General features: G+C 72.0%; 102 protein-coding genes and 2 riboswitches (2 of these 104 running past the window's edge). Of the genes, 35 read left to right on the top strand and 67 right to left on the bottom strand.

The window, feature by feature from the left end; genetic code table 11:
• Positions 1-328, top strand: partial view of a metal-dependent transcriptional regulator gene (locus ACX27O_RS14035; RefSeq protein ID WP_030337404.1) — the 3' portion only. 362 nt of this gene lie to the left of the window's left edge; 328 of the gene's 690 nt are visible here — the last part of the coding sequence; its start codon lies beyond the left edge, outside the window; the stop codon is at positions 326-328.
• A 19-nt stretch (positions 329-347) separates the two neighbouring features.
• Here the strand turns inward: ACX27O_RS14035 and ACX27O_RS14030 are convergent, their stop codons facing one another.
• Both ACX27O_RS14030 and ACX27O_RS14025 read right to left on the bottom strand, forming a co-directional pair.
• Complete coding sequence (locus ACX27O_RS14030) at positions 348-896, bottom strand: hypothetical protein (RefSeq protein ID WP_030337402.1); 549 nt, start codon at positions 894-896, stop codon at positions 348-350.
• Positions 897-994: 98 nt separating this feature from the next.
• A complete protein-coding gene (locus tag ACX27O_RS14025) occupies positions 995-1,249 on the bottom strand; it encodes a DUF5522 domain-containing protein (protein ID WP_030337400.1) in 255 nt (84 codons plus the stop codon).
• Positions 1,250-1,391: 142 nt separating this feature from the next.
• On the opposite strand from ACX27O_RS14025, the gene ACX27O_RS14020 reads away from it, so the two are divergent.
• The 3 genes from ACX27O_RS14020 to ACX27O_RS14010 are packed head-to-tail and all read left to right on the top strand — an operon-like array spanning position 1,392 to position 3,791.
• A complete protein-coding gene (locus ACX27O_RS14020; protein ID WP_458939538.1) occupies positions 1,392-1,955 on the top strand; it encodes a dihydrofolate reductase family protein in 564 nt (187 codons plus the stop codon).
• A gap of 3 nt (positions 1,956-1,958) precedes the next feature.
• A complete protein-coding gene (locus ACX27O_RS14015) occupies positions 1,959-2,816 on the top strand; it encodes an alpha/beta fold hydrolase (RefSeq protein WP_357633797.1) in 858 nt (285 codons plus the stop codon).
• Positions 2,817-2,849: 33 nt separating this feature from the next.
• A complete protein-coding gene (locus tag ACX27O_RS14010) occupies positions 2,850-3,791 on the top strand; it encodes a MerR family transcriptional regulator (protein WP_458939537.1) in 942 nt (313 codons plus the stop codon).
• Between the two features lie 8 nt (positions 3,792-3,799).
• Here the strand turns inward: ACX27O_RS14010 and ACX27O_RS14005 are convergent, their stop codons facing one another.
• A complete protein-coding gene (locus tag ACX27O_RS14005; protein ID WP_210861065.1) occupies positions 3,800-4,735 on the bottom strand; it encodes a DUF2332 domain-containing protein in 936 nt (311 codons plus the stop codon).
• A gap of 93 nt (positions 4,736-4,828) precedes the next feature.
• Positions 4,829-5,986: an FAD-dependent oxidoreductase gene (locus ACX27O_RS14000; protein WP_387219298.1), complete on the bottom strand. Its 1,158-nt coding sequence runs from the start codon at positions 5,984-5,986 to the stop codon at positions 4,829-4,831.
• Positions 5,987-6,071: 85 nt separating this feature from the next.
• On the opposite strand from ACX27O_RS14000, the gene ACX27O_RS13995 reads away from it, so the two are divergent.
• Both ACX27O_RS13995 and ACX27O_RS13990 read left to right on the top strand, forming a co-directional pair.
• Positions 6,072-6,668, top strand: coding sequence for a TetR/AcrR family transcriptional regulator (locus ACX27O_RS13995; RefSeq protein ID WP_358128379.1), 597 nt, complete (start codon positions 6,072-6,074; stop codon positions 6,666-6,668).
• 104 nt (positions 6,669-6,772) lie between these two features.
• Positions 6,773-7,885 (top strand): FAD-dependent monooxygenase, encoded by a 1,113-nt coding sequence (locus ACX27O_RS13990; RefSeq protein WP_357633805.1) that lies wholly within the window; start codon positions 6,773-6,775, stop codon positions 7,883-7,885.
• Positions 7,886-7,895: 10 nt separating this feature from the next.
• Here the strand turns inward: ACX27O_RS13990 and ACX27O_RS13985 are convergent, their stop codons facing one another.
• Together ACX27O_RS13985 and ACX27O_RS13980 are read right to left on the bottom strand one after the other, a co-directional pair.
• The gene (locus tag ACX27O_RS13985) at positions 7,896-8,867 is read right to left on the bottom strand and encodes a CU044_5270 family protein (protein WP_210866662.1); all 972 of its coding nucleotides are present in this window, start codon (positions 8,865-8,867) and stop codon (positions 7,896-7,898) included.
• A gap of 10 nt (positions 8,868-8,877) precedes the next feature.
• Positions 8,878-9,447: an RNA polymerase sigma factor gene (locus ACX27O_RS13980; RefSeq protein WP_051708848.1), complete on the bottom strand. Its 570-nt coding sequence runs from the start codon at positions 9,445-9,447 to the stop codon at positions 8,878-8,880.
• Positions 9,448-9,587: 140 nt separating this feature from the next.
• Positions 9,588-9,669, top strand: a riboswitch (ZMP/ZTP riboswitch).
• A 13-nt stretch (positions 9,670-9,682) separates the two neighbouring features.
• On the opposite strand from ACX27O_RS13980, the gene ACX27O_RS13975 reads away from it, so the two are divergent.
• The gene (locus ACX27O_RS13975; RefSeq protein ID WP_400447342.1) at positions 9,683-10,582 is read left to right on the top strand and encodes a bifunctional 5,10-methylenetetrahydrofolate dehydrogenase/5,10-methenyltetrahydrofolate cyclohydrolase; all 900 of its coding nucleotides are present in this window, start codon (positions 9,683-9,685) and stop codon (positions 10,580-10,582) included.
• A gap of 47 nt (positions 10,583-10,629) precedes the next feature.
• Here ACX27O_RS13975 and ACX27O_RS13970 read toward each other — a convergent pair whose 3' ends face one another.
• From ACX27O_RS13970 to ACX27O_RS13960, 3 genes are all read right to left on the bottom strand, one after another.
• Positions 10,630-10,812 carry a hypothetical protein gene (locus ACX27O_RS13970; protein WP_036412528.1) on the bottom strand — a complete coding sequence of 61 codons (183 nt, stop codon included), beginning with the start codon at positions 10,810-10,812 and terminating at the stop codon, positions 10,630-10,632.
• A 211-nt stretch (positions 10,813-11,023) separates the two neighbouring features.
• The gene (locus tag ACX27O_RS13965; RefSeq protein ID WP_210858239.1) at positions 11,024-11,203 is read right to left on the bottom strand and encodes a hypothetical protein; all 180 of its coding nucleotides are present in this window, start codon (positions 11,201-11,203) and stop codon (positions 11,024-11,026) included.
• On the bottom strand, positions 11,200-11,388 hold the full coding sequence (locus ACX27O_RS13960; protein ID WP_030337387.1) for a hypothetical protein: 189 nt from the start codon (positions 11,386-11,388) through the stop codon (positions 11,200-11,202). The genes ACX27O_RS13965 and ACX27O_RS13960 overlap by 4 nt, the downstream gene beginning before the upstream one ends.
• 124 nt (positions 11,389-11,512) lie before the next feature.
• On the opposite strand from ACX27O_RS13960, the gene ACX27O_RS13955 reads away from it, so the two are divergent.
• Positions 11,513-11,722, top strand: coding sequence for a helix-turn-helix transcriptional regulator (locus tag ACX27O_RS13955; RefSeq protein ID WP_030337386.1), 210 nt, complete (start codon positions 11,513-11,515; stop codon positions 11,720-11,722).
• A 31-nt stretch (positions 11,723-11,753) separates the two neighbouring features.
• Entirely contained in the window at positions 11,754-12,107 is a 354-nt protein-coding gene (locus tag ACX27O_RS13950; RefSeq protein ID WP_387219286.1) for a DUF397 domain-containing protein, read from the top strand.
• On the opposite strand, the gene ACX27O_RS13945 is transcribed toward ACX27O_RS13950, so the two are convergent.
• Positions 12,046-12,525, bottom strand: coding sequence for a MarR family winged helix-turn-helix transcriptional regulator (locus ACX27O_RS13945; RefSeq protein WP_030337378.1), 480 nt, complete (start codon positions 12,523-12,525; stop codon positions 12,046-12,048). The genes ACX27O_RS13950 and ACX27O_RS13945 overlap by 62 nt on opposite strands.
• Positions 12,526-12,624: 99 nt before the next feature.
• Here ACX27O_RS13945 and ACX27O_RS13940 point away from each other — a divergent pair, with 99 nt between their 5' ends.
• Positions 12,625-13,668, top strand: a complete 1,044-nt coding sequence (locus ACX27O_RS13940; RefSeq protein ID WP_374224333.1) for a GNAT family N-acetyltransferase — start codon at positions 12,625-12,627, stop codon at positions 13,666-13,668.
• A 107-nt stretch (positions 13,669-13,775) separates the two neighbouring features.
• On the opposite strand, the gene ACX27O_RS13935 is transcribed toward ACX27O_RS13940, so the two are convergent.
• Both ACX27O_RS13935 and nrdR read right to left on the bottom strand, forming a co-directional pair.
• Positions 13,776-16,649, bottom strand: a complete 2,874-nt coding sequence (locus ACX27O_RS13935; RefSeq protein WP_458939536.1) for a vitamin B12-dependent ribonucleotide reductase — start codon at positions 16,647-16,649, stop codon at positions 13,776-13,778.
• A gap of 67 nt (positions 16,650-16,716) precedes the next feature.
• Entirely contained in the window at positions 16,717-17,217 is a 501-nt protein-coding gene (gene nrdR / locus ACX27O_RS13930) for a transcriptional regulator NrdR (RefSeq protein WP_210858234.1), read from the bottom strand.
• Positions 17,218-17,756: 539 nt separating this feature from the next.
• Here nrdR and lexA point away from each other — a divergent pair.
• A complete protein-coding gene (gene lexA, locus ACX27O_RS13925) occupies positions 17,757-18,542 on the top strand; it encodes a transcriptional repressor LexA (RefSeq protein ID WP_030337371.1) in 786 nt (261 codons plus the stop codon).
• A 73-nt stretch (positions 18,543-18,615) separates the two neighbouring features.
• Here the strand turns inward: lexA and ACX27O_RS13920 are convergent, their stop codons facing one another.
• On the bottom strand, positions 18,616-20,322 hold the full coding sequence (locus ACX27O_RS13920; protein WP_458939535.1) for a hypothetical protein: 1,707 nt from the start codon (positions 20,320-20,322) through the stop codon (positions 18,616-18,618).
• Positions 20,323-20,372: 50 nt separating this feature from the next.
• On the bottom strand, positions 20,373-21,827 hold the full coding sequence (gene hflX, locus ACX27O_RS13915; protein ID WP_030337369.1) for a GTPase HflX: 1,455 nt from the start codon (positions 21,825-21,827) through the stop codon (positions 20,373-20,375).
• A 183-nt stretch (positions 21,828-22,010) separates the two neighbouring features.
• Between hflX and ACX27O_RS13910 the strand changes: the two genes are divergently transcribed.
• On the top strand, positions 22,011-23,477 hold the full coding sequence (locus tag ACX27O_RS13910; RefSeq protein WP_358128367.1) for an NAD-dependent malic enzyme: 1,467 nt from the start codon (positions 22,011-22,013) through the stop codon (positions 23,475-23,477).
• A 126-nt stretch (positions 23,478-23,603) separates the two neighbouring features.
• Here the strand turns inward: ACX27O_RS13910 and dapF are convergent, their stop codons facing one another.
• Genes dapF through ACX27O_RS13895 form a run of 3 tightly spaced genes read right to left on the bottom strand, consistent with a single transcriptional unit; the run spans position 23,604 to position 26,135 of the window.
• Positions 23,604-24,449, bottom strand: coding sequence for a diaminopimelate epimerase (gene dapF / locus ACX27O_RS13905; protein WP_210861499.1), 846 nt, complete (start codon positions 24,447-24,449; stop codon positions 23,604-23,606).
• 7 nt (positions 24,450-24,456) lie between these two features.
• On the bottom strand, positions 24,457-25,485 hold the full coding sequence (miaA, locus tag ACX27O_RS13900; RefSeq protein ID WP_435821684.1) for a tRNA (adenosine(37)-N6)-dimethylallyltransferase MiaA: 1,029 nt from the start codon (positions 25,483-25,485) through the stop codon (positions 24,457-24,459).
• Positions 25,368-26,135: a class III extradiol dioxygenase subunit B-like domain-containing protein gene (locus ACX27O_RS13895; protein WP_358133703.1), complete on the bottom strand. Its 768-nt coding sequence runs from the start codon at positions 26,133-26,135 to the stop codon at positions 25,368-25,370. Before ACX27O_RS13895 ends, miaA begins: the two co-directional genes overlap by 118 nt.
• A 150-nt stretch (positions 26,136-26,285) precedes the next feature.
• On the opposite strand from ACX27O_RS13895, the gene ACX27O_RS13890 reads away from it, so the two are divergent.
• The 3 genes from ACX27O_RS13890 to ACX27O_RS13880 all read left to right on the top strand — a co-directional run bounded on the left by ACX27O_RS13890 (position 26,286) and on the right by ACX27O_RS13880 (position 31,171).
• On the top strand, positions 26,286-27,494 hold the full coding sequence (locus ACX27O_RS13890; protein WP_030337360.1) for a DUF349 domain-containing protein: 1,209 nt from the start codon (positions 26,286-26,288) through the stop codon (positions 27,492-27,494).
• 491 nt (positions 27,495-27,985) lie between these two features.
• Positions 27,986-29,572, top strand: coding sequence for a cellulase family glycosylhydrolase (locus ACX27O_RS13885; protein ID WP_458939534.1), 1,587 nt, complete (start codon positions 27,986-27,988; stop codon positions 29,570-29,572).
• 237 nt (positions 29,573-29,809) lie between these two features.
• Entirely contained in the window at positions 29,810-31,171 is a 1,362-nt protein-coding gene (locus ACX27O_RS13880; protein WP_030336745.1) for a pectate lyase family protein, read from the top strand.
• A 39-nt stretch (positions 31,172-31,210) separates the two neighbouring features.
• On the opposite strand, the gene miaB is transcribed toward ACX27O_RS13880, so the two are convergent.
• Positions 31,211-32,704 carry a tRNA (N6-isopentenyl adenosine(37)-C2)-methylthiotransferase MiaB gene (gene miaB, locus ACX27O_RS13875; RefSeq protein ID WP_030336748.1) on the bottom strand — a complete coding sequence of 498 codons (1,494 nt, stop codon included), beginning with the start codon at positions 32,702-32,704 and terminating at the stop codon, positions 31,211-31,213.
• A 220-nt stretch (positions 32,705-32,924) separates the two neighbouring features.
• On the opposite strand from miaB, the gene ACX27O_RS13870 reads away from it, so the two are divergent.
• Entirely contained in the window at positions 32,925-33,833 is a 909-nt protein-coding gene (locus ACX27O_RS13870) for an alpha/beta fold hydrolase (protein ID WP_458939533.1), read from the top strand.
• Between the two features lie 51 nt (positions 33,834-33,884).
• On the opposite strand, the gene fxsT is transcribed toward ACX27O_RS13870, so the two are convergent.
• The 6 genes from fxsT to ACX27O_RS13840 form a co-directional block, all read right to left on the bottom strand.
• The gene (fxsT, locus tag ACX27O_RS13865; RefSeq protein WP_030336751.1) at positions 33,885-37,754 is read right to left on the bottom strand and encodes an FxSxx-COOH system tetratricopeptide repeat protein; all 3,870 of its coding nucleotides are present in this window, start codon (positions 37,752-37,754) and stop codon (positions 33,885-33,887) included.
• Complete coding sequence (locus tag ACX27O_RS13860) at positions 37,751-39,022, bottom strand: TIR-like protein FxsC (RefSeq protein ID WP_051708808.1); 1,272 nt, start codon at positions 39,020-39,022, stop codon at positions 37,751-37,753. Before ACX27O_RS13860 ends, fxsT begins: the two co-directional genes overlap by 4 nt.
• The gene (locus tag ACX27O_RS13855; RefSeq protein WP_030336755.1) at positions 39,019-39,678 is read right to left on the bottom strand and encodes a TIR-like protein FxsC; all 660 of its coding nucleotides are present in this window, start codon (positions 39,676-39,678) and stop codon (positions 39,019-39,021) included. The genes ACX27O_RS13860 and ACX27O_RS13855 overlap by 4 nt, the downstream gene beginning before the upstream one ends.
• Before the next feature lie 52 nt (positions 39,679-39,730).
• Positions 39,731-40,555: an AAC(3) family N-acetyltransferase gene (locus tag ACX27O_RS13850; protein ID WP_387219265.1), complete on the bottom strand. Its 825-nt coding sequence runs from the start codon at positions 40,553-40,555 to the stop codon at positions 39,731-39,733.
• Positions 40,539-42,815 (bottom strand): FxsB family cyclophane-forming radical SAM/SPASM peptide maturase, encoded by a 2,277-nt coding sequence (locus tag ACX27O_RS13845; RefSeq protein ID WP_458939532.1) that lies wholly within the window; start codon positions 42,813-42,815, stop codon positions 40,539-40,541. The genes ACX27O_RS13850 and ACX27O_RS13845 overlap by 17 nt, the downstream gene beginning before the upstream one ends.
• Positions 42,816-42,878: 63 nt before the next feature.
• The gene (locus ACX27O_RS13840; RefSeq protein ID WP_030336759.1) at positions 42,879-43,067 is read right to left on the bottom strand and encodes a hypothetical protein; all 189 of its coding nucleotides are present in this window, start codon (positions 43,065-43,067) and stop codon (positions 42,879-42,881) included.
• Between the two features lie 163 nt (positions 43,068-43,230).
• Between ACX27O_RS13840 and ACX27O_RS13835 the strand changes: the two genes are divergently transcribed.
• Positions 43,231-43,479, top strand: coding sequence for a DUF2277 family protein (locus tag ACX27O_RS13835; RefSeq protein ID WP_030336761.1), 249 nt, complete (start codon positions 43,231-43,233; stop codon positions 43,477-43,479).
• A gap of 48 nt (positions 43,480-43,527) precedes the next feature.
• On the opposite strand, the gene ACX27O_RS13830 is transcribed toward ACX27O_RS13835, so the two are convergent.
• Together ACX27O_RS13830 and selD are read right to left on the bottom strand one after the other, a co-directional pair.
• Positions 43,528-44,007: a hypothetical protein gene (locus tag ACX27O_RS13830; protein ID WP_030336763.1), complete on the bottom strand. Its 480-nt coding sequence runs from the start codon at positions 44,005-44,007 to the stop codon at positions 43,528-43,530.
• Positions 44,008-44,237: 230 nt separating this feature from the next.
• Positions 44,238-45,227 carry a selenide, water dikinase SelD gene (selD, locus tag ACX27O_RS13825; RefSeq protein WP_357633844.1) on the bottom strand — a complete coding sequence of 330 codons (990 nt, stop codon included), beginning with the start codon at positions 45,225-45,227 and terminating at the stop codon, positions 44,238-44,240.
• A gap of 194 nt (positions 45,228-45,421) precedes the next feature.
• Between selD and ACX27O_RS13820 the strand changes: the two genes are divergently transcribed.
• The 4 genes from ACX27O_RS13820 (at position 45,422) to ACX27O_RS13805 (ending at position 48,744) form a co-directional block, all read left to right on the top strand.
• Positions 45,422-46,177 (top strand): amino acid ABC transporter ATP-binding protein, encoded by a 756-nt coding sequence (locus tag ACX27O_RS13820; protein WP_458939531.1) that lies wholly within the window; start codon positions 45,422-45,424, stop codon positions 46,175-46,177.
• Between the two features lie 57 nt (positions 46,178-46,234).
• Positions 46,235-47,101, top strand: a complete 867-nt coding sequence (locus tag ACX27O_RS13815; RefSeq protein WP_458939530.1) for a glutamate ABC transporter substrate-binding protein — start codon at positions 46,235-46,237, stop codon at positions 47,099-47,101.
• A gap of 84 nt (positions 47,102-47,185) precedes the next feature.
• On the top strand, positions 47,186-47,860 hold the full coding sequence (locus ACX27O_RS13810) for an amino acid ABC transporter permease (RefSeq protein ID WP_458939529.1): 675 nt from the start codon (positions 47,186-47,188) through the stop codon (positions 47,858-47,860).
• Positions 47,860-48,744: an amino acid ABC transporter permease gene (locus ACX27O_RS13805; protein WP_458939528.1), complete on the top strand. Its 885-nt coding sequence runs from the start codon at positions 47,860-47,862 to the stop codon at positions 48,742-48,744. Before ACX27O_RS13810 ends, ACX27O_RS13805 begins: the two co-directional genes overlap by 1 nt.
• A gap of 1,980 nt (positions 48,745-50,724) precedes the next feature.
• Here ACX27O_RS13805 and rny read toward each other — a convergent pair.
• The 10 genes from rny to ACX27O_RS13755 form a co-directional block, all read right to left on the bottom strand.
• A complete protein-coding gene (gene rny, locus ACX27O_RS13800; RefSeq protein WP_458939527.1) occupies positions 50,725-52,491 on the bottom strand; it encodes a ribonuclease Y in 1,767 nt (588 codons plus the stop codon).
• 555 nt (positions 52,492-53,046) lie between these two features.
• Positions 53,047-53,751: a 3-keto-5-aminohexanoate cleavage protein gene (locus ACX27O_RS13795; RefSeq protein WP_357633849.1), complete on the bottom strand. Its 705-nt coding sequence runs from the start codon at positions 53,749-53,751 to the stop codon at positions 53,047-53,049.
• Between the two features lie 49 nt (positions 53,752-53,800).
• Positions 53,801-54,499: a regulatory protein RecX gene (locus tag ACX27O_RS13790; protein WP_030336774.1), complete on the bottom strand. Its 699-nt coding sequence runs from the start codon at positions 54,497-54,499 to the stop codon at positions 53,801-53,803.
• A gap of 14 nt (positions 54,500-54,513) precedes the next feature.
• Positions 54,514-55,560 (bottom strand): recombinase RecA, encoded by a 1,047-nt coding sequence (gene recA, locus ACX27O_RS13785; RefSeq protein ID WP_030336775.1) that lies wholly within the window; start codon positions 55,558-55,560, stop codon positions 54,514-54,516.
• 184 nt (positions 55,561-55,744) lie between these two features.
• Complete coding sequence (locus tag ACX27O_RS13780; RefSeq protein WP_030336777.1) at positions 55,745-55,945, bottom strand: DUF3046 domain-containing protein; 201 nt, start codon at positions 55,943-55,945, stop codon at positions 55,745-55,747.
• A gap of 5 nt (positions 55,946-55,950) precedes the next feature.
• On the bottom strand, positions 55,951-57,342 hold the full coding sequence (locus ACX27O_RS13775) for an MFS transporter (protein ID WP_458939526.1): 1,392 nt from the start codon (positions 57,340-57,342) through the stop codon (positions 55,951-55,953).
• A gap of 116 nt (positions 57,343-57,458) precedes the next feature.
• Entirely contained in the window at positions 57,459-58,037 is a 579-nt protein-coding gene (locus ACX27O_RS13770; protein ID WP_358128357.1) for a hypothetical protein, read from the bottom strand.
• Positions 58,038-58,144: 107 nt separating this feature from the next.
• Positions 58,145-59,749, bottom strand: a complete 1,605-nt coding sequence (locus ACX27O_RS13765) for a flavin monoamine oxidase family protein (protein ID WP_358128355.1) — start codon at positions 59,747-59,749, stop codon at positions 58,145-58,147.
• Positions 59,750-59,900: 151 nt separating this feature from the next.
• Positions 59,901-60,626 (bottom strand): UdgX family uracil-DNA binding protein, encoded by a 726-nt coding sequence (locus ACX27O_RS13760; RefSeq protein WP_030336785.1) that lies wholly within the window; start codon positions 60,624-60,626, stop codon positions 59,901-59,903.
• Positions 60,627-60,951: 325 nt separating this feature from the next.
• Positions 60,952-62,292, bottom strand: coding sequence for an aminotransferase class I/II-fold pyridoxal phosphate-dependent enzyme (locus tag ACX27O_RS13755; RefSeq protein WP_458939525.1), 1,341 nt, complete (start codon positions 62,290-62,292; stop codon positions 60,952-60,954).
• Positions 62,293-62,326: 34 nt separating this feature from the next.
• Here ACX27O_RS13755 and ACX27O_RS13750 point away from each other — a divergent pair, with 34 nt between their 5' ends.
• Both ACX27O_RS13750 and leuE read left to right on the top strand, forming a co-directional pair.
• Positions 62,327-63,571: a bifunctional pyridoxamine 5'-phosphate oxidase family protein/GNAT family N-acetyltransferase gene (locus ACX27O_RS13750; protein ID WP_210867094.1), complete on the top strand. Its 1,245-nt coding sequence runs from the start codon at positions 62,327-62,329 to the stop codon at positions 63,569-63,571.
• Positions 63,571-64,242, top strand: a complete 672-nt coding sequence (gene leuE, locus ACX27O_RS13745) for a leucine efflux protein LeuE (RefSeq protein WP_458939524.1) — start codon at positions 63,571-63,573, stop codon at positions 64,240-64,242. Before ACX27O_RS13750 ends, leuE begins: the two co-directional genes overlap by 1 nt.
• 109 nt (positions 64,243-64,351) lie before the next feature.
• Here leuE and ACX27O_RS13740 read toward each other — a convergent pair whose 3' ends face one another.
• The 10 genes from ACX27O_RS13740 to ACX27O_RS13695 all read right to left on the bottom strand — a co-directional run bounded on the left by ACX27O_RS13740 (position 64,352) and on the right by ACX27O_RS13695 (position 74,840).
• The gene (locus ACX27O_RS13740; RefSeq protein WP_210859024.1) at positions 64,352-65,281 is read right to left on the bottom strand and encodes a sporulation protein; all 930 of its coding nucleotides are present in this window, start codon (positions 65,279-65,281) and stop codon (positions 64,352-64,354) included.
• Between the two features lie 144 nt (positions 65,282-65,425).
• A complete protein-coding gene (locus tag ACX27O_RS13735) occupies positions 65,426-66,490 on the bottom strand; it encodes a hemolysin family protein (protein ID WP_030336791.1) in 1,065 nt (354 codons plus the stop codon).
• A 52-nt stretch (positions 66,491-66,542) separates the two neighbouring features.
• On the bottom strand, positions 66,543-67,898 hold the full coding sequence (locus ACX27O_RS13730; RefSeq protein ID WP_030336793.1) for a hemolysin family protein: 1,356 nt from the start codon (positions 67,896-67,898) through the stop codon (positions 66,543-66,545).
• A gap of 181 nt (positions 67,899-68,079) precedes the next feature.
• Positions 68,080-68,439, bottom strand: coding sequence for a monovalent cation/H(+) antiporter subunit G (gene mnhG / locus ACX27O_RS13725; protein WP_358128414.1), 360 nt, complete (start codon positions 68,437-68,439; stop codon positions 68,080-68,082).
• Positions 68,439-68,702: a monovalent cation/H+ antiporter complex subunit F gene (locus ACX27O_RS13720; protein WP_030336796.1), complete on the bottom strand. Its 264-nt coding sequence runs from the start codon at positions 68,700-68,702 to the stop codon at positions 68,439-68,441. The genes mnhG and ACX27O_RS13720 overlap by 1 nt, the downstream gene beginning before the upstream one ends.
• A complete protein-coding gene (locus ACX27O_RS13715) occupies positions 68,699-69,310 on the bottom strand; it encodes a Na+/H+ antiporter subunit E (RefSeq protein WP_458939523.1) in 612 nt (203 codons plus the stop codon). The genes ACX27O_RS13720 and ACX27O_RS13715 overlap by 4 nt, the downstream gene beginning before the upstream one ends.
• A complete protein-coding gene (locus ACX27O_RS13710) occupies positions 69,307-70,812 on the bottom strand; it encodes a Na+/H+ antiporter subunit D (protein WP_030336799.1) in 1,506 nt (501 codons plus the stop codon). Before ACX27O_RS13710 ends, ACX27O_RS13715 begins: the two co-directional genes overlap by 4 nt.
• On the bottom strand, positions 70,809-71,291 hold the full coding sequence (locus ACX27O_RS13705) for a Na(+)/H(+) antiporter subunit C (RefSeq protein WP_030336802.1): 483 nt from the start codon (positions 71,289-71,291) through the stop codon (positions 70,809-70,811). Before ACX27O_RS13705 ends, ACX27O_RS13710 begins: the two co-directional genes overlap by 4 nt.
• An 81-nt stretch (positions 71,292-71,372) precedes the next feature.
• Positions 71,373-74,207, bottom strand: coding sequence for a Na+/H+ antiporter subunit A (locus tag ACX27O_RS13700; RefSeq protein ID WP_458939522.1), 2,835 nt, complete (start codon positions 74,205-74,207; stop codon positions 71,373-71,375).
• A gap of 246 nt (positions 74,208-74,453) precedes the next feature.
• Positions 74,454-74,840: a hypothetical protein gene (locus ACX27O_RS13695; protein WP_030336806.1), complete on the bottom strand. Its 387-nt coding sequence runs from the start codon at positions 74,838-74,840 to the stop codon at positions 74,454-74,456.
• A gap of 177 nt (positions 74,841-75,017) precedes the next feature.
• Here ACX27O_RS13695 and ACX27O_RS13690 point away from each other — a divergent pair, with 177 nt between their 5' ends.
• Positions 75,018-79,655, top strand: a complete 4,638-nt coding sequence (locus ACX27O_RS13690) for an ATP-dependent helicase (RefSeq protein ID WP_458939521.1) — start codon at positions 75,018-75,020, stop codon at positions 79,653-79,655.
• A 19-nt stretch (positions 79,656-79,674) separates the two neighbouring features.
• Here ACX27O_RS13690 and ACX27O_RS13685 read toward each other — a convergent pair whose 3' ends face one another.
• Entirely contained in the window at positions 79,675-80,274 is a 600-nt protein-coding gene (locus ACX27O_RS13685; RefSeq protein WP_030336809.1) for a hypothetical protein, read from the bottom strand.
• A gap of 100 nt (positions 80,275-80,374) precedes the next feature.
• On the opposite strand from ACX27O_RS13685, the gene ACX27O_RS13680 reads away from it, so the two are divergent.
• Positions 80,375-81,175, top strand: a complete 801-nt coding sequence (locus ACX27O_RS13680; protein ID WP_400447308.1) for an SAM hydrolase/SAM-dependent halogenase family protein — start codon at positions 80,375-80,377, stop codon at positions 81,173-81,175.
• A 25-nt stretch (positions 81,176-81,200) separates the two neighbouring features.
• Positions 81,201-81,449: a CPCC family cysteine-rich protein gene (locus tag ACX27O_RS13675; RefSeq protein ID WP_358128342.1), complete on the top strand. Its 249-nt coding sequence runs from the start codon at positions 81,201-81,203 to the stop codon at positions 81,447-81,449.
• Between the two features lie 27 nt (positions 81,450-81,476).
• Here ACX27O_RS13675 and ACX27O_RS13670 read toward each other — a convergent pair whose 3' ends face one another.
• Positions 81,477-82,727, bottom strand: coding sequence for a hypothetical protein (locus ACX27O_RS13670; RefSeq protein WP_458939520.1), 1,251 nt, complete (start codon positions 82,725-82,727; stop codon positions 81,477-81,479).
• Positions 82,728-82,835: 108 nt separating this feature from the next.
• On the opposite strand from ACX27O_RS13670, the gene ACX27O_RS13665 reads away from it, so the two are divergent.
• A complete protein-coding gene (locus ACX27O_RS13665; protein ID WP_030336817.1) occupies positions 82,836-83,645 on the top strand; it encodes a DNA-formamidopyrimidine glycosylase family protein in 810 nt (269 codons plus the stop codon).
• A gap of 165 nt (positions 83,646-83,810) precedes the next feature.
• Positions 83,811-87,428 (top strand): hypothetical protein, encoded by a 3,618-nt coding sequence (locus ACX27O_RS13660; RefSeq protein WP_030336818.1) that lies wholly within the window; start codon positions 83,811-83,813, stop codon positions 87,426-87,428.
• Between the two features lie 28 nt (positions 87,429-87,456).
• On the opposite strand, the gene pspM is transcribed toward ACX27O_RS13660, so the two are convergent.
• The 7 genes from pspM to ACX27O_RS13625 all read right to left on the bottom strand — a co-directional run bounded on the left by pspM (position 87,457) and on the right by ACX27O_RS13625 (position 93,830).
• The gene (gene pspM / locus ACX27O_RS13655) at positions 87,457-88,242 is read right to left on the bottom strand and encodes a phage shock envelope stress response protein PspM (protein WP_030336820.1); all 786 of its coding nucleotides are present in this window, start codon (positions 88,240-88,242) and stop codon (positions 87,457-87,459) included.
• Between the two features lie 22 nt (positions 88,243-88,264).
• Positions 88,265-89,137, bottom strand: a complete 873-nt coding sequence (locus ACX27O_RS13650) for a PspA/IM30 family protein (protein WP_030336822.1) — start codon at positions 89,135-89,137, stop codon at positions 88,265-88,267.
• Between the two features lie 196 nt (positions 89,138-89,333).
• The gene (locus ACX27O_RS13645; protein ID WP_030336824.1) at positions 89,334-89,768 is read right to left on the bottom strand and encodes a helix-turn-helix domain-containing protein; all 435 of its coding nucleotides are present in this window, start codon (positions 89,766-89,768) and stop codon (positions 89,334-89,336) included.
• A gap of 207 nt (positions 89,769-89,975) precedes the next feature.
• On the bottom strand, positions 89,976-90,500 hold the full coding sequence (locus ACX27O_RS13640; RefSeq protein ID WP_051708811.1) for a CinA family protein: 525 nt from the start codon (positions 90,498-90,500) through the stop codon (positions 89,976-89,978).
• A gap of 151 nt (positions 90,501-90,651) precedes the next feature.
• Positions 90,652-91,242 (bottom strand): CDP-diacylglycerol--glycerol-3-phosphate 3-phosphatidyltransferase, encoded by a 591-nt coding sequence (gene pgsA, locus ACX27O_RS13635; protein ID WP_458939519.1) that lies wholly within the window; start codon positions 91,240-91,242, stop codon positions 90,652-90,654.
• Between the two features lie 77 nt (positions 91,243-91,319).
• Positions 91,320-92,828: a 30S ribosomal protein S12 methylthiotransferase RimO gene (gene rimO / locus ACX27O_RS13630; protein WP_358128334.1), complete on the bottom strand. Its 1,509-nt coding sequence runs from the start codon at positions 92,826-92,828 to the stop codon at positions 91,320-91,322.
• Positions 92,829-92,906: 78 nt separating this feature from the next.
• The gene (locus ACX27O_RS13625; RefSeq protein WP_387219211.1) at positions 92,907-93,830 is read right to left on the bottom strand and encodes an ornithine cyclodeaminase family protein; all 924 of its coding nucleotides are present in this window, start codon (positions 93,828-93,830) and stop codon (positions 92,907-92,909) included.
• 91 nt (positions 93,831-93,921) lie between these two features.
• Positions 93,922-93,992, top strand: a riboswitch (guanidine-III (ykkC-III) riboswitch).
• A gap of 61 nt (positions 93,993-94,053) precedes the next feature.
• Here ACX27O_RS13625 and sugE point away from each other — a divergent pair.
• The gene (sugE, locus tag ACX27O_RS13620) at positions 94,054-94,368 is read left to right on the top strand and encodes a quaternary ammonium compound efflux SMR transporter SugE (protein ID WP_030336832.1); all 315 of its coding nucleotides are present in this window, start codon (positions 94,054-94,056) and stop codon (positions 94,366-94,368) included.
• 82 nt (positions 94,369-94,450) lie between these two features.
• On the top strand, positions 94,451-94,696 hold the full coding sequence (locus ACX27O_RS13615) for a hypothetical protein (protein ID WP_030336834.1): 246 nt from the start codon (positions 94,451-94,453) through the stop codon (positions 94,694-94,696).
• Between the two features lie 66 nt (positions 94,697-94,762).
• On the opposite strand, the gene ACX27O_RS13610 is transcribed toward ACX27O_RS13615, so the two are convergent.
• On the bottom strand, positions 94,763-97,219 hold the full coding sequence (locus ACX27O_RS13610) for an FtsK/SpoIIIE family DNA translocase (RefSeq protein ID WP_210861038.1): 2,457 nt from the start codon (positions 97,217-97,219) through the stop codon (positions 94,763-94,765).
• A gap of 113 nt (positions 97,220-97,332) precedes the next feature.
• Here ACX27O_RS13610 and ACX27O_RS13605 point away from each other — a divergent pair, with 113 nt between their 5' ends.
• Together ACX27O_RS13605 and ACX27O_RS13600 are read left to right on the top strand one after the other, a co-directional pair.
• The gene (locus tag ACX27O_RS13605; protein ID WP_358128330.1) at positions 97,333-97,812 is read left to right on the top strand and encodes a YbjN domain-containing protein; all 480 of its coding nucleotides are present in this window, start codon (positions 97,333-97,335) and stop codon (positions 97,810-97,812) included.
• Positions 97,809-99,467: a type III secretion system chaperone family protein gene (locus ACX27O_RS13600; RefSeq protein ID WP_458939518.1), complete on the top strand. Its 1,659-nt coding sequence runs from the start codon at positions 97,809-97,811 to the stop codon at positions 99,465-99,467. The genes ACX27O_RS13605 and ACX27O_RS13600 overlap by 4 nt, the downstream gene beginning before the upstream one ends.
• A 64-nt stretch (positions 99,468-99,531) precedes the next feature.
• Here the strand turns inward: ACX27O_RS13600 and ACX27O_RS13595 are convergent, their stop codons facing one another.
• From ACX27O_RS13595 to ACX27O_RS13575, 5 genes are all read right to left on the bottom strand, one after another.
• Positions 99,532-101,220, bottom strand: a complete 1,689-nt coding sequence (locus ACX27O_RS13595) for a ribonuclease J (protein WP_030336843.1) — start codon at positions 101,218-101,220, stop codon at positions 99,532-99,534.
• A gap of 52 nt (positions 101,221-101,272) precedes the next feature.
• Positions 101,273-102,199 (bottom strand): 4-hydroxy-tetrahydrodipicolinate synthase, encoded by a 927-nt coding sequence (gene dapA, locus ACX27O_RS13590; RefSeq protein WP_030336845.1) that lies wholly within the window; start codon positions 102,197-102,199, stop codon positions 101,273-101,275.
• 47 nt (positions 102,200-102,246) lie between these two features.
• Positions 102,247-102,987: an FAD-dependent thymidylate synthase gene (gene thyX, locus ACX27O_RS13585; protein ID WP_030336847.1), complete on the bottom strand. Its 741-nt coding sequence runs from the start codon at positions 102,985-102,987 to the stop codon at positions 102,247-102,249.
• A gap of 824 nt (positions 102,988-103,811) precedes the next feature.
• Complete coding sequence (locus ACX27O_RS13580; RefSeq protein WP_309140786.1) at positions 103,812-104,471, bottom strand: DUF2752 domain-containing protein; 660 nt, start codon at positions 104,469-104,471, stop codon at positions 103,812-103,814.
• A gap of 55 nt (positions 104,472-104,526) precedes the next feature.
• The gene (locus tag ACX27O_RS13575) at positions 104,527-105,756 is read right to left on the bottom strand and encodes a winged helix-turn-helix domain-containing protein (protein ID WP_210860208.1); all 1,230 of its coding nucleotides are present in this window, start codon (positions 105,754-105,756) and stop codon (positions 104,527-104,529) included.
• Between the two features lie 79 nt (positions 105,757-105,835).
• Between ACX27O_RS13575 and ACX27O_RS13570 the strand changes: the two genes are divergently transcribed.
• The gene (locus tag ACX27O_RS13570) at positions 105,836-106,387 is read left to right on the top strand and encodes a GNAT family N-acetyltransferase (RefSeq protein ID WP_030336855.1); all 552 of its coding nucleotides are present in this window, start codon (positions 105,836-105,838) and stop codon (positions 106,385-106,387) included.
• On the opposite strand, the gene ACX27O_RS13565 is transcribed toward ACX27O_RS13570, so the two are convergent.
• Complete coding sequence (locus ACX27O_RS13565) at positions 106,286-107,560, bottom strand: glycosyltransferase 87 family protein (RefSeq protein ID WP_400447289.1); 1,275 nt, start codon at positions 107,558-107,560, stop codon at positions 106,286-106,288. The two genes, ACX27O_RS13570 and ACX27O_RS13565, sit on opposite strands and share 102 nt — an antisense overlap.
• 35 nt (positions 107,561-107,595) lie before the next feature.
• Between ACX27O_RS13565 and ACX27O_RS13560 the strand changes: the two genes are divergently transcribed.
• The gene (locus tag ACX27O_RS13560; protein ID WP_030336858.1) at positions 107,596-108,171 is read left to right on the top strand and encodes a GNAT family N-acetyltransferase; all 576 of its coding nucleotides are present in this window, start codon (positions 107,596-107,598) and stop codon (positions 108,169-108,171) included.
• Between the two features lie 43 nt (positions 108,172-108,214).
• On the opposite strand, the gene ACX27O_RS13555 is transcribed toward ACX27O_RS13560, so the two are convergent.
• From ACX27O_RS13555 to ACX27O_RS13540, 4 genes are all read right to left on the bottom strand, one after another.
• A complete protein-coding gene (locus ACX27O_RS13555; RefSeq protein ID WP_030336860.1) occupies positions 108,215-109,102 on the bottom strand; it encodes a carbohydrate ABC transporter permease in 888 nt (295 codons plus the stop codon).
• A gap of 1 nt (position 109,103) precedes the next feature.
• Entirely contained in the window at positions 109,104-110,225 is a 1,122-nt protein-coding gene (locus ACX27O_RS13550) for a carbohydrate ABC transporter permease (RefSeq protein WP_030336863.1), read from the bottom strand.
• 72 nt (positions 110,226-110,297) lie between these two features.
• Entirely contained in the window at positions 110,298-111,548 is a 1,251-nt protein-coding gene (locus ACX27O_RS13545; RefSeq protein ID WP_458939517.1) for a sugar ABC transporter substrate-binding protein, read from the bottom strand.
• Positions 111,549-111,573: 25 nt separating this feature from the next.
• Positions 111,574-112,563, bottom strand: coding sequence for a LacI family DNA-binding transcriptional regulator (locus ACX27O_RS13540; RefSeq protein ID WP_030336869.1), 990 nt, complete (start codon positions 112,561-112,563; stop codon positions 111,574-111,576).
• A gap of 146 nt (positions 112,564-112,709) precedes the next feature.
• Between ACX27O_RS13540 and ACX27O_RS13535 the strand changes: the two genes are divergently transcribed.
• Complete coding sequence (locus tag ACX27O_RS13535) at positions 112,710-114,815, top strand: amylo-alpha-1,6-glucosidase (protein WP_458939516.1); 2,106 nt, start codon at positions 112,710-112,712, stop codon at positions 114,813-114,815.
• A gap of 220 nt (positions 114,816-115,035) precedes the next feature.
• On the opposite strand, the gene ACX27O_RS13530 is transcribed toward ACX27O_RS13535, so the two are convergent.
• Positions 115,036-115,343, bottom strand: the 3' portion of a protein-coding gene (locus ACX27O_RS13530) for a GNAT family N-acetyltransferase (protein WP_357633909.1). The gene runs 163 nt beyond the window's last position; 308 of the gene's 471 nt are visible here — the last part of the coding sequence; its start codon lies off the right edge, out of view — the gene reads right to left on this strand; it ends in the stop codon at positions 115,036-115,038.

The following is a 115,343-nucleotide window of genomic DNA, read 5'->3' as shown; positions in this document are numbered from 1 at the left end:
GCTCAACCGGCCGACCCGTTCCCCGTACGGCAACCCGATCCCGGGGCTTCAGGAGCTGGGTTCGCCGGCGGCGGAGACCACCGAGGCCGCCGAGGGCGAGCGCAACCTGGCCTTCCCGGGCCTCTCCGGTCCGGTCGTGGTGCGCCGGATCTGCGAGAGCGTGCAGAAGGACGCCGACGTGCTGCGCCAACTGCACGCCGCCGGTGTCGACCCGGGCGCCACGGTCACGGTGGCCCAGGAGCGCGACGGGGTGTCGATCGACCGCTCCGGTGACCGGGTGCGGCTGCCCCGCGAGGTCGCCTCCCGGGTCTTCGTCGCCGCCAGCTGATCGGGCGTGGGCCCGGGCGTCAAAGCGCCCGGGTGTCCACCTTCTTGGCCAGTGCGACAAGGTCGCCGGTGAGCTTCTCCACCGCCGAGCGCTCACTGCCACGGGCCGCGGTCCAGCTCACCGTGGCGAGCCGTCCGTCGCCGGCCAGCCAGCCCACCTCGGCGACGGGTCCCCGCCCGCTGGCCGCGGCGGTGGTCCGCTTGTACGCCTGCTGACCCAGCCCGGTGATCTTCGCCGCCTTGTCCGGCACCACGTCCGCGCCGAAGCTGGTCTTGTCGATCGTGGTCTCGGTCACGCTGAGGGTCAGTTCCGGCAGGGTCGCACCGGCGGCCCGGACCACACAGGTGTGGGTGTCGCCCTGTTCGCTGGACGCCGCCACGTCGAAGCGCGTCTTCACCACCTGCTCGATCACCGTGAAGTCGAGCAGTCGGCAGGCGCCGCCCGAGGAGGCCGCCGCCACGTCCACAGCGGTCGGCACCGGCGGCGGTGCCGTCACCGGTTGCGCCTCGTCGGCGCAGCCACTCACCAGCAGCCCGGCCAACCCGGCGACCACGATCCGCCCGCGCACATTCCACCCTCTCGCCGACCGACGGCGGAAGGCGCCCGCCGGTTGTCCGTCGGACACCGTACGGGGTGTCGGTGTCGCGCGGAAGCCCCCGCGGACGACTACCCGGACGGCGTGTCGTCCACGTACGGGCAGTGCCGGCAGCCGCGCCCGCAACACGTGCCACGGCGGGCCAGGAAGTCGGCGCTCAGCACGAACAATCCGCTCGCCGGGTCGAGGTAACCGGCCTCCCCGGCGGCCAGCGCGGCGGCGTGCGCGGCGAGGACCCGGGCCCGGTCGGGGTGCTCCGGCGGCAGCCGGGACGGGTGCGGCTCGGTGAGCGGCCGGTCGGCCAGGGGTCGTCGCTCTCCGGTCACCGCAGCAGTCTAGGGACGGCTACCGCCCGGCCTCCGAGCTGGATGCGCGACATGCCCGGTGTCGTCGCGGTGCGCTGTGGTTTCGTCGTACGGTCCGGGGACGATCGGTTCGACGCCCGTCGACGCATACGGAGGGGACGCGATGCGGAAGATCGTTGTGCAGATGAGCCTGTCGTTGGACGGGTTCTTCGAGGGCCCGGGGGGTGACATCGGCTGGCACCAGGTCGATGAGGAGTTGCACCAGCACTTCAACGATGTGATCGCCCCGATGGGCGGGTTCCTCAGTGGCCGGGTCAGCCACGAGTTGATGGCCGCCTACTGGCCGACCGCCGATCAGGACCCGAGCGCCAGCGGCCCGGAACGCGAGTTCGCCCGGATCTGGCGGGACATGCCGAAGATCGTCTACTCGCGCACGCTCGACCACGCCGACTGGAACGCGACGGTGGTGCGCGAGGTCGACGTCGAGCAGGTCCGCAAGCTCAAGGCCGAGCCGGGCGGCGACCTGGCCATCGGCGGGGCCGACCTGGCCGCGACGTTCGCCCGGCACGACCTGATCGACGAGTACCGGATCTACGTCAACCCGGTGCTGGTGGGTCGGGGCCGCCGGCTCTTCCCCGACGCCGAGACTCCGGCCGCGCTGCGACTGGTGGAGAGCCGGGTCTTCGGCAACGGCGTGGTCCTCCTCCGTCACGAGCGGGCCCGCTGACCGATGATCACCACCTTCGCCGCGACCGACGGGACCACCCTCGCGTACCGGACGGTCGGGGTGGGCGACCCGCTGGTCTGCCTGCCGGGCGGGCCGATGCGTGACTCCGCGTACCTCGGTGACCTCGGCGGTCTGGGCGCGCACCGGTCGCTGCTCGTCCTCGATCCGCGAGGCACCGGCCGCTCGGCGGTCCCGGCGGACGCCTCGACCTGCCGCTGCGACCGGATGGTCGACGATGTGGAGGCGCTGCGCGGACACCTGGGCCTCGACCGGCTGGATCTGCTCGGGCACTCCGCCGGCGCCAACCTGGCCCTGCGATACCTGACCGGGCACCCCGATCGGGTGGGCCGGCTGGCGCTGGTCGCCCCGAGCGTCCGCGCGGTCGGGCTGAAGGTGACCGCCGCGCAGCGCCGGGAGGTCACCGAGGCCCGGTCCGGCGAGCAGTGGTTTCCGGTGGCGGCCGCGGCGATGGAGGCCGTCCTCTCCGGTCGGGCCGGGCCCGACGCCAAGCAGGAGATCGCACCCTTCCTCTACGGCCGGTGGGACGCTGCGGCGCAGGCCCACCAGGCCGCTGAGGCCGGCCAGCACAACGAGGAGCTGGCGGCGATCTTCAGCTCGGACGGCGCGTTCGACCCACCGGTCACCCGTCGGGCACTCGCCGCGCACGCGGGCCCGGTGCTGCTGCTCGCCGGTGCCGTCGACCTGGCCGCGCCGCCGGGCCTGGTGGCCCGGTTCGCCGAACTGATTCCCCGCGCCACGCTGGTCGTCCAGCCGGACGCCGGGCACTATCCGTGGCTCGACGACGCCGAGGCGTTCACCGCGACGGTCGCGGCGTTCCTCGCCGGCTCGGACGGTGCTTGAGTCTCCAGCGGGGGGAGACGCGAGGGTGAGGGCATGAGCGGGGAGACACGGCACACGATCGGCGAGCTGGCGCGACGGACGGGCCTGAGCGTCAAGACCATCAGGTACTACGCCGACAGCGGGATCGTGCCGCCGACGGACCGGAGCCCGGCCGGCTACCGACGGTTCGGCCCGGCGGCCGTGGCCCGACTGGAGCTGGTCCGCACGTTGCGGGAGCTGGGCGTGGACCTGGCCACCATCCGGCGGGTGGTGAACAAGGAGGTGCCGCTGCCCGAGGTGGCCGCCGCGCACGCCGAGGCGTTGGCGGTGCAGATCCGGGTGCTGCGGCTGCGCCAGGGGGTGCTCACCGTGGCGGCGCGGCGCGGGTCCAGCGCGGCCGAGGTGGACGAGCTGCATCGGCTGGCCCAGCTCACCAGGCACGAGCGCGGGCAGCTGGTGGCGGACTTCCTGGGCGGCGTCTTCGCCGACCTCGGCGATTGGCCCGCGTCCCCGGGGGTGATCGTCTCGATGACACCGGAGCTGCCCGACGACCCCACCAGCGCGCAGATCGAGGCGTGGCTGGAGCTGGTCGAGCTGTGCCGGGACCCCGGGTTCCGGGAGCGGATGCGGCTGCTGGTACGGCAGCACGCCGCCGATCATGACGTCCCGGGACTGCCCCGCCCGGACGCCGTCGCGGTGGTCCGGGACGCGGTGGCCACCGCCTTGACGGCCGGTCTCGACCCGACCAGCCCGGACGCCGACCCGGTGGTCGCCGCCGTCACCGGCCGGTATGCGCGCCTGCGCTGTCACCCGGACGACGCCGACCTGCGCCAGCTGTTGCTCGACCGGCTCGTTCCGGCCAACGACCCCCGCCGGGACCGCTACCTCGACCTGTTGGCGGTGCTCAACGGCTGGTCGACCGGCACGGCGACAGCGCCGGCGGTGGACTGGTTCATCCGGGCCCTGCGCGCCCGGATGCCCGAGCCGGCTCGTTGACCCGCCCGTCAGCCGAACCAGGTCATCGCCTGGCCGTGGCCTCTGGCCCAGGCCAGCGGCTTCCCGTCGAGCGCGAGAACGTTGTGCAGCGCGTCGTTCGGCGGCGCGGGCAACGCGTCGTACCGGAGCACCTCCGGCCCCTCGGCCGCCACCCAGTGCCCCGGCAGTTCGCGGACCAACCGGACGAACGCCTCCCGGCGCGGGGGCGGCACCTGGTAGAGCACTGACGTGTGGAAGACCACGAGCGTCGCGTCGGCCGGTGCCCGCGCGGCCAGCGCCGGCAGGTCGTCCACCAGGTCGCCGCGGACCAGCAGCGGCGGGTCGGCCGCGGCGATCGCCGCCGCGGCGCGCAGCCGGACCCGCCGGTGGGCGTGTTCCGGCCAGATCAGGGCGTCCAACCAGGACACGTCGTCAGGGTCGGTCACGTCGAGCGGGTTGAGGTCCAGGCCGGCCCGCCACACCACCTGGGGTACGCGTGCCGGCGGCACCAACCCGTCGGCAGCGCAGTCGAGGATCGGCTCACCGGAGCCGACCTGGTGATCGCCGTAGCGGTACCCGTACCGGTCGGGGTAGAGGCAGAGCCCGGCCGACGCGCCGACCTCCAGCAGGGCCACTGGCTGTGGCAACGCGGCGAGCAGCGGCAGCAGGACCGCGCACCGGCCCGCCTCGTTCGTCTGGGTGGCCCGGGTGAGCATCTGCGCCTCGATGGCCGGCCAGTGCGTCAGCACGTAGTCGTGGAAGGTGACCGGGTCGTCGACCGGGCCGCCGAGCCAGCGGACGACGCCGAACAGCAGGTTCGGCTGCCGTTTGGCCGGCGGTAGCCCGTCGAGCAGGGCCAGCAGGTCCTCGTCGTGGGCGACTGCCTGCGACAGGCGCTCGTACGTGGGCGACACCCCGCGCGCCTCCCGGACGGCGAAGTCGACGTACTGCTCGCTGATCGTCATGGCCCGATGATGGCACCTGCCCGATGGCCGGACCGTCCGCTGCTGCGGCGACCGCACCCGGGATGACGGCCAGCACCCGGTTCGCGGCGCTGGTCAGCGGTTCTGCCGTTCGATGCCGCGTCGGACGAGTCCGCGGATGCCGGGGAGGGTGACCGCTCGGATCGTGAGGTCGTTCATCCAGACGTGCAGCCGGCTCGGTGGCGCGTACTGGTACATGCCCCGGCGGGCGAGCGCCTGCCGCCTGGTCACCTCGGGGCGCAGGCCGGTCTCCCAGCCGGCCAGGGCGGACGGGATGTCGTCGCCGTGCCGGCGCAGGGCGGCACCGAGTTGGTCGGCGCCGGCGAGCGCCAGTCCCGCGCCGTGCCCGGCGAAGAGGGTGACGCACCAGGCCGCGTCGCCGAGCACGACGGCGCGGCCGGTGCTCCACCGTGGGCTGTCCACCTGGCTGACCCGGTCGAAGTACGCCCCGGCCGGGTCGGTCTGGAGGTGACCGATCGCCTCGGGCACTCCCCCGGCCAGGTCTCCGAACGTCGCGCGGATCGCGTCCACCGGTCCGCGTGCCAACTCGCGAGCGGGGTCGGCGCACCGGTAGGTGAAGAAGGCCGACGAGCGGCCGGGCCCGAGGTTGACGATCGCCGCGGTGCGCCCGGGGCCGATGAAGGTCGTCGCCGACGACTCGGGCACATCCGGCACCGGGTGCGCCAGCGGGAAGGCCGCCACGACGTACGGCAGGTCGACCCGATGGTCCGGGCCGAGGATCGTCGCCCGGGTCGTGGAGTGCACGCCGTCGGCACCGACGAGCAGGTCGGCGTCGTACGTGGTGCCGTCGCTGAGGCTGATCCGCACCCGGTCGGCGGTGGCGTCGATTGTGGACACGGTGGTGCCGAAGCGGATCTCCACCTGGTCGCGTACCGCCTCGTACAGTGCGGTTTCGAGGTCGCCGCGGAACACCGTCATGGTTCGGGGACCCAGCGCCGCCTCGGCGACCGCGGCGGGCACCGTGAGCTTCGGGCGACCGTCCGCCCGGACCAGCACTGTGGTGAACGGGCCCAACGCGTGGGCGGACAGCGCCGGAACCAGCCCGAGCCGCTCGGCCGCGTCGTAGCCGGCGCCGAGCAGGTTGACCAGGTAGCCACTGCTGCGCCGGGTCGGAGATCGCTCGACGACGAGCGGATGCCACCCGTCCTGCGCCAGACGTAGGGCCGTCGCGAGACCAGCTATGCCGGCCCCGACGATCACCGCTCGTTTCATCAGCACTCCCCAAGACCAGAATGAGCATCTGCTCAAACATTATGAGCAGATGCTCATCCCCGCACAACCCGCCTAGACTCAGGGAATGCCACGCGGAGTTCCCATCGCTGAGCCCCGGCAGCACCTCTTCGCCGCCGCCGAGCGCCTGATCGCCGCCGCAGGTCCCGGCCAGCTCACCAGCCGAGCCGTCACCGGCGAGGCCGGCGTCGCCACCGGGCTGCTCTTCGCCCACTTCGCGAACTTCGACGACTTCCTGGTGGGTTACGCCGTCGACCGCAGCTTCCAGATCGCCGGCACCGCGGCCGGCCTTCCCGCCCGCGCCGGCACCGGCACGATCGCCGCGAACCTCAGCGCGACGATCCTCGCGACCCCGCTGATCGTCCTGCGCGGTGTCACCCGGCTGATGGCCTGCCGGCCGGTGTTGGCCGCACAGGTCGAGGCGGTACTGGGCACCGGCAGCACCGTGCTGCAGAGCCTCGAACGCGCCGTCGTCGACTACCTGAACGCCGAACGACAGCGCGGACGGCTACCAGCGGGCGTCGACACCGAGGCGCTGGCGCTGGCCGTGGTGGGCGTGCTGCACCACGTCGCCCTCATCGACGCGACCGACGAGGTGGCGCACGCACGCATCCAGCACACCGTGACCGCGCTGGTGGAAAGCTTCCCGGCCGTCACGTCCTGAGCCCGCCCCCTGGCCCGCACCGGCCCGCCGGCACCGTAGAGTTCTGCGGCGGCCGGACCGTTGATCAGCAGCTCAGCGGGCAGGGGCAACGGGAGGAACGGGTCGTGCGGGGTGCGGGTGTCCGGGTACTGATCGTCGGCGGAGGTGTCGCCGGACTGGCGACGGTGGCCGCGCTGCGCGAGTGGGGCGCGACGATCGACGTGGTCGAGCGGGCGTCCGGGCCGACCGGCTCCGGCACCGGGATCTACCTCACCGGCAACGCGACGCGGATGCTTGACGTCCTCGGTCTGCGCGAGCCGGTCGCCGACGTCGCCGTGGAGATCACCCGGCAGCGCAGCGCCAACCAGCGCGGGCGTCGCCTCTTCGACATCGACGTGGCAGCGCTCTGGCGGGGCGTCGGGCCGTGCGTGTCATTGCCCCGGGCGCAGCTGCACCGGGCGCTGCTCGACGGCGTCGGCGACGCCCCGATCCGCTGGGGCCGCCAGCCGGTCGCGCTGTTGCAGGAGGGCGGCCAGGTCGCCGTCGAGTTCGACGACACCAGCACCGACCGGTACGACCTGGTGATCGGCGCGGACGGGGTGCACTCGACCGTCCGCCGGCTCGCCTTCGACGGCCAGGCCGCCCGCGACCTCGGGCAGTACGCGTACCGGTGGGTCGCTCCGCGGATCGACGACGACCCGGTCTGGTCGGTGCAGTTGGGGCGCGGGAGGCAGTTCCTGACGATCCCGATCGGCGCCGAGCAGACGTACTGCTACTACAACGACGGCCCGGTGGCCGAGCGGCAGGGCTGGCGCGACGACCTGGCTGCGACGTACAGCGAGCCGGTGGCCACCATGCTCAAGGCCCTGGACTACGACGACAGCACCCTGCACGCCGGGCCGAACCAGGAGGTGGTGCTCGACTCCTGGGCCCGGGGGCCGGTGCTGCTGGTCGGCGACGCCGCCCACGCCACCTCGCCGAACATGGCCCAGGGTGCGGCGATGGCGCTGGAGGACGCTGTCGTGCTCGCCTCGTCGTTGGCCGCCGCCGATTCCGTCGCCGACGCGCTGCGCGCTTTCGAGGCGCGGCGCCGCCCACGGACGAACTGGGTGCTCAGCCAGACGCACCGCCGCGACAAGGCCACCGGGCTCCCGCCCGCGCTACGCGACCTGGTGATGCGCCGCCTCGGCGAGCAGATGTTCCGCTCGAACTACGGGCCGCTGTTCGCCCAGCCCTGACCGGCGCTGCTCACGGCACCTGGCCCGGCCGGTCGACGATGGCGACCCGCAGGACGGCGGCGGCCGACTCCAGTGACTCCTTGCCGTTGCGTATCACCGAGTTGCGGGTGCCGAGGTAGACGTGGGAGTCCCTATCGAAGATGAGGTCCACGTTGCCACCGATCACACCGGGCATCCGAATCGCCACCCCGTGCCGGCCGGCGGCGTCCACCACGTCGCCGGAGATGACGACCGCCCCGGGCTCCCGTGCCAGCACCTCGTACAGCGCCGCCAGCGCTCGGGGTGGCACGTAGCCGCGAAGCATCGACCGCGCTGTGGTGTACGCCATGCTCTCGTCCCCGTACACGGCCTCCTCGTCGGCGCCTTCGGGAAGGTGCAGGTCGACCGGGTGCTTCCGGAGGTATCGCAGCAGCGCGTCCGGGTCGGTGGGCAGGCCGCCGTGGTACGCGGGCGGCTGGAACGCGTCAAGCTTCTTCTCGGGATCGCCGGCATCGTTCATACGGAGCTCCCTCAGCCCGCTCCACCCGTTCGGATCGGCCTCGGGTCGGTACCGCCCCTGGGTGTACGCGACTCCGCCGGCCGACTGCCACAGTTGGTTCCGGATCGTCAGGTACGGGCCGCTGTCCGGCAACTCCCGGGTCGTCGCCAGGATCTCCGTGAAGACGTACTGGTCGGGACGGGCGGTGAGCTCCGGTTGTTGCCGGGCGGCGTCGGCCGCCAGGTGGAAGATCTCCGACGCGCTGGCCGTCGGCGGCGGCTGATCACCCAGTTTGATCGTCTGGACCACCAGCGCACCGGCGGTCAACGTCACCGCCAGCCCGAACGCTCCGGCGAGGCGCCAACCGCTGAGAAACCGGGTACGGCGACCGGTGGGACGGGCCTCCGACGCCGCCTCGCCCCGATGGGCCACGTGTGCGGTCAGATCCCTGAGAAGTTGCTCCTCGAAACCCTGCGGCGACCGTTCGGTCTCGTTCATCGTCATCTCCGTCTCCTCAGGCGAGGGTGGTGGCAGGGCGGGCGAGCACGGCGCGGACGAGCCGACGGGCGCGATGCAGGCGGACCCGGGCGGCGACCGGCGACATCCCGAGCACTGTCGCCGCCTCCGCGACGGTGAGGCCGTCCACGGCGACGAGTTCGACAAGCGTCCGGGTGCCCTCGGGGAGGTCGCCCAGCGCCCGATACGTGCGGCGGGCGGCCTCCTCGGCGTCGATCCGCTCCTCGATCCGGGCGATGTCATCGGGGCCCAGGTCCCGCCGTCCGGCCAGACGACCGGCGACCCGCAGCCGTTGGGCCGCCCGACGCCGCTCGTCGCCGATGACGTTGCGGGCCACCCCGTACAGCCAGCCGATCTGGCTACCCCGGTCCGGCCGGTAGCCGGCCGCCGACTCGATCACCGCCAGGAACACGTCGGCGGTGAGGTCGGCGGCGAGGTGTGGATCGTCGACCCGCCGCGCCACGAACCGGCCCACCGCCTCCAGGTGCCGCCGGTAGAAGACCTCGAAGGCCACCGGATCGGTGCCGATGCCGGAAATGTCGTCATCGGCTCGGTCGGGCTCACTCACGGGCCGTCCTCTCTCGCGCCTTCACACCCCTTCTTCGTACGGCGGAGCGCGGGTGTTACGCCGTAATGCCGCTTCCCGCCCGGCGCGGAACGCGGCGCTGCCGGTCCAGTTGGGCAACCGCCCTGGTGATGCGGCATCATCGAAGCACCGGCGACTGGCGGCACGGGGATGGTGAAACCATCGGGGAGCCTCTCGCGGGCGTCGACCGCCTGGGCGCCTGCGTCGAGGGACCATCGTGACCACGACCAGCCCATCCGTCGACAACCACAACCCGTCGGGCACGGCCCGACTCCTGGCGGGCGCACCAGTCGCCGCAGCCGTCCTGGCCGAAACCGCAGCTGCCGCCACCCGTCTGCGCGAGCGCGGCATCACACCGAGCCTCGCCACCATCCTCGTCGGCGACGACGACGCCAGCGCCGGTTACATCGCCATCAAGCAGCGTCAGGCCGCCGCGCTCGGGTTCGACTCCCCGCACACGCACCTGCCGGCCACCGCCACCCAGGCGGAGCTGCACCAGGCCATCGCCCGGTTCAACAACGACCCGGCCGTGCACGGACTGCTCGTGCAGTACCCCGTTCCGGGGCACCTGGACTACGACGCGGCGCTGCAGACCATCGACCCGGACAAGGACGTCGACGGCATGCACCCGCTCAACATGGGACGCCTCGCCGTCGGGCTGCCCGGCCCGCTGCCGTGCACCCCCGCCGGCATCGAAGCCCTCCTGGCGTACCACGAGATCCCCGTCGCCGGTCGCGAGGTCGTCATCCTCGGCCGGGGCGCCACCCTGGGCCGCCCCCTGGCCATGCTGCTCGCCCAGAAGCGCCCGACCGCCAACGCCGCCGTCACCGTCGTGCACACCGGCGTGCCCGACTGGGACCGCTACACCCGCCGCGCCGACATCCTCGTCGCCGCCGCCGGCGTACCCGGCATCGTGCGGCCTGAGCACGTCAAGCCCGGCGCGGTCGTCATCGGCGCCGGCGTCCGCTACGACGGTCGGCGGCTCCTGCCCGATGTGGACGAAGCGTGCGCCGAGGTCGCCGGCGCCATCACGCCCCGGGTCGGCGGGGTCGGCCCGACCACCGTCGCGATGCTGTTCCGCAACGCGGTACGTGCCGCCGAACGCGCCAGCCAGTAACCCGGTCGCCGAGATCGCCTGATGCTGAGCAGCCCGGTCGTCCACAGCTACTCGGCATCAGGTGATCCAACCGGCTTTCTACGGTTGGATATCTCCTCCAGGTGCTGGAGCTGGTGCTGCCGGACCATCTCGTCCCAGGCCTCCTGGTCGTAGTCCGGGTCCGGCGGGATCCACTTGTGCGAGTTGTCGCTGTAGTGGAACCGCTCATCGCCCCGCCGGATCAGACTCACCGGACCCAGCCCAGGAAACGCCGGTGCAGCAGCCCGGCGGGCACCCAGGTCAGATCCTCGGCCGCCCAGACCAGGTAGGACCCCATGTAGAGGGCCAACGACACAGGTGTGCCCTCGAACTCTGCAACCAGCTCCGTGCGCCGGGTCCGGCAGGGCCACGGTGCAGCGCAGCCGCCGCAGGTCCACACCGGAAGGACCGGGCCGTGGGTGGTCACGGCCGACCATCCAGGAAGCGCCGGATGGCCGACCGGGCGTGCCAGCGGACCGCCCATTCCGCCTGATAACAGGGGTACGGGGACAGCCGCGCCCACCACCAGCGACAGCCGGCGCAGAGCCCGTCAACGCCGGGCAGGTGCACGGACAAGATTCGTCCGACCTGATCCTCGGTCACTCCTGCTCCTCCCCTGGCCAGTGGCCTCGGCGGATCGGGATGCGGTGCCGGGCTCGGCACGGCAGGTCGGCGCCACATCGGCAGATCCGCCGCCACCGCTGCCACGACCAGACCGGCCGATGGCGCCGAGCCAACGTCAGCGCCACCGCCAGCAGGTAGTCGTCGTACGGCACGTGTTTGGGCACCCGACCTCCGCGCGAGTTGTCGCGCCGTCGCCTGGCGTGACCACTTCACCACACACCACTCAGCCGTGTCTTGTCAATCTGCAAGTGACAATAGTCAACTGAAAGTCGCGCCTACGTTCAGGTCGTGAAGCGACCGCGCTTGTACGGGCCTGGCGAGTTGGCCGCCCTGTTCAACGTGTCGCGCCAGCGGGTACTCCAGATCACCCGCCGACCCGGCTTCCCCGAGCCGGTGGCCCGCCTCATCGGGACGACCATCTGGGACGCGGACGAGGTGGACGAGTGGGCCAAGCACAACCGCCCACCACGCCCAACTGAGGGCGACGAAGACCGCTAATCCCGCAAATCAGGAGCTGATCCGATCGGGCATGGAGACTTCGGATCGCCTGGTCTGGCGCAAGTCGAGCCACAGCGACAACAACGGCGGCGCTTGTGTCGAGGTCGCCGAACTGCATACGAGCATCGCGGTGCGCGACAGCAAGGACCCCAACGGGTCGACCCTTCGCTTCACGAGAGGCGCCTGGACGGGGTTATGCGCAGCATCCGGTAGCTCCCGGCCGCAATACCCAGAGCAGCAGGCATGCCGTGCCCTCGTCCGGCCCCTAGCAGTGGAGGCCTGTTCCGGGCTGTCCAGCGGATGGCGATGCCCGCCGGGTGTGCCTACCGGCCGCTGTCCGGTTGGGGGGCCTCCAGGCGCCGGGCGATCTGTTCGATGGCGGTGAGGTCCTCTGGCGTGAGCCGGTCGATGAAATGGCGTCGTACCGACTCGACGTGGGCGGGTGCGGCCGTGGTGAGGGCGCCCAGGCCCTCTTCGGTAAGCACGAGGAGGCAACCTCGACCGTCGGCCGGGTCGGGAGTGCGCCGGAGTAGGCCGCGCTCCTCCATCCGGCTGGCGTGCCGGGACAGCCGGCTGCGGGACCAGCCCATCTTGTCGGCCTGCGCGTGCAGGGTGCTGGTGTGGTCGGGTCTTTCCGACAGCGTGCTCAGCACCTCGTAGTCGGGCTCTGAGAGCCCGATCGCCGCCAGGTCACCCGAGGTGCCGGCCTGGACGGTCACCATCACCCGCAGAAACGCGCGCCACGCCCGCTCCTCGTCCGGGTTCAACCAGTGCACCTGCGCTACCTCAGGTCTCGTTGACATGTAAACAACCTACCCCTATATTTCGTTTCCATGTCAACGAAACCGCTCCGCCTCCTCGTCCTGGTATGCAGCACGCGCCCAGGGGCCCTCGGCCCGGTGATCGGGCAGTGGTTGATCGACGCGATCACGCCCTGCGCCGCCGAGCTTGGCGTCGAGTTGGTGCCAGTGGCCCTCGCCGACCTGGATCTGCCGTTCCTCGACGAGGAGGAACATCCGTCGTCGGGCATCTACCGGCAGGAACACACCCGTCGGTGGAGTTCGATCGTGGACACGGCGGACGGTTTCATCGTGGTGACACCGGAGTACAACTACGGGATGCCGGCGACCCTGAAGAACGCGCTGGACTACCTCGGCCGCGAGTGGGCGTGGAAGCCGATCGGCTTCGTCAGCTACGGCAACACGTCGGCCGGCACGCGGTCGGTCCAGCATGCCAAGCAGGTCGTGACTACGCTGCGACTGGTCCCGTTGGGCGCCACGGTCGCGATCCGCATCGGTGACGCGTTGGACGACGGACGGCTGCGCCCCGACGCCGCGCGCGATGCGGCGAGCCTAGGCCTCCTGAACGAACTGGTCCGGGTCTCCCACGCCCTCCGGCCGATGCGCGAACGGGCAGGCGCCGGGACGGTCGCTGGCCCCGTGCCGGGCTCGTATGCGCGGCGGCTGACCCCCGACGACGCGCCCGAGGTCACCGTGCTGCAGCGGTGCTGCTGGGTAGAGGAAGCCGTCGTCAACGACACCTTGGCCATACCTGCCCTGCACGAGTCGCTGGAGCAGGTCCGCGAGTGGCTGGCGGACCAGCACACCACGGGCGTCTGGCTGGACGGTCGACTCCTGGGCATGGTGCGTACCCGCCGCGCGGGCACCGACTGGCACGTGGGACGCCTCGCCGTCGTACCGGACCTACGCGGTCACGGGCTCGGCCGGTGGCTCCTGCGCACCGCCGAAGCCGCCGCCGACCCGAGTATCCGCCGCATCGTCCTGTTCACAGGTTCCAATAGCCAGCGGAACATCAACCTTTACCACAGCGAGGGATACGAGCTCGTGCCATCGACCAGCACGGACGGAACCGCGCTCCTCACCAAGGACGCTGAACCTACGCCCAAGCACCGACACTCGAGACTCGGTGAGAATGCACGCTCTTAGCCGCTGGCTGGGCGCTTACCTCTGCACGCTCCCGGGATGGAAGAGCCTGGAAACGGCGCTGCCCCGGCCTCCCAGAAGGGCAGCCGGGGCAGCGCTTATTGCGTACGTCAGCTGCAGCCGCTGGTGGAGCCGCAGCCCTCGCAGACGTAGCAGCTACCGGCCGGGCGCATCTTCGTACCGCAGGTGAAGCAGAGCGGCGCGTCGGCGGCCTTGCCGATCACGGCCTCCAGCAGCTCGGTGCTGGAACCCACTGTCGGAGCCGGCTTGGCGGCGGCCACGTCGGCCATCTCCTGGGCCGGCTGGGCGACCGCCTCAGTCTTGGCCGGAGCCTCGACCGGCGCGGACGACGCCATCGCGGTGAGCTCGGCGCCGGTGACCCCGGCGGCCTCCGCGTCGGCTTCGGCCCGCAACTGGGCGGCCCGCTCGCTGGCGGTGAAGATGCCCAGCTCGGCGCGACGCTCGTAGGGCAGGAAGTCCAACGCCAGGCGACGGAAGATGTAGTCCATCACCGAGGCGGCCATCCGCACGTCCGGGTCGTCGGTCATGCCGGCCGGCTCAAAGCGCATGTTGGTGAACTTGCTGACGAACGTCTCCAGCGGCACGCCGTACTGCAGGCCGATGCTGATGGCCACCGAGAAGGCGTCCATCACGCCGGCCAGGGTGGAGCCCTGCTTGGACATCTTGAGGAAGACCTCACCGAGGCCGTCGTCCGGGTAGGACGACGCGGTCAGGTAACCCTCGGCGCCACCGACGGAGAAGCTGACCGTCTCGGACGGGCGCTTCTTCGGCAGGCGCTTACGCACCGGCCGGTACTCGATGACCTTCTCGACCGCGGCCGGCGCGGCGGCTGCGGTCTCGACGGCGGCCGGCTCGGTGGCCTTGTTGTTCTTCGCCACCGAGAGCGGCTGGCCGACCTTGCAGTTGTCGCGGTAGATCGCCAGCGCCTTCAGGCCGAGCTTCCAGCCCTCGAAGTAGATCTTCTCGACGTCCTCGACGGTGGCCGCCTCCGGCATGTTGACCGTCTTGGAGATCGCGCCGGAGACGAACGGCTGGATGGCCGCCATCATCCGCACGTGACCCATCGGGGCGATCGTCCGCTCGCCCATCGCGCAGTCGAAGACCGCGTAGTGCTCCGGCTTGAGGCCGGGGGCGTCCACCACGTGGCCGTGGTCGGCGATGTGCTCGACGATCGCCTCGACCTGCTCCTCGGGGTAACCGAGGCTGCGCAGGGCGCGCGGCACCGTCTGGTTGACGATCTGCATCGAGCCGCCGCCGACCAGCTTCTTGAACTTGACCAGCGCCAGGTCCGGCTCCACGCCGGTCGTGTCGCAGTCCATCATGAAGCCGATGGTGCCGGTCGGGGCCAGGACGCTCGCCTGCGCGTTGCGCCAACCATTCTTGTCACCGATCTTGTTGCCCTGGGTCCACTGCTTCGTCGCCTCGCGGACGATCGCGGTGGCCACCGGGCTGGTCGGCTTGATCTCGTCGTTGGCCGCCGCGTGCTTGCGCATGACCCGCTTGTGCGGCTCGGCGTTACGGGCGTAGCCGTCGTACGGGCCCACGACGCCGGCCAGCTCGGCCGAGCGGCGGTAGGCGGTGCCGGTCATCAGCGAGGTGATCGCCGCGGCGACCGAGCGGCCCTGGTCCGAGTCGTACGGCAGGCCGGTGGCCATCAGCAGGGCGCCGAGGTTGGCGTAGCCGATGCCGAGCTGCCGGTAGGCGCGGGACGTCTCACCGATCTTGTCGGTCGGGAAGTCCGCGAAGCAGATCGAGATGTCCATCGCGGTGATGACGAACTCGACGGACTTGACGAACTTCTCCACCTCGAAGCCACCGTCGGCGCGGAGGAACTTCATCAGGTTGAGCGAGGCGAGGTTGCACGAGGAGTTGTCCAGGTGCAGGTACTCCGAGCACGGGTTCGACGCGGTGATCCGGCCGGTCTCCGGGCAGGTGTGCCAGTCGTTGATCGTGTCGTCGTACTGCAGGCCCGGGTCGGCGCACTCCCAGGCGGCCTGGGCGATGGAACGGAACAGCTTCTTCGCCTCGATCGTCTCGATGGTCGAGCCGTCGAGCCGACCCCGCAGGTCGAAACCGCCGTCGTTCTCCACCGCCGTCATGAACTCGTCCGAGACGCGGACCGAGTTGTTGGCGTTCTGGTACTGCACGCTGACGATGTCGGAGCCGCCGAGGTCCATGTCGAACCCGGCGTCGCGCAGCGCGCGGATCTTGTCCTCCTCGCGCGCCTTGGTGACCACGAACTCCTGAATGTCCGGGTGGTCGACGTCGAGGATGACCATCTTGGCCGCCCGGCGGGTCGCGCCACCGGACTTGATGGTGCCGGCCGAGGCGTCCGCGCCGCGCATGAAGCTGACCGGGCCGGAGGCGTTGCCGCCCGAGGAGAGCAGCTCACGGGACGAACGGATGCGCGACAGGTTGACCCCGGAGCCGGAGCCGCCCTTGAAGATCAGCCCCTCCTCCTTGTACCAGTCGAGGATCGAGTCCATCGAGTCGTCGACGGCCAGGATGAAGCAGGCGCTGACCTGCTGCGGCGACGGCGTGCCGACGTTGAACCAGACCGGCGAGTTGAAGCTGAACACCTGGTGCAGCAGCATCCAGGTCAGCTCGTGCGCGAAGACCTCGGCGTCGGCCGGGCTGGCGAAGTAGCCGTACTCCTCACCGGCGGTGCGGTAGGTGTTGACCACCCGGTCGATCAGCTGCCGCAGCGACCACTCCCGCTCCGGGGTCCCCACCGCGCCCCGGAAGTACTTGGTGGTGACGATGTTCGCCGCGTTGACGCTCCACGACTCCGGGAACTCGACCCCCCGCTGCTCGAAGTTGATCGAGCCGTCCCGCCAGTTCGTCATCACGACGTCACGGCGCTCCCAGGAGACCTCGTCGTACGGGTGGACCCCCTCCGTCGTCCACACCCGGTCGATCTTCAGCCCCGTGCCTGCCTTGCTTCGTGAACGGCTAGTTGTCACGCCGTTGCCCCCCTCGTCTGCGCGGTGCCCCACCGCGCGTCCCAATCTCTCGAAAAACCGTGAAGACTCAGCTGGTACGGCCGGCGGCCTCAACCGCATCGGCCCGGCCCTGCTCCCGGGCTCGCGCCGCGGCCCGCAACGTCTCGATCTCGCGCTCGAAGTCGGCGAGCGAGTCGAACGAGCGGTAGACGCTGGCGAACCGCAGGTAGGCGATCTCGTCCAGGTCGCGCAGCGGACCCAGGATCGCCAGGCCCACCTCGTGACTGGGGATCTCGGCGGCTCCCTTGGCCCGGACCGTCTCCTCCACCCGCTGCGCGAGCAGCGCGAGGGAGTCGTCGTCCACCGGCCGGCCCTGGCACGCCTTACGCACCCCGCCGATGATCTTCGTGCGACTGAACGGCTCGGTCACCCCGCTGCGCTTGACGACCGCGAGGACCGCCTCCTCGACGGTGGTGAACCGCTTGCCGCACTCCGGGCAGGACCGCCGCCGTCGGATGAGCTGGCCGTCGTCGGCCTCCCGCGAGTCGACCACCCGGGAGTCAGCATGCCGGCAGTACGGACACCGCATCGCCCACCTCCTAAAAAATGATCAACTGCGAGCACACCGGACACTTCCGGGCACGACTCACCGCGACGGTGCCATCCTCGGATGACGTCCGCCGTGATCGACGTTACGGGAGTGCGGTCGGTAGTCAGACCCAACCTGTAGGCAACTTACGCCCGTGTCACTACTACATCTAGGGGTCGACCGTATGTCGCCGAGGAAGCCGGGTCAAGTTGGCCGGCGTGTCCGGCGCGTCACGGACCATCCGCCCATCCACGCCCAGCAACGCGCCCGAAGACCCAACGCCCCGACCCCTCCCCGGTTATCGGCCAGGGAGTCAGAACCGGGCCGGAAAACAGCCGACGATCGAACACCAGTTCTACCTGACGTACCATTTATCAGAACATCCGTACGAGCGGAGCGCTTTTTCACCCCGACACGCCGGTGAGAGGTCGTACAGATGTTTGAAAATGACTGATCTCACCTATACGGTCATGAACAACGGCACCACCGCATGCACCACGAGCCGACGAGGCACCCAGCGCCGACCAGGGAGGACGGACGTGACCGAGGACCGGGCCAGCCGGCCGAAGAGCCCGCAGCAGATCACCGAGGCGGGCCCGCCGGCCACCCGACGCCGCAGCGCCGCGCGCAGCCGGACGGGCCAGCCCGCCGTGCGCCAGGTCACCCCGGTGGTCAGCGCCTTCCCCGACCCGGCGACGGTCGACCTGACCGCCCGCCAGCGCCGCATCCTAGAGTTCATCCGCACCTGGGTGGAACGACACGGCTACCCGCCGAGCGTCCGCGAGATCGGCGAGGCGGTCGGCCTGGTGTCGCCGTCCAGCGTCGCCTACCAGCTCAAGGAGCTGGAAAAGAAGGGCTTCCTGCGGCGCGACCCGAACCGGCCACGCGCGGTGGACGTCCGCGCCCCCAGTGAGGCGATCGACGACGAGCTGTCGAGGGCACAACGACCCACTCCGGCGTACGTGCCGATGCTCGGTCGGATCGCCGCCGGTGGGCCGATCCTCGCCGAGCAGGCCGTCGAGGACATCTTCCCGCTCCCCCGCGAGCTGGTGGGTGAGGGCGAGGTCTTCATGCTCCAGGTCAAGGGCGACTCGATGCTCGACGCGGCGATCTGCGACGGCGACTGGGTGGTCGTCCGGCAGCAGCCGACCGCCGACTCCGGCGAGATCGTGGCCGCGATGCTCGACGGCGAGGCGACCGTCAAGACCTACCGGCGGCGCGACGGGCACGTCTGGCTGATGCCCCAGAACCCTGCCTTCGACCCCATCCCCGGCGATGACGCCACCATCATGGGCCGGGTCGTGGCGGTGCTCCGCCGGATCTGACCGATCGGCGGGTGGGTGCCGACGGCGCTCACCCGCACCGCTCGTCACGGGCGGGTGAGCGCCTCAACGCTGATCAGTAGCGGTCGCCCCGGTGACCGCGACCGCCACCGGGATACTGCCCGTACGGGTCGTTGGGCGCGTCGTCGTCGCGTCGGCGAGCGGGCCGCTGACCCCGGTAGTCGGGCTCCTGCCCACCACGTCGGGGCGGCTCCGCGCGACCGGGTTGACCGCCGTCGCCGCCGCCGCCGTACACGCCACCGCCGGGACGACCACCGCCCGCGCCCTGTGGGCGACCACCGCCACCGTGCGGGCGACCACCGCCAGCCGGAGGCCGACCGCCACCAGCCGGTGGGCGAGCGCCACCACTGACAGGGGGCCGACCGCCGCCACCGGCCGGGGGACGTCCGCCGCCGTACACGCCGGCGGCGCCCGGTGCCGGCGCACCGTAGCCACCATCGGCCGGGGCCGGCCGAGGGCCACCGCCGTACACGGCGCCACCGGCCGGGGCCGGGCCGCCGCGACCCGCGCCCCCGCCGTAGACCGCGCCGCCGGCCGGCGCGCCGCCACCGTAGACACCGCCCCTGCGGTCGTCGTCAGCACGGCCGCCACGCGGGCCGAACGGGTCGTCATCGGGATCCGAGGTGTCGGACGGGTCGGCGGTCGGCGGACGACGCCGCGCGCGAACGATGCCGAAGATGCCGGCGGCGACCAACAGCAGGCCGATCAGCCCGACCGCGCCGACCATGTACGTGATGTCGTCGAGGCTCAGCCCGTCCGTCCAGGACTTCGAGGCGGCCGGCTTGCCACCCTCCTCCGGAGCCAGTGGCACCGCGGTGGAGGTGGACGGGGTGTAGCTGAGGATGTCGAGCGGCTCGTCCTCGGTGAACCGGGCCGCATCGGAGACGGTGAGGAACGACTTCCCGTCCGAGGTGTAACTGATGGCCTCACCGAACGGGTCGGCCAGCGGCGTCACCCGCGGCTTGCCGGTGGTGAGCGCGGCAACGATGTCACCATCGGTCACGTCGAACTCGAAGGCGTCCGCGTAGGTGCGCAGGACCACCCGGGAACCGTCAGCGGTCCGGGACGCGCCGGTGATGGCGATCCGGCCGAACGTGTTGAGGGGGTTTTCCGTCTGGGTCTTCGGCAGCGTGAACTCGCCGGCCTTCTGCAGCGGCACCGGGTCGGTGTCCCCGCTCTTCAGGGCCGCCGACGGCGTGTAGATCTCGGCCTTGCCGCTGGTCACCTTGGTGATGATCAGCGGCTTTCCGTCGTCGCCGATGAGCAGCGCCTCGGCGTCGTGCGGCTTCGACTCGGGGTAGGAGAGCCGGTGCAGCGTCGGCAGCCTGGAACCCGCGACCGGCATCGACCAGAGCGCGACGCGGCTGCGGCGCTCCTTCGAGTCGGGATTGTCACCGGTGTCGGCGATCCAGAGGGTCTTGCCGTCCTTGGACAGGGCGAGATCCTCGGTGTCGAACGGACCCTGCCCCGAGTAGCGGACCGGCTCCTTCGCGATCTTGCACTTGCTGTCGAGGAAGAAGATCCGCTTGCGTGCCGCGACCTCGGTGCCGTCGTTGATGACGATGAAGCCGGTCTTGGTGGCGACCAGCCCGGACAGCTCCCGAAGGCGCTCGTCGGTGATCGTGCATCGCTTCTGGCCAGGGTTTGCGGCGGGCGGCCCGGACGCCCCGGGGGCGGGAGCCGCCGCGGCGACTCCGGCAAGCGCCACGGTTGCCCCGAGCAGGCCGAGGGCAACCGTGACCGAGGAAACAACGCGGCGCATTCGGCCAGTGTCGCATGCCGCGCGTTTCCGGTGGATGACGCCGTGGCCGGTCAGGACCGGCTGCCGGCCACCTGCTCCTGCCGTTCCACGTCGAACGCCGCCAGCTCCGCCGCCAACTCCGCGCCGACGCGCACATGCAGCAGGGTGCCCTCCGGCAGGTGCGCAGTGCTGAGCACCTCACCCGTGCGGTGCGCCCGAGCCACCAGGTCACCCCGGTCGTACGGCAGCACGGCCCGGACCTCCACGGCCGGGCTCGGCAGCCGCTCCTCGATCGCCGCGCGCAGCTCGTCCATGCCCCGACCGGAGTACGCGGACACGAAGATCGCGTCCGGCCACAGCCGCTTGAGCCGCAGCAGCGTGTCCTCGTCGGCGGCGTCGGTCTTGTTGACCACCAACAGCTCGGGCAGCCGGTCCGCGCCCACCTCGGCGAGCACCTCGTGCACCGCCCGGACCTGCTCCTCCGGATCCGGGTGGGTGCCGTCGACGACGTGCACCACCAGATCCGCCTCGGCGACCTCCTCCAGCGTCGAGCGGAACGCCTCGACGATCTGGTGCGGCAGGTGCCGGACGAAGCCGACAGTGTCGGAGAGCGTGTAGAGCCGACCGTCCGAGGCGGTGGCCTTTCGGGTCGTCGGGTCCAGCGTGGCGAACAGCGCGTTCTCCACCAGGACGCCCGCGCCGGTCAGGCGGTTGAGCAGGCTGGACTTGCCGGCGTTGGTGTAGCCGGCGATGGCGACCGCGGGAACGGCGTTGCGGGAACGCCGGGCGCGCTTGGTCACGCGTACCGTCTTCATGCTCTTGATCTCGCGACGCAGCCGGGAGATGCGGTGACGGATGCGCCGCCGGTCGGTCTCCAGCTTGGTCTCACCGGGACCACGAACACCCACACCGCCGCCGGCGCCGCCGCCCCGGCCGGAACCACCGGTCTGGCGGGAGAGCGTCTCACCCCAACCGCGAAGTCGGGGCAGCAGGTATTCGAGCTGGGCCAGCTCGACCTGCGCCTTACCTTCCTTGCTCTTGGCGTGCTGGGCGAAGATGTCCAGAATCAGCGCCGTCCGGTCGACAACCTTGACCTTGGTGCGCTGCTCCAGGTTGCGCAGCTGCGACGGGGACAACTCACCGTCACAGATGACGGTGTCGGCGCCGGTGGAGAGCACCACAGCGCCCAGGTCGTCGACCTTGCCGCGGCCGATGTACGTGGCCGGGTCGGGTCGGGTCCGCCGCTGGATGAGCCCTTCGAGCACCTGCGAACCGGCGGTCTCGGCCAGCGCGGCCAGCTCGGTCAGGGAATTCTCCGCGTCGGTGACTGTGCCTTCGGTCCAGACGCCCACCAGGACGACCCGCTCCAACCGCAGCTGGCGGTATTCCACCTCGGTGACGTCGGTGAGCTCGGTTGACAGGCCCGGGACGCGTCGGAGGGACTGCCGCTCCGACAGCTCCATCTCGCCGGTGGTGACGTCGTCGAGCTCGTCCTCGACGGGGACAAAGCTCTCCTGGTCTCGCAAGCGGTTCTCCTGTCCGTTTTGATAAGTAGAACGTAATCCTGACATGACACAACGCCTGACGCACCTGCTATATGCCCATGGTGAAGGTCGCCAAAAGTGGGGGCGAATGCTGGTCGGCACCGACAACCCGGTAGAAATGCGGGCGGCGGCCGATCGGCCGCACAGCCGTTACGGAGGGATCCCGTGGCCATCACCCGACTGCCCAGCGCCGGATTTTCGATCACCATCCGGATCGCCGTGACCGCGGACGCGTCCTCGATCGGCCGGCTCACCACCTCCGTCGGCGAGGCCGGGGCGATCGTCACGGCGCTGGACGTGGTGGACTCGGACCCGACCAACGTGATCGTCGACCTGACCTGCGACACCGCCGACGCCGGTCACGCCGACCAGGTGGTCGACGCGCTGACCGCGCTGGACGGCGTGGACGTGCGCAAGGTGTCGGACCGGACGTTCCTGCTGCACCTGGGCGGCAAGATCGAGGTGACCTCGAAGGTCGCGCTGCGCAACCGCGACGAGTTGTCCCGCGCGTACACGCCGGGGGTGGCCCGGGTCTGCATGGCGATCGCCGAGAACCCGGCCGACGCCCGGCGACTGACCATCAAGCGCAACACCGTCGCGGTGGTCAGCGACGGCTCGGCGGTGCTCGGCCTGGGCAACCTCGGCCCGGCCGCGTCGCTGCCGGTGATGGAGGGCAAGGCGGCGCTGTTCAAGCGCTTCGGCGGGGTGGACGCCTGGCCGGTGGTGCTGGACACCCAGGACACCGACGAGATCGTGCAGATCGTCAAGGCGATCGCGCCGGCGTACGGCGGTATCAACCTGGAGGACATCGCCGCGCCGCGCTGCTTCGAGATCGAGGCCCGGCTGCGCGAGGCGCTGGACATCCCGGTCTTCCACGACGACCAGCACGGCACCGCGATCTGCGTGCTGGCCGCGCTCACCAACGCCCTGCGGGTGGTGGGCAAGCAGCTCCAGGACGTCCGGGTGGTCGTCTCCGGGGCCGGCGCGGCCGGCACCGCGATCATGAAGCTGCTGCTGCGCCAGGGCGTCGGCGACATCATCGCGTACGACCGGGAGGGCGCCCTGCACCGTGGGCTGACCGGGCTCAACTCGGCGTGGCAGTGGCTGGCGGACAACACCAACAAGGAGAACTACTCCGGCGACCTGCCCGGCGCGATCCGGGGCGCCGACGTGTTCATCGGAGTCAGCGCGCCGAACCTGCTCACCGGCGACGACATCGCCCAGATGGCGAAGGACTCGATCGTCTTCGCCCTCGCGAACCCGGACCCGGAGGTCGACCCCCGGGAGGCGCGCAAGCACGCCGCAGTGGTCGCCACCGGCCGCTCGGACCAGCCGAACCAGATCAACAACGTGCTCGCGTTCCCCGGGGTGTTCCGCGGCATGCTGGACGCGCACGCCGAGGAGTTCACCGAGGAGATGGCCATCGCGGCGGCCCAGGCCATCGCGGACGTGGTCGGCGAAGACAAGATCAACCCGACGGTGATCGTGCCGAGCGTCTTCGACTCCCGGGTCGCCCCGGCGGTCGCCGCCGCCGTCCGCGCCGCCGCGCACAACCCCAGCCCACTCCCCGCCGCCGACCCCGGCCCCGCCGACCTCCCCGAGATCGCCGCCAACGCCAGCGCCACCCCCTAACCCCGCACCCACCCCCACCCACGCTGGTGATCAAGAGATTTGCGTAAGGAACGACGCGAAATCCGACGCAAACCTCTTGATCAACAGTGGTGGGGCAGGGCCGGCGTCAGGTGAGGCGTGTTGGCGTTAGGGGTGCAGGGCGGTGGGGTTGATGTCGCCGGTGGCTACCAGCACGGCCGGGCCGGAGAGCCAGCACGAGTTCTCGGTGACGGTCACCGTGAGGCGGCCGCCGGGCACGTCGACAGCTACCACTCCGGTGTCCCGGCCGAGGTCGCGCAGGGCCACCGCGCCCACCGCGCAGGCACCCGTGCCGCAGGACAGCGTCTCGGCGCTGCCGCGCTCGTACACCCGCATCAGCGTGTGCCCGTCGGTGCCGTCGACCGGGTCGCCCGCCACGATGAACTCCACGTTCACCCCGCTCGGGAAGACCGCCGGGTCGTACCCGGGGGCCCTGGTGAGGTCCAGCGCCGACAGCTCCACGCCGGCCGGCAGGACGCAGACCAGGTGCGGGTTGCCGACGTCCACCACCGCGCCGGTCAGGGTCAGCCCGCCGAGGGTGGCGGCCGACTCGTCGTACACCCGGGGTCGGCGCATCTCGACGGAGACGGCGTCGCCCTCGACGAGCGCGCGCACGACGCCGGCCCGGGTGGCCACCGGCAGCGCCGCGCCGGCGGGCGTGGCCAGCCCGGTGTCGAGCAGGTAGCGCACGAAGACCCGGGCGCCGTTGCCGCACATCTCGGCGAACGAGCCGTCGGCGTTCCAGTAGTCCATGAACCACTCGGCTTCGCCGGCCTGACCTGCGCCGTCCGGATGCTTGGCCGCGCGGACCACCCGTAGTACGCCGTCCGCGCCGATGCCCCGCCGCCGGTCGCAGAGCGCCGCGACCAGCTCCGGGGTCAGGTCGAGCTGACCGTCCGGGTCGGGGAGGAGGACGAAGTCGTTGCCGGTGCCGTGGCCCTTGGTGAACTCCACTCCCCCATCATCGCGCAACGGCCGGCACCAGGCGCAGGGCGGCCCCGATCAGGTCCGGGGTCGTCGAGTCCAGCCAGTGGATGCGCGGGTCGCGCCGGAACCAGGACCGCTGCCGGCGGACGAAGCGCCGGGTGGCCCGGACCGTCTCGTCGTGCGCCTGCGCCTCGGTCAACTCGCCGGCCAGCATGCGCAGCACCTGCTGGTAGCCGAGCGCCCGACTCGCCGTGCGCCCCTCGGGCAGCCCGTGCCCGACCAGCTCACGGGTCTCGGACACCAGGCCGTCGGCCCACATCCGGTCCACCCGCAGCGCGATCCGCTCGTCCAGCAGCCCGGTGTCCAGGTCGACGCCGAGCTGCACCGACGGGTAGTACGGCGTGGGCTGCGGCAGCGACGCGGCGAACGGCGCGCCGGTCAACTCGATCACCTCCAGGGCCCGCACGATCCGACGCCCGTTACCCGGCAGGATGCTCTCGGCGGCGGCCGGGTCGGCGGCGCGCAGCCGCGCGTACAGCGGGGCCGGGCCGACCTCTGCCAACTCCCGTTCCAGCCGCTCCCGCAACGCCGCGTCGGTGCCCGGGAACTCGAAGCGCTCCAGCACCGCCCGCACGTACAGCCCGGAGCCACCGACGAGCAGCGGCACCCGCCCCCGGGACAGGATGTCGTCCACCGCCGCGCGCGCCAGCCGCTGGTACTCCGCGACGCTCGCCGGCTCGGTGACCTCCCAGATGTCCAGCAGGTGATGCGGCACACCGTCCCGCTCGGCGACTGTCAGCTTGGCGGTGCCGATGTCCATGCCCCGGTAGAGCTGCATCGAGTCGGCGTTGACCACCTCCCCGTCCAGGGCGTGCGCCAACGCGATGCTCAGCGCCGACTTGCCGGCCGCCGTCGGGCCGACCACCGCGACGACCGTGCCGCTGGTCACGCCCGCTCCCAGGACGCCACGAAGTAGGCCACACCGTAGGGGACGGAGTCGTGCAGCAACTCGCCGCGCCACGGTGAGCCGGCCGCGCGGGCCGCGCCGGCCAGCACCTGCCAGGGGGCGCGACCGGCGGCCTTCAGCTCCGCCGACACCACCGGGTCGAGGTCGAGCAGGGCGTCCAGGTCCGCGGCGGCCAGCGCCGCGGCAACCCCCTGGTCGTACGGGAGGGCACGCGCGTCGTCGTACCCGGGTGCCTTCTCTCCCCGGCAGGCCGACCCGTCCCCCAGCACCAGCGCCGCCACCCGGTCACCCGCGGCGTCGACCTGCTCGGCGAGCGCGGCCAGCTCGGCCGGGCCGGCGTCGGTGGCCACCTGCACGGCGGTCACCGGGACCCGAGGGTTGTGGCGACTCAGCAGCCACGCGCCGATGGTCAGGCTCAACGGCAGCACCGCGCCCCGGTCGGGCTGGCCGGGCACCAGCGGCACGTCCAGGTCGACGCCCCAGGGCTGGAGGGACCCGGTCGCCGGGGTGCGGATCGGGCCGGTCACCGGGCCGGTGCCCAGCAGCACCACGATGTCCGGATCGGTGGCCAACAGCCGGCGTACGGCGGTGTCACAGGCCGCCCGCAGATCGTCCAGCTCGGGGGCCGCTGACCCGGCCACCTCGGGCACGAGCAGGGGCGGATGCGGGCAGACGGCGGCGGCGACCAGTGGCACCCTGTCACCGTAGCGGGAATCCCCGGTGCGTCTCCGCGCCGATCCGGTCATTCGGCCCCTAGGACACCGTATGGTCACGGTCGGCGATAGGCGCTCGACGCGGACCGGGTGAGACCTGTGACAATGCCGGAAGTAACTTGGCTGCGCCGTGGCGGCGACGGGGGTTCGTTCCCTCGACGCCGGGAGAACGAGGATGGGCACATGAGCGACTGGACTGCCTTCGGACGGGTGGACGCGGACGGCACCGTGTACGTCAAGACCACCGAGGGCGAGCGGGTGGTCGGATCCTGGCAGGCGGGTGCGCCGGAGGAAGGTCTGGCACACTTCGCGCGCCGCTTCGCCGATCTGGTCACCGAGGTGGACCTGACCGAGGCACGGCTCAAGTCGGGTGCGGCTGATGCCGGGCACTCGTTGAGCACGATCCGGCGGATCCGCGCCACGCTGCCCGAGGCCAACGTGGTCGGCGACATCGACGCGCTCGCCGCACGCCTGGACAAGCTGGCGACGTTCGCCGAGGAGAAGGCCGGCGAGGCGCGCGCCGCCCGGGACGCCGCGCGCGTCGAGGCCCTGGCCCGCAAGACCGCCCTGGTCGAGGAGGCCGAGAAGCTGGCCGCCGAGTCCACCGGGTGGAAGACCGCCGGGGACCGGCTCAAGGAGATCCTCGACGAGTGGAAGACCATCCGTGGGGTCGACAAGAAGGCCGACGGTGAGCTGTGGAAGCGGTTCGCCGCCGCCCGGGACGGCTTCACCCGCCGCCGTGGCGCCCACTTCGCCTCCCTGGACTCGCAGCGCAAGCAGGCGCAGACCGTCAAGGAGGAGCTGGTCGCCGAAGCGGAGAAGCTTCAGGACTCCACCGACTGGGCCGCCACGGCAAACCAGCTCAAGGACCTGATGACCCAGTGGAAGGCCGCTCCGCGCGCCTCCAAGGAGGCCGAGCAGAAGCTCTGGGAACGGTTCCGGGGTGCCCAGGACGCCTTCTTCAGCCGGCGCAGCGAGGTCTTCTCTGCCCGCGACAACGAGCAGCGCGGCAACCTGGAGCGCAAGCAGGCCCTGCTCGCCGAGGCCGAGGCGTTGGACATCGACGCCGACCCGAAGGGCGCCCAGGCCAAGCTGCGGGAGATCCAGGCCCAGTGGCACGAGGCCGGTCGGGTGCCCCGCGAGGCGGCCGCCGGGCTGGAGCGGCGTCTGCGCGCCATCGACGACAAGGTCCGTGACGTGATGGACTCGGCGTGGCGTCGCACCACCAAGGAGGACAACCCGCTGCTCGCCCAGATGCGGGCGCAGGTGGCGGAGGCCGAGGACCGGCTGGCCCGGGCGCAGAGCGCCGGGGACGCACGCCGGATCAAGGAGGCTGAGCAGGCCCTCGCCTCCAAGCGGCAGTTCCTGCAACTCGCCGAGCAGGCCGGCTGAGCTGACGACGTCCGGAGCCCCCGGTCCCTCGTGGGACCGGGGGCTCTCGCGTGTCCAACCCACACCCCACCGCGCCGCCGGGGGCCAAGATCCGCGCAAGTTCAGGGATGTTGCTGCCTCCGGCGACCGACAGACAGCAACATCCCTGATGTTGCGCGGATCTTGCCGAAAGGCGGGACCGCGGAGACGGGTGGGCGGCGCCGGGACGGCGGGGGCGGGGCGGGGCAGGGCGGGGTGGGCGGGGGCGCAGGTTGACGCATTGACCTGGGCTGATCAGAATGAGCGACGGAGTCAGGTAGGGCCACCGGCACGAGGGCGACGAAGGCGGAGCAACCGCCGTCGAGGGTCGCCGGTGAGCCTGCGCGAGTGACACGTCCGCGTGACATGGGCCGTCGCGCACTGTCCGCGTACCCCTGAGGGACCGTGACGTGCGCACGGCCGCCCGCCGGCGTCGTCACTGGACGGCGCCGGACCTCCGAAGTGGAGCTCGAATGTTCCGTCCCAAAGCTCTCGGCGGCGCGCTCACCGCGCTCGTCACCGTCGCGGCCGGCGTGTTCATCGCCGCCGCCAGCACCAGTCCGGCCGTTGCCGCTGGCACCGGTACCGGTTATCTGCACACCAGCGGCAACCAGATCGTGGACAGCACCGGTGCCACGGTCCGGTTGACCGGCATCAACTGGTTCGGCATGGAGACCGACAACAAGACCTTCCACGGGTTGTGGTCGAACAACCCGTGGAAGGGGCAGCTCGACACGATGGCCCGGCTGGGTTACAACACGCTGCGGGTGCCGTACTCGAACGACGCGCTGAAGGCGGGCGCGACGGCCAGTGGGATCAACGACTTCGTCAACCCGGACCTGATCGGGCTGTCGCCGTTGCAGATCCTGGACAAGGTGATCGACTACGCCGGCAGCAAGGGCATGCGGATCATCCTGGACCGGCACCGGCCGACGGCGGCCGGGCAGTCGCCGCTCTGGTACACCTCGACGGTCTCCGAGGCGACCTGGATCAACGACTGGAAGATGCTCGCCCAGCGGTACGCGGGCAACCCGACGGTGATCGGCGCCGACCTGCACAACGAGCCGCACGCGGAGGGCACCAACCCGGCGGCCACCGGCGCGTGCTGGGGCTGCGGTGACACCAGCCGGGACTGGCGGCTCGCCGCCGAGCGGGCCGGAAACGCCATCCTCGGCGTCCAGCCCAACTGGTTGATCTTCGTCGAGGGGGTGAGCTGCCCCAGCGGTGGCCTCTCCAACGTCTGGGACAACGACCCGAGCAATGACGAGGACTGCGGCTGGTGGGGCGGCAACCTGTCGAAGGCGGGGCAGTTCCCGGTACGGCTGAACGTGGCGAACCGGCTGGTCTACTCGCCGCACGAGTACGCGACCTCGGTGTACCGGCAGACCTGGTTCGACGCCCCGGACTACCCGGCGAACATGCCGGCCATCTGGGACAAGTACTTCGGTTACCTCTACAAGCAGAACATCGCGCCGATCATGATGGGCGAGTTCGGCAGCACCCTTGTCGACCCGAAGGACAAGGTGTGGCTGGAGAAGTTGATGGCGTACACCGGGACCGGGGTGACCGGGATGTCCTTCACCTACTGGTCGTGGAACCCCAACTCGGGTGACACCGGCGGCATCGCGTTGGACGACTGGACCAATATCAACACCGCCAAGCAGGCGATTCTGCAGCCGTACCTGATCGCGCCGTCGGGTGGCACGGGTGGGCCGACCGGTGGCCCGACGGGTGGGCCGACGGACCCGCCGACCGGCGCCTGCACGGCCACGTACCGGCAGGTGAACGCCTGGCAGGGCGGCTTCCAGGGTGAGTTGACGGTGAAGAACACCGGCTCGGGCGCGGTGAACCCCTGGTCGGTCACCTGGAGTTGGCCGTCCGGGGTGACGTTGGGCAGTGGCTGGAACGCCACAGTCACGCAGTCCGGCACGACGGTCACCGCCGCCGCCCCGAGTCACGCCCCGTCGCTGCCGGCGGGCGGGTCGGTCACCGTGGGCTTCACCGCCAACGGCACGGCCAGCGCGCCGGGCACCGTGAAACTCAACGGCACCAGCTGCTGAACCACCCGGGACGGCCGGTGCGCACCGCATCGGCCGTCCCGGCCATTTACATCGAGGTTCGCCTATGCTTTTATCGGGAAAGCGCTTGCCTCTTCGTCGGTGGGCGCGAGCGCGGGAGCCGCTTTCCTTCACGAACCTGCACTGGCGGGCCCGAGGACCACTGGTCCCGGCCGAGACTCGCCGCCCACGGGCATGGGCGTCGCGACACCTCCGTCCGCCTCACCGAAAGGAAGCAGCATGCGCACAGCACGCCGTCGAACAACGCTGATCGCCACCACGGCCGCAGCGACCGCCGCCCTCGTCACCGCCGGGCTGCTGACCTCCGTGTCCGCCCAGGCGGCCGCCGGCTGCCAGGTGGCGTACTCGGTCGCCAGCCAGTGGCCGGGCGGATTCACCGGAAACGTCACTGTCACCAACCTCGGCGACCCGATCTCCGGGTGGACGCTGCGCTGGTCGTACGGGGCCGGTCAGCAGGTCAGCCAGGCGTGGGGCGCCACCGCCACGCAGAGCGGCAGCCAGGTCTCCGCGACCAACGTCGACTACAACGGCAACCTGGCGACCAACGGCAGCGCCACGTTCGGCTTCAACGCCAGCTGGAACAACTCCAGCAACCCCGCGCCGAGCAGCTTCACAGTGAACAACGTCGCCTGCACCGGCAGCACCACACCGACCACGCCGCCGCCCAGCACCCCACCGCCGAGCACCCCGCCACCATCGAGCACTCCCCCGCCCGGCCAGCAGCCGTCGGCACTGGTCGGCTGGGCCACCCAGAACGGCGGCACCACCGGCGGCGGCAACGCCGGCACCACCACCGTCAGCAACGCGTCGGGCCTGACCAGCGCGCTGAACGCCACCGGCGCCGCGGTGATCCGGGTGACCGGGACCATCACCTGCTCCGGCATGCTGCGGGTCCGGTCCAACAAGACCATCCTCGGCAACTACGGGGCGACGATCGTCGGCTGCGGATTCAACATCAGCGGTGACCGCAACGTGATCATCCGCAACCTGACCTTCCGCAACTGGAACGACGACGCGATCAACGTGCAGGAGTCGGCCACCAACATCTGGATCGACCACAACAGCTTCAGCAACGGCTACGACGGCGCCGTCGACATCAAGCGCGGCTCGGACTTCGTCACCGTCTCGTGGAACCGGGTCTTCAGCCACGACAAGACCATGCTGCTCGGCCACAGCGACGACAACGCCGGCCAGGACGTCGGTCACCTGCGGGTCAGCTACCACCACAACTGGTTCGACGGCAGCAACCAGCGCAACCCCCGGGTGCGCTTCGGCAACCCGGTGCACGTGTACAACAACTACTACCGGGCCAACGGCGGCTACGGCGTGGCCTCCACCGAGAACGCCGGCGTGCTCGTCGAGGGCAACTACTTCGAGAACGTCGACGACCCGTACCACCTCGGTGAGGGCGACTCGGGGCCCGGCAGCCTGGTCGCCCGCAACAACCACTTCGTCAACTCGCCCACCGGCCAGGCCGGCGGCAGCGTGGCCAGCATCCCGTACTCGTACCAGCTGGACACCGCGAGCAACGTCAAGTCCATCGTGACGGCGGGCGCCGGCGCCGGCAAGATCACCGTCTGACCGCGGAAGGGCCCCTCAGCGAGGGGCCCTTCCGTGCGGTCAGTGGGTGGCGCAGCCGGCGGCGGGGGCAGGCGCGACCGGCGGTGCGCCGATCGTCGGCAGACCGAGCAGCACCCCGGGGGTACGCGGGGAGCGGCCCGCCTCGGCCGCGTCGCCGGCCCGGGTACGCCGGTGCGCCACCGGCGCGCCGTCGGCGTTCAGGTGATGCGGCGCGGCGTACGTGATCGTGGTGTGCACGATGTCGCCCGGCCGGATCTGACCGGCGAGGGACTCCCCGCCGGGCGTCCCGGTGGCGAAGTGCACGAGCCGACCGTCGCGGGCCCGACCGGACATCCGGCCGGTCCGCTCGTCCTTGCGGCCCTCGCCGACGGCCACCAGCACCTCGACGGTCTCCCCGACGAGGCGCTTGTTCTCCGCCCAGGTGATCTCCTCGACGCAGGCGACCAGCCGCTCGTAGCGCTCCTGCACGACCTGCTTGGGCAGCTGGTCGTCCATTGTCGCGGCGGGGGTGCCGGGCCGCTTCGAGTACTGGAAGGTGAAGGCCGAGGAGAACCGTGCCTCGCGGACCACGTCCAGGGTGCGCTGGAAGTCGGCCTCGGTCTCACCGGGGAAGCCGACGATGATGTCGGTGGTGATCGCCGCGTCCGGCATCGCCGCCCGGACCTTCTCGATGATCCCCAGGTAGCGCTCGGAGCGGTAGGACCGACGCATCGCCTTGAGCACGTCGTCGGAGCCGGACTGCAACGGCATGTGCAGCGAGTGGCACACGTTCGGCGTCTCGGCCATCGCGGCGATCACGTCGTCGGTGAAGTCCTTCGGGTGCGGGCTCGTGAACCGGACCCGCTCCAGGCCGTCGATGTCGCCGCAGGCCCGCAGCAGTTTGCCGAACGCGTACCGGTCGCCGAACTCGACACCGTAGGAGTTGACGTTCTGCCCGAGCAGGGTCACCTCCAGCACGCCCTCGTCGACCAGGGCGCGCACCTCCGAGAGGATGTCGCCGGGGCGCCGGTCCTTCTCCTTGCCGCGCAGCGCGGGCACGATGCAGAACGTGCAGGTGTTGTTGCAGCCCACCGAGATCGACACCCAGCCGGCGTAGGTGGACTCGCGGCGGGTGGGCAGCGTGGACGGGAAGACGTCGAGGGACTCGAGGATCTCCACCTCGGCGGCGGCGTTGTGCCGGGCCCGCTCCAGCAGCACCGGCAGCGCGCCGATGTTGTGGGTGCCGAAGACCACGTCCACCCAGGGCGCCTTGCGGACGATGTCGCCGCGGTCCTTCTGGGCCAGGCAGCCGCCGACAGCGATCTGCATCCCGGGGTGCTTGTCCTTCACCGGGCGCAGCCGACCGAGGTTGCCGTAGAGCCGGTTGTCCGCGTTCTCCCGGACGGCGCAGGTGTTGAAGACGACGATGTCCGGGGTGTCGTCGGTCGGCACGGCGCGCACGTAGCCGGCCTGTTCCAGCAGGCCGGAGATCCGTTCGGAATCGTGCACGTTCATCTGGCAGCCGTACGTCACGACGTTGTAGGTCCTAGCCACCCTCTTGGTGCCCCTTCCCCTCGGGCTACCAGGGTAGCGGCCCCTTCGGGTGCCCCAACCCACCGGCATTGACCCGCCGGCCCATAGCGGGCATCCACGACGGGCAGTACGCTGCACAACAAGGATGTGTTCTGGGCGATTTCGGGGGCTTTGCACTCGGCGCCGACGATGCGCGGCTCCGTTCACGGGGGAGCACATGACGACCCGCGGGAGGCCAACCGTGACGCGACAAGAGGCGACACAGCGCACCGTCACGACCCCGGACGGCCGGCACCTCGCGGTGGAGACCTCGGGCGCACCGGACGGGCCGGCGGTCTTCCTGCTGCACGGCACCCCCGGCAGCCGCAGCGGCCCCCGACCCCGCGGCATCGTCGTCTACCGCCTCGGCGTGCACCTCGTCTGCTACGACCGCCCCGGGTACGGCGACTCCGACCGGCACGAGGGTCGACGGGTGGCCGACGCCGCCGCCGACGTGGCGGCGATCGCCGACGACCTCGGCATCGACCGGTTCGCCGTGGTGGGCCGATCCGGTGGCGGACCACATGCCCTGGCCTGCGCCGCGCTGCTGCCGGACCGGGTCACCAGGGCCGCCGTGCTGGTGGGGCTCGCCCCGGCCGGCGCACCCGACCTCGACTGGTACGCGGGCATGGCGGAATCGAACATCGAGGACTACGGGCAGGCCGACGAGGACCTGGCCGAGCTGACGCTCAACCTGAAGGTTCGCGCGGACGAGGCCCGCCGGGACCCGATGACGCTACTGGACTTCCTCCGCCCCCAACTGCCCGACGAGGACATCCGGGTCGTCGACGACGTGGCGATCCGCCGACTGCTGACCGACATGTACTCCGAGGCGCTGCGCCACGGCCCCGAGGGATGGATCGACGACGTCCTGGCGATCCGGCGCGGCTGGGGGTTCGACCTGGACGCCATCCGTGCGGAGGTCCGTCTCTGGCACGGCGAGCAGGACCGCTTCTCCCCGGTGGAGCACTCCCACTGGCTCGCCTCGCGGATCCCACGCGCCGAGGTGCAGGTGCAGCCCGGCGCCGCGCACTTCGGGGCCGTGGAAATCCTCCCGCAGACCCTGGCCTGGCTGGCCACGCCGGACCTCGCGACCAGCCCGCACCTCTGAACGCCCGGCCGGGCGGGCCCGGACATCGGACCCGCCCGCCGAACGACCCGATCAGATGGTGTGCGGGTCGATCACCCGGACCACGAACCGCCGTTCGCGCAGGGTCCGCACGGTGGGGTGCTCCACACCGATCACCTCGGCCAGCCGGTCCGCCACCACGCCGACGTCCTCGGTGGCCGGGCCGTCCCCGGCCCGCCGCGCCACCAGGGCGAGATCGCCGAGGCAGCGCAGCGTGTCCGGGTGGTCCGCACCGATCACCGTGGCCAGCCGGCCGGCGGCCTCCCGCAACCGGTCCCGCGCCGACTCCCAGTCACCCTCCTCGGCGAGGCACACCGCCTGGTTGACCTCCGCCGCAAGGGTGTGCGGATGGTCCGGGCCGAGCACCTTGCGCAACTCGCCGACCGCCCGGGCCGCCGAGGCGAGCGCGTCCGACCTGCGGCCCAGCGCACGCTCCGCCGCGGAGATGTTGCTCACGGTCGCCAGCACGTGCGGGTGCTCCGGGCCGAGCCGGAGCTGCTCCTCGAACGCCACGCGCACGGCGTTCATCTCGGCCAGCGCCCGAGCCGCGTCACCCACCGCCAACAGGTTCGCCGCGCGACTCGACCGGCACGCCACCGTGTCCGGGTTGTCCGGACCGAAGCGTTCGTCGAGTTCGCGGTAGGCCGTCTCGAACATCGGTGCCGCCTCGCTGCCCCGACCGGAGCTGCGCATCGACACCGCCAGGTTGACCTGGGCGGCTAGACTCTGGCCGTCATCCGGGCCGAGCACCTCGCAGTACGTGTCGTACACCGTGCGCAGCAGCGTGGCCGACCTCTCGTACTCGCCGGCTTCCCGCAGGTCACTGCCCAACCGCAGGGCGGAGACGAGGGTGTACGGATGGGTGGGGCCGAGCACCAGCCGCCGCCGCTGGTGCACCTCGTCGTCCCACCGGCGGGCCGACCGGTAGTCACCGACCAGCCGGTACGAGACGGCGAGGTTGTTGGCCGCGCTCAACGTCCGGGGATGGTCCTCGCCGAACACCTGCAACCACGACGCGTAGGTGGACCGGTCCCGTTCCAGGGCCTCGGCGTAGCGGCCGAGCGCCCGCAGGTCACCACCGAGGCTGCCGGCCGTCATCAGGCTGTGCGGGTGCAGCGGGCCCAGCAGCCGACGCTGCTCGGCCAGCACCGCCTCGTCCAGGTCCCGGGCCTCGTTGAACCGGCCCAGGCTGCGCAGGATGTTCGCCCGGTTGAACCGCAGGTGCAGCAACTGTCGGTGCAGCGCCGACGCCTCGACCTCGTCGCGCGTGTCGCCGAGCCGGGCGCTCCAGGTGTCGTCCACCTCCTGGCTGAACCCGTCGGCCTGGTTCAGGCCGCCGCGCTGCCACAGGTAACGGACCCGGTCGATCAGCAGTTGGCACACCGACTCGTCGGGGCAGGTCAACGCCTCGGAGACCTCCAGGTGCGGCCAGAGCATGCGCAACCGGGCCCAGGTGGTCGGGTCGTCCACGTCGCCCCGGGGCCGGGACGCGGCCAGCACCAGGTGCACCTGGTGTCGGGCGGCGGTGATCTCGTCCTCGGTCATCCGGTCGCGGACCACCGCCTGCAACAGCCGGTGCACCTGGACGCGACCGCCCTGGACGTCGAGTTTGAGCAGCGCCAGGCGGTTGATCTGCTGGACCAGGGCGCCGCGCACGAGCCGCTCCGACACCGACGGGTCGAACGGGACCAGGGCCGCCGCCATCTCGTCGCTGTAGATGAGTTCGAGGGCGATCTCCGGGGCCAGCACCGAACAGAGCTGCAACAGCCGGTACGCGGCGGGCGCCTGTTCGAGCAGCCGGTTCAGTGACAGGTCCCAGGTTGCCTCCACGGAGAGGGCGCTGGGGCCGTGCCGCTCGATCTGCCGCAGGTAGTCACCGACCGACGTGCCGGTGTCGGCCAGCCAGGCGCCCGCCGCGGCCACCGCGATCGGCAGGTCACCGAGCGCCTCGGCCACCCGGTCGGCCTCCTCGGCGCTGATCGTGGGCACCCGCTGGGCGAGGTGCGCCACGCTCTCGGTGCGGTCGAAGACGTCCACCTGGATCGGGTTCGCCCGGTCACCCCAGGCGCGGTTGCGGGAGGTCAGCAGGACGTGCCCGGGGCCCTGCGGCAGGAAGGGCTCGATCTGGTCGAGCTCCTCGGCGTTGTCCAGCACGACAAGCCACCGCTCGTACGGCTCACCACGGCCGAGCACCTGCAGCACCGACCGGACCGTGTCGGGCAGGGTGGGGCCGACGAGGATGCCGAGGCGACCGGCGAGGTCGGCGAGAGCGCTGTCGACGAACTGCGGCGGGTCCGCCACGATCCACCACACCACGTCGTACGCGGCCTTGAACCGGTGCACGTACTCCAGGGCCACCTGCGTCTTTCCGACGCCGCCCATGCCCTGCAGGGCGACCGGCAGCACCACCGCGCTGCCCCCGCTCTGCAACTGCGCGCGCAGCCGCGCCAGGTCGTCCTCCCGGCCGGTGAACCGGGCGTTCCGGTTGGGCGCGTTGAAGATCAACGGCTCGGTGCCGGGGAAACGGGTCGCCCCACCGGCCGGCCCGTCCGCCGACGACGGCACCGGCCGGCCGACCAGCCGCAACACCCGCTCCACGGCGGTCGCGGCGCTCACGTTGACCAGGTTGGTGGAGCTCTGCGACGGGAACTCCGCCAGCGGGCGCAGGTCAGCGACGTAGACGGCCAGGGCCGTGGAGCCGGTGCTCGTGTCGCGGTCGGGCAGACCGCCCGACGGCGTCGCCACGTAGGCCGGCGAGACCACCGTCAGCGTGCGCGGGGCCGGCGTACCGGCGGACCCGACGGCGGCGGTGGGCTCCACCACCCGCAGCCCCGCCGAGCTGAGCACCCGCTCCAGCCACTCGGCCCAGATGGCGTCCTCCGGCGCGTACCGGAGCACGATCTGGTCGTCGATCGCCTCGGTGCGGCGGCGGAACCGGGCCTTGCCCCGCTCCCGCACCGACTCGTCCATCACCGGCAGCGCGGTCACCGCCCCGTCGGTGAGGATCCCCGTCAACGTCTCGAACGCGGCCAGCAGCGACGTCGGTGAGCCCGGCGGATCGCCGAACGTGGCGAGGGTCTCCTCGTACGCGTAGAACGGTCGGTACGGGACCTCCACCGCGGCCCAGTAGCGCCGCCGTTCCGCCTCGGTCATGCCCGCCGGCAGGCCGGCGAAGCGGCGCATGGCCAGCAGGCGACCCGCCTCGGCCCGCTCCTTCTCCGCCTGGTCGACCCGCATCGGCACCGGCAGCACCCGGATGTCGCGCCGCCGGTACCGGTCCCGGACCGAGTGCGCCACCCGGGCCGCGCCGTCGATGCCCTGGTCGCTGAGGGTGAAGCAGTCGACAAGGGTGTCCGGCAGGTGCAGGGTGCAGATGTCGGCGACGTCGCTCAACCCCGTCCGACTGTCGATCAGGGTGAAGTCGTACTGGCGTTTCATGTCCGCCCGCAGCGCCTCGAAGAACTGCGCCCCGCCCAGCCGGTTGTAGAAGTTGTCCCAGTCCAGGCCGCTCACTGACACGGCGTAGTCGCTGTTCTGCCGGCCGGCGGAGAGGAAGTCGAGGCCACCACCGTCGGGGAAGGTCCACCGCAGCGAGAAGGCGTGCCGCCCCACCCGGGCGTACTGCTCCATCCAGCGGTCCGGCCGGTCGTTGACCCGGGTGGTCTCCCACTCGTAGTCGCGGATCATGTCGATCACGCCGCTGGTGCCCTGGATCGCCTCGGCGTCGAGGAACGGGTGGAAGAAGCGGTGCAGACCCGGCGACTCGAGGTCCCAGTCGGCGACGAGCACCCGCCGGCCGCTGGCCGCCAGGATCCAGGCGACGTTGGCCAGCGCCATCGTCCGGCCCGTTCCACCCTTGAACGAGTAGAAGGTGACGACCTGGCCTTCGCGATCGTTGTTCATCGGTCTTCTCCGTGGGGACGCGGTGGGGCCGGATCATCAGGCGGGGACGCGGAGTCGGTCGACACGATCGAGCCGGCCGCGGGCAGGCCGTCACGCAGACGCGGCACCGGCTCCGGCGGTGGTTCGAAGGGGACGACCGGGCCGTGCTTGAGGAACTGCCGGCGCGCCTCGGTGACCAACGCCGGCATCAGGTCGACGAACTCCGGCATGCTGCACGCGCGCTTCACCTGGGGCAGACCGGCGTCCTGCAGGAGCTGGGTCACCTCGGTGGCCCAGTGGGTGGCGTCCTGCGTGTCGTCGTCGTCGGTGACCACCAGCGGAACGACCCACTCGCGCAGGCCGCGCACCATCCGGGCGAGGACCTTGGCCGCGTCCGGGGCCGCCGCGATCCACGGGTCGACGAGCAGCACCGCGGGCCGCCGATCGAGCAGCGCCGAGGCCTGCGCGAAGTCCTCCGTCCGGGCCGACAGCCCGAGCCGCTCGGCGGTGCTGGCCGCGTACTCGGCGGCGGGCAGCTGCTGGCTGCGCCCGTACGGCCGCCAGAGCCGGCCGCTGGCGGCGTAGCCGGCGGGGTCGCGATCGGTCGGCAGCCGGTCCCGGGTCGGGGCCAGGACGGCGACGACGAAGTCCGGGTCGGTCGGCGCCGGGCGGACCACCTCGTCCAGGCCGGGCGCTCGGGACGGGCCCATCGGTCGCCGCTCGGCGGTGTGCACGATCCGGCTCGCCAGCCGGCTCAGCAGCAGCTCGTACTGGGTCCGGTAGGAGGCCAGCATGCAGAACGCGCGCAGGCCGTCGGCGGCGTACTCCGGGACGTCGCGGCCCAGGTCGAGGGCGCCGTCCAGCTCCGGGTGGGCCTCCCACGGGGGGAACGGGATCCACAGCACCGGGGTGAGGTGCCCGGCGGTGAGCCGGGCCGGGCCGGCGGCGGCCAGCCGGGCCCGGAAGGACTCCTGCTCCCCCAGTGCCCAGGGACGGCTGAAGTAGCCGGGTGAGTAGAGCGGGACGAAGACCTCGGCGTCACCGAGCGCGTCGGCGAGCGCGGCCTTCCAGTCGGCGCCCAACGGGATGTGCTGGTCGAAGAAGCCGATCCGCATCCCGGCGACCGGTCGCGCCTGACGCCGCACCTCGTCGGTCAGATCGGCGAAGAACTGGCCGACCCAGACGTCGGCGTCGGCCCGGGCGCCCGGCGGGGGCGCCGAGTGGGCGTAGCTCAGGAAGAAGTACGTCCCGCGCGCCCCCGACCGACGCCGGTCCGTCGGCGGGCTCACGACGGCTCCTCGGCGAACCGGTTGCACAGCTCGTCCACGCTCGCCGGCACCCAGGGTTCGACCAGGTAGGACCGGTGGATGGCGACGATCCGCTGCGCGAGCCGCCAGACCACCGCCCGGTACGCGTTCTCCCACTGCATGGTCAGCAAGCCATAGACCCCGTCCCGCTGGTAGTGCACCGCGATGTCGGGATCCGGCATCGCGGTCGGGGAGAAGCGCTGGATGTCGCGGAGCACCCGAGGCAGTGCCGTGCCGTTGGTCGGCGACCAGGTGACCGGCACGATCGCCGTCTCGTGCACCGACGCGGAGCTGTGTCGCGGGGTGATCCGCCGGCGGGAGAACGCGTCCCACTCCCGGCCGCACCACTCGCTGCCGAGCAGCGCGCTGGACACCAGCGGAACGAAGACCTGGCAGGTGCCGGCGGCCTGGAGCAGCTCCGGGCTCCAGCGTTCGCCACCGGCGATGGAGGTGTCCAGGAAGCCGGCGTCCACTCCGGTCACCGGGCCGACCAGCTCGCTGACGTGGACGGAGAGGTCTTCGAAGAAACGGGAGACGTATTCGGCGGGTTTGCCGGTGGCCCGGCCGACCGGCGCCCGCGAATAGCTGATGAAGAAGAGCGGGGCGCGCGCTCCGGAGGGTGCGTCCACTGTGCTCACCGCTGCCCCTCCGCCCTCCCCACGCGGCCGGAACATCAGCGTAGTCCCCGCGTCAACGCCGCGCCGCCAACCGGTTCGCGGCGAACCAGGCAGTCGCGAAGTCGACAGCGGCCCGCGCCGGCAGCAGACGGGCGTCGGCCCGTCCCACCCGACCGTGGCGCACCAACGGCGTCTCGTCGAGCGCGGCACCCACCTTCGGGAAGTCCCGGTCGTCCAGGTCGAGCGCCCGGAAGTCGAGGCGGACCCGCCGCCCGTCGACGAGCCGGAAACAGCGGTAGTCGCGCTCGGGCGGCGGCACCGGCAGCCGGTACTCGGCCAGGTGCAGGGCACTGCACGCCTCGTAGCCGAGGCCGAGCAGCAGGATCTGCCCGTCCGCCGCGTAGAGGCCGCCAACCGGTGAGCGTTCCCCCAGGTGGCAGGTGAGGTCATGACCGTCGGTGAGCTGCCGGGCCCGGGGGCCGAGCGCGGCGAACGAGGTCTGCGGATGGTCGCTGCGCACCGCCCCGGGGGTGCACCGGACGTACTCGGCGAGCACACCCATCCGTTGCGAGGGGGTGCTGCGCCGGTCCCAGCCCGGCAGCGCCGCCTCATACCGCTCGCGCTGCGCCCGGTCCATGCCGGCGGTGGCCGCCAGGTGGGCGCGGGAGGTGGTCGAGTTGCCGTCGGTCTGGGTGGGCACCAGCAGGGTCCCGGCCGGGCCGAGGACGTCGCGCAGCGCGCCGGCGAGGGTCGCGGGGCCGTGCTCCAGCGGGCCCACCCGCCGCAGGCCACAGTGCACCAGCAGGCACACCCCCGGGCGTACGCCCAGCGCCCGCAGGTCGTCGGCGAGGCGGGAGCGGCCCAGGCGGGGCGGTGGCTGCTCATCCGGACCCGACACGGGTCTCCTCCAGCGCGTGGCGCAGCTGGCCGACGAACCGCTCGCCCGCCGCTGTGAGCGACCGGCTGGCCAGCAGCGCCTCGACGCCGTCCCGGGTCCACGCCCGGAAGTGGGCCGCCTGCGCCGACGCGTCCGGATCGTCGGTGTCCGCCCGGGACCGCCAGACCTGGGTGACGGCGAGGTGGGCGTACACGCCCTGCAGGACGCCCTCAGGTGGTCGCGGGTCAGGGCGCCAGGGCACCCGGATCCGGTTGCCCTGGCCAGGTTCGACCAGGTCGTACAGGTCGAGCACCGCGCCCAGCTTCGCGTGCTGCCACTCGTGCACGAGCAGCACCGCCATCGTCTCCGGGTCGGGATGCGGGGTGACGGCGACCGCGCCGAACGCGTGCCGGGCGGTCGCGCTGCGCAGTGGTCGCGCCGGGTCGGGGGCCAACGGAACGACGGCCCGCAGGCCGCCGTCGAGCGCCGCCGCGTGCGCCGGCACGTCCCGCTGCACGACCCGCCAGGCGTCGGTCAGGGTACGGCCCAACGCCCGCGCGGCCGGAGCCTCGAGGCGGGGTTCCACCGGCTGGCCGTAGCAGTCGCGGTACGGGTCGCCGTCCTCGATGAGCAACCGGCCGCCGGGCACCGGCACGTCGCGGGTCGGCAGCCAACCGGTCGACGGCGGCGCCAGCGGATCGAGGGACACCGTCCGCTCGACCGACCCGATCCGGGCCCGGAACTCGCCGGGCCCGACGGTCACCTCGGCGCTCTTCCCCGGGCCGGGTAGCACCAGGTCACCGAGCGTGGGCACCGTGATCGCGCCGGCCCGCAGCGGGACGCGCACCGTGGCCGGCACGCCGGCCCGCAGGGCCGCGGCGACGGCGAGGGCCGGCAGTGGGTCGAGTGCCGCGCCGAGGCCCGGCAGGGCCGCCGGGTCGAGGCGGTGCACGAGCGCGGGCCGGACGAAGGGGTGTGCCAGGACCGCCTGGACGGCGTCCGGGGCCGCCTGGTCGAGGTGGACGAGCAGGTCCCAGGCGGCACTGCTGCCGAACCGGTCCCGGCAGGCCGCCAACAGCGCCCGGGTGATGGAGAGCTGGGTGGCGGCGAGCAGCGCGAGCGTCGACGTCGACCCGTGCCCGGTGGCCAGGTCGTCGAGCAACTCGTCGACGGGCGCGGTGGCGGACCATTCGCCCGACGCGGGCGGGGTGGGCGGCGGGTAGGCGTCCACCGCGTCGATCAGGCCGAGCAGGTCGGGGCAGTACACCGAGGGGTTGTCGAAGCCGGAGCCGGTGCGCCAGCGGTGGGCGTACAGGCCGCCGCCGCACCTGTCGACCACCGGGCAGGCACGGCAGGTCGCGCAGAGCCCGTCCACGCCGTCCTGCCGGACCGCGACCCCGGGGTGCCGCACGACCTCGTCCACCGGGTGGTCGAACACGTCGAGCCCGGTGCCGGCCGCGCCGTGGTACGCGGTCTTCAGCGAGTCGACCTGCTCCCAGGCGCCGTCGGTCTCGATGACCAGCACGTCGGCCGGCGCGAGACCGAACGCCTCGGTGCCTCCGCCGCCCGGGCGCAGCGCCTCGAACATGCGGATCGACACCGGCCGCCCGTCGTCCACCCACCGTCGGTGGATCCGCCCCAGCCACCGCGCGTACGGGGTGGGGTCGGACCCGGGGCGAAGCGGGGGGTGGTCCCAGGTGGCGTGTGGCAGCAGCAGGTCGACACGGGGCGGGCGCTCGGCCAGCAGCGCCTCGTACACCCGGTCGGGATCGTTGCGGACGTCGACGGTGCAGAGGATGCCGGCGTAGCTGGCGCGGTGTTCCGGCCGCCGGAGCAGGGCCAGTGCCCGCCGGACCTGGTCGTGGCTGCTGCCACCGTGGGCGAAGACCCGGTGCCGGTCGTTGGCGGCACGGTCACCGTCGAAGGACACCCCGACCCGCACGTCGTACTCGACGAAGAGCCGGCACAGCTCCTCGTCGAGCAGCACCCCGTTGGTCTGCAGGCGCAGGTCCAGCCGGGCCCAGGGGGTGATGGCCGCGCGCAGCTCGGCCAGCACCTCCCGCAACCCGGCGGCGCCCAACAGCAGCGGCTCACCCCCGTGGAGCACCACGTGCACGACCGGCACCCCGTGCTCGCGGGCGTGCTCGGCGATGCGCCGCGCGGCTCGCCGGACCGTGGCCGGCGGCATTCGCGCCGGGCGGCCACGCCAGGTCTGGTCGGCGTGCTGGTAGATGTAGCAGTGGTCGCAGCTGAGGTCACACCGGCTGTGCACCTTCAGCACGAACTGGCTGATCCGCCGGCATGATCCGCCCACTCCGGGTGGACCGCACCGGCAGACCATCACTCAGATGGACGAGTTGAAGGCGGCGACGGCGACGACACCGGACGGCACGGAACCGGTCGTGACGACGCGCCGGCGCACCGCCTCAACCAGATCGGCGTGCTCGACAGTGATCCGTTCCAGCGGGGTGTGCAGGCTACGGGTGAGATCGTCTAGGTCGGGACGGGTGGGGCGGGCGGGGGCATGGTCCACAATGAGTCTCCGGGGGCCCGGGGCGCTGGGAGCGCGAGCGGCGGCTGTGGCTCGAACGGCTCTGGTCCGTGACCAGGATAGACAAATATCGACCCAGTGTCACCGTCGGTACCACCGCCGGCACGGCGAGTGGCAGACCACGGTGGACGAAGGAGGAGCTCACATGTGCCGGAGCATCAAGACGCTGCGTGAACCGTTCACCCCGCAGGTGACCGACGCGGATGTCGAGGCGGCGGCGTTGCAGTACGTCCGGAAGATCTCTGGCTTCCGGGCGCCCGCCGCGCACAACGCCGCCGCGTTCGACGCCGCGGTGGCCGCCGTGGCCGGGGCGACGCGCACCCTGCTCGACCAACTCGTGGTGCGGGGCGCCGGAGCGGGCGTCACCGACCGGTCGGCCCCCGCCGCCAACTGATCGCCGCCCACCGGCACGGCACCCGGCCGGGCCTGACCCTGGGCAGGGTCAGGCCGCGGCGAGTGCCGGGGCGACGGTGTCCGGCGCCCAGCGCGAACGGTGACACTGCGACCAGCCCCGGCATCCCGGGTCACCCAGCGAGCAGAGCCGCATCTTGCTGAGCACCTCACCGTCGTCGGTGTCCCGCACGTCGAAGTGCACCGGACGGACCGTGCCGTCCGGGGCGACGAGCAGGTGCCGGCCCGCGTCGAGCGTGTCGTCGCGCAACAGGCAGTTGCGGCCCAGCAGTCGGGCCAGCGCGGCGATGCCCGCGTGCTCCGAGAGCTGCTCGGGCACCCCGTAGCAGTCCACCACCGTCGCGAACTCGCCCGGCGCCTGCCAGACGTCACACACCACCGCGTACGTCGGCAACCGCGCCGGGTCGGCCACCGCCAACGGCATCACCACCCGGCCAAGCGCCTCGGCCAGCGCCGGGTAGACCTCCACGGGCTGAGCCCCGTCGATTCTCCAGTTCCACAGCTCGGTCATTCCGCCTCCTCGCTGCGTTCGTCCCCACCGGCCTCCGGATCGGGCCTTACTCACGATGGTGGGGGGCATTTGACCCCAGCCGGGGGCAAGTTACCGGTCTGTGACCATTCCGGGCAAAATTTCCCTGAGCGGCATTGCTCGGAGTAGCGGGAAGGTGACAGTTTATCGGGTATGGTGCGCCATCCGTACCACCGCCGCCGCGTGTCCCCCGCCGGGCAACAGCACCCCGGTCAGCGCAGCACGACCAGGTGCTCCCCCCGGGGCAGCAGCTCACCCACCACGGGAGCGCCGGGCACCTCACCGGCGACCAGCAGGCCACCCGAGGTCTGCGCGTCGGCCAGCAGCAGCCGCTCCGCCTCGTCCGCCGCACCGAAGTCGGTCCACGGGGTCACCCAGTCCAGGTTCCGCCGGCTGCCGCCGCTGACGAACCCGTCGCGCAGCGCCTCGCGCGCACCGGCCAGATAGGGCACCCGGGCGGTGTCGATGGCCACCGTGAGCCGGCTGGCCCGGGCCAGCTTCGAGGCGTGCCCGAGCAGCCCGAACCCGGTCACGTCGGTGCCGCAGCGGATACCGGCGGCGACCGCCGCGCGGGCCGCATCCCGGTTGAGCGCGGCCATCGTGGCCACCGCCTCCGGGAAGCTCTCCCCGGTCGCCTTGTGCCGGGTGTTCAGCACACCCACCCCGAGCGGCTTGGTCAGCGACAACGGCACCCCGGCCCGCCCGGCGTCGAGGGTGATCAGCTCCTCCGGCCGGACCGTGCCGGTGACCGCGAGACCGTACTTCGGGCCGTCGTCGTCCACGCTGTGCCCGCCGGCCAGGTGACAGCCGGCCTCCCGCGCCACGTCCTGGCCGCCGCGCAGCACCTCACGGGCCAACTCCAACGGGAGCACGTCACGCGGCCAGCAGAGCAGGTTGAGCGCGACCAGCGGGGTGCCGCCCATCGCGTACACGTCGGAGAGCGCGTTGGCCGCGGCGATCCGACCCCAGTCGTACGCGTCGTCGACCACCGGGGTGAAGAAGTCGGCGGTGCTGACGAGGCCGGTCCGCTCATCCAGGCGCACCACCGCCGCGTCGTCGCCGTGGTCCAACCCGACCAGCAACTCGGCGGTGCCGGTCGCCGGACCGAGACCGGCCACCATGATCTCCAGCTCACCCGGGGGAATCTTGCAGGCGCAGCCACCGCCGCGGGCGTACATGGTCAACCGTACGGGTTCGGTCATCCCCCCATGATCTCGACAAGGCGCCACGATCGCCACCGGCACCACCCAGCCGGTGACCAAAATCGGACGCCCGAGAACGATCGTGACCGGTGTTACCGCTCCGTGACCCGCTGGGTTGCGTTCTGCCACATCACGCCGCCTACAGTGGCCGCACCGGGGGTCAACCGACCCCGCTCCGGGAGACGACAGGGACGGTGAACGACGTGACGACGGGCGAACCGCTCATCGTGCTGGACGCGGTCAACAAGTGGTTCGGGCCGCTGCACGTGCTGGACGACGTCTCGCTGTCGGTGGGTCGCGGCGAGGTGGTCGTGGTGATCGGCCCGTCCGGCTCCGGCAAGTCGACGCTGTGCCGCACGATCAACCGACTGGAACCGATCAACTCGGGCACCATCACCTTCGACGGTCAGCCGCTGCCGGCCGAGGGCAAGCCCCTCGCGAAGCTGCGCAGCGAGGTGGGCATGGTGTTCCAGTCCTTCAACCTCTTCGCCCACAAGACCATCCTGGAGAACGTCACCCTCGGCCCGATCAAGGTCCGCAAGGAGAAGCCGGCCGCCGCGCGCGAGCGGGGCCTGGCCCTGCTCGACCGGGTCGGCATCGCCAACCAGGCGGACAAGTTCCCGGCCCAACTCTCCGGCGGTCAGCAGCAGCGGGCGGCCATCGCCCGGGCGCTGGCCATGCAGCCCAAGGCGATGCTCTTCGACGAGCCGACGAGCGCCCTGGACCCGGAGATGGTCGGCGAGGTGCTCGACGTGATGACCTCACTGGCTGGCGACGGCATGACGATGGTCGTGGTGACCCACGAGATGGGCTTCGCGCGGCACGCGGCGAACCGGGTCATCTTCATGGCCGATGGCAGGCTTGTCGAGGACGCGTCCCCGGCCGAGTTCTTCGAGAACCCGCGCAGCGACCGGGCCAAGGACTTCCTCTCCAAGATCCTCACGCACTAGGCGTCCGTAGTGGAGTTCGCCGCACCTCGGTGGGCTCCGTTGAAGAAGGAGAAGAGTATGCGTATCACGCGCGTTGCGGCAGTCGCCGCGGTCGCCGCTCTGGCCATCACCATGACCGCGTGCGGCGGCGATGAGGGCAGCGGCAGCAGCAGCTCGGGCGCCAAGGGCATCGTCGGCAAGGCGGAGAGCCAGAAGAAGCTCGTGATCGGCGTCAAGGCCGACCAGCCGGGCCTGGGTCTGCAGACCGGCAGCCAGTACGAGGGCTTCGACATCGAGATCGGCAAGATCGTCGCCAAGGGTCTCGGGGTCGACGCGGCCAACATCGAGTGGAAGACGACGGTCACCTCGAACCGGGAGCCGTTCATCCAGCAGGGCACCGTCGACCTGGTGGTGGCGACCTACACCATCAACGACGACCGCAAGCAGAAGGTCAGCTTCGCCGGCCCGTACTACGTCGCCGGTCAGGACCTGCTGGTCAAGGCCGACTCGACGCTCACCGGCCCGGAAGGGCTCGATGGCAAGAAGGTCTGCTCGGTCTCGGCGTCCACCCCGGCCAAGCGGATCCAGTCGGACTACCCGAAGGCCAAGCTGCAGCAGTTCGACGCGTACTCGAAGTGCCTGCCGCTGCTGGAGAACGGCCAGGTCGACGCCGTCACCACCGACGACATCATCCTCGCCGGGTACGCCGCCCAGTCGCAGTACGCCGGCAAGTTCAAGGTGGTCGGCAAGACCTTCTCCAGCGAGCCGTACGGCATCGGGCTGAAGAAGGACGACAAGGACGGCTGCGAGAAGGTCAACGAGATCCTGAAGGCCGCCGCCGCCGACGGCACCTACAAGGCCGCCTGGGACGCCACGCTGGGCAAGAGCGGCAAGGCCGCGCCCGAGCTGGACATCACCAAGCTGACCAACTGCGGCAGCGTCTGACCGGTCCCGGGGGCCGGCACCTGATCGAGGGTGCCGGCCCTCGGCCCGTCACGACGCCGACGACCTGACCACGGGAGCCGACGCATGCACGTATTCGCTGATCCGACGAACTTCGACGCCTACCTGTCGGGCTTTATCTGGATCCTCAAGCTGACCGGCGCGTCGGCGGTACTCGCGCTGGTGCTCGGCGTGCTGCTCGCCGCGATGCGGGTCTCGCCGGTGCCCGTGCTGCGCGGCTTCGGGGCGGCCTGGGTCAACACCTTCCGCAACACGCCGCTCACCCTGGTCGTCTTCTTCTGCTACTTCGGCCTCTACTCAACCCTCGGCCTGAACCTCTCCGACGACCTGAACCTGAACAACTACTGGCTCGGGGTCGTCGGCCTGTCCGCGTACACGGGCGCCTTCGTCTGTGAGGCGCTGCGGTCCGGAGTCAACACCGTGCCCGCCGGGCAGGCCGAGGCAGCCCGAGCCATCGGCCTCACCTTCGCCCAGACCCTGCGGATCGTGGTACTGCCCCAGGCGACGCGCTCGGTGATCGCGCCGCTGGGCAGCATCCTGATCGCGCTGTGCAAGAACGCCACGATCGTCGGCACGATCGGGTTGATGGAGTCCTCCAACGTGATGAAGGACCTCATCAACGACAACGGCGACGCGGTCATCATGATCTTCCTGGTCTTCGCCGGCACGTTCGCCGCGTTCCTGATCCCCACCGGCTACTTCTTCGGCTGGCTGGCCAACCGACTGGCGGTGAAGCGCTAATGAGCAGCAACCCGGTCCTCTTCGACCACCCAGGCCCGCGAGCGCGGATCCGCAACGCGGTGCTGACCGTCATCTTCGGGGTCGCCCTAGTCGGGCTGCTCTGGTGGGTCTACGCGAAGTTCGACGAGGCCGGACAGTGGGAGGGGTGGCTCTGGAAGCCCTTCACCGAGGCCGCCACGTGGACCCAGTTCATCGGGCCCGGCCTGCGCGCCACGCTCTGGGCGGCTGCGGTCGGCATGACGCTGTCGTTGGCGTTCGGCATCATCTTCGCTGTCGGCCGGCTCTCCGAGCGCCACTGGATCAGCATCCCGGCCGGCGCCGTCGTCGAGTTCTTCCGAGCCGTGCCACTGCTCATCATGATCTTCTTCATCTTCTACGGTGTGCCCTTCCTCATCCAGGGGCCGGTGTCGGCGTTCTGGGCCGTGGTGGTCGGGCTGACCCTCTACAACGGCTCGGTGCTCGCGGAGGCGTTCCGGGCCGGAATCCGCTCGCTGCCCGGTGGTCAGTCCGAGGCCGCGTACGCGATCGGCATGCGCAAGAGCCAGGTCATGCAGCTGATCCTCGTCCCGCAGGCCGCTCGAGCCATGCTGCCGGTCATCGTCAGCCAGCTCGTGGTGCTGCTCAAGGACACCGCGCTCGGCTACATCGTCGCCTACCCGGAGCTGCTCCAGCGCGGGGTCAACGACCTCGCTGCGAACAATGGCAACATCGTCGCCGCGGCAATCGTGGTGGCCGCGATCTACATCGTGATCAACTCGCTGCTCACCGCACTGGCCAACTGGCTGGATCGACGCAGCCAGCGGCGCGGGTTCCGCACACAGCGGCGGGTGGCCACCGGCGTTCCTCCAGCCGGCGGGATCGCTGTCGTTGAGCCGCAGGGCTGACGGCCGCATCAGCTTCGTACCGGGAACCGGCACGACACCGAGCCAGGCAAGCAACGATGACATGTCGACGGGTGGGTGTCATAGCCACCCGCCTGCGGTGTCAACGTAGGCCAGCGGGCAATCTTGGTGATCCGGGCTAACGGCGGACCCCGGGGACTTAGATCTGGCCGGGGGCGGTCAGATCTTCGTCGATCCGCATACAAGGTCGCTACGGAACAAGCCTCAGGAACTGACTGGAGCGCAAGATCGGGATCCGCGGATATTAACAATGCCGTCGTGCCCGACACGATCCTCGACTTCGCGCCCGCAGAGACGCAGCCCTGAGACTCCTTTGACCCAGCATGACGCCGAGCCCGCTTCCTGCGGGCCCGGCGTCTACCGGCAGTTGAAGTCGCTAAGAATCAGGAGAGTCAAAGACAGAGGCGGCGTCTGTCGGCAGCACCTTCTGTTCCGCCTTCATTCCACGACTCAACGGCGAATAGCTCAGACTTTGACCATCCACCGGTCCACGACCCAGGCCCCTTCGTGGCACATCGCGCTGGAGTCGACGCCGCCCCATGCTAGAGAGCCGGCCGAAGTGTAAGTGTTGCCGGAATTCTCTTCGCATTGCGCGTAGACCCGATAAGTCCCACTCGTGCAGTACCCTCTGGCCTCCCTGGAACCCACGACACGGCTATAGCAGCTAACTGCCGCAGCGGAAAGGGCTGCGTCCTGCGCAGAGGCAGGGGATGAAATCGCCACGGTCGCAGCACCAGAAGCAGTTAGCACCAAAATCGAAAGGAGGGAAACTCGGCTCTTCCGCATCTCTACGTCAACCTCGCATCATTCTTGGATTCTACGGACCAGCACACGGTCACACTTCAATAAAACTGCACGGGATCAAGCGAAATAAATGGAACTTAGTTAACTGAACTGGATCCAACGCTCAACTACCCACGCGCTTTCATGGCAGGTTGCAGTGGTGGTACCGCTGTAAGTCCACCGGCCGTAAGCCGGATAGGTACTTCCCGAATTCTCCTCGCACGTAGCAACGATTCGATACTGCGTCGCAGCTGTGAAGTTGCATCTTCCAACGGCGTACCTATCACCGGAGATCCAGGTTTCACAATCAGCAGCAGCACGGACAGGCGTCGGTTGACCTACCACCGCGATACCCGAAACAACAACCGAAGCAATCGGAAGCACAAGAAGGAACTGCTTGAATCTCGCTCCAATACGCACGCGCAATCAACTCCCCAGAAGACCAGCGACTCGAACATTTCTAGACCGTCAGAGAATAGGCAGCGTTACACCATTCACGGCTCCTCTTCTACACAAATCCCACGAGCTGGGGATTCAGCCGTGTGAGCAAGATCAACATAGCAAACGTGTCGATGCATGTCAAGGTATCAATAGAAGTCGGGGAGCAGCCGAGCCATCCTATGCAAGTAAACGATAGGTGTCAGCAGCTGCCAGACATGCCTGGTGGGCCTCGAATGCGGCTAGCCTTCTGGATTTCGCCCGCACCCCGGCCGCGAACATGGCACGGTTACACTGCACGCCCATCCTGCCCCGCCTACAACAGGCCGGTGCCGACCTGCGAGCCTTCCGATCTGGTCCACGAAGCGAGTCCAGCACCATCACCGTGGCGTTCAAACCAAAGAATAGCCAGCTCATTGGCATGCAGCAGCAGTCAAAGGCCCACGACGGGCCGCGGACCAGCGATAAACGCGAAAAACCCCCGCTCAAGACGGCATTCGAGGCGCTGGGGAACATCGATCTTAACCCGTGGTGCATCAGCAAGATAGGCCCCGCCGCACTCGTCCCGCTCCATACAGAACACGACCGCACCACATGATCTACAAGGGGTCATAAAATCGTGGCACGTAATGGCTCACCGAGTCAGTCTAGCCATCGAACTCGCCTCTGGCGGGTCTGCACAGCCCGGCCTAAGTTCAATGCCGTAGGCCAAGCCAGATTCCTAGGATCGGGCTTAGCTCGTCAGCGGGCGATCTCGGTGACCCGGGACTCGCGGACCACGGTTACCCGGATCTGACCCGGGTAGGTCAGCTCCTCCTCGATCTGCTTGGCCACGTCGCGGGCCAGCACGGCCGCCCCGATGTCGTCCACATCGTCCGGCTTGACCATCACCCGGATCTCCCGGCCGGCCTGCATGGCGAAGACCTTGTCCACGCCGGGCTTGCCGGCGGCGATCTCCTCGATCCGCTCCAGCCGCTTGACGTACGCCTCCAGGCTCTCCCGGCGCGCGCCCGGCCGACCACCGGAGCAGGCGTCGGAGGCCTGGGTGAGCACTGCCTCGATGGTCTGCGGCGGCACCTCGTTGTGGTGCGCCTCGATGGCGTGCACCACGTCCTCGTGCTCGCCGTACTTGCGGGCGAGGTCAGCGCCGATGATGGCGTGGCTGCCCTCCACCTCGTGGGTGAGCGCCTTGCCGATGTCGTGCAGGAACGCCGACCGCTTGATGATGGGGACGTCCAACCGCAGTTCGGCGGCCATGATGCCGGCGATGTGGGCGGTCTCGACCAGGTGCTTGAGCACGTTCTGCCCGTACGAGGTGCGGTAGCGCAGCCGACCGAGCAGGGAGACCAGCTCCGGGTGGATCTCGGTGATGCCGACCTCGACCAGGGCGTCCTCGGCGGCACGCAGGCAGAGCTGCTCCACCTCCTGCCGGGCCAGGTCGTAGACCTCCTCGATCCGGTGCGGGTGGATGCGCCCGTCCAGGACCAGCTTCTCCAGGGTCACCCGGCCCACCTCCCGACGGACCGGGTCGAAGCAGGAGAGCAGCACCGCCTCGGGGGTGTCGTCGATGATCAGGTTGACGCCGGTCACCGACTCGAAGGCGCGGATGTTGCGCCCCTCCCGGCCGATGATCCGCCCCTTCATCTCGTCACCGGGCAGGTGCAGAACGCTGACCACGCTCTCCGCGGTCTGCTCGCTGGCGACCCGCTGGATCGCGTCCACCACGATGTGTCGGGCCCGCTGCTCGGCCGTGTTGCGCGCGTCGGACTCGATGTCCCGCACGAGCAACGCCGCCTCCCGCTTGGCCTGGGTCTCGATGGCGTCGATCAGCTCCAGCCGCGCGGATTCGGCGGTGAGCCCGGCGACACGTTCCAACTCCCGGCGGCGCAGCTCCTCCGACTCGGCCAGCTCGGCCTCCCGCTGGGCGAGCGCGGCCTCCCGGGCGGCGAGGGCGGCCTTCGCGGCGGTGAGCTGCCGCTCCCGCTCGGCGAACCGCTCCACCTCTTCGGTGTGCATCCGCTCCCGCTCGTCCATCCGGGCGGCCCGGCGTTCCACCTCGGCGGCCTGCTCCCGGGTGGTGGCGGCGAGCACCGCCACCTCCCGCTCGCCGCTGCGCCGGGCCGTTGTGCGCAACTGCTCGGCGTCCGCCTCGGCCTGCTTGTGGGCGCGCTCCAGAACGGTGTCCGCCTCGGCTCGGGCGTCGTCGAGGACCCGACGCGCCTCGGCGCGGGCCGCCTTCGCCTCGGCCTTCGCCGCCGCCGCCTCGGTGCGGGCCGCGGCGGCCGCTGACTTCGCCACGTCGATCGTGCTGTTCGCCTGGTCCGCCGCGGTCCGCAGGGCAGCGAGGGACTGCTCCTGCCGGTCCTTCTCGGCGATGAAGGCGGGGTCCTCCGGGGCCGGCGCGGCGCCCATCCGGCGCAGTGTCCGGATGCCGACCAGCACGGCCCCGATCACCACCACCGCGAGGACGAGGACGGCCGCGAGGAGCACGACGTCGAAGGCGTTCATGCCGGGACCCCGTCGGGTCTACCGATGAACCTGTGCCGCCGCCCCGCCATGGCCGCCTCCCCTAACGTCGAGACCGCAGCGACCGTGCCGAGGGCACACTCCTGCGGCTGTGGACGCCCGACCGGAGCGGCTGGCCGTGGATAGCTTTCTCCGCCGGCGGTGCCCGCAGGCAGCGTCGGCGACCGGGTGCAGTTGTCGCAGCGATCCGGACCGGCCTGTCCGGAACTGCTGCCAAAGGCCGCGGAGTCGGCCAAAGTGATGCTGTTCTGTTACGCGATCTATGTTGTGCGCTTAGCCTGCGCTGGTCGGGCAATGTGAGCCTGTATGGCGAGGCTAGGTCGCCGGGGGTGCTCTGGTCAAGGACTCATGATCAAACCCCCCGAACGGAGAGAAGTCGTACCGTCACCACGCGCTGACATCGCGCCGGACAGGAGAGGACAAACTCCGCGAGGTGCACCGCCCGCCGGACACGTCGGGCCTGCTCAGCGCCGTCCAGCCGGCTCTCAGACAAGGCCGACGACCCTGCCAGGTGTGACCCATCCGTCTCATCACACGTCAGCTGGCTCCCACCGCCACCGCTGCCGTGACCAAGGCCGCGTTGTCCGCGGCCGGTGAGCCGTCCGGTAGGCACACCGTGTCCTCAAGGCCGATCCGGGTGGCCAGGCCCCGGCGTACCGCCTCGGCGAGGACCGGCCAGGTCGCCGGCCCCTCGGCGTGCAGCAGCACCGACGGCGCGTCCGCCGGCAGCGCGGCGAGGATCCGGGCGGCGTCGGCCAACGCGACCGCCACGTCCTCAGCCATGCACTCGACCAGCAACCGCCCGGCCGGCACCCGCCACCTGCGGTACGCCGCGACCGCGTCAAGCGTCCACAGCCCTGCCTCGACGAGCACACCGCGCTCGTGCAGGGCGGCCGCGACCGCCTCGGCGCCGGGCTCGTGCGCGTTCACCGAGGCGAAGTCGGGCAGCACCTGCCAGGCCCGGACGGCGGCCACCCGCGCAGCCGGATCCGGCGAGATCCAGGCCCCGGTGCTCACCCCGACCGGCAGCCCCGGCCGGGCGGCACGGATCGCGGTCAGCGCGTCGGCGATCACCGCCGGCCGCAGCGACTCGGCACCAGCCTCGTCCCGGGGATGGACGTGCACGGCCGCGACGCCGAGCGCCGCGCAGCGGGTCGCATCGGTGGCCAGCTCCGCCGCCGTCAGCGGCACCGCCGGATGGGCCCGTCGGTCACGCCCGCCGTTCAGACATGCCTTCAACATCAGGCCCGCACCCCCATCGGGAGTCGCAGCGGACCGCCGAGCGGGCCGCTCACTCGGCCAGCCGGTTGTCGCGCTCCAACTCGCCCTCGGCGTCGGCTAGCGCGTCGGCGTCGATCTGCTCGGCGAACTCGGCCGCCTCGGCGCTCTGCGCGGCGAGCGCGTCCTTCACCGCCCGGATGGCCACACCAGGCGGGTAGCCCTTGCGGGCCAGCATGCCCACCAGCCGGCGGAAGACCGCGTCCGGCTCGCCCCGGGCGGTGCGCAGCTTGCGCTCCACGAGACTGCGGGCGGTGTCCGCCTCGGTCTCCTCGTCCAGCTCGCCCAGCGCCTCGGTGGCCACCTCGCCGTCCACACCCTTGCGGCGCAGCTCGTTGGCGAGCGCCCGGCGAGCGAGGCCCCGCCCGGCGTGCCGGCTGGACACCCACGCCCTCGCGAACGCGGCGTCATCGATGATGCCGACCTCGTCGTACCGGTCGAGGACCTCTGCCGAGACCTCCTCGGAGATGCCCCGCTTGGCCAGCGCCCCGGCCAGCTCGGCCCGGGTACGGGGCCGGACGGCCAGCTGGCGCAGGCAGATCTCACGGGCCACCTCGGACTCGTCCCGGGGAGGAGCCGGAGACTCGACGGCGTCGGCCTCCCCGGAACCACCCCGGCGGCCTCGCCGAGGGCGGGGCGGGTCGGTGGCGTCGCCCGTACGAGGCGGACTGGCATCCCAGCCCCGCCCCGTACGAGCGCGTCGTCCTGCCACGGGTCAGCGACCGGTCAGAAGTCGACCGGCGGCAGCTCCGGGCCACCGGCGGCGTCACCCGCGCCGACCCCGACGCCGAGCTTCTCCAGGATCTTCTTCTCGATCTCGGCGGCCACGTCCGGGTTTTCCTTCAGGAACTCCCGGGCCTTCTCCTTGCCCTGGCCGAGCTGGTCGCCGTCGTACGTGTACCACGCTCCGGACTTGCGGATGATCGCCTGCTCCACGCCGACGTCGATCAGCGAGCCCTCCCGCGAGATGCCCTTGCCGTACATGATGTCGAACTCGGCCTGCTTGAACGGCGCGGCGACCTTGTTCTTCACGACCTTGACCCGGGTGCGGTTACCGACCACGTCGGTGCCGTCCTTGAGGCTCTCGATGCGTCGCACGTCGAGCCGGACCGAGGCGTAGAACTTCAGCGCCCGACCACCGGTGGTGGTCTCCGGGCTGCCGAACATCACGCCGATCTTTTCCCGCAGCTGGTTGATGAAGATCGCCGTGGTGCCGGTGTTGCTGAGCACACCGGTGATCTTCCGGAGCGCCTGGCTCATCAGCCGGGCCTGGAGGCCCACGTGGCTGTCGCCCATCTCGCCCTCGATCTCGGCACGGGGCACCAGGGCCGCCACCGAGTCGATCACGATGATGTCCAGAGCGCCGGAGCGGATCAGCATGTCCGCGATCTCCAGCGCCTGCTCGCCGGTGTCCGGCTGGGAGACCAGCATCGCGTCGGTGTCGACGCCGAGGGCCTTCGCGTACTCCGGGTCGAGCGCGTGCTCGGCGTCGATGAAGGCGGCGATCCCGCCGTTGCGCTGGGCGTTGGCCACCGCGTGCAGTGCCACGGTGGTCTTACCGCTGGACTCGGGACCGTAGACCTCGACCACCCGGCCACGCGGCAGACCACCCACGCCGAGCGCCACGTCGAGCGCGATGGAGCCGGTCGGGATCACGGCGGTCTGGATGACCGGCCGCTCCCCCAGCCGCATCACCGAGCCCTTGCCGAATTGCTTGTCAATCTGAGCGAGAGCAAGGTCGAGTGCCTTCTCCCGGTCAGGCCCTGCTGCCATGGTTGCCACCCCTGCCTTCGCCGGCGTCTTTGCTGAGCTTCGCGTCACGCGGACACGCTAGGCGCTAGGTCCGACAGAAAACCAGCCGACGGGCCGCGAGCTGTGGACGAGCACCCCGCTGTGGACAATAGCCGAACAGGTGTACGACTCGACAAGCGACACGCGGAACCGGCGAAAAGGCTGCTCAGCGTAGTCGAGCGGGCACCCGGTCGGGGTAGGCGGCGCAGACCGCCCGCCACACCACGTGCGTCTGCTCCCCCGCCGCCAGGGCCTGCTCGATGGTCCGTCCGCCGAGCTGGGACAGCACCTGATCGCGGGCGATGCTGGCCGCGTAGCCGGGCCCGAACGCCTCGTCCAGCCGCGTCCAGAAGTCGGTCAGCCGCACAGTTATCAGCCCTCCTCGTCCGGTGCCCCGGTCGGCACCGGGCGCAACGCTAGCGCCACCAGGGGCGCCACCGCGACCGCCGCGAGCAGGGTGAGCACGGGATATCCGGCGAACTGCATGACAAACCCGCTGACCACGGCCGCGCCGGCCCCGGCCAGTCCCATGATCAGGTCGGAGAGCCCCTGGACGCTCGGCCGCACCTCGGCCGCCACCGACTCGGACAGCAGGGTCGAGCCGGCCACCATCGTCCCCGACCAGCCCAGCCCGAGCAGGACCAGACCGACCGAGAGCCGAGGTGTGTGGTGCCCGGCGGTGCCGGCGACCGCGCAGGCGGCCAGCAGCAGCCCGACCCCACCGAGGATCACCGCCCGTCGACCGAGCCGGTCGGTGAGCCAACCGACCACCGGGGAGAACGCGTACATGCCGGCGATGTGCAGGCTCAGCACGATGCCGACCAGCCGCAACACGTCGGCGTCGGCGTGCGACTCACCGAGCCGGACCGGCGTCATCGCCATCACCGCCACCATCACCAGGTGACCCACCGCGACGGCGGCGATGCCGAGTCGGGCGGCGGGCTGTCCGCGTACCACCGACCAGGCCGCCCGCATCCCGGCGGCGCGTGGCGCGCGCACCCCGACCGGCGCGGCGGCCGGCCGCCCGGCACCACCCGCCGCCGGCGCCTCGGCCGCCACCGCGGTCGCCGTCGCATCGGCGGTCGGCGGCAGATCGGCGGCAGGTGCGTCGGCCGCCGCGAGCCGGCGCGCGGTGAGCAGCGGGTCGGGCCGGAGCAACCCGAGGAGTACGACGGCAGCCAGCACGAAGGCGACCGCGCTGAACGCGAACGGGCCGGCCAGCGGGGGCAGCCCCCAGCCGGTGGTGACCCGGTCGGCCAGCGCGGCGAAGTTCGGCGCGGCCACCGCACCGATGGTGGTGGCCCAGACGATCAGGGACAGCTGCCGCCCCCGGCGGGCCGGCTCGGCGAGGTCCACGGCCGTGTACCGGGCCTGCAGGTTCGCGGCGGTGCCCCCGCCGAAGAGCAGCATGCCGAGGAAGAGCAGCGGCACCCAGCGGGTGGCAGCGGCCAGCACCACCAGCACGCCGCCGACGGCGCCGACCGCGTACGCCAGCGCCAGACCCGGCCGGCGACCGTGCCGCGCCATGATCCGGGTGACCGGGACGGCGAGCAGCGCGGCACCGACCACCCCGGCGCTCTGCGCGACACCGGCCACCGCGGTCCCGGCGATCCGGGCCGCGAGCAGCGCGCCCACGGCGATGCCGATGGTCACGCCGATCCCGCCGATGATCTGGGTGGTGAAGAGCAGCCGCAGGGTACGCCGCTGGATCGACGCGACGTCGGGTCGGACGCCGGTACGCGGTGCGGTCAGGTCGGTCGCCATCGGCGCTCCTGTCGGAAGGGGTGAACTCATCCTCGCGCACCCGCACCGACCAGCGGCAGTGGGTTTTGCCACCAGCCGAACCGGTCGCCCCGCCCGGCCCTCCCGGTACGCCCCCTTCACCCCTGCGATCGTGGTGTCTCCGGTGGACCGGGCAGCAGGGATGCCAGCCGACGGATCCGGGTCAGGGTGAGCGCGGCGACGGCCGCACTGACGGCGGCGACCACGCCGAAGATCACCGCGAAGCCCTCGTTGTCGGCGGCGAGCAGAGCGAGCAGGATCAGCCCCAGGGCGGTGACCAGGACGGACAGCAGCGCCGCCCAGGTGGCCCGCCGCTGTCCGGCGAGATAGCCGGGCAGGTCGGCCCGCACCGCGTCGTCCTCGGGCACGGCGCCGGTGCGCACTGCCTGGCGCAGCGGGTACCCCTCGGGATCCTGCCGAGCCTCGCCCACCACGCGCTGCGCCAGATAGATCGAGGGGCCGATCCAGACGGCGTTCAGGGCGGCGCCCAGCACGGCTTCGTCAAGTGCTTCCTGTCGGTCGAAGAGCCAGCGCATCGGCAGCCCGATGAGCACCGTCATCGGCACCCAGTACACGGCCATGAGCTGCAAGCCGGTCGCCCGCGCGAAGAACCGCCTCCCTCTCCCGCGACGCCCGGCGGCCGCGGTGGCGCGACGCTCCTCGTTGTCAACGTCCATCGACATCCGTTACCCGCGCACACGACCCGGGACACACTGTCGACCGTGGACAGCTTCCGTTCCGTGCGAACGGAAACTGTCCACGATCTGGACGGCGCACGGTCGGGTCAGCCCGCCATCACCCGCTGGTGCAGCGCGGAGACCGCCGAACGCGCCGCCACGAACGCGCCGTGCTGCCAGGCCACCTCGTGGCTGAGCCAGTCCCCGGCGAAGTAGACCCGTCCGGCCGGCTGGAGCAGCAGGTTGTAGCCGGCCGTGCCGTACCGGGGTGAGGTCCAGGCGCCCTCGATGTAGCGGGTCCGGTCCCAGGCGTGGGAGTACGAGGTGACCAGCTCACTGCGGTACTTGTCGCCGTGGATCTTCACACCCTGGCTGACCGCGCGCTCGGCGCGCTGCTCCGGGGTCAGCCCGCTGTACGCCCTGGCGTTCGCCCCGGTGTTGTAGTAGCCGACGACCAGGCCGCGCTTGCCGTGGAAGCCGTACGACGGGTACCAGATGTGCGACAGGTCCAGGTCGGTCTCGGTGATGCCGCCGTAGATCCGCTGATCGGTCTCCCACCAGCGGCTGCGGTACTCCAGGCCGATCTTGCCGGAGGCGGTGACCGGGAAGTCGGCCAGGGCCGCGGTCACCGCCGTGCCGAGATTGTGCGGCACCCGGGCCATCAGGTGCGGCGGCAGCGCGGCCACGCAGTAGTCGGCGGTGATCTGCGACTGCCGGCCATGCTGTCGGTAGGTCACCTCGACCCGGCTGCCCCGGTCGGTCACCGCTGTCACCTCGGCGTCGAGTCGGATCCGGTGCGCGCCCACCGCCCGGGCCAGGGCTCGGGGGATCTGGTCCATCCCACCGACCGGTTGGAACATCAGCATCGCCTGGTCGTAGCCGAACTCGAAGGAGAAGTACCGGCCGATGTTGCTGGCGAACACGTCGGAGAGCGCCGGCGGCGTGCCGAGCGGGGTCCCCACGTCGTTGCCCGCACCCGGGTACGCGGAGAAGCCCCGACGGCTCGTCCCGGTGTACGCCCAGTCGCTGCCCCGTCCGCCGATCGCGCCGAAGCTCTGCAGGAACGACAACAGCCGCTCGCGGTCCTCCGTGCTGAGTCGGGCGTCCAACGCGCCCTGGTCGGTGGCCTTCGCCAGCAACTCCGAGACGTAGCCGTACACGTCGGCCTTGGCGGTGCGGTACCGGACCGGCGCGGTCATCCCGGCGGACTCGTTGTAGATCCAGGCGTCGGCGTTCTGGTTGGTGAAGACCTCGACGGGTACGCCCAGTTCCCGGCAGTAGTCCATGGTGACCATCCACTGTGCGATCCGCCCCGGGCCGGCGTTGAAGTAGACGCCGTCGGAGAAGCCGGCCCGCTGCGTGCGTCCGTCCAGGTCGGTCTCGACGTCGCCGCCCCGGATGGTCAGGTTCCGACCACCGACGCGGTGCCGCGCCTCCAGGATGGTGCAGTGGTAACCGGCCTTGCCCAACTCGTACGCGGTGGTCAGCCCGGCGATGCCGCCGCCGAGCACGACCACGCTGGCGCCGGACCGCCCGGTGAGGGTGAAGTCGGACCGCTCCGGAGGCCGGAACGCCGGGGTGACCGACGCCGCCGCGCTGGGGGCCAGCCCCATGGCACCCATCGTGGCGAGCATCGCTCCGGCCCCACCGCTGATCCCGACCGAGCGCAGGAACCCACGCCGGCTGACCATCGACTGCGTCTGATCGCTCATAACGGCCTCCCCTACAAGATCGACTCGCATGAGTCTGCAGAGACGCTGTTACGTGGATCGCGCGACGCCGTTTCCGGTAGGTATCAGCCTCACTCGATGACAGGGGATGGCCGTCACTCGTCCGGCCGTCGCGGGGGTGTCTTCAGCAACGTCACGACGAACGGTTGACCCGCCGTCCGGCGCTGGCGCGGGACACGACGGTGAGGTCGGCGACCAGACCCTCGTACGCCTTGTCCTGGTCGTCGGCCCGCAGCACGGCGGACGGATGGATGGTGGCCAGCAGTCGGGTGGGCGGTGCGTCGGCCCGCTTTCCGGCGTTGTCCACCGGCACCTGTGCGAAGTCCGCTGGGTGTTGGGCCGACTCCGGCCAGGGCAGCAGCTCGCCCCGCTGCCGGGTGACCCGGAAGGACGGGCCGAGCAGCGCCTTGGCGGCGGTCGCGCCGAGCACCACCACGAACTCCGGACGCAGCCGGGCGAACTCGGCGACCAACCACGGTCGGCAGGCGGTGATGTGCACCTGGTCCGGGGTCTGGTGGATCCGCCGCTTGCCGCGCAGTTCAAAACGGAAGTGCTTCACGGCGTTGGTCAGGTAGAGCTGGCCCGGGTCCAGCCCGGCGTCGTCGACCGCGCGGCGCAACAGGCGTCCGGCCGGGCCGACGAAGGGCAGCCCTTTCAGGTCCTCCATGTCGCCGGGCTGCTCGCCGACCAGCACCACGCGGGCGCTCTCGTCACCCCGGCCGAAGACCGTCTGGGAGGCGTCCCGGTACAGCTCGCAGCCCCGACAGCCGCCGGCGGCGGTGCGCAGGTCGTCGATGGTGTCGGCGTCGGGCGGGATGAACCGCTGGGCGCCCGGAGCGTTCCCGGTCTGCTCGGCCATGCCGACTGTTATATACCCGTTCGGTGCCCGCCGCCGGATACGCCGCAGCGCACCCCGGCCGCGTCAGGTCAGTACCCGTTACCGCCCCCGTCGCCGCCGGACGCGATCGCGATCAGCACAATGATGATGATGATGATCGCCACCGCGATGGCGATCCAGATCCCCTTACGAGCCCCACCAGAAGCCATATCCCCACACCTCCGGGCGCCCGCATACCCGTCCCCGCCGCCCCGAATCCTCGCGATCTCGCACTTTCTGTCCCGACCAAAGCCAAGACATCGGGCATTTCACCAACAGAACCTGCAAGATCGCGGAAGGGGTGGGGTCAGGTGGGGAAACCTGGGGGGTGGGGTGGGTTGACGGCTTGGGCCAGGGCTGCGGCCAGGGGGGCCAGGTCGGTGGGGTCCAGGGGGCTGACGGTGATGCGCAGGGCGGGCGGGGCGGCGATCCGGTAGAGAGCGCCCGGAGCCACCGCCCACCCGGCGTCGCGGAGCGCGGTCACCGCGCTGGTCTCGTCCGCGACCGGCAGCCAGACGTTGATGCCGCTGCGGCCGTGCGCGGTCAGGCCGTGCGCGGCCAGCGCCGCGAGCAGCCCTTCGCGCCGCTGCTCGTAGCTCTGCGCCGCCCGCCGCACCAACTCGGTGACCGCCGGGTCCCGCCACAGGGCGAGCACCAGACGTTGCAGCACTGTGGAGACCCAGCCGGCGCCGACCCGGGTACGGCCGCTCACCCTGGCCACCGTCGTCTCGTCACCGACAAGCACCGCCATCCGCAGGTCCGGGCCGAAGGGCTTGCTCACCGAACGGAGGAAGGCCCAACTCGCTGTCGCACCGGCGAGCGGATGCAGGGGTACGCGGGCCAGTTCGGCAGCGTGATCGTCCTCGATCAGCAGCAGGTCCGACCGGCCGGCGAGCAGTGCCCGCAGCGCCTCGGCGCGGGCCGCCGACACGGCGGCGCCGGTGGGATTCTGCGCCCGGCTGGTGACGATCAGCGCCCGCGCTCCGGCGGCGAGCGCCGCGGCCACCCCGGCGACCAGTGGCCCCTCGTCATCCAGCGGTACGCCGATCGGGCGCAACCCGAGCGCGGCGACCAGGTCGAGCAGGTTGGCCCACCCCGGGTCCTCGACCGCCACCGCGTCGCCGGGGCGCAGGTGCGCGCCGAGCAGCCGCTCGATGCCGTCCAACGCCCCGCCGGTGAGAGTCAACTCCCCGGCCGGTACGCCGTCGGCGCGCAGCCTGGCCCGGGCCGCCTCGGCCAGTTCGGGCAGCACCCCGGCATCGGAGTAGCCGACCGGCGGGCCGCCGTCGGTGGCGAGCGCCGCCAGGTGCGGGCCCAGCGGGGGAAGCAGTCGCAGGTCGGGTTCACCCCGGGACAGGTCCCGGGCGCCGGGCAACGGTGGGGGGCGCAGCGCGGAGCGACGGGCGGCCACCGGCGGGCGGGGGCGTACCCGGGTGCCGTGCCGACCGGCGGTGGCGAGCAGCCCGCGCTGGCGTAGCTCCTGGTAGGCGCGGGCGACGGTGGCGGGGCTGACCCCCAACTGCTCGGCGAGCGCCCGCACCGGCGGCAGGGCCGCCCCCGGTGGCAGGGCACCGGCACGGATGCCCGACTCGATGCTGGCCGAAATCTCGACGGCTGTCGTACCGGTGGGCTGATAGTGTGCTGACACAAATAGGAGATTGTACTAGAACAAAGGGGCGCGCATGTATCCACCCACCGCCCGGACCACACCCCACCGTTCCCGCGACAAGATGAGCTACGACACTGCCGCCGCCCACGCCGTGCTCGACGAGGCCTACGACTGCGCGCTCAGCTTCACCGTCGACGGCCAACCCCGGGTGCTGCCCACCCTGCACGTCCGCATCGGCGACACGCTCTACCTGCACGGCTCCACCGGCAGTCGGCCACTGCTCGCCGCCCGCGGCGACGACGGGCTGCCCGTCTGCGTCGCGGTGACGCTGCTCGACGGGCTGGTCTACGCCCGCTCCCAGTTCCACCACAGCGCCAACTACCGTTCGGTCGTCGCGCACGGCACCGCCCGACTCGTCACCGACGAGCGGGAGAAGCTCGCCATGCTCACCGCGCTGGTGGAGAAGGTCGGCGCGGGACGCAGCGCGGCCACCCGTCCGCCCAGCCGTCGCGAGCTGGCCGAGACCGCCGTCCTGGCGCTGCCGCTGCGGGAGGTGTCCGTCCGGGCCCGCACCGGCGGGGTCCGCGAGGACGAGGACGACCTGCACCTGCCGCACTGGGCCGGCGTGCTGCCGCTGCGACTGACCGCCGGGGCACCGGAGCCGGACGCCGGGGTCACCGCGCCGCTGCCGGCGTACCTGCGGACGGCCCGCACACCGTGGCACGAGCCGGTCCCGCTGCGCGGCGAACACGTCCTGCTGGAACCGCTGGAGTTGGCGCACACCGACGACCTGCACGCCGCCACCGCCGACGACGAGGTGTGGCGGCACCTCACCGTCGCGCCACCCACCGCCCCCGCCGAGACCGCGGAGGTGATCGGCGCCGCCCTGGCCGCCCAGCACCGGGGCGAGCGGGTGGCCTGGGTGCAGCGGTGCGCGGCGACCGGGGCGGTGGTGGGCAGCACCTCCTACTACGACATCGACCCGCAGCGGCGGGCGGTGGCGATCGGGCACACCTTCCTCGGCCGGCAGTGGTGGCGTACCGGCATCAACACCGAGGCGAAGCTGCTCCTGCTCGGCCGCGCCTTCGACGACCTGGGCGCGGTACGGGTCGCGTGGCACACCGACATCCGCAACGTTCGCTCCCAGGCGGCCATCGAACGGCTCGGCGCGACCCGGGAAGGGGTGCTGCGGATGCACCGCCAACGACCGGACGGCTCCTGGCGGGACACCGTGCAGTACGCGATGACCGTCGACGAGTGGCCGAACGCACAGGTCAGGCTGCGAGAAAGACTTCTGCGGACGGCACCGGTGGCGTGATGATGGCGAGCGTGCTGGGGATCACCGACATCTGGACGTACGTGCTGGGCACCGTGGCCATCATCCTGCTGCCCGGTCCGAACTCACTCTTCGTGCTCTCCACCGCCGCCAAACGGGGCGTCGCGGTCGGCTACCGGGCCGCCGGTGGCGTGTTCGTCGGCGACGGGGTGCTGATGTTCCTCTCCGCCGCCGGGGTGGCGTCGCTGCTCAAGGCGTACCCACCGCTGTTCATGGTGATCAAGTACGCCGGTGCCGCGTACCTCGGTTATGTCGGGGTGACCATGCTGCTCGGCGCCGCGCGGCGCTGGCGCGACCGCAACGACCCGAGCACGCCGCGGCTCATCGACGCCGCGGAGCCGGCGGCGATGCGCAGCCCGTTCCGCAAGGCGCTGGTGATCAGCCTGCTGAACCCGAAGGCGATCCTGTTCTTCATCTCGTTCTTCATCCAGTTCGTCGACCCCGGCTACGCCTGGCCGGCGCTGTCGTTCCTGCTCCTCGGCCTGATCGCCACGGCGACCAGCGCGCTCTACCTGACCGCGTTGATCTTCGCGGGCACCTTCCTGGCCGCCCAGTTCCGCCAACGTCGCCGCCTGGCGGCCGGCGGCACCACCGCCGTGGCCGCCCTCTTCCTGGCCTTCAGCCTCAAGCTGGCCACCGCCACCGCCGGCTGACCCGCCCTCCCACGCTCCCGCCCGCGATCTTGCGCTTTCGGTCGTCGACATGCCCGCTTCAGGGATATTTGTCGCCGCAGAAACTGCAAGATCGCGGGAGGGCTGACGGTCAGGTGCCGTCGCCGCCGGAGCCGCCGCCGCCCACTCCGGCGCCGCCGGCGGTGCCGCCGAGGCCGTAGCCGGGTCGGACCGGCTCGTCGGGATGGCGGCTGACGTGGGCTGACCCCGCGATCTGGGCGGACCAGTCCGCGTGCGCGGCAGCGGCGGCGTGCCTGTTGATCGCCTGGCGGAGCCAGCCGTCCACGGTGGCGACCCAGTCCCGCCGGTCGGCGCCCTCGTGCCAGATCCGGAACCGGCTGATGCTCTGGTGGGTGATTCCGGCCAGGGCCAGCCGGCGATCCATCCAGAGGATCACCTCAAGCCCGGCAGAGTTGGTCACGAAGATCAGCTCCAGTTCGGTGATCGGGCCGGCGTAGAGCGGCCCCACCCAGTAGCCCCAGCGCTGGTGCAACGGCAGGGTGTGCTCCACCCCCGGCAACCCGCCCTGCTGCAACCCGGCCTGGCGGATCATGAAGCCGAGCGTGTCCAACGCCGCCAGCACGTGCTGCTGGGTGGGGATCGGGTGCACGAAGACCGGCACCATGGCCCCCTGGTCGCGGTCGGGGTCGAGCGACACCTCGGTCCGCAGGCCCATCCGCAGGCTCAGCAGCGGCACCCCGCCGAAGATGGTCACCGGCGTCTCCCAGGGCAGCGGGAACGCGAAGTCGACAGCCCGCCGCCGACCGGCCGGTACGACGAACCGGCCGGCGATGGGCACCTGGTGGAACTGCATGAGCCGCCGCGGCGCCGCCGGGTCGTCCGGTTCGACGGTGGTGACCAGGCCGAGCCGGATGTGGCGGACGAGCACGTCGTCCGGACCGGCGGCGAGAGTCACCCGGCCGGGCAGGCGCAGGCCCGGCCGGGTGCTCGGATTGGGGAGAGTGGTCTGCACGGAGAGCCCGGTCCCACCGGACTCCGGTGACACTCCCGTCAAGCGCACCGCACCCTCCACGCCAGGCCGAGGTGACCTCGCCCCTCGCGAGGTCACCTCAACTGTCGCGGACCCGGTGCGCGGTCACCCCGACTTTCGCGGATCCGACACGCGGTCACCCGACTTCGACGGAACGTGACCACCCATCCGGTTTCACCGCATCCGGCGCCCGCGCGGCACCGTGTCGGTCTCGTCGTCGAACTCCCCGATGACCTCCTCCAGGAGGTCCTCCAGGGCGACGAAGCCGATCGGCCGGGCCGGTCCGCCGCCGTTGCGCACCAGCGCGAGCTGCGACTGCCGGGCCCGCATCGCCGCCACGGCCTCGGTGACCGTGGACGTCGCGGGCAGGGTGAACGCCGGCGTCATCAGCTCCCCGGCGGTGGCGGCCCGGCCGGTGGTGACCACCCGTACCGCCTCCCGGACGTGCACGAGGCCGCACACGTCGCCCGCCTCGTCGAGCACCGCGAGCCGGGATCGGCCGCTGTCCCGGCTGACCTGTTCGATCCGCCCGGCCGGGTCGTCCCGGCGGACGGTGACCATGGTGGCGAACGGTTCCATCACCTGCGCCACCGAGGTGCCCTGCAACTCCAGCATGCTGGTCAGCAGTTGGTGCTGCTCGGCGCCGAGCAGCCCGTGCTCACGGGACTGCTCCAGCAGGATCCGCAGCTCGTCCGGGCCGTGCACCTGGGCGAGTTGGTCCTGCTGGTTGACGCCGAACAGCCGCAGGATCGCGTTGGCCAGGGCGTTCAGCGCGGAGAGCACCGGCCGGGAGACCCGGGCGAAGGCGCGGAACGGCAACGCGAGCAGCGTCGCCGACCGCTCGGCGTCGGTGATCGCCCACGACTTCGGGGCCATCTCCCCCACCACCAGGTGCAGGAAGGTCACCAACCCGAGGGCGAAGACCAGGGCGACCACGTGACTTGCCGCGTCGGGCAGCCCCACCGCGTGCAGCAGCGGGCTGATCAGGTGCTCGATCGCCGGCTCAGCCAGCGCGCCCAGCCCCAGGGTGCACAGGGTGATGCCCAGCTGCGCCCCGGCCAGCATCAGGGACAGCTCGCGGACCCCGTCGAGCGCGGCTCGGGCCGCCCGCCCACCGTTCGCCGCCGCCTGTTCCAGGCGGTAGCGCTTGCTGGCCACCAGGGCGAACTCGGCGGCCACGAAGAACCCGTTCAGCGCCAGCAGGATCACCGAGCTGAACAGGGCGATTCCGGGGCTCATCGGCGCTGTCCTTCATTCGCGACTGCGGGGCTCGCAAGCTCACTCCTCGCGCTCATGCGGTCACCTCGGGTTTGGTGAGCTGCAACCGCACCGAGTCGGCCACGTGCCGGTCCACCGCCAGCACCTCGACCAGTGCCCGGGGCTCCGCCTCGTTCTCCTCACCGTCCGCCCCCTCGGGTTGCAGGCTGATCTCCAGCCGGTCACCGACCTCCGGCACCCGGCCCAGCTCCCGCATCACCAACCCGGACAGGGTGTCGTACTCCGGGGCCTCGGGCAGGGCGATGCCGGTGCTGTCGGCGACCTCGTCGATCCGCCAACGGGCCGGCACCACCCAGGACCCGTCGTCCTGGCGGGCCGGTGCCCGCTCCGGTGGGTCGTCCTCGTCGCGGATCGGGCCGACCAGTTCCTCGGCGATGTCCTCCAGCGTGATGACACCGGCGAAACCGCCGTACTCGTCGACCACGCAGGCCATCTGCCGGTGCCCGGACCGTAGGCGGTCGAGCACCGTGGGCAGGGGCAACGTCTCCGGTACGAGCAGCGGCGGCCCGGCCACCGCGCTCACCGGGGTGGTGGCCCGCTCCCCCGGGGGTACGCCGAGCACGTCGGCGATGCCGACGATGCCGAGCAGGTCGTCGACGCCCTCCGCACCGCGTACCGGGAACCGGGAGTGACCGGTGTCCAGCAGCTCGACCACCCGGCTCACCGGTTCGTGCGCCCGGACGGTGTGCACGTCCACGCGGGGCACCATGGCCTCGCCGGCGGTCAGTTCGCGGAAGTCCAGACCTCGGTCGAGCAGCGTGGACATCTCGGCGTCGAGGCTGCCCTCCTCGCGGGACTCGGCGATGATCTGTTCCAGGTCGGCCGGGGTGGCGCCGCTGGGCAGCTCCTCGATCGGCTCGATGCCGATCCGGCGCAGCAGGCGTACCGATGCCCGGTCGAAGAGGTGGATCAGCGGCCCGGCGACGGCCAGGTAGATCAGGGTGGAGCGGCTCAGCGCCCGGGCCAGTTGCTCGGCCCGCGCGATGGCCAGGTTCTTCGGGGCCAGCTCGCCGAGGACCATCTGCACGATGGTGGCGATGACCAGGGCCAACGCCACCGAGAGCGGCAGGCTGACCGCCTCGCTGACGCCCGCCACGCCGAGCAGGTCGGCGAGACCACCACCCAGGTACGGTTCGGCGACGTAGCCGACCAGCAGCGCGGTGACGGTGATGCCGAGTTGGGCGCCGGAGAGCATGAAGGAGAGCCGGCTGGTGACGGTCAGGGCCCGGGCGGCGGACTGATCGCCGTCATCGGCGAGCTGGCGCAGCTTGCCCCGGTCCACGGCGACGTAGCCGAACTCCTGCGCCACGAAGTAGCCGGTGGCGGCAGTGAGAATGATGATCAGTAGGAGACCAACGACGATCAACACGGGTCGCTCAGGGCTCCCGGGGTCGTCGGTACGGGGATATGCCGGGCACGACCCGGCTGGCTACTGCTGCCCTCCTGGGCAGAAGAGTCGATCATCCCTGCATTTTATCGGCGCTGGCTGTGACTCCGCTGGGGGTGGGCCGAAGGAGCGGATCGTCCGGTTGAGCGGACGCCGCCGGCCGTCACGCCGGCCCCGCCGACCCACCGTCCGCTCCGCGATCGGCCAGCTCATCGGCGTCGAGCAGGCCCCGGTCGAGCCGCCCCGCCCGGTACGCGGCTCGCGCGATCATCTGCGCCGCGACCGGCGCGGTCGACAACTGGAAGACCGCCACCAGCAGGATCATGCCCAGGTCCGCCGGGGACCGCAGCCGCAACGCGATGCCCAGCAGCAACAGGAGCACCCCGAGCACCTGTGGTTTGGTGGCCGCGTGCATCCGGGACAGCGCGTCCGGAAAGCGCAGCACACCGATCCCGGCGGCCAGGCTGAGCAGCGCGCCGGCCACCAGACAGGCGGCGCCGAGCCAGTCCGCGACGGTGGCGATCACTGCTGCTCCCGGACGGCGAAGCGGACCAGCGACACCGATCCCACGAAGCCGAGCAGGGAGAGCACCACCAGCACGGGCAGGGTGGTGGCGTGCCGGTTCACCGCCGCCTCGGCGCCGACCGCGGCGACCATCGTGGCGAGCAGCATGTCCGCGGCGATCACCCGGTCCACCAGCGACGGGCCGCGGTAGAGGCGGACCAGCGCGAGGAACGCGGTGACCGACAGCAGTGGAGTGAGGACGGCGGCCAGGAACGTGGTCACGGGCGGGTTCCCTTCTCGGATGAGGTGACGTCGAGGTGGCGCAGTTCGGCGCTGGAGCCGACCGCGCGGACGATTCGCCGCTCCACGACGAGCGTGCGGTCCCGGGCCACGTCCAGGTCCGCCGGGCCGTGGGTGTCCAGGACGTGCAGGTAGAGCGTTCCGGAATTCCGGTCCACCTCGAGGATCAGCGTGCCCGGCACCAGCGAGACCACCTCGGCGGTGAGCGCCAGGTTCAGGTCGGTGGGCACCCGCAACCGGACCGCGACGATCGCCCCTCGTGGCCGGTAGCCGGGCTGCACCGCGATCCGGGCGATGTGCAGGCTCGCGCTGACCAGTTCGACAACGAACCGGGCCACGAACACCAGCAGCGCCCATGGTCGCAACCGGCCACCGAAGCTGACCGCCGGCAGCGGGAAGAACACCAGCACGGCCCCGCCCACCAGCAGGCCACCGACCAGGTTGGCCCAGGTGAGGTTGCCCCAGAGCAGGCTCCAGACCAGCACCAGCCAGCCGAGCGCCACCGCCTGGTCGCGCCAGCGCCCGACCCGACCGCGCCCCACCACGCGAGGCCTGGGCGCGTCGGGAGCCGGCTCGGTTGGGCCGGTCACGGCACGCCGCCCGGCAACACGGCACTGACGTACGGGGTACGCAGGAGCAGGTCCCCGGCGGCGTCAGCGGTGACGTCGAAGAGCGGACCGGCCAGCACGGTCAACGCCAGCCCCAGCGCGACCAGGGCCACTGTGGCGCCCACCATCAGCCTCGGCAGCTGGGCCACTGGCTCACTGGTGGCCGTGCGGGGCGCCCGCCAGAAGGCGATGTTCCACGCCCGGGACGCCACGTACAGGGTGAGCAGGCTGGTCAGCGTGCCGGCCGCGACCAGCACCCCGGGCAGCGGCCCGCCGGCGGCCACCCCGGCCTGGAGCAGGCCGAGCTTGCCGAGGAAGCCGGAGAACGGTGGCACTCCGGCGAGGTTCATGGCCGGGACGAAGAAGAGCACACCGAGCAGCGGCGCCGCCCGGGCCAGCCCGCCGATGCGGCGCAGGTCGGTGCTGCCGGCACGCTCCTCCACCAGCCCGGCGACGAGGAACAGCGTGGTCTGGATGGTGATGTGGTGCACCACGTAGAAGATCGCGCCGGAGAGCCCGGCGGCGGTGCTCAACGCCACCCCGAAGATCATGTAGCCGATGTGGCTGACCAGGGTGAACGAGAAGAGTCGCTTCAGATCCGACTGGGCCACCGCACCGAGGATGCCGACCACCATGGTCAACCCGGCGACGACCATGAGCAGCTTGTCGGCGCGTCCACCGGGAAACAGCAACGTCTCGGTGCGGATGATCGCGTAGACGCCCACCTTGGTGAGCAGACCGGCGAAGACGGCCGTGACCGGGGCCGGCGCGGTGGGGTAACTGTCCGGCAACCAGGCCGACAGCGGAAAGACCGCCGCCTTGATCGCGAACGCCAGCAGCAGCATCAGCTCCAGGGCCAGCCGCACACCGCCGGGCAGGTCGTCCAGGCGCTCGGCGAGCTGGGCGAGGTTGAGCGTGCCGGTGGCCGCGTACACCAGACCCACCGACGTCAGGAAGATCATCGAGGAGAGGATGCTGACCACCACGTACGTCGACCCGGTCCGGATCCGAGCCTCGGTGCCGCCCAGGGTGATCAGCACGAAGCTGGCGGCCAGCAGGATCTCGAACCCGACGAAGAGGTTGAACAGGTCACCGGCCAGGAACGCGTTGGTGACGCCCGCGGTGAGCACCAGGTACGTCGGGTGGAAGATCGACACCGGCGAGCTCTCGCTCGTCTCGCTGCGACCCTGGCCGACCGAGTACAACAACACGCACAGGGTCACCGCCGAGGACACCACAAGCATCAGCGCGGCGAGTTGATCGGCCACCAGGACGATGCCGACCGGCGGCGGCCACGCCCCCACCGCCACCACCACCGGCCCGTGCCGGTACGCCTGCACCAGCAACAGCACCGCCACCAGGAGCGTGCCGCTCAGACACAGCACGCTGATCGTGCGTTGAAGTCGGGGCTTCCCGGCCAGCAGCAGGCTCAGCGCCGCACCGAGCAGCGGCACCACCACCGGCAGCGGCAGCAGCGCGCTCACTGCCCGTCATCCCCACGTCGCAGCCGTCGGCGGGCCGGTTCGGGATCGACCTGCTCCGGGTCACCGTTCGGGCCCTCCCCACCGAGGTCGGCAGCGCTCGCCTCGTTCCGCCCGGCCCGCCTGATGATCTGCCGGTCCTCCAGGTCGTCGGGGACCTCGTCGTCGCCGGAGAGATACCAGCTGCGGTACGCCACGGCGAGCAGGAACGCGGTGAACCCGAAGGTGATCACGATGGCGGTCAACACCATGGCCTGCGGCAACGGGTCACTCATCCGCTCCACCGGCCCGCTGCCGACGATCGGCGCCCCACCCGGGCGCCCACCCAACAGGATCAACACGTTCACCCCGTTGCCGAGCATGATGATCCCCAGCAGGACCCGGGTCAGGCTGCGCTCCAACAGCAGGATCACCCCGCACCCGACCAGCACCGCGACGGCCAGCACCAGCACCAGCGTCGGCCCCGCCCCGCTCTCCGTCACGGCGTGGCCTCTGTTCGCGACTGCGGGGCTCGCAACACCGGCTCACTCCTCGCGCTCACGGCGCCACCTCGCTCCGCGCGCTCATGTCCGGTCGCCCTTGTCGACGGCCAGACCGCCGGCGGCCGTTCCGGTGGCCTCGATGTGCCGGTCCACCTCGGCGCCGAGGCTGCGCAGGATGTCCAGCACCAACCCGATCACGACCAGGTACACGCCGATGTCGAAGAAGAGCGACGTCACCAGGTGGGTGTCGCCGATCAGTGGCAGCCGCTGGTCGACCTTCGCGCTCTCCAGCACCGACCCGCCGGCCAGCAGCGCCACCAGGCCGCTGCCCACCGCCGTGGCCAACCCGGCGCCGAGAATCGGGCCGGCACCGATCGGCACCGCCTCGGTCAGCTCGTACCGACCGCCGGCCAGATAGCGGACCACCAGGGCGAGACCCGCCACCAGCCCTCCGGCGAACCCGCCGCCCGGAGCGTTGTGCCCGGAGAAGAGCAGGAACAGGGAGAACAGCACCACGGTGTGGAAGATCAGCCGGATGACCACCTCCAACACGATCGAGCGGCGCTCCTCGTAGAGGGTGGGACCACCGCGCAGCCACACCGGCCGGCCCCGCACACCCGCCCGCTGGTCCGCCTCGGGCCGGCGCGGCCGAGGCCCGGTGCGGGAGCGCTCGAAGATCAGGCTGGCCACCCCGGTCGCGGCCACCACCAGCACCGCCAGCTCACCCATCGTGTCCCAGGCTCGGATGTCGACCAGGGTCACGTTGACCACGTTGCGGCCGTACCCCTGGGCGACCGCCAGATCCGGGAAGGCCGCGGAGATGGTCGGTGCCTGGCGGGCGCCGACGGCGACGAGGGCCAGCCCGGCGGCCACCACGCCCACCGCCACCCCGATCACCCGACGGATCAGGTGGGTACGCCGTATCGGGCGGGCCGAGAACCGCTCCGGCAGGCGACGCAGCACCAGCACGAAGACCGCTATCGTCGAGGTCTCCACCAGAAACTGGGTGAGCGCCAGGTCGGGTGCTCCGTGCAGCACGAACAGCATCGCCGTGCCGTAGCCGGTCATGCCCACCAGCAACATCGCGGTCAGCCGGCGACGGGCGCCGACCGCCAACACCGCCGCCACCGCGATCACCAGCACGACCACCGGTTGCAGCAGGCTGTCCCAGAGCGGAATCCGCGCCCGCCAGGGACTGGCGGAGAGCATCGCCGCGCCGGGCACCAGCACCAGGGTGACCAGGATGACGCCCAGGTACTGCGGCAGGGAGCCGCGCTGGGTCGCGCCTGTGACATCGATGGCCAGCCGGTCGAAGCGGCCCACCACCCACTCGTACCCCTGGTTGCCCCCCACCGGTGCGCGCAGCCGCGCCAGCACCGGGGCGAGCGGCCCGCGCACGGCGAAGAGCAGGCCACCGCCGGCGAGCGCCAACACGGACAGGCCGAGCGCCGGGGTCGGTCCGGCCCAGAGCGCCAGGTGCGCGTCGACCCCGCCGAGCAGATCGGCGTACGGCCGCAGCACGTCCTCCAGGACGCTCGCGGCCGGGCCGGCGAGCAGACCGATCCCGGCCAGCACCGCTGGCGGTACCAGCAGCGACGCGGCGATCGACCCCGGCGGGACGGGCGTCACGCCCGGCCGGTCGGCGAACGCGCCCCAGAGAAAACGGGCGCTGTACGCGACGGTGAGCACCGTCCCGGCGACCAGGCCGGTGAGGAGCACCGGTTGGTCGGTGAACGCGGCGAACACCGCCTCCTTCGCCACGAAGCCGACCAGCGGCGGCACCCCGGCCATCGACGCCGCGGCCAGCACGGCCACCACGAACAGCGGCCGGGACCAGTGCCGCAGCCCGGACAACTCGCGCAGGTCACGGGTGCCGGCACTGTGGTCGATGATGCCGACGACCAGGAAGAGCGCCGCCTTGAACAGGGCGTGCGCCAGCAGCATCGCGGTGCCGGCCAGCGCGGCGTCCGGCGTGCCCGAGCCGGTCACCGCGACCAGAAGGCCGAGCTGGCTGACCGTCCCGTACGCCAGCAGCAGCTTGAGGTCGGTCTGGCGCAGCGCCGCCCAACCGCCGAGCAGCATGGTCGCCACCCCGGCGACCTGCACCACCGGCCGCCACGGGCCGACCGTGGCGAGCACCGGCGCGAGCAGCCCGACCAGGTAGACGCCGGCCTTGACCATGGCGGCGGCGTGCAGGTACGCGCTGACCGGCGTGGGTGCCGCCATCACGACCGGCAGCCACGAGCTGAACGGCAGCACCGCCGACTTGGACAGCGCCCCGGCCAGGATCAGCAGCACGGCACCCACCAGATACCCGCCGCCGGGCAGCGGCTGGGCGATGATCTCCGACCAGCGGTAGCTGCCGGCGTGCTCGCCCAGCATGATGAAACCGACCAGCATGGCGAGCCCGCCCAGCGTGGTGACTGTCAACGCCTGCGCCGCCGCCCAACGGCTGGACCGCCGTTCGGTGCTGTGCCCGATCAGCAGGTACGAAAAGACAGTGGTCAGCTCCCAGCCGACGTAGAGCAGCAGCAGGTCGTCGGCGAAGACCAGGACGAGCATCGCGCCCGCGAAGGCGACCAGGACCGCGGCGAACTGCGCCAGACCGATCGAGCCGGCGCTGAAGTAGCGGGCGCTGTAGACCAGCACCAGCGCGCCGACGCCGCCGATCAGCAGCGTCATCAGCCAGGACAGCGTGGTGAGCCGGAACGCGATGTCGAGGCCCAACTGCCGGATCCACGGGTACGTCTCGACCACCGCCCCGCCGCCGCTCACGGCCGGGGTGCGGGCCACCGCCCAGCAGAACGCGGCGGCCGGCGCGAGCGCCAGCGGGTAGCACGCGCGCGGACCCCACCAGCGAACGAGCAGGGGCGCGGCGAGGGCCGCCACGAAATGGAGGATGAGCAGTACCAGCACCTGCGCTCCCGATCGACATGGCCGACGCCAGTGGCAGCGGTGGCGCCTAGCAGCGATCAGACGCCAGTTCGCAGCCCGCCGGGCCGGTTTTGCCGGAATTAACCCCCAAACCCACCCACCCCACCCACCCCACCCCAGGCGCCCACCCCAGCGCTCGACCGTTGATCAAGAGGTTTGCGTCATCCGCGCCCGCTTTTTTGACGCAAACCTCTTGATCAACGCGGGAAAAAGGGGGTGGGGGTGGGGTTAGTGGAGGAGGGCGTTGTTGAGGGGTTGGGCGTCGTCGGGGGCGGGGCGGTCGCGGCGTAGCTCGGCCAGCAGGTCGGGGCGGCCGAGCTGGCGGGCGACCCGGTCGACGACGCGTTCCGCGGCGGTCAGCGAGCGCACCGCGAGCAGACGGCCGCGACTCTCGCGGCGCAGCACGAAGTAGTGCACGGCAACGCGGACCTGACCCCGATCGGCGGCGCTGGCCTGGGCGGTGCAGAGGACCAGCTCGCGCAGGCAGCGGGCGAGACGTTCGGCGAGCTCGAGCTCGGGGCCGTGCAGGCCGGCGCGGAGGGCGGCGAGATGACTGTCGACCTTGCGAATCAGCACGTCGGTGCCCGGTTCGACGGTGCGCTGCTCGCCGGCCATCACATCCCCTCACCCCGGTTCGCGTTGCGAGTGAAGTTACTTTATGTTGCTCCTCAGAAGCAAGCAGTTAAGTGAGACTTAACGCATTAAGCGCACGTTCCACGCTTTTTGCCTTTTGCTCGCCCATTCCGTCGTGAGCCGTTCGTGGATGTCAGACCGGAGGGGCACGATGGACCGGTGACCGGGGCAGACGCAGACACCGGCGCGGTGCTCGCCGGGTTCGGCCCGGCCACCCGCGCCTGGTTCGACAACGCTTTCGCCGCGCCGACCGCCGCGCAGATCGGTGCGTGGCGGTCGGTCGCCGCCGGTCGCAACGCGCTGGTGGTGGCGCCCACCGGCTCCGGCAAGACGCTCGCTGCCTTCCTCTGGTCACTGGACCGGCTGGCCCGCGAGCCGGCACCGACCGAGGCCCGCCAGCGGTGCCGGGTGCTCTATGTCAGCCCACTCAAGGCCCTCGCCGTCGACGTGGAGCGCAACCTGCGCGCCCCGCTGGCCGGCATCCGGCAGGCGGCCACCCGGCTGGGCGTGGCACCGCCCGACATCACCGTCGGCATGCGCACCGGCGACACGCCCGCCGACGAGCGACGGGCCTTCGCCCGCACCCCGCCCGACATCCTCATCACCACGCCCGAGTCGCTGTTCCTGCTACTGACGTCGGCGGCCCGCGACTCACTGCGCGGCATCCAGACGGTGATCGTCGACGAGGTGCACGCGGTGGCCGGCAGCAAACGCGGCGCCCACCTCGCCCTCTCCCTCGAACGCCTCGACGAGCTGCTGCCCGCCCCGGCGCAGCGCATCGGCCTCTCGGCCACCGTCCGCCCGATCGACGCCTGCGCGCAGTTCCTCGGCGGTGCCCGCCCGGTCGACGTGGTGCAGCCGGCCACTCCGAAGACCATCGAGGTCAGCGTGCAGGTCCCGGTGGAGGACATGACCCGCCTGGACGAGCAGGAGCAGCCACCGGAGGACGACCTCGGCGGCCCCGGGCCACGTCGGGCGTCGATCTGGCCGGCCGTGGAGGAGCGGGTCTTCACCCTCATCGGGCAGCACCGCTCGACCATCGTCTTCACCAACTCCCGCCGCAGCGCCGAGCGCCTCTGCGCCCGGCTCAACGAGCTGGCCGCCGAAGCGGCGACCGAGGGCGCGGCCGGCGTGCCGGAAGGGTTGTCGGCCGACGACGACCCGGCGGCCGGCGCGCAGCGGTGGGGTGGCCCCGCCGGCCCGGTGCGCAACCGGCCACCGGCCGAGGTGATGGCCCAGTCCGGCGCCGCCACCGGCGCGGCACCGGTGATCGCCCGCGCCCACCACGGCAGCGTCTCCCGGGAGGAACGCAAGCACATCGAGGAGGCGCTCAAGTCCGGCCAGCTGCCGGCGGTGGTGGCCACCTCCAGCCTGGAGCTGGGCATCGACATGGGCGCTGTCGACCTGGTGGTGCAGATCGAGGCGCCGCCGAGCGTGGCCGCCGGGCTGCAACGGGTCGGCCGGGCCGGGCACCAGGTGGGCGCCGTCTCCCGTGGAGTGGTCTTCCCCAAGCACCGTGGCGACCTGCTCTCCTGCGCGGTGGTCGCCGAGCGGATGACCGACGGCGCGATCGAGGAGCTGCACTACCCGCGCAACCCGCTGGACGTGCTGGCCCAACAGATCGTCGCGATGGTGGCGCTGGAGCCGTGGGCGCTCGGCGACCTGGCCGTGCTGGTCCGCCGGGCCGCACCCTTCGCCGAGCTGCCCGACTCGGCGCTGCACGCCGTGCTGGACATGCTCTCCGGCCGCTACCCGTCCACCGCCTTCGCCGAGCTGCGCCCCCGACTGGTCTGGGACCGGGCCACCGATCTGCTCACCGGCCGCCCCGGCGCGCAGCGACTCGCGGTGACCAGCGGCGGCACCATCCCCGACCGGGGCCTGTTCGGGGTCTTCCTGGCCGGTGCCGAGCGGGCCGCCCGGGTCGGTGAGCTGGACGAGGAGATGGTCTACGAGTCCCGGGTGGGCGATGTCTTCCTGCTCGGCTCCTCCTCCTGGCGCATCGAGGAGATCACCCCTGACCGGGTGCTCGTCTCACCCGCCCCGGGGCAGGCCGCGCGCATGCCGTTCTGGAAGGGCGACCAGCTGGGTCGGCCGGTGGAGCTGGGCCGGGCCATCGGCGCCCGGGTGCGCACCCTGCTGCGACAGACCGACGAAGCCGCACTGGCCGCGCTGCGCGACGGCGGGCTGGACGACTGGGCCGCCGGCAACCTGATGGCCTACCTGCGCGATCAGCGGGAGGCCACCCGTTCGCTGCCCGACGACCGCACTGTCGTCGTGGAACGGTTCCGCGACGAGCTGGGCGACTGGCGGCTGGCCGTGCACAGCGTGCTCGGCGCCCGGGTCAACGGGCCCTGGGCGCTCGCGGTGGGCCGCCGGCTGGCCGAGCGGTACGGCGTGGACGCCCAGGTGATGCCCTCCGACGACGGCATCGTGGTGCGACTTCCGGACACCGCCGACGAACCGCCCGGCGCCGACGTGGTGGTCTTCGAACCCGACGAGATCACCCAGCTGGTGGAGGAGTCGGTCGGCACCTCCGCCCTCTTCGCCGCCCGTTTCCGGGAGTGCGCCGCCCGGTCACTGCTGCTGCCGCGCCGCGACCCCCGCCGCCGCCAACCGCTCTGGCAGCAACGGCAACGCTCCGCCCAGCTCCTCGACGTGGCCCGCGAGTACGCGGACTTCCCGGTCACCCTGGAGGCCGCCCGGGAGTGCCTCCAGGACGTCTTCGACCAGCCGGCGCTGGCCGGGCTGATGCGCGACCTGGCCACCCGCAAGGTGCGGCTGGTCGAGGTGGAGACCAGCGCGCCGTCCCCGTTCGCGCGGTCGCTGCTCTTCGGCTACGTCGGCGCGTTCCTCTACGAGGGTGACGCCCCGCTGGCCGAGCGCCGCGCCGCCGCGCTCGCCCTCGACTCCACCCTCCTCGGCGAGCTGCTCGGCCGGGTCGATCTGCGCGAACTGCTCGACCCGGCGGTGCTCACCGAGACCGACCGGCAACTGCGGTGGCTGACCGAGCAGCGCCGCCCCCGCGACGCCGAGGACGTGGTCGAGCTGCTGCGGGTGCTCGGTGACCTGAGCGACGCCGAGCTGACCGAGCGGGGCGTGCCCGAGACGTGGCTCAGCGAGCTGGAGGCCACCCGCCGGGTGCTGCGGGTCCGGATCGCCGGCGAACAGCGCTGGGTGGGCGTCGAGGACGCCGCCCGCCTGCGCGACGCACTCGGCGTGGCACTGCCGATGGGGGTGGCCGAGGCGTACCTCGCCCCGGTGGCCGATCCGCTCGGTGATCTGGTGGCCCGTTACGCCCGCACCCACGGGCCGTTCGCCGCCGCCAGCTGCGCGGCCCGCTTCGGGTTGGGCGTGTTCGTCGTCGAGCAGGCGCTGCGCCGGCTCGGCGCCACCGGCCGGGTGGTCTCCGGGGAGTTCACCCCGGACTCGGCCGGCGCCCAGTGGTGCGACGCCGAGGTGCTACGGATGCTGCGCCGCCGCTCGCTCGCCGCGCTGCGCCGGGAGATCGAGCCGGTGCCGCCCCGGGCGCTGGCGACGTTCCTGCCCCGTTGGCAGCAGGTCGGCTCGTCCGCCCGAGGTGTCGAGGCGCTCGCGGCCACTGTGGAGCAGTTGCAGGGCGCGGCGGTGCCGGCGTCCGCCCTGGAGCGGTTGGTGCTGCCCGCCCGGGTCGCGGACTACTCCCCCGCCCACCTCGACGAGTTGTGCGCGAGCGGGGAGGTGCTGTGGGCGGGGTCGGGGGCGATCTCCGGGGGTGACGGCTGGGTCACCCTGGCGTACGCGGACACCGCGCCACTGCTGCTCCCGCCGCCCGACGAGGCGTTGACCCGCACCCCGCTGCACGACGCGGTGCTCGACGCGCTCGGCGACGGGCAGGCGTTGTTCTTCCGCCCGCTGGCCGACCGGGTCGGTTCGACAGACGACGCCGCGCTGACCGCGGTGATCTGGGATCTGGTCTGGGCGGGGCACCTCAGCAACGACACCCTCGCCCCGCTGCGCGCGGTGCTCGGCGCCGGCGGCGCCCACCGCTCCCGGCCGTCCGCGCCCCGCACCCGCTACCGGCGGCCCGGCCGGGTGGCGCTGCCGACCCGTGGTGGCCCGCCGACGGTCGCCGGCCGCTGGTCCCGCCTTCCGGACCGGGACCTCGACCCGACCCGGCGGGCCGCCGCGCTCGCCGACCTGCTGCTGGAGCGGCACGGGGTGGTCACCCGGGGCGCGGTCATGGCCGAGCAGGTGGTCGGCGGGTTCTCGGCGGTCTACCCGGTGCTGTCGGCGCTGGAGGAGCGCGGCGCGGCCCGCCGGGGTTACTTCGTCGAAGGGCTCGGCGCGGCGCAGTTCGCCGTACCCGGCGCGGTGGACCGGCTGCGCGCGCTGGCCGAACCGACCGACGGCGCCCGGGGGCGGGGCGCGGTGGCCACCGTGCTCGCCGCTACCGACCCGGCCAACCCGTACGGCGCGGCGCTGCCCTGGCCGGAACGGGTCGTCGACTCCGGTGACGGGGCCACACCGGCGACCGGGCACCGGGCCGGCCGCAAGGCGGGGGCCCTGGTGGTGCAGGTCGGCGGTGATTTGGTCCTCTACGTCGAACGCGGCGGCCGGACGCTGCTCTCCTTCACCGACGACACCGAGACGCTCGCCGCGGCCGGCAAGGCGCTCGCCGACGCCGTCCACTCCGGGGCGTTGGGTGCGATGTCGGTGGAGCGGGCCGACGGCGAGGCGGTGCACTCCTCGCCGCTGCGTGACGCGTTGACCGCCGCCGGCTTCCGGGCCACCCCGCGCGGCCTGCGCCTGCGCGGCTGACCGGGCCTGTGCGCCCGCGTCAGCCCAGACCGTTGAGCACCTTCTCGTAGCGGGGCCGGTCGGCGGCCGGGGTCTTCGCCTCAAGATAGTTGAGCACCACCGCACCGCGCCGGTACGACTGGCCGCCCCACGTCTCGGCGATGTCGCTGGCGCTGATCTCGTCGGGAAACACGTACACCGTGACGGCGTCGGTGGCGATCAGCTCGGAACAGCCCAGGCCGAGACCGTCCGGCCCACAGTCGACTGAGCGGTCCTTCGGGTGCGGCACCTTCAGGCCGGCGGCCTTGAACGCGTTGACGACCTGGGTGGCACCGGGCGCACCCGTCGGGCGTTTGGGCAGCACCACCGGCGGTGGGCTGGCCGGCCGGCGCTGCGTGGGCCCCTGGGGGGCGACGGACGGCGGGGCCACCGGCGGGGCTGCCGGTGACGCGGCACCGCTGGCGCTGGGCGGCCCCGCCGAGGGCGTCGGGGCGCTCGGCAGACCGGTGGCCGCCGGGGCCGAGGACGACGAGGGGGTGGGGGCCGCACTCGACGGATCGGCGTCGCCACCGCCGCAGCCGGCGGTGACGGCCACGGCTACCAGCAGGATTCCGACGGCGGGCAGGCTCCGAATTGTCACCAGGGCAGTCTGCCCAACGTCATCCGGCGGCGGGAGGGGCCGGTCGGCCACTGCGCTGTCCCGAATCCGTCAGCCCACCCGGTTCCACTAGCCTGCGGGCATGTCCGCAGTGCCCTGGATCTCGCTGACCACCGACTACGGCCTCACCGACGGCTTCGTGGCCGCCTGTCACGGGGTCGTCGCCCGCGTCGCGCCGACCGCCCGGGTGATCGACGTGACCCACCTGGTGCCGCCGGGGGATGTCCGGCGGGGTGCCGCGGTGCTGGCGCAGACAGTGCCGTACCTGCCGGTGGGAGTGCACGTGGCGGTGGTCGATCCGGGTGTCGGCACCGCCCGACGGGGTGTCGCGCTGGCCGCCCCGGGTGGGCTGCTGGTCGGCCCGGACAACGGGTTGCTGCTGGACGCCGCCGCCGCGCTCGGTGGGGTGACCGACGCGGTCGAGCTGACCGAGCCGCGCTGGCTGGCCGCCCGGGTGTCCCGCACGTTCCACGGGCGGGACGTCTTCGCGCCGGTGGCGGCCCGGCTGGCGCTCGGTGCGCCGCTCGCCGAGGCAGGCCCGCCTGTCGACCCGGCCGGGCTGGTGCGGCTGCCGACGCCCACGGTGACCCGGGACGCCGAGGGATTCACCGCCGAGGTGCTGACCGTGGACCACTTCGGCAACGTCCAACTGGCCGCACCGGCCGAGCTGCTCGATCCGCTGCCGGCCACGCTGCGGGTGGGTCCGCCGGGAACCGCGCCGGCCCATGCGGCGGTGCACGGGCGCACCTTCGGCGACGCCCCGGCCGGTGGCCTGGTGACGTACGTCGACTCGGCCGGTCTGGTCGCGGTCGCTGTCAACGGCGGACGGGCCGTGGACCTCCTCGCGGTGTCCGCGGGGGACCTGCTGCGGGTATCGGGCTGATGTTCGACTGTGGAATGCTTCTCCGGTGGGTGAGCATGTGGTTCCTGCGGGCTGTCCCTGCTGTGCGTCGCGGACCGGCGGGGGGACCTGTCCCGTCTGTTTCTGGACCGACGACGGCCAGACCGACGCCGACGCCGACGCCGTCCGGGGTGGCCCCAACGGCGACCTGAGCCTCACCCACGCCCGTCTCAACTACGCCGTCTACGGTGCCAGCCACCCGCGCTACCAGGACATGGTGCGCACGGCTCGCCCCGACGAGCGCCCCGGACGCTGAGGCGGCGCCCGACGGGGTGAGCGTGGCTCAGCAGACCGGCACGCTGCCGCCGTACACACTCGAGATGTACGCGTGGCTGACGTACTGGCCACTGGTCAGCCGGTTCCAGCGGGTGGTGGTGCGGTAGGGCCCGGCGACCGACTGACCGGTGACGTAGCACTGGATCGGCACGTGGGCCAGCCGGGCGGCGAGGCCACGGATCGCGTACGACGTGCTGGCCCCGGTGCGGATGTTGAGCGGCCCGTCGCCGACCACGCCGCGCGGGCCGCCGCCGGTCCACAGGTAGGCGACGTCCACCCAGGCGTTGGTGGTCAGCCGCAGCCCGTCCCAGAACGTGCCGTCGGCCAGGTCGATGCCGGCCGGGTTGAGCACGGTCCGCCCGAACTGGTCCCGGCCACCGTTGTAGCCGGACTGGTACGCGGCCTGCGCCTCGGGTCGCCCCTGCGGCAGGTCCTTCCAGTTCTCCCGCACAGATGACGGGTTCCAGTAGTCGTCGCGGGTGTTCCACGGCCCGACGTCCCAGACCGGGGCGTACTCGCAGCGGGCGCCGTTGGTGGTGCAGACCCGCACGGTGTAGTCGCCGGTGTTGAGCGGGGAGAGTCCGCGCCGCGACGGCAGTGCCGCGAAGTGGTCCCGGGGTTGCACGGTGCGGCCGTTGGCGGTCACCTCACCGACCAGCCCGATGCGGGTGGCGTACACCCGGTAGGTGCGACCGGGTGTGGCGGCGGACACGGCGGCGTTCGCGTCGGCGGTGAGCCGCATGCCCCGTACCGTCGCCGTCGCTCCCTTGTCGGGGGCGGTGAGCACCACCCGGGCCTGTACCCGGGTGACGGGCCGGTCGAAGACGGTGCCGGCGGCCCGCCACTCCGTCCAGCCGGCGGTCCGCCAGCCGCGGACCTGCGCCTCCACCGTCGCCCCGGCGGGGACCGCGGCGTCGATCTCGGCGCGGACCCGGGTGGCCGGCCGGGCGAGGGTGCGGGGTGTGGTCAGCAGCATCCCCTCGGCGATGGCGCTGTGCGGGCTGCGGGCGCCGCGCCAGGTGGGCCGGGCTTCCCGCAGGCGGAGGCCGGCGGCGGTGCGTCGGACGTTGACGTCGTCGCGGTCGACGATCGTGAGGTCGGCGCTCCACAGTTCGTCGCCGGGTGCGGCGGCGACGAGGGCGATCGGTGCGCTGGCGGCCGGGACGTTACCGGTGGTGGGTAGGAGCGCTGCGGTGAGCAGGAGGGTGAGGGTGGCGATGAGGGCGACGGATGGGATACGACAACGGGGTCGCGTCATGGGCATTCTCCTCAGAACCCCCTGACCTTCGCATGTCAGGAGATCATGAGGAACCTGTGTACAAATAGCGACACATGCGAATCTTGCTCGAAGAGGGAGAATGGCAGGGTGCCCGAAGGCGACACCGTCTGGAACACCGCGCGCGTGCTGCACCGCGCGCTGGCCGGCGCGCGGATCACCGGCAGTGACTTCCGGGTGCCGCAACTGGCGACCACGGATCTCACCGGCTGGACCGTCCGCGAGTCGGCCAGCCGGGGCAAGCACCTGCTGCTGCGGCTCGACACCCCCACCGAGGAGCACTGGAGCCTGCACTCCCACCTGCGGATGGACGGCGCCTGGCGGGCGTACGCCCCCGGGGAACGCTGGAGCGGCCGGCCCGCGCACCTGATCCGGGTGGTGCTGCGCAGCCCCGGCGCGGTAGCGGTCGGCTACCACCTGCACGAGCTGACACTGGTGCCGACCGCCGACGAGGACCACCTGGTCGGCCACCTCGGCCCCGACCTGCTCGGGCCGGACTGGGACCCGGCCGAGGCGGTCCGTCGGCTCGACGAGCACCCGGAGCAGAGCATCGGCGAGGCGCTGCTGGACCAGCGCAACCTGGCCGGCGTGGGAAACCTCTACAAGTGCGAGGTGCTGTTCCTGCGCGGGGTGTCACCGTGGACCCCGGTCGGTGGGGTGCCCGATCTGCCGGGCCTGGTGGCTCTCGCGCAACGGCTGCTCGCCGCCAACCGGGGCCGGTGGACGCAGAGCAGCACCGGCTCGCTGCACCGGGGGCAGACCAGCTACGTCTACGGCCGCCGCGCCCAGCCCTGCCGCCGCTGCGGCACCGCGATCCGCAAGGAGGAACTGGGTGAACGGGTCACCTACTGGTGCCCGGTCTGCCAGCCCGAACGCCCGGCCCCGCCATCTGCCGGCTGACCAGGCTCCCACCGATCGAGACCCAGCGTAGAAACGGACGATTGGGTAATTCCTAACCGGCCGTCGACGTCGCATGCTGCGGTTGAGCGCTCACCGACCGTCAGCAGAGTGCCGAGGTTCCCCACGTCGGGGTGGCGAACCTCGCGCCCCGAACCGGGGAGAGTCATGGCGATGTTCCGCAGACTCCGCTCCACCTTCCTCACGCGGACCACCCGCGACGCCGACGCCCCCGCCACCGGTCGGGGGGCGGCGGTGCCGGCCGCGCGGACGGCCGAGGAGGTCGTCGCGACACCGAGCCTGGACCCGGCAGTGGTGCCCCGCTACTTCGGCCCCGTGCCGAACTTCGCGCACAGCCCTCGCCCGACCCGCGACCCCGACGGGCAGGTGACGGCCGGGACCGGGCTGCGCAAGTTCGTCGACCCGCTGCCCCTCCCCGGCCAGCCGGGCGGCGGCGACCTCGGCAGCCAACTGCCGGTCGCAGTGCCCGACACGATCAGCTATCCGGGCTGCGACTACTACGAGATCGGCCTCCAGGAGTACGCGCAACGGCTGCACCGGGACCTGCCGGCCACCCGACTGCGCGGCTACCGGCAGCTCAACCTGGGCACCGACCCGGCCGGCCACAACACTGTGGTGCCACCGGAGCGACAGTGGCACCTCGGGCCGATGATCCTCGCCCGTCGGGGTCGACCGGTCCGGGTGAAGTTCATCAACCAACTCCCCACCGGCCGGGCCGGCGAGCTGTTCCTGCCGGTCGACGACACGATCGAGGGGGCCGGCCTCGGCCCGCTGGACGGCCCGGCGCCGTACCCGCAGAACCGGGCCGTGCTGCACCTGGCCGGGGCGCAGACCGGCTGGACCAGCGCGGGCAACCCGGGGCAGTGGATCACCCCGGCCGGGGAGATCACCCCGTACCCGACCGGACCCGGGCTGGCCCACGTGCCGGACATGCCGGCGCCCGGCGCCGGGGCCACCACTCTCTACTTCCCGAACGAGCAGAGCGGCCGGCTGCTGTGGTTCCACGACAACACCCTCGGCCTGGCCCGGCTCACCGTCTACGGCGGACAGCTCGCGCTCTACCTGCTCACCGACCCGGCCGAGGACCAGCTCGTCGCCGACGCGGTGCTGCCGGCCGACCAGGTGCCCCTGGTGATCGAGGACAAGACGTTCGTCCCGGACGACGCCCAACTCGCCGCCGAGGACCCGACCTGGGACCGGGAACGCTGGGGTGCCCGGGGCAGCCTCTGGCACCCGCACGTCTACCAACCCCGGCAGAACCCGTACCGATCCGGTGGACGCAACCGCACCGGCCGGTGGGACTACGGCCCCTGGACGAGCAACGCCGCAGCCCACGACACCCACCCCGACGGCTGGGTGCCGAATCCGTACCACGACCCGGTCGACGCCCCGGACGAGCCGCCGCTGAGCCCCGGCGTCCCGCACCCGTCGGCCGTCCCCGAGGCGTACGGCGACACGCCGCTGGTCAACGGCGTCGCCTACCCGTACCTGGAGGTGCAGCCGCGCGCGTACCGGTTCCGGATCCTCAACGCCTGCCTGGACCGCAGCCTCAACCTCCAGCTCTACCGCGCCCGCTCCGACGCGGCGATGTGGACGGCCGACGGCGCGCTCGCCGACCCCGACGCCGGCGAGGTGCCGATGGTGCCGGCCACGCGCGCGGCGGACCACCCGGCGGGCTGGCCGACCGACGGACGCGACGGCGGTGTGCCCGACCCACGCGCCACCGGCCCGGAGTTCATCCAGATCGGCAACGAGGCCGGTCTCCTGCCGGCCCCGGTGGTGCTGCCGAACCGACCGATCGGCTACCGGTACGACCGGCTCGACCCGACAGTGCTGAACGTCGACGGGCACACTCTGCTGCTCGCACCGGGTGAGCGGGCCGATGTGCTCGTCGACTTCTCCGCCGTACCACCGGGCAGCACGCTGATCCTGTACAACGACGCTCCGGCCCCACTGCCCGGCTTCGACAGCCGCTACGACCAGCACACCGGCGCCCCGGACCGCACCGCCGAGGGTGGCCCGCCCCCGACCGAACCGGGGTACGGCCCGAACACCCGCACCCTGCTCCAGTTCCGGGTGACCGGCACACCCGCGCCGCCGTACGACCTGGACCGGCTGCGCGACCGGCTGCCCGTGGCGTACGCGGCCAGCCAGCGCCCGCCGATCGTCCCGCAACCGGCGTACGACCCGCCGTTCGGCACCCGGACGACGACGCGGACGACGGTGCCGGTGCACGCCACCACTGTGACGTTCACGCCGACGGCGGGCACCGGCCCGGTGACAGTGCCGATCGCGGTGAAGGCCGCACAGCAGATCTTCGAGCCGGACCACGGCCGGCTTGCGGGTCGGCTCGGCGTGGGGCACCCGCACGCCGGGCCGCTCCACCCGACGACGCTGCCGCTCGGCGCGACCGACCCGGTCACCGAGGTGCTGTTCGCCACCGACACCGCCGTACCGGTGGGTGCCCCCACCGACGGCACGCAGCTCTGGCGGATCAGCGGCAACGTCCGGCAGACCGAGCCGGTGCAGGTCGACGGCTGCGACCTGCAGGTGATCAACCGGGTCGGCTGGGACGGCACGCTGCGCCTTCCGCACGACACGGAGCTGGGTTGGAAGGGGATCGTCCGGGTCAACCCCCGGGAGGACGTGGTGGTGGCGCTGCGTCCGGTCGCGCCGGTGCTGCCGTTCAAGCTGGGCGACAGCCTCCGGCTGCTCGACCCCTGTCGCCCGGCCGGCGCGCGGGCCGGTTCGACGCCGGTCAGCCCGGCCGACGGGCGACCCGCCACTGTGGTCAACCAACTGGTCAACCTGGGCTGGGAGTACCGCTGGCACAGCCAGCTCGCCGGCCACCGCGACGGCGGGATGACCCGACCGCTGGTGCTGCGGGTGGCGCCGAAGGCGCCGACGGGCCTGACCGCCACCCCGGTGCCCGGGTCGGCCACCGCGCTACCCGCGATCGCGCTGGCCTGGACCAGCAACGGCGGGCGACCGGCCGCCACCAGCCACCTGCTGCAACGCGCCACCGACGCGACCTTCGGCGGCGAGGTCACCACGATCACCGTCGCGGCCGCCGCCACCCGGTACACCGACGCGACGGTCACCCCGGGGGTGACGTACCACTACCGGATCCGGGCGGAGAACGCGGTCAGCTACTCGTCCTGGTCCAACGGGGTGCCCGCCTCGGTGCACCTGGCCGCGCCGAGCGCCCTGGTGGCGACGCTCCCGCCGGCGGCACCGCTGCGGGTGGCGCTGCGCTGGACGAACCGGTCGTTCGCCACCGGCATCGACGTGCAACGGGCCACCAACCCGACGTTCACCAGTGGCCCGGGCACCACGGCGATCGGGGTCGGTGACAACCACCTGGACCCGACAGTGGCACCGGACACCACGTACTACTACCGGGTGCGGACCACCTATCTGGGTGCCGCCTCGGCGTGGTCGACGGTCGCCACGGTGACCTCACCACCCCCGCCGGGCGTCCCGAGCGGGGTGAGCGCCACCGCCACCGCGCCGGGGCCGGACACCGCGACGGTGATCCTGGCGTGGGCGGCCAGCACCCCCGGCGGCCCGGGGTCCGGGTTCACCGTGCAGCGGGCCCTCGACCCGACCTTCGAGCAGGAGCTGGCCACCTTCACGGTGACCGGCCGCGGCTTCACCAACACGGGGCTGGCCCGGGGGGTGACCTACCACTACCGGATCCGGTCGTTCAACGTCGTTGGCACCTCGGCGTACACCGGGCCGGTCCTGGTGACGACCCCACCGTGACGGGCCCGCGCTCCGGGGGTGTGTGCGGTCAGCGCGTCGGCGCGCGCAGCGGGGTGCCGACGGCGCGCAGCTCGGCGAGCGCCCCGGCGACCCCGTGCAGCAGGTCGGTCGCCTCGGTGAGCCGGTCGGCGGCCGGGTGGGCGCTCTCCGGTCGGGCGTCCTCGGCCAGATAGCCGGCGGCGGCGACCACCAGCCGTTCGTACGCCGCCACCCCGGCCTCCAGTTGCGCGGTCAGCGCGGCGTGCGCCTCGGCCAGCGGCGGCCGGGCGTCGGCCGGGGCCAGCCGCAGCGCGCGTTCGACGCTGGCCACCCGGGTGGCCAGGTCGCGCAGCGAACGGTCGGCGGCGGCTGCCTCCAGCACCGCCGGCTCGGCCAGCCCGGTGAGCCGGGGGGCCATCCCGGCCAGGGTGAGCGCCGCCCGGTCCAGGCGGACCCACTGTTCCCCGGCTCCGGTGCCACGCAGTGCGATCCGGGAACGGACCCGGCGCACCTCGGCCAGCACGCCCGCGCCGACCGGCAGCCGCTCGACGGCGGCGACCAGCCGGGCCCGCGAGCGGGCCGCCGCCTCGGCCGGGTCGAGCGCCGGGGGTGCCGGCTGGGCGGCCAGGGCGCGCACGTCGATCCACCGCCAGGCGGCGAGCGCCACCGCACTGCCCGCGGCGCCGGCCCAGGCCGCGTCGGGCAGACCAAGCCCGGCGTACGGGGTCAGCACCACCGCCGCGCCGCCGAGCCCACCGGCCAGCACGCTCCACCGTCGGGCCGACCGGCGAAGCCGACCCAGCCTGCGGAAGTACCGGGTCCGCTCGTCTGCCACAGTGCCTCCTCGGTCCGGTCGTTCAGCCGGCGGCGGTGGGGTCGCCGGTGCCCCGTTCGCGGGCCATGCTGGCGCGCAGTTCGTCCAGTCGGGCGGCGGCGGTCGGGTCGTTGGCCGGGCCGGTCTTCTCGGCCTGCGGTACGGCCGGTCGCTGGGTCGCGCCGCCGAGCTGCTCCCCCGCCATGCTGGACCGGATCTGCTCCAGCCGGGCGGACCCGGCCGAGTCGATGGTGGCCTTCTGAATCTCCAACATACGGCCCTCGACGGAGTTGCCGGCCAGTTCGGCGCGGCCCATCGCGTTGGCGTACCGCCGCTCGATGCGGTCGCGCACCTCGTCCAGCGACGGGGTGGTGCCCGGCGCGGTCAGCGACGACATCGATTCCAGCGAGCGGGCCACCGTCTCCTGCATCTTGGCCTGCTCCAGCTGGCTGAGCAGCTTGGTGCGCTCGGCGATCTTCTGCTGGAGGATCATCGAGTTGTTCTCGACCGCCCGGCGGGCCTGCGCGGCGGCGCCCAGCGCCTGGTCATGCAGGGTCTTCAGGTCCTCGGTGGCCTGCTCGGCGGAGACGAGCTGGCTGGCCAGCGTCTGCGCGGACTGCTCGAAGCGCACCGCCTCGGCCTCGTCGCCCTTGGCCCGGGCCTGGTCGGACAGCACCAGGGCCTGCCGGGCGTTGCCCTGCAACCGCTCGACCTCGGACATCTGCCGGGACAGCTTCATCTCCAGCTGCCGCTGGTTGCCGATCACCGCGGCGGCCTGCTGGACCAGCGCCTGGTGCTGCCGCTGGGCATCCTCGATGGCCTGCTGGATCTGCACCTTGGGATCGGCGTGCTCGTCGATCTTCGCACCGAAGAGCGCCATCAGGTAGTTCCAACCCTTGACGAACGGGTTCGCCATCTCCGTGGTATCCCCTCAGTAGCGTCGCTCCACCACGGCCGGGCCGGCTGAACCGACCGACCGTCACCGGCCGGTCTCCATCGTCCCAGCAGAACGCCAACGAGGCATCCGTACCGGGCGGTCGACAGCACCGGCGGCTCCTGCGAGCAACCCTACGCGGCCGGGGCCACCTCGCCCACGGTCAGCCGGATCGGGGTCAGGCGGCGCAGACCACGTCCCGGTCGCGCTCGGTCGGGCGGACCCGGGTGCTGCGCAGGGTGGCCTTGAGCGGCGAGTCCTGGCGGACCGAGACGGCGACCTTGCCGTCGGAGGTGACCCGACGGACCCCCCGGTTGGTGCTCTTGGGCTCGGCGGCGGCCGGCTCGTCCGGCATCGAGACGAGCACCTCGGGCATCTGCTCGGCGAGCGCCACGGTGTCGCTCACCTCACGCAGCAGCTCGGACAGGCGGGCACCGAGGGCGTCACAGATCGCGGCGAGCAGCTCGCTGGACGGCTCCTTGTGCCCCCGTTCGATCTCGGAGAGGTAGCCGAGGCTGACGTTGGCGGCGGTGGAGACCTCACGCAGCGTGCGCTGCTGGCCCTGCCGGCGCGCTCGCAGTGCGTCACCGATCACCCGGCGTAGCAGGATCATCGCACCTCCCCCAGAGGGATTCCTCGCGCCCGGCGCTGGGCAGCCGGTCGCGGCGGACCACGCCGACCCCGAACGTCGGAGCCTTCCCGCAACCGTACCCGTTGCGGGCCCGGGCGACATCCCGCCCCGCCCGTCGGTTCGCCAGGGCGAGCCTGCCGGGGCGGTCCGAACCCGCCCCGGGCGGCGTTCACCGTGTCGCGGCGAAGTTCACCGTGTCGCGGCGACGAGCCGCTCGGTGAGCAGCCGCAGCGCCTCGACCACCGCCGCCGCCCGGACGTGGTCGCGCCCGCCGTCCAGGTCGAGCTGGCGGACCTCACCGCCGTTCGGGCCGGCGACCGCCACGTAGACCAGGCCCACCGGCTTGCCGTCCTGCGGTTCGGGACCGGCGACCCCGGTGGTGGCCAGTCCCCAGTCCGCACCGCACCGCTGTCGGCCGCCCTCGGCGAGCGCCGCCGCCACCTCCGGGTCCACCGGCCCTCGCTCGGCGAGCAGGTCGGCGGGGACGCCAGCCAGTGTCGCCTTCAACTCGGTGGCGTAGACCACGAGGCCACCCTGGTAGACCCCGCTGACCCCGGCGATGTTCACGATCGAGGCGGCCAGCGACCCGCCCGTGAGGGATTCGACGGTAGCGAGCGTCTCGTGCCGCTCGGACAACCGGTGCACCACGGCGGCCGCCGCGCTGCCCACCTCGGCACCGTCCACCTCGGCACCACTCACCCCAGCGCTGTTCACCGCCACCCCGCCCTCACCCCTCGCCGCATCCCCCAGTCCTTCCCCACCCACCGATCCCCAACCCCAACCCCATCGCGTCGATCATGAAGTTGTTGCCACGACACACCGCCTCGGATGGCAATAACTTCATGGCCAACGGGGGTGGGGTGGGTTACCGGGGGCGGCGCAGGCGGAGGGCCTGGGCTATGTAGTCGAAGCCGGTGGCCACCGTGACCAGGACGGCGGCGGCCATGATCCACGGCCCGACGGCGGCGAGCGCGGCCGGCATCGGCCACAGGTACCAGGCGATGGCCAGGATCTGGAGCGCCGTCTTGACCTTGCCGCCTCGGCTGGCGGCGATCACACCGTGCCGGATCACCCAGAACCGCAACCCGGTGATGCCCAGCTCGCGGACGAGGATCAGCGCGGTCACCCACCAGGGCAGCTGGTCGTACCAGGAGAGCAGCACCAGCGCCGCACCGGTGAGCGCCTTGTCGGCGATCGGGTCGGCCACCTTGCCGACCGAGGTGACCAGCCCGAAGCGGCGGGCGATCCAGCCGTCCACGAGGTCGGTCGCCGAGGCCACGGCGAAGATCAGGCAGGCCGCCATCCGCCACCCGGCGTGGGTCGTCCCGGACATGATCACCGAGGCGGCGAAGACCGGCACCAGCACCAGCCGCAGGGCGGTCAGCGCGTTGGCGGCGTTGACGACGGGGACCACGGCCACCACCCGGCCGGGCGTCGACTCCGTCGCCCCGGTCACCGCCGCACTCCGCTCGGGTCGCCGTGGCGTTCCCGGCACCGCACCACCTGCGTCCCCCGCTCCGCTCGGGCCCGCCGTCACCGTGCCGCGCCGGGCGCCGCCGAGATCATCTCATCCGGCACGGCGAGCAGGTCCACCCCTTCGGTGCCGGTCACTGTCGCGCGTACCAGATCGCCCGGGCGCAGCGCGGCCAGGTCGACCCCGCCCTCGGCCGGTGCGACCAGGGTGGTGGAGCCGTCGACCTCCGGCGCCTGGTGGGCCGCCCGACCCTCCACCACGCCGTCCTCGGTCGAGTCGACAAGCACCTCGACGGTCGAGCCGAGCCGGTCCTCGGCCCGCTGCGAGCAGAGCTCGTCGGCGAGGGCGCTGAGCCGGTCGTAGCGCCGCTTGATCGTCGCGGCGGAGACCTTGCCGGGCAGGCCGGCGGCCTCGGTGCCGTCCTCGTCGCTGTAGTCGAACATGCCGATCGCGTCGAGCCGGGCCTCGGTCAGGAACCGGACCAGCTCGTCGACGTCGGCGCGGGTCTCGCCGGGGAAACCGACGATGAAGTTGCTCCGGGCGCCCGCGTCCGGGGCCAGCGCACGGGCACCGGCCAACAGCTCCAGGAACCGGTCGGTGGAGCCGAAACGCCGCATCCGGCGCAGCACCGGCTCGCTGGAGTGCTGGAACGACAGGTCGAAGTACGGTGCCACGCCCGGGGTCGTGGCGATCGCCTCGACCAGCCCCGGCCGGGTCTCGGCCGGCTGGAGGTAGCTGGCCCGCACCCGGACGATGCCGGTCACCGCGGCGAGCTGCGGCAGCAGCTTCTCCAGGGCACGCGGGTCACCCAGGTCCTTGCCGTACGAGGTGGAGTTCTCGCTGACCAGCACCAGCTCCCGCACCCCGGACTTGGCCAGCCACTCCGCCTCGGCGAGCAGCTCGTCCGGGGTACGCGAGACGAACGCCCCCCGGAAGGCCGGGATGGCGCAGAACGCGCAGCGGCGGTCGCAGCCGCTGGCCAACTTCAGCGAGGCCACCGGGCCGGTGTCGAGCCGTCGGCGCAGCACCTGGCGCAGGTGCGCCGGCGTGTGCTCGTCGGTGTCGGTGGGAGTGCGGGTCACGGTGCCGTGGCCGGGCAGCGACACCCCGCTGTCGCGGCGGCGCACCGGAGTCAGCGGCAGCAGCTCCCGCCGGTCGCGCGGGGTGTGCGCGCTGATCTGCTCGCCGGCGACGACGGCGTTGAGCCGGGCGGCGATGTCCGGGTAGTCGTCGAAGCTCAGCACCGCCTGCGCCTCGGGCAGGCTGTCGGCCAGCTCCTTGCCGTACCGCTCGGCCATGCAGCCCGCGGCGACCACCTTGGCGCCCGTCCCGGCGGCGGCGAGCAGGGTCTGGATGGAGTCCTGCTTGGCCTTCTCCACGAAACCGCAGGTGTTGACGACCACCACGTCGGCGCCCTCGCCGTCGGTGCTCACCTGCCAGCCGTCGGCGTGCAGGCGGGCGGCCAGCTCCTCCGAGTCGACCTCGTTGCGGGCACAGCCCAGGGTCAGCAGGGCGACGCGACGGCCCTCGGCGTGGTCAGCGGGCGAAGGAGAGGTGGCAGACACCATCCGAGGGTACCGGGCCGGCCCGGTGAGCCCACGCACGCGGGCTGCGGAGACGGTCGACACAATGTCGGCCGGGCCCGGTCAGCGGGCCGGGGCGGCCACCCGGGTCAGCGCGTCGAGCAGGAACACCTCGGTGCCGGCCAGGCCGGTGCAGCAGAAGACCGAGACCTGGTCCGCGCTGGTCCGGCCGGGGACCGCGCCGGCCAGGACGCCGCCCAGGTCGCGCAACCGCCCGAGGTACGGGGGCGTGGCGGCGAGCATCGGCGGCTGGTAGTCGACCGCCTGGACCGGTGAGTCGGTGACCAGCAGATCGGCGGTGTCCAGCAGGTCGGTGCCGAACTCGCTGCGGTCGCGTTGCTTGAAGCCGACCGCGTTGACGTGGGTGCCGGGGCTGAGGTCGGCGGCGCGCAGCACCGGGGTCGGGCTGGTGGTCGCCAGCACCACCAGGTCCCGCCCGGCGACGGCCGAGCCCGGGTCGGCCACCGCGCGGGCCGGCACGCCCAGTTCGGCACGGACCCGGGTGGCGAAGGTCTCCCGGCGAGCGGCGGACCGGCTGTGCACCACCACCTCGCGTAGCGGGCGGACCGCGGCGGCGGCCCAGACCTGGGTCCACGCCTGCCGGCCGGAGCCGATCACACCGAGGGTGGCGGCGTCGGACCGGGCCAGCGCGTCGACAGCGACACCACCCAACCCGCCGGTACGACGGGAGCCCAGCTCCTCGCCGACAGCCACCGCCCGGACCGCCCCGGTCCGGGCGTCGTGCAGCACCACCAACTGCTCGCCCTGCGGGTGACCGAAGGTGTCGTACGAGCGGAAGCCGTACCACTCGCCGACCAGGTGCCCGGCGGTGAGCACCATCCGCCCGCCGTCCAGCGGTGCGGCGGCCCGGGGCGGTGCGATCAGGCGTCCCTCGTACGCGGCCAGGAGCGCGGCGCGCATGGCGTCGACCGTGGCGGCGGCGTCCAGCGTGGCGGCGACCTCGGGGTCGGCGTAGAGCAGGGTCATGCTGGCGATAGTGCATGTTGAAGTCAGGTAGAGGTCAACGGAGCGTGGCGGTGGTCACCGCCACGGCGCCGGGGCGGTGCTAGCGTCGGACCCGGTGGCCGGATGCTCGTGGTCACTCCGGACGAGTGGTGGGCGTACCCGGTCAGGCCAAGACGCCCCGCGTGACGTGCAGACTCGACTCGTCCCGGCGCGGCAGCCCCGGGCGCTCCCGGTGAGGTGAACGATGGCCTGGCTCGTGCTGGTGATCTCAGGACTGCTGGAGACGGCCTGGGCGATCGCCCTGGACCGCAGCGCCGGTTTCAGCCGGCTGATCCCGTCCGTGGTGTTCGTGGTGACCCTGCTGCTGAGCATGGCCGGGCTGTCGTACGCGCTGCGGGACATTCCCGTCGGCACCGGCTACGCCGTCTGGGTCGGCATCGGCGCGGTCGGCACCGCACTGGTCGGGATGCTGACGCTCGGCGAGTCGGCGAGCCTGCCCCGGATCCTCTGCCTGCTGCTGGTGGTCGCGGGCGTGATCGGGTTGAAAATCTTCCACTGAGGTGTCCCGACGGCAGGCGTGACCGGCCCCACCAGTGGGTAGTGATCGATCTGTCACGACAGGCTCTCAACCGGAGGAAGACATGGCCGACATGCCGAGCACCGCCCGTCCCCGCAGCAACGCCGCCCGCATCGTCACCATCGTGGGTTTCGTCTTCGCGGTCCTGGCCCTGCTGCTCAACCCGATCATCTTCGGCGTACTCGGCGTCATCGCGGGCGTCGTCGGCGCCGTGCTGGGCGACAAGCCGCTGGGCTGGTACGCCGCCGTGGCGAGCGTCGTCGCCGCGATCATCAGCCTGGTGATCATCGGCGCGTTGATCAACAACTGACCTCTTCCCCGTCACGGGCCCGCCGGCTACCGGCGGGCCCGTCGTGCGTCCGGGGTCGGCTGTCGGTCAGTCCACGTCGCCGCGCAGGCCGCCCAGGACCTCGTCCAACTCGTCCGGCTTGACCAGCACGTCGCGCGCCTTCGACCCCTCGGACGGCCCGACCACCCCCCGGGTCTCCATCAGGTCCATCAGGCGGCCCGCCTTGGCGAAACCGACCCGCAACTTGCGCTGGAGCATCGAGGTCGAGCCGAACTGCGAGGTGACCACCAGCTCCACCGCCTGCACCAACAGGTCGAGGTCGTCGCCGATGTCCTCGTCGATCTTCTTCTTGCTCTCCTGCACCGGGGCCAGCACGTCCGGCCGGAACTCCGGCTCCCGCTGGTCCTTGCAGAACTTCACCACGTCGGCGATCTCGCGCTCGGTGACCCAGGCGCCCTGGATGCGGACCGGCTTGGAGGCGCCCATCGGCAGGAAGAGCCCGTCACCACGACCGAGCAACTTCTCCGCGCCCGGCTGGTCGAGGATGACCCGGGAATCCGCCAGGGAGGAGGTGGCGAACGCCAGTCGGGACGGCACGTTCGCCTTGATCAGACCGGTCACCACGTCCACCGAGGGGCGCTGGGTGGCCAGCACCAGGTGGATGCCGGCGGCCCGGGCCAGCTGGGTGATCCGGACGACCGAGTCCTCCACGTCGCGCGGCGCGACCATCATCAAATCGGCCAGCTCGTCCACGATCACCAACAGGTACGGGTACGGCCGCATCTCCCGCTCGCTGCCCGGCGGGGCCTTGATCTCGCCGTTGCGGACCTTGCGGTTGAAGTCGTCGATGTGCCGGACCCCGTTGGCGGCGAGGTCGTCGTAGCGCATGTCCATCTCGCGGACCACCCAGTCCAGCGAGTCGGCCGCCTTCTTGGCGTTGGTCACGATCGGGGTGACCAGGTGCGGGATGCCTTCGTAGCCGGTCATCTCGACCCGCTTCGGGTCGATCAGCAGCAGCCGGACCTCGTCCGGCGTGGCCCGCGTGAGGATGGAGACCAGCAGGGTGTTGAGGCAGCTCGACTTGCCCGCGCCGGTCGCGCCGGCGATCAGGATGTGCGGCATCTTGGCGAGGTTGGCCACCACGTAGCCGCCCTCGATGTCCTTACCGAGCGCCACCACCATCGGGTGGTGATCGCTGGTCGCCGCCCGCGAGCGCAGCACGTCACCGAGGGCGACGTTCTCCGGGTCGGTGTTCGGGATCTCCACACCGACGGCGCTCTTGCCCGGGATCGGGCTGAGGATCCGGACGTCCGGCGACTTCACCGCGTACGCGATGTTGCGGGACAGCTGGGTGATCCGCTCGACCTTGACGCCGTGGCCCAACTCCACCTCGTAACGGGTGACGGTCGGACCACGGGTGAAGCCGGTGACCGCGGCGTCCACATCGAACTGGTCGAACACGCCGGTCAGCGCGGCGATCACCTCGTCGTTGGCCTTGCTGCGGGTCTTCGCGGCGGCCCCGGCGCTGAGCATGTTGGCCGGCGGCAGGGTGTAGTCCCCGGCCAGCCCGGTCAACGCGAGCTGCTCGGCCCGGGTCGGCGCCGGCGAGTGCTCCGGCGGCTCGACCGGCGGCTTGCGGCTCGCCGGCACCTTCGCCGGAGCCTTGCGCGGCAGCACCATGGTCTCCTGGAGGTCAGCGCCGTCCAGGTCCTCGAAGTCGTCCGGGTCCAGTGGTGGGGGCATCCGCTTGGCCGGTCGCTTGCGGGCCGGCTTCGCGACCGGCTCGTCGACCTCCTCGTCGGTCTCCGGTGCGCCCACCAGCCCGCCGGCGAGCAGACCCAGCCGCTCGGGAATCTTGTTGATCGGCGTCGCGGTCACCACGAGCAGGCCGAAGAGCAGCAACAGGACGAGCAGCGGCACCGCCACCCAGGCGGTCACCGCCCGCTCCAACAGCCCACCGACGCCCGCGCCGATCAGGCCGCCGGCGAAGTCACGTTCCACGGTGTCCACCGGGTCCTGGCCGATCTGGAGCAACGCCGCCGTCGACACCAGCAGCGAACCCCAACCGATCAACCCGCGGCCGCGGTGCTCCGGGTCCGCCGGCTGACGCATCAGCCGCCACGCCCCGATCATCAACAGCACCGGTACGACCACCGAGATCGCGCCCAGGAACAGCCGGATCGTGTCGGCCAGTCGCGCGCCCACCGGCCCCGCTCCGGACAGCCAGAGCGCCACGGCGGAGAGCAGGGCGAGCCCGAACATGAGCAGCCCGGCGCCGTCCCGGCGGTGCTCCGGGTCGAGGTCACGGGCCGAGGCGGCCTGCCGCCCGGCGGCGCGCACGGCCCAGCCCATCCCGTGGGCCAGCCCCATCCACAGTGCACCGATCGCGCGGCCGACGTAGACCGCGGGGCCGGGTCGGGGCGGCGTGGTGCGCCGTCGGACCGGTGCCCGGGTCTTCTTCGCCGGTTGACGGGCACGACTGTTGGTGCCACCGCGCGGCGACGCGCCGCGCCGCCGGCTCGCCTGAGAGGTACGGCCCGCCATAGAGTCACGGTAACGGTGGGGCCGGGCAGATCCCCGCTTTTCCGGGTCGTGTCCGCGCGTCGTAACACGAACCCCACCGCCGGTCGTGATATCCGCCTCAGAAGGGATGCCCCATGGCGTCGCCGGAACTCGAGGGCGATCCGGACGATCCACTGGCCGGCCACCCTGGCGCACTGCGTCCGCTGACCGGTGACCTGGTCTCCGCGGTGCTCGCTGCCCGTGGCCGGTCCGTCGGCCCGACACCCGACGGCGACCTGGTGGGCCTCTTCGACGACAACATGATCTGGTTCCTCCGCGTCGGCGGTGACGGGGAGCTGCTCCAGATCCGCACCATGGTCGATCCGACCTTCGGCATCGAACGGGTTCCCGACCTGTACGCGTTCTGCAACTCCTGGAACCACGACCGGCTCTGGCCGAAGGCGTTCGTGCACGTCGACGACGACGGTCGAGCCCGGGTGTACGGCGAGGTGATCACCGACCTGGAACGCGGGGTGACCCCCCACCAGCTCGACCAACTGCTCGACTGTGGCATCTCCACCGGCTGCCAGCTGGCCGTGGCGGTCCGTCGACTGCCCGGCGCGGTGCCGTCGTGACCGGCCGGGACGAGTCCACCGGCAACCGCACCGGCACGCCACCCACCGGTCCCGGTGACCGCCTCGCCCGTGGCCGCGTACCGGCGTTGGAGGCCGCGCTCGCCGACGCCCGGGACCTCCCCGACGGCCCGGCCCGGCAGGTGGCCCTGGAACGGCTCGCCGAACGCGCCGACGGGGCCGGCGACGTCCGGTCCGGGATGGACGCCCGGTTCGCGCTGATCGAGGCGTATCTGCTGCACGGGGAGCGGTGGCGGCTGGTCGAGCCGGTCCGGCGCTGCCGGGCCGCCGCCGACCACCGGCCCGACCTCCTCACCGACGCGGAGAACGGGCTGCTGCTGCGTTACCAGCGGTACGCGGTGGAGGCACTGCTCGGGACCCCCAGGGTCGGGCTGGACCAGACCCGGTCCCTGCTGCACGACCTGGCCCACCGCGTCGGGGCGGACGGCCCGGACACACCGACCGTCGCGGAGCTGCACTGCCGGATCGCCGATCACCTGGGCGACGAGCCCACCGCCCGGCACTGGTACGAGCGGTGGTCCGGGAAACGGCCCGGCCCGGCCGGCGGCTGCCCGGGCTGCGCCTCGGCCCGGCGTGCCGAGCTGCTGGCCGGTTGGGGCGAGTGGAGCGCCGCGCTCACCGAACTCGACGCATCCGACGGCGATCCACGGTCCTGCACCGACCAGCCCGAGCGGGACCTGGTCGCCGGTCTGCTGCCGGCGCTGCGTACCGGCGAGCCGGCGCGGGCGGCGGCGGCACACGTGCGGGCCTACCGCCGGCACCGGCACGAGCGGGCGGCATTCGGGCACCTCGCCGCGCACCTGCGGTTCTGCGCGCTGGGCGGGCACCTGGAACGCGGCCTGGCCATTCTGGCCGAGCAGCTGCCCCGGTTGGACCGGCCGACCGACGATCTGGCCGCCATGGAGTTCGCCGCCGCCGGAGCCCTGGTCTGTGCGCTGGCCGTGGAGGCAGGGCTCGGCGGGCGGACGATGCCCCGCCCGGCGTACGGCGAGCGGACCGCCACCGAGCTGGACGTGGCTTCGCTCGGGGCGCTGCTGCTCGGGGTGGCCAGCGAGTTGGCCGGCAGCTTCGACGCGCGCAACGGGACCGGGCACCACTCCGGACGGATGGCCGCCTGGTTGGCCGAGCGCCCCCTCGCGGCGCTGGTTCCGCTGCCCACCGACGACGACGGTGCCGGGCTCGACGATCCCGACACCGACCGCCGCGACGTCGAGGCCGAGCTGGGTGAACGCGAGGTGTCCGCGCTCTCCCTCACCATGATCACCGCCGTCCTGGACGGGCGCGGCGACCGGTACGTGCTGGACGAGGGCGGGACGGTGGTCGGCCACTGGGACGGTGCGGTGATCCAGTTCCGGCGGGCCGGTGAGCGCGGTGAGGTGCTGCACGCCCGAGCCATGGCCAACCGTCGGCTGCCGGCGGCCCGCCGCGCCGAGGCGTACGCCTTCTGCAACGCGTGGAACCACGACCGGCTGCTGCCCAAGGCGTACGCGCACGACCTCGGCGACGAGTTGGTGCTTGCCGGCGACGTGGCCACCGACCTGGCGCACGGGGTCGCCCCGGCGCAGCTGCGGGTCCTCATGGACGCCGCCATCGCCACCGGCGTCGCGTACGCCGAGGCGGTCGCCGCGCTGCCCTGACCGCCCCGAACACGGCGAACGCCGGCCCACCCCGTTCGGGTGGACCGGCGTCAGCGGACGTCGCTCAGACCTCGACGACGGTGGGCACGATCATCGGCCGACGACGGTACTTGTCGTTGACCCACCGCCCCACGGTCCGCCGGACGATCTGCTGCAACTGGTGCGGGTCGGTGATCCCGTCGGCCGCGGCCCGGTTGAGCGCCTCGGTGACCAGCGGCACCACCGGGTTGAACGCCTCCGGGTCCTCGGAGAAGCCCTTCGCGGAGAGCGTCGGACCGGCGACCACCTTGCCGGTGACCGAGTCGACCACGACGGTGGTGGCGATGAAACCGCCGTCACCGAGGATCCGCCGCTCGGTGAGCAACGACTCGCTGACGTCACCGACGGCGAGGCCGTCCACGTAGACGTACCGGCTCTTCACGTGCCCGACCAGGCTGGCGCGGCCCTCGACCAGGTCGACCACGTCGCCGTCCTCGCAGAGCACCACCCGGTCGGCCGCGACCCCGGACTCGATGCCGAGCCGGGCGTGGGCGCGCAGGTGACGCCACTCGCCGTGCACGGGCATCAGGTTGCTGGGGCGGACCACGTTGAGCAGGTAGAGCAGCTCCCCGGCGGGGGCGTGCCCGGAGACGTGCACCTTGGCCACGTCCTTGTGCACGACCACCGCGCCGGCCCGGGCCAGCCGGTTGATCACCCGGTAGACCGAGGTCTCGTTGCCGGGCACCAGTGACGAGGCCAGCACGACCGTGTCGCCGGGGGCGATGGTGATGTGCCGGTGGTCGCCGCTGGCCATCCGGCCCAGCGCGCTCATCGGCTCACCCTGCGAACCGGTGGACATCAACACGATCTGCTCCGGCGGCAGCGTGGTCGCCTCCTCGATCCCGATGACCAGGCCGGCCGGGATGTTGAGCAGGCCGAGGTCCCGGGCGATGCCCATGTTGCGGACCATGGACCGGCCGATCAGCGCGACCTTGCGGCCGTGCTCGGCGGCGGAGTCGAAGACCTGCTGCACGCGGTGCACGTGCGAGGCGAACGAGGCCACGATGATCCGGCCCTTGGCCTTCGCGAAGATCGAGTCGAGCACCGGCCCGATCTCCCGCTCCGGGGTGACGAAGCCGGGGATCTCCGCGTTGGTGGAGTCGGACAGCAGCAGGTCGACGCCTTCGGCGCCGAGCCGGGCGAAGCCGGCCAGGTCGGTGATCCGACCGTCCAGGGGGAGCTGGTCCATCTTGAAGTCGCCGGTGTGCAGCACCAGGCCGGCGGGGGTGCGGATGGCCACCGCGAGAGCGTCCGGGATCGAGTGGTTGACAGCGAAGAACTCACACTCGAACGGGCCGAGCCGCTCGCGGCCACCCTCCCGCACGGTCAGCGTGTACGGCTGGATCCGCCGCTCGGCCAACTTCGCCTCGACCAGGGCGAGGGTGAACTGGGAGCCGACCAGCGGGATGTCGGGTTTGTGGGCGAGCAGGTACGGCACCGCGCCGATGTGGTCCTCGTGGCCGTGCGTCAGCACGATCGCCTGGACGTCGGCGAGCCGGTCCAGGATCGGGCCGAAGTCGGGCAGGATCAGATCCACACCCGGCTGCTCGACGTCGGGGAACAGCACCCCGCAGTCGACGATCAGCAACTTGCCGTCGTACTCGAAGACGGTCATGTTCCGACCGATGGCGCCGAGCCCGCCGAGCGGAATGATCCGCAGGCCGCCTTCCGGCAACGGCGGGGGTAGTTCCGCCCCGATGTGCGCCTCGGTCACGCGTCCACCTCGTTCTGCGACGCCGTCACTCGACGTCCATCGTTTCGTTCGTTCATTCGGGCAGCTCCAGGCCCGCTGCCGCGAAGTCCGCGCGCAGCTGGGCGATCTCGTCGTCGGTGGCGTCCACGAGCGGGGGTCGCACCGGGCCGGCCGGCAGGCCCAGCGACGCCAGGCCCGCCTTCACCAGGATCGTGCCCTGGGTACGGAAGATGCCGGTGAACAGCGGCAGCAGCCGCCGGTGCAGGGACAGCGCGGTCGGCATGTCCCCCGCGTCGTACGCCTCGATCATCTGTGCGGTCAGCGCCCCGGTGAAGTGCGTCGAGGTGCCGACCACGCCCACGCTGCCGACGGCCAGCGCCGGCAGGGTGAGCGCGTCCTCGCCGCTGTAGAAGGCGAGGGTGGTGCGGCTGGTGACCCAGCTGGTCGCGGTCAGGTCGCCCTTGGCGTCCTTGACCGCGACGATCCGGCCGTGTTCGGCGAGCCGGACCAGCGTCTCGGTGTCGATCGGCACGCCGGAGCGGTGCGGAATGTCGTACAGCATCACCGGCAGGCCGGTGGCGTCGGCGACCGCGGTGAAGTGGCGCAGCAACCCGCTCTGCGGCGGCTTGTTGTAGTACGGGGTGACCACCAGCAGGCCGTGCGCACCCGCCTTCTCGGCGGCGGCGGCCAGCTCGATGGTGTGCCGGGTGTCGTTGGTGCCGACGCCCGCGACCACCTTGGCGCGGTCACCGACGGCCTCCACCACGGCCCGGATCAGGTGTTCCTTCTCCGCGTCGGTGGTCGTCGGCGACTCACCGGTGGTGCCGTTGACCACCAGCGCGTCGTTGCCCTGCTCGTCGACCAGGTGGCTCGCCAGCCGGGCGGCGCCGTCGAGATCGAGGGAACCGTCGGGGGTGAACGGGGTCACCATGGCTGTCAGCAGCCGGCCGAAAGGGCGGGACGCCGGTCGGGCCGCGGCGTCGAGGTGGTCGTGCGTCATACCCTCCAACCTAGCGGACGACCAGCCGGGCCCTGCCGGGGAAGGGCTCAGGACGCCTCGTGCGGGCTGGCCGCCACCTCGGTGCCGTCCGGCAGCGTGGAGATCACGAAGTCGGCGAACACGTTCGGGGCGACACCCTGCAGCTGGCGCAGGCACTCCACGGCCAGCTCACGGATCTCCACATCGGCGTGCTCGGTGGCCCGCATCGCGACGAAGTGCCGCCAGGCCCGGTAGTTGCCGGAGACCACGATCCGGGTCTCGGTGGCGTTGGGCAGCACCGCCCGGGCAGCCTGCCGGGCCTGCTTGCGGCGCAGCGTCGGGTTCGGCTCGTCGGAGAAGCGCTGCTCGAGGCCCTCCAGCAACTCGGTGTACGCCCGAACGCTCGCCTCGGCCGCCTCCACGAACTTCTTGTGCAGCTCGGGGTCGTCGGCGATGACCGCCGGCTCGACCATGGCCGCGTCCCGCTCCGGGACGTACCGCTGGGACAGCTGGGAGTACGAGAAGTGCCGGTGCCGGATCAGCTCGTGGGTGAAGGAGCGGGACACCCCGGTGAAGTAGAAGGTGACCGACCCGTGCTCCAGCACGCTGAGGTGACCCACCTCGAGGATGTGCGCCAGGTAGCCGGCGTTGGTGGCAGTCGCCGGGTTCGGCTTCTTCCACGACTGGTAGCAGGCCCGACCGGCGAACTCCGCGAGTGCCTGGCCACCCTCCGCGTCGGTCGACCACGGCACGTCGTCCGGGGCCGCGAATTGGGTCCACGCGATCAACTTGACCTGGGGCTGCACCATGTCCGGCATTCCTGGGACTGTAGTGGTGCGGTGCCGGTCGGCCCAACTCAGGCGCGCCCCGTGCAATGTCGATCACTCAGGCAGTGGTGGCGCCGCCGCCGAAGCCCGGGCCGGGATCCAGGGGGCCGGTCCGGCGTCCGGCGTCCGGCGTCCGGCGTCCGGCGTCCGGCGTCATCGTTGCTGGGCCCGGGGTCGGGGCGGGCAGTTCCATCGGCGTCCTCTGGAGCTGAATCGTTTGCGACATCAGCGCGGTGGATCGGGCTCTCTCGACCAGGCACGTCTCTCTACCGAGGACGGGCTCCCAACCTGACGAGCGCGCCCGAACGACCCGAGCGGCCCGAGCGGCCCGAGCGGCCCGAGCGGCCCGAGCGGCCCGGCAGCCGCTCCACCCACAAGATCACGCAACGTCCTGGATGTAGTGGCATCCCCCGCGCCTGACACCACTACATCCAGGATCGAGCACGATCCCGGGGCGAAATGCGTCGGCCGCGGTGCGCCGCGACGGCGGTTGCCGGCTGCCTACTGGTGATCGACTCGCGTTTCTGTAAGTCGGGGTGTCTGGGTCGGCTGGATGGCCCCGTTTTCTGAATGCCGAGTCGATCAAGTGGCGACCGGCGGAGGAGGCCCGTGATGTCGTAAACGGATCAGCTCCAAAGGACGCCGAACAACGCATGCCAGCCCTACATCTACGCGCTGGAGCATCGGGGCACCAGCGGACGGGACGGAGACGACGGAGGGTGTGCGGATGAGTGACGAGGAACGCCGGGACAGCGCGTCGGGCGATGGCGCACCTCGGCGCACCAGCGCGTCGGGCGACGACGGGGTCAGACGTAGAGCGAGGTGAACGGCGCCCAGGGCAGGTTGCGGAGCACCGAAAAGGCCAGCCATGCGGCCAGGAAGCCGCCGATGACCTTCGAGCTGATCCGCAGCTCGGGCATTCGCCACCCGAACGCCTGACTTCCTGCCCAGGCCACGAAGAGGTACGCCAGGAACGGCAGCGCGAAAATGAACACGAAGTGGTGTCGGGCGGCGGCCGGAAGGTCCCCGTGCAGCACGTACCAGAGGGCGCGGGTGCCACCACAGCCCGGGCAGTCCAACCCGGTGGTCAACTTGAGCAGACAGGTGGGCGCGGCATCCGGGTCGGCGTGCGTCGGATTGCTGAGCAGCGCGTAGCTCATACCGACGGCGACGCAGCCGACCGCGGCCAGCGGCACCGCCCAGCGCGGGGAGCGTTCGTAGAGCCGCAGCACAAACCGGGTGAGCCGGTCCGGCTCGGGTGCCGGGTAACCGCCCGGCGGGGTCGCCGGCCAACCCTCCGAACCCGCCCCGCCGGGACCCGCGCCGTGCGGACCGAAGCCGCCGGAACCCGCACCGTGCGGACCGAGCCCGTCGGGAGCCGCACCGTGCGGACCGAAGCCGCCGGAACCCGAGCCGTCGGGACCCGCGTCTCCGGGACCGCCGTCGGCCAGGGCGGCCTGGTGCACCGCCCCGGGGGCGGGCTGCGGCTTGTCGACCGGTCCGGGAACGCTCGTCACGCGCTCACGGTACACCGGACACGCCGGCCAACGCGGCGGTGAGCGGACCGGCCAGGTCGCCGGCCGCGGGCGGTGCCACCGCGTCCAGGCCGAGCCAGCCGGCCAGCCGGTACAGCTCGGCGGCGAGCGCCACCGCGGTCTCCCCCGGGTCGGCGCCGGGCTCGAGCCAGGCGGCCGGGACCAGCAGCACCTTGGCCTTGCGGTCGGCCTTGAGGTCGACCCGGGCGGTGAACCGGTCGCCCTGCAGGAACGGCAGCACGTAGTAGCCGTAGACCCGCTGTGGCGCCGGGACGTAGATCTCGATCCGGTAGCTGAAGTCGAACAGCCGCTCGGTGCGGGCACGTTCCCAGATCAACGGATCGAAGGGGCTGACCAGTGTGTTGCCGCGCACCCAGCGCGGCAGCCGGGCGGACGCGTGCAGCCACGCCGGCTGTCGCCAGCCCGCCACGGTGACCGGCACCAGCTCACCGGCCTCGGCCAGCTCCGCGACGGCCTGCCGGGCGCCGGCCAACGGCAACCGGAAGTAGTCGCGCAACTCCGGCTCGGCGGCCACCCCGAGCGACCGCGCGGCGAGGGCCACCAGCGTGCGGTACGCCTCGGCGTCGCTCGGAGTGGGCGCGGCCAGCGCCGCCGCCGGCAGCACCCGCTCGGGCAGGTCGTAGCGGCGGGCGAACGAGGTGCTGCGCTCGGCGGCGGCCACCTCCCCGGCCCAGAACAGGAACTCCAGGGCCCGCTTGACGGCCGACCAGTTCCACCCCCAGTTGCCGGTCTCCCGGGGGGCGTCGTGCTCGATCTCGGCGGCGGTCAGCGGCCCCCGGGCGGCCACCTCGTCGCGGACCCAGGCGACCAGCTCCGGCTGCTCCTGCGCGATCCGCCGCATGCCGCCCCAGGATTCGCTGTGCGCGCGGGCCATCCGCCAGCGCAGCAACGGGTGCAGCTCGACCGGGACCAACGACGCCTCGTGGCCCCAGTACTCGAACAGCTCCCGCGGGCGCCGGTAGGCGGCCTGGTCGAGCAGTGTGGTCGGGTACGGCCCGAGTCGGCTGTAGAGCGGCAGGTAGTGCGCGCGTTGCAGCACGTTGACCGAGTCCATCTGGATCAGCCCGACCCGGCTCAGCACCCGACGCAGGTGCCGGCGAGTGGGCACACCCGTCGGCGCCGGGTCGGCGAAGCCCTGTGCGGCGAGCGCCACGCGGCGGGCCTGGGCGAGCGAGAGTGATTCCGGTGTGGTCATCGTCGGCGACCTTAATTCATCGGTACGACGCCGGTGCGGGAAGCTGGACGTGACGACCAACGAGGCATAGAACGGTGCAATGCTGACCATCCGTCGGGAGGAGCCGGACGACGCCGAGGCGGTCGCCCGGGTGCACGTGCACGGCTGGCAGGCGGGCTATGCCGGCTTCATGCCGGACGAGGTGCTTGGGCGGCTCAACGTGGTGGCCTGGGCGCAGCGTCGTCGCGACGTCGGCACCGCCGATCCGGAGCACCCGTTCACCACACTGCTCGGCGAGGTGGACGGGTTGGTGGTGGGCTTCACCACCTTCGGGCCGTACCGCCGCAACCAGGACCGGGACGACCTGGACCAGACGGTCGGCGAGGTGGTGGCGCTCTACGTGGAGCCGGCCCGCTGGGGTGACGGGACCGCCGCCGCGCTGCTGGACGCGGCCCGGAGCGGGCTCACCGAGCGCGGCTGGGCGGGGTACCGGGCGTGGGTGCTGGCGGACAACCGGCGGGCCCGTCGGTTCTGCGAGCGCGCCGGCCTGTCACCGGACGGTGAGCGGTCGACCTATCAGGTGCCGCTGGCCGGCGGGGGCCCGCCGGTCGGGCTGGTCGAGCTGCGGTACGCCGGACGCCTCGACCGCTGACCCGTGCGGGGTCAACCACCGGCGGATCGGCAGGAAGGCCAGCAGCGCCAGACTGATCCACACGTAGGCGTTGCTGCCCAGGAAGCCGTCCACCCCGGTGAAGTCCTTCTCCCAGAACCAGACGGTGCGGCTGATCAGCAGCGCGTACCCGATGGTCGCGGCGACCAGCAGGACCCGCCGTCGGCGGCCGGCCGGCGCGGCCATCGCGTTGTCCACCAGGAGGATCAACGCGGGCAGCAGCCAGACCAGGTGGTGCACCCAGGTGACCGGGCTGACCAGGCACATCACCGCACCGGTCAGCGCCAGGCCGGTCGCCTCGTCGCCGGCCGCGACGGCGGCCCGGGACCGCCAGGCCCAGAGCGCCAGGGTGCCGAGCACCAGCAGCAGCCACAGCAGCGTGCTCGGGTGTTCCGGGTCGAGCCGGGCGACCACCCCGCGCAGCGACTGGTTGGAGACGAAGGCCAGCTCACCCACCCGACCGGTGTTCCACAGCGCCTCGGTCCAGAACTCCCGGGACGCGTCCGGGAAGAGCGCGGCGGCCAGCAGCGACACCCCGGCCGCCGTGCCGCTGGCGGTGAGCGCAGCCCGCCACCGCCCGGTCACCAGCAGGTAGACGATGAACACGCCCGGGGTCAGTTTGATCGCTGTGGCGAGGCCGATGCCCGCTCCGGTCCACCGGCTGCCCGCCGGCAGCAGCCGCAGCAGGTCCACCGCCACCAGGAAGAGCAGCAGCGTGTTGACCTGGCCGAAGTTGACAGTCTCCCGCATCGGCTCGAACGCGGCGGCCAGGCAGAGCGCCACGGCGAGGGCGAACCACCGGGTCCAGCCGGCGCGGCGGGCGATCGGGTCGACCAGCCACCAGATCAGCACCGTGGTGGTGGCCACGCTGGCGAGCACGCTCACCACGATCGCCGCCGTCCACGGCAGGTACGCCATCGGCAGCATGGCCAGTGCGGCGAACGGCGGATAGGTGAAGCCGTACTGGGTGCCCGGCTTGAGGTAGTCGTAGATCTCCCCGCCGTCGTGCACCCACCAGGTCAACGCACCGTAGTAGACCTTCAGGTCGAAGAAGCCGTGCCGGACGGCAGCCACGGCGAGGAACCCGGTGACCGCCGCGGCGAGCACCACCACCCCGACGACCTGCGCGGTCGTCCTGTTGGCACCCTGCGCCACCGTCGTCTCCCCCGCCCTGCGTAGGCTTCCGTCCCATGGCTCTCGGGTACGTCCGCCCGGCGCGTCCCGAGGACGCCGGCGAGATCGCACGCATCCAACTCGCGACCTGGCGGGTCGCGTACCGCCGGATCCTGCCTCGGCATGTGCTCGACAACCTGGACGAGGCGTTCCTCGCCCGGCGGTGGAGCGCCGCGGTGCTGGAGCCGCCCTCGGGCAAGCACCGGGTGCTGGTCGCCGTCGAACAGGCCGAGCAATCGTATCTGGTGGGGTTCGCGGCCTCCGGCCCGGCCGACGGCGAGGCCCTGGCCCCGGGTGAGCCGGCCGAGGCGCTCGGCCCGGACGTGGCGGCGGTGACCGACCTGCTGGTGGAGCCGCGTTGGGGCCGGCGGGGGCACGGCAGTCGGCTGCTCGCCGCCGCCGTCGACCTGTGGCGGGAGGACGGCCTGAGCCGGGCGGTGGCCTGGGCGTTCGAGGGCGACGAGGCCACCCGGAAGTTCCTCACCAGCACCGGGTGGGAGCCCGACGGGGCGGCCCGCGCGCTCGACGTGGACGACATGCTGGTGCCTCAGGTGCGCCTGCACGTCGCCGTTCCGGCCGAGAAGGTCGAGTGACAGGTGTGGCGGACCCAGATCGGGGCCGCCACACCGAACCAGGTCAGCCCTTGTCCGAGCCGTCGTTGGCGTCGCGGACGAAGTAGCGCTGGAACACCACGAAGATGATCGCCACCGGGATGGTGGCCAGCAGCGCGGCGCCGAGCTTGAGCGGGTACTGGGTGCCCTTGCCGAGCGAGCCGCTGACCAGGTCGGCCAACCCGCGCGGCAGGGTGAACAGGTCCGGGTCCTGCACGGACACCAGGCTGTGCGGGAACTCGTTCCAGGAGCCCTGGAACGACAGGATGGTGAGGGTGATCAGGGCCGGCTTCGCCATCGGCAGCACCACCGACCAGAAGGTGCGGAAGATGCTCGCCCCGTCGATCCGGGCGGCCTCCTCGACACTGACCGGAATCGACTCGAAGAACTGTTTCATGATGAACACGCCGGCCGCGTCGGCCAGCAGTGGCACCACCAGACCGGCGTAGCTGTTGTAGATGCCGAGCTGGTTGAGCACCAGGAACTTCGGGATCAGCAGCACCACCCCGGGCACCGCCATCACCGCGATGACGGCGGCGAACAGTCCGCTGCGGCCGCGGAACCGCAGCCGGGCCAGCGCGTACCCGGCGAGCGAGTCGAAGAAGACCCGGCCGAGGGTGACCAGCACCGTCACCAGCAGCGAGTTGCCCAGCCACAGCGGGAAGTTGGTGCCGGCGAAGATCCGTTCGAAGCCGGCAAGGGTGAGCGGGTCCGGGAACGGTGACAGCGGGTTCGCCGCCGCGTCGGGCTCGGTCTTGAGCGCGTTGCCGATCTGGATGACGAACGGGTAGAGGAACACCAGCCCGAAGAAGACCAGCGTGGCGTACCCCAGAAAGCGGGTGGCCAGGGTGCGGGCCGCGCGGTGCTGACGCCGCGCGGGCACCGCCGCCGGGCGGTCGGTGAGCACGGCCATCTCAGGACCTTTCCGGTACGCGGCGACGCCGCCAGCCGCGGCGCGGCCGGTCGGTGTCCCGCTCGGCCAGCGCCCGGCGCTGGATCAGCGTGAGCACGATGATGATCAGGAACAGGACGAACGAGATCGCCGCGCCGGAGCCGTAGTCGAAGTCCCGGAAGGCGGTCCGGTACGACAGGTAGGCGGGGGTGAGCGTGGTCTTGGCCGGGTCGCCCTGGCTCATCACGTACACCTGGTCGAAGACCTGCCAGGAGCCGATCATCCCGAGGGTGAGCACCAGGAAGGTGGTGGGCCTGATCATCGGCAGGGTGACGTACCGGAAGCGCTGCCACCGGGACGCACCGTCGAGGGTGCTCGCCTCGTCGAGCGTGACCGGCACGTTCTGCAGCCCGGCCAGGAACATCAGCATGAACGTGCCGGAGGTGGTCCAGACGACCAACGTGATGATCGAGATCATCGCCACGCTCGGGCCTGCCAGCCAGTCCCACCAGCTCAGCCCGAACGGCCCGCCGTCGGCCAGCGCCGCCGGTGGCGAGTCGACGCCGAACACGCCGAACAGCAGGTGCAGCACGCCCCGGGAATCGGCGAACCACTCGGGCCCGTCGATGCCGACGAAGCCGAGCAGGGCGTTCACCGCGCCGGAGTTGGCGAAGAGGAACAGGAACACCACGCTGATCGCGACCGAGCTGGTCACCGAGGGGAAGTAGAAGGCGCTGCGGAAGAAGCTCTTGCCCTTGAGCATGCGGTTGTTGACGACAAGCGCCAGGCCGAGCGCGAGCACCGTCTGCGCCGGCACCACGATCGCCACGTAGTAGATGTTGTTGCGGATGCTGGTCATGAAGTCGCGCCGGGCCAGCCCGTCCTCGGTGAACAACTGGGTGTAGTTGCGCGCGCCGACGAACGGGACGTCGCCGGTGAAGGGACTGCCCTGGCCGTTCCAGTCGGTCAGGCTGACCCAGAGCGCCATCAGGATGGGCAGCAGCAGGAACAGTCCCAGAATGACGATCACCGGGGCGACGAAGAGCCAGCCGGCGAGGTTCTCGTCGCGTCGGGTGCCGCCCCCGCGTCGGCGCGGGCTCGACCCGGTCGCGGTGGCCGTGGCGGTCAGTGTCTCGGTTGCCATCTTCCCTCCCTTCCTCTCTCCGGCCGACGTGCGGCGGGGGCCCCGGTGATCGCCGGGGCCCCCGCCGTCACCTCAGCTGCCGCCGAGCGCAGCCTTGGCGTTCTTGTCGAAGTTCTGCAGGACGGTCTTGGGGTCACCGTTGGCCAGCCCCTGCAGACCGGTGTCGAGGTCCTTGAGGACGCTGTCCATCTTCGGGGCGTTCACCGGGCCCTGGGCGTACGCGGCACCGTCGACGAACACCTTGTCCGCCGGGAAGGCGGCGGTGTACTGGTCGCGCGCCGACTGGCGGGACGGCATGACACCGAACGCCTTCGCGAAGGTCATCTGCTGCTCGCTGCTGGTCATCGCCTCGACGAACTTGATCGCCTGATCCTTGTACTTGCTCTTCGCGGCGATGCCCCAGCACTGGGTGAAGGAGAGCGTGCCCTGCCCCTTGGGGCCGGCCGGCAGCGCCACCACCTTGTACTTCACGTTGGGGAAGTCGTTCTGCAGGGCACCCTTGATCCAGTTGCCCTCGATGGTCATCACGGCCTTGCCCTTGCCGAACGCCTCACCGGACCAGCCGGCGTCGAGCTGCTTGGGGTACTTGGCCAGCCCGGTGCTGAGCATGGTCTTGACGTACTGGAGGGCGGCGAGGTTCTCCGGGGTGTCAGCGGTGGGCTGCTTGCCGTCCTTGCTGACCAGCCAGCCGCCGTTCTGCACCATGAAGGCACCGATCCGGTCCCGGGTGTCGCCGAGGGCCAGCGGGACCTGCCCCTTGGCCTTGATCTTCTGGGCGGCGGCGGTGAGCTGCTCCCAGGTCGTCGGCACGTCGGCGTCGGTCAGCCCGGCCTTGGTCCACAGGTCCGTGTTGATCTGCAGGGCCAGCGTGGAGAAGTCCTTGGGCGCGCAGTAGAGCTTGCCGTCGTACGTGAAGGCGGTACGCAGGCTCTCGTAGAAGTCACCGGAGTTGCTGACCTTGTCGCCGTACGGCTCGAGGGCGCCGACGCTGGCGTAGTTGGCGAACTGGGCCGCGTCCACGTAGAAGACGTCCGGTGGGGTGCCGCCGGCGAGCGCCTGACCGAGTTGCTGGGTGAGGTCCTGGGCCGGGGTCACCGTCGCGGTGTTGCCGGAGCTGCTGGCCCACGTCGCGGCGGCGTCCTGCACGGCCTTGGTCTCGGCCTCGCCGGACGAGCCGATGAGGATCTGCAGGCTGGCCGGGCCGCTGGACTGGGCGGTGTCGCCGGAGGAGTCGTCGAAGCCGCTGCCGCAGGCCGCGGAGCCGAGGAGGGCGACGGCGGCGAGGCCCGCCACCGTTGCCCGGGTGATTGTTCGAGGTGCCATGGTTTCTCCTGGTGGGGGGGTGTGGCTACGCGGTGTGCCGCAGTGCCAATGAGGGCTGGAGCAGCACGGGGCTGGGGGTCTCGTGGTCGCCGTCGAGGACCCCGGTGAGCAGGTCCACGCAGCGGGCGGCGGCCTCGCCGAGCGGCTGGCTGACGCTGGTCAGCCCGACCGCCGCGGCCACCGGTGTGTCGTCGAAGCCGATCACCGACACGGACGGGTCGACGCCGCGGATCGCCTGGAGGGCGCCGAGGGCGAGCGAGTCGCTGGCGCAGACCACCGCGCTCGGCGCCACGGCGACGAGCAGGTCACGCATCAGACGTTCACCCTCGGCGATGCCGTCCTCGGTCTCCCGGTGCAGCCCGGTCGGGTCGACGCCGGCCGCGTGCAGCGTGTCGCGCCAGCCGGCCCGCCGGTCGTCGCCGACGCCGGAGCCGACCGGCCAGCCGATGAACGCGATCCGCCGGTGGCCGGCGTCCAGCAGCCGCCGGGTGGCCTGGGCGGTGCCGGCGGCGCCGTCCACGTCCACCCAGGGGTGTGCGTCGAGCGCGTCCCACGGGCGGCCGAAGGTCACGAACGGCACGTCCCGGTCGGCGAGCCATTGGGTACGCGGGTCGCCGTACTTGGTGCCGACCAGCACGAACGCGTCCAACTCGTAGGTGCCGAGCAGGTCGCCGTACGTGGCGATCTCCCGTTCGTCGTCGGTGGCGGTGTAGAGCAGCACCCGGTAGCCGGCCGCGTCGGCGGTCTCGGTGAGGCCGTGCAGGAAGCGGTCGAGCACGGAGCCGTTGATGCCGTCGCGGGTCGGCTCGATCCGGGCGGCGATCAGGCGGGACCGGCCGGTGCGCATCTGCCGGGCGGCCTGGTTGGCCCGGTAGCCGAGCGCGTTGATCGCGTCCTCGACCCGCTGACGGGTCTCCTGCCGCACGATGTGCGGGGCGTTGAGCACGTTGGACACCGTCTGCCGGCTGACTCGGGCGTGCCGGGCCACCGTCGCGATGGTCACCTTTTCGGCCACTTAATCCCTCTCGCCATCTTGAACGATCCAATTTGGATAAGGCAGGATTGGATCGTTCAAGTTTCTGGAATGTTTCGCACTTTGCACCGCCAGGGGCCGCGTTGTCAAGACGTCCGCCCCGCACCCCGAGGATCTGGAGCCACACCGTGATCGAACGCCAGCTGCAACCCCTCCTGCACGAGTTGGTCGGGGTGGTCTTCGCCCCCACCAGCGCGCTGGGGGACGCGACCGGGCAGATCCGCCCGACCGGCGTCCAGGGCGTCTTCCACGCCGATGCCCGGGTGCTCTCCCGCGCCGAGCTGCTTGTCGACGACCAGGAGCTCGAAGGGCTGACCCGGGGCGACGTCGGACCGCACGGCGCGCACTTCGTGAGCCTGGCCCGCTGGCTCGGTGACCCCACACCCGACCCCACCGTCCGGGTCGACCGGACCCGCCGGGCCACCCGCAACGGTCTCACCGAGGAGCTGCGCATCCGCTCCACCGCCACTGTTGGCGTACGGGCCACTGTCTCCGTCGACCTCGGCTGCGACCTCGCCCCCATCGAGGTCGTCAAGTCCGGTCGCGCCACCGACGCGCTGGCGGCCAGCACCGGCCAGCCCGGCACGCTCACCTGGACGGGCACCGGGATCACCGTCACCGTCACCGCGCCAGGCGCCGACGTGCTCGCCGACGGCGAGCGGGCCACCACTCCCCGGCTGGTCTGGCCGGTCGACCTGCCCCCCGGCGGCGAGACCGTGCTGCGCTGGCAGTTGGCCGTCGACGACCCGCGCGCCGTCGTCGTCGGCCCGGCCGGCGAGCCCGAATGGTCCCGACCCGAGGTGAGCGCCGACGACCGACGCCTCGTCCGGCTGCTCGACCGCAGCCTCGACGACCTGCGGGGCCTCCGGCTGGCCGAGACCGGCGCCCCGGGGGACGTGTTCCTCGGCGCCGGGGTGCCCTGGTTCCTCACCCTGTTCGGCCGGGACAGCCTCTGGGCCGCCCGGATGATGCTGCCGCTCGGCACCGACCTGGCCGCCGGCACCCTGCGCGTCCTCGCCCGCCGGCAGGGCACCCGGATCGACCCGACGACCGGCGAGGCCCCCGGCAAGATCCTGCACGAGCTGCGGCGCCACGAGTTCGCCCTGCCCGAGAACGGCCTGCACCTTCCGCCGGCGTACTACGGCACCGTCGACGCCACCATGCTCTGGGTCAACCTGCTGCACGACGCGTGGCGGTGGGGAATGCCCGCCGTGCAGATCGAGCCCCTGCTGCCGCACCTGGAGGCGGCGCTGCGCTGGCTCGGCGAGCACGCCGACCCGGACGGTGACGGCCTGGTCGAGTACGTCGACACCACCGGTCGCGGGTTGTCGAACCAGGGGTGGAAGGACTCCGGAGACGCCGTCCGATTCCACGACGGAACCCTGGCCACCGCGCCGATCGTGCTTGCCGAGGTGCAGGGGTACGCGCACGAGGCCGCCGTGAACGGGGCCGCCCTGCTGGACGCCTTCGGCCGACCGGGCGCCGACCGCTGGCGCGAGCACGCCGCCGCGCTTGTCGACCGGTTCCGGAAGAGCTTCTGGGTCGACGGCCGCCACGGCCCACAACCAGCGCTGGCCCTCGACCGCGACAAGCGCCCCGTCGACTCGCTGACCAGCAACATCGGCCACCTGCTCGGCACCGGCCTGCTCGACCGCGACGAGGAGGCGCAGGTCGCGCACCTGCTCACCACCGACACGATGGCCGCCGGGTTCGGACTGCGCACCATGTCCAGCGACGATGCCGGCTTCAGCCCGCTGTCGTACCACTGTGGCTCGATCTGGACCCACGACACCGCGATCGTGCTCGGTGGGTTGGCCCGCGCCGGGCACCGCGACGCCGCCCTCGGCCTGGCCGACGGACTGCTCAGCGCGGCCGAGGCGTTCGACTACCGGATGCCGGAGCTGTACGGCGGCGACGACCGGGCACTGGTGAACCGTCCGGTGCCGTACCCGGCCGCGTGCCGACCGCAGGCCTGGGCCGCGGCGGGTGCGGTGCTGCTGCTACAGGCGGCCACGGGGCTCTACCCGGACGTACCGGCCGGCACGGTCCGGCTGACACCGCTGGCCGGGCCCGAACTCGGCGCGCTGCATGTGGACGGACTGCGCGTGGGCGGCGCTCCGGTGACCGTCACCGTCGACCGCACCGGCGAAGCCACCATCACCGGCCTGCCCACCCCCCTGACCCCACCTCTCCCCACCCAACGCCGCCCCACCACCCAACCCCTCCCCCAATAACCCCCGCCCCGCCCTCGCCCTGGCCCTCGCCCTGACCCCGTCGATCATGGAGTTGTGATGGGCGAAAGCTCCATGTGTGCCCCTTCTGCGAGGCACCACAACTCCATGATCGACACAGGGTCAGACCGGGCGGCTCCGGCGATCTTGCGGTTTCGCTTGTCGGGATGCGTGGAATGCCCCTTGTGCCACCGCAGAAAGTGCAAGATCGCGGGGGTGGGGGTCAGCGGGCTTGTTCGGCGACCAGCTCATCGTCGTCCATGGCGCCGGTGGGGTGGAAGCCCAGGGAGGTGTAGAGGGCCGCTGCTGGGGTGTTGTCCGGGTGGTACGAGAGGCGGACCGGGGGGTTTCCGTCCTGGGCCGCCAGCCAGGGGGCCAGGGTTTGCACGGTGGCCCGGCCGACGCCCCGGCCCTGCTCGGCGGCGTCGATCAGCATCCCGCCGATCCAGTGCGAGCCGTCGTCGTCCACCCCCCACATGACGTGGCCGACGACGGTCTCGTCGGCGTACACGGCCAGGGAGTTCCACACGT

The organism is Micromonospora sp. SD19 (assembly GCF_054462275.1).
Note: the sequence above shows the minus strand (reverse complement) of the source record. Positions and strands in the feature narration are given on the sequence as shown.

Bases quoted from the DNA above. Each gene is read 5' to 3' on its own strand.
- ACX27O_RS14020 (WP_458939538.1), top strand. From the start codon at position 1,392: ATGCGGAAGATCGTTGTGCAGATGAGCCTGTCGTTGGACGGGTTCTTC.
- ACX27O_RS14015 (WP_357633797.1), top strand. From the start codon at position 1,959: ATGATCACCACCTTCGCCGCGACCGACGGGACCACCCTCGCGTACCGG.
- ACX27O_RS14010 (WP_458939537.1), top strand. From the start codon at position 2,850: ATGAGCGGGGAGACACGGCACACGATCGGCGAGCTGGCGCGACGGACG.
- ACX27O_RS14005 (WP_210861065.1), bottom strand. From the start codon at position 4,735: ATGACGATCAGCGAGCAGTACGTCGACTTCGCCGTCCGGGAGGCGCGC.
- ACX27O_RS14000 (WP_387219298.1), bottom strand. From the start codon at position 5,986: ATGAAACGAGCGGTGATCGTCGGGGCCGGCATAGCTGGTCTCGCGACG.
- ACX27O_RS13995 (WP_358128379.1), top strand. From the start codon at position 6,072: ATGCCACGCGGAGTTCCCATCGCTGAGCCCCGGCAGCACCTCTTCGCC.
- ACX27O_RS13985 (WP_210866662.1), bottom strand. From the start codon at position 8,867: ATGACGATGAACGAGACCGAACGGTCGCCGCAGGGTTTCGAGGAGCAA.
- ACX27O_RS13950 (WP_387219286.1), top strand. From the start codon at position 11,754: ATGGAGACTTCGGATCGCCTGGTCTGGCGCAAGTCGAGCCACAGCGAC.
- ACX27O_RS13945 (WP_030337378.1), bottom strand. From the start codon at position 12,525: ATGTCAACGAGACCTGAGGTAGCGCAGGTGCACTGGTTGAACCCGGAC.
- nrdR (WP_210858234.1), bottom strand. From the start codon at position 17,217: ATGCGGTGTCCGTACTGCCGGCATGCTGACTCCCGGGTGGTCGACTCG.
- ACX27O_RS13920 (WP_458939535.1), bottom strand. From the start codon at position 20,322: ATGCGCCGCGTTGTTTCCTCGGTCACGGTTGCCCTCGGCCTGCTCGGG.
- ACX27O_RS13895 (WP_358133703.1), bottom strand. From the start codon at position 26,135: ATGACCGGATCGGCGCGGAGACGCACCGGGGATTCCCGCTACGGTGAC.
- ACX27O_RS13890 (WP_030337360.1), top strand. From the start codon at position 26,286: ATGAGCGACTGGACTGCCTTCGGACGGGTGGACGCGGACGGCACCGTG.
- ACX27O_RS13885 (WP_458939534.1), top strand. From the start codon at position 27,986: ATGTTCCGTCCCAAAGCTCTCGGCGGCGCGCTCACCGCGCTCGTCACC.
- ACX27O_RS13880 (WP_030336745.1), top strand. From the start codon at position 29,810: ATGCGCACAGCACGCCGTCGAACAACGCTGATCGCCACCACGGCCGCA.
- fxsT (WP_030336751.1), bottom strand. From the start codon at position 37,754: ATGAACAACGATCGCGAAGGCCAGGTCGTCACCTTCTACTCGTTCAAG.
- ACX27O_RS13835 (WP_030336761.1), top strand. From the start codon at position 43,231: ATGTGCCGGAGCATCAAGACGCTGCGTGAACCGTTCACCCCGCAGGTG.
- ACX27O_RS13830 (WP_030336763.1), bottom strand. From the start codon at position 44,007: ATGACCGAGCTGTGGAACTGGAGAATCGACGGGGCTCAGCCCGTGGAG.
- selD (WP_357633844.1), bottom strand. From the start codon at position 45,227: ATGACCGAACCCGTACGGTTGACCATGTACGCCCGCGGCGGTGGCTGC.
- ACX27O_RS13815 (WP_458939530.1), top strand. From the start codon at position 46,235: ATGCGTATCACGCGCGTTGCGGCAGTCGCCGCGGTCGCCGCTCTGGCC.
- ACX27O_RS13810 (WP_458939529.1), top strand. From the start codon at position 47,186: ATGCACGTATTCGCTGATCCGACGAACTTCGACGCCTACCTGTCGGGC.
- ACX27O_RS13805 (WP_458939528.1), top strand. From the start codon at position 47,860: ATGAGCAGCAACCCGGTCCTCTTCGACCACCCAGGCCCGCGAGCGCGG.
- rny (WP_458939527.1), bottom strand. From the start codon at position 52,491: ATGAACGCCTTCGACGTCGTGCTCCTCGCGGCCGTCCTCGTCCTCGCG.
- ACX27O_RS13795 (WP_357633849.1), bottom strand. From the start codon at position 53,751: ATGTTGAAGGCATGTCTGAACGGCGGGCGTGACCGACGGGCCCATCCG.
- recA (WP_030336775.1), bottom strand. From the start codon at position 55,560: ATGGCAGCAGGGCCTGACCGGGAGAAGGCACTCGACCTTGCTCTCGCT.
- ACX27O_RS13775 (WP_458939526.1), bottom strand. From the start codon at position 57,342: ATGGCGACCGACCTGACCGCACCGCGTACCGGCGTCCGACCCGACGTC.
- ACX27O_RS13770 (WP_358128357.1), bottom strand. From the start codon at position 58,037: ATGGACGTTGACAACGAGGAGCGTCGCGCCACCGCGGCCGCCGGGCGT.
- ACX27O_RS13765 (WP_358128355.1), bottom strand. From the start codon at position 59,749: ATGAGCGATCAGACGCAGTCGATGGTCAGCCGGCGTGGGTTCCTGCGC.
- ACX27O_RS13760 (WP_030336785.1), bottom strand. From the start codon at position 60,626: ATGGCCGAGCAGACCGGGAACGCTCCGGGCGCCCAGCGGTTCATCCCG.
- ACX27O_RS13750 (WP_210867094.1), top strand. From the start codon at position 62,327: ATGTATCCACCCACCGCCCGGACCACACCCCACCGTTCCCGCGACAAG.
- leuE (WP_458939524.1), top strand. From the start codon at position 63,571: ATGATGGCGAGCGTGCTGGGGATCACCGACATCTGGACGTACGTGCTG.
- ACX27O_RS13735 (WP_030336791.1), bottom strand. From the start codon at position 66,490: ATGAGCCCCGGAATCGCCCTGTTCAGCTCGGTGATCCTGCTGGCGCTG.
- ACX27O_RS13695 (WP_030336806.1), bottom strand. From the start codon at position 74,840: ATGGCCGGCGAGCAGCGCACCGTCGAACCGGGCACCGACGTGCTGATT.
- ACX27O_RS13680 (WP_400447308.1), top strand. From the start codon at position 80,375: ATGTCCGCAGTGCCCTGGATCTCGCTGACCACCGACTACGGCCTCACC.
- ACX27O_RS13670 (WP_458939520.1), bottom strand. From the start codon at position 82,727: ATGACGCGACCCCGTTGTCGTATCCCATCCGTCGCCCTCATCGCCACC.
- ACX27O_RS13660 (WP_030336818.1), top strand. From the start codon at position 83,811: ATGGCGATGTTCCGCAGACTCCGCTCCACCTTCCTCACGCGGACCACC.
- ACX27O_RS13650 (WP_030336822.1), bottom strand. From the start codon at position 89,137: ATGGCGAACCCGTTCGTCAAGGGTTGGAACTACCTGATGGCGCTCTTC.
- ACX27O_RS13645 (WP_030336824.1), bottom strand. From the start codon at position 89,768: ATGATCCTGCTACGCCGGGTGATCGGTGACGCACTGCGAGCGCGCCGG.
- rimO (WP_358128334.1), bottom strand. From the start codon at position 92,828: ATGGTGTCTGCCACCTCTCCTTCGCCCGCTGACCACGCCGAGGGCCGT.
- ACX27O_RS13625 (WP_387219211.1), bottom strand. From the start codon at position 93,830: ATGACCCTGCTCTACGCCGACCCCGAGGTCGCCGCCACGCTGGACGCC.
- sugE (WP_030336832.1), top strand. From the start codon at position 94,054: ATGGCCTGGCTCGTGCTGGTGATCTCAGGACTGCTGGAGACGGCCTGG.
- ACX27O_RS13615 (WP_030336834.1), top strand. From the start codon at position 94,451: ATGGCCGACATGCCGAGCACCGCCCGTCCCCGCAGCAACGCCGCCCGC.
- ACX27O_RS13610 (WP_210861038.1), bottom strand. From the start codon at position 97,219: ATGGCGGGCCGTACCTCTCAGGCGAGCCGGCGGCGCGGCGCGTCGCCG.
- ACX27O_RS13605 (WP_358128330.1), top strand. From the start codon at position 97,333: ATGGCGTCGCCGGAACTCGAGGGCGATCCGGACGATCCACTGGCCGGC.
- dapA (WP_030336845.1), bottom strand. From the start codon at position 102,199: ATGACGCACGACCACCTCGACGCCGCGGCCCGACCGGCGTCCCGCCCT.
- thyX (WP_030336847.1), bottom strand. From the start codon at position 102,987: ATGGTGCAGCCCCAGGTCAAGTTGATCGCGTGGACCCAATTCGCGGCC.
- ACX27O_RS13575 (WP_210860208.1), bottom strand. From the start codon at position 105,756: ATGACCACACCGGAATCACTCTCGCTCGCCCAGGCCCGCCGCGTGGCG.
- ACX27O_RS13570 (WP_030336855.1), top strand. From the start codon at position 105,836: ATGCTGACCATCCGTCGGGAGGAGCCGGACGACGCCGAGGCGGTCGCC.
- ACX27O_RS13560 (WP_030336858.1), top strand. From the start codon at position 107,596: ATGGCTCTCGGGTACGTCCGCCCGGCGCGTCCCGAGGACGCCGGCGAG.
- ACX27O_RS13555 (WP_030336860.1), bottom strand. From the start codon at position 109,102: ATGGCCGTGCTCACCGACCGCCCGGCGGCGGTGCCCGCGCGGCGTCAG.
- ACX27O_RS13550 (WP_030336863.1), bottom strand. From the start codon at position 110,225: ATGGCAACCGAGACACTGACCGCCACGGCCACCGCGACCGGGTCGAGC.
- ACX27O_RS13545 (WP_458939517.1), bottom strand. From the start codon at position 111,548: ATGGCACCTCGAACAATCACCCGGGCAACGGTGGCGGGCCTCGCCGCC.